Here is a 115,343-nt window from a genome sequence, read left to right as displayed (position 1 = left end):
CTGGTGTGGAAATCAACGAAGCGATCAATCAGATCAATCGCTATAGAAAGTTCAGTTTTAAAGGCTTGTTCCGATATTTACAGCTGTTTGTAGTCAGCAACTCTGTGCAGACAAAATATTTCTGTAATGAAAATGAAATGGTAGATGGTCGCTATAACCCGATTTTGAAATCACTCGTATTTTTCTGGACCGATGATAAAAATACAAGAATCAACGATCTGAATACCTTTACCAGTGAATTTTTCTGCAAGCCGACAATCACAGAAATGATAGACAAATACATGATTATCAAAACGACAGAACCAGTGCTGATGGTAATGCGTCCATATCAGATTTATGCAGTAAAAGCAGCAAAGAAGCGGGTACTGGAAGTGAAGCAGAATGGTTATGTCTTTGCCTGCACTGGTTCAGGAAAAACATTGACATCTTTTAAATTGGCTCAGCTTCTTCGAGAAGAAGCAAGAGTTGATCTTGTAGTATTTCTGATTGACCGAAAAGATCTGGATGATCAGACCGTAGAAGAATATAATTCATTCGAAAAAGACTGCGTTGACAATACAGACAGCACCCGTGTGCTCATTCAGATGCTGAAATCATCTGAGAAAAAGATGATTGTTACAACCATTCAGAAAATGGCGAATGCTGTGAAAAATCCAAAATACGAAGAGGTTATGGATGGTTACCGAGATAAAAAAGTAGTATTTATCATTGATGAATGTCATCGTTCCCAATTCGGCAGTATGCATGCGCAGATTCAGAAACACTTTGAAAAAGCCAATTATATAGGATTTACAGGAACGCCTATTTTTGAGAAGAATAAAGGTGCTGACGGACGTACAACGGCAGATGTGTTCCATGCTGGGGATAAACTGGATGCATGTCTGCACCGATATATGATCAAAGATGCAATTGCAGACGGCAATGTGCTCCGATTTTCTGTAGAATATCAGCGGACAATTTTTGCAAAAAATATTGCAGTAAAAGGAATTGACCCAGAACAGTTGGATGATCCAGAATACTGCAAACGCCATAATATCGACATGACACCGCTTTATCATGATGAGGAACGAATCACCAGAGTTGCAAAACACATTATGGAACATCATGAACAGCATGTGCATCCGCAGGGAAAGGATACGTACACAGCACTTTTTGCAGTAGATTCTATTCCAATACTTGGAAAATACTATGATGCATTTCAGAAACTGAATAAAACAGTTCCGGAGGAGAAACGGCTGAAAATTGCAGCTATTTTTTCTTATCAGGCAAATGAAGATATGGATGATGGAGCAGATGAACATTCGCAGGAACTGCTGGAGCGTTGCATACAGGACTATAATGCCATGTATGGTACAGCGTTTGGTATTGATACGTTTGATCCGTACAGAAAAGATATTGCGAAGCGGTTAAAACAGAAAGTGCTTCCACAGGTGGATATCCTGATCGTGGTCAATATGTTCTTAACCGGATTCGATGCAAAACCATTGAATACGCTGTATCTGGACAAAAATCTGGTCTGGCATTCACTTGTTCAGGCATACAGTCGTACGAACCGTATTGACAAAGTAACAAAACAGTTTGGACAGATTGTAACGTATCGAAATATCAAGCAGTGGCAGGATGATGCATTGACTCTGTTTTCGGGTGATGGAGATCCGAACGAATATCTGCTGGAAGATTATGCGTATTATTTAAATCAATGGATGAATCAGAATGTGATTTTAAGAAAAATCACACCCGACGTAGAAGCTGCGGGACAGTTACAATCAGAAGATGAAATCCGCATGTTTATTATGGCATTCCGTGCGCTGGCAAAGACGCTTGCTACATTGAAAACTTTTTCGAAGTTTGACTGGGCAGATCTTGGAGCAGTCATGGATGAAAATGAATACGAAGGATTCAAAAGCTGGTATTTGTACTATAAAGATCAAACCGTCAATCCAAATCCGAAAGTTCCGGTTCCAGTGGATGTGGATTTTGACATTGAGCTTGTCAGAACAGACAGAATCAACGTTGTGTATATTTTGAACTTGTTAAAAAATGCGAAAACACATACTAAGACAGAGGAAGAAAAGCAGCAGGATGTCGATCTGATTCTGCGGGAAATCGAGCGTTCTGATAATGAATCCCTGCGTTTGAAAAAAGAAGTGATGCGGCAGTTTATCTTAACGAGATTTTACGATCTGCCGGAAAATGCAGATGTCATGGAGGCATTCAATCAATTTGAAAAAGAACAGATGCAGGCAGATATGGAAGAATTTGCATTTGACAATCAGATTGATTTCAAGATAGTATCAGATCTGGTCTCGGCATATACATTCAGTGGTAATGTCTCGGAGGATAATATTCGCGAAAGATTGATGGCATATCCGCTGGGACTGCTGAAAATGACAAAATTGACTAAGAATGTGAAAAGATTTATACAGGATACTTATAAAAAATACAAGGCTGAAGGAGAAACAGAATGACAGATACAAATACATATCAGGCACAGGCGGATGAACTTTCACAGAAATTATGGGCAATCGCGAACGATCTGCGCGGCCAGATGGATGCAAGCGAGTTCAAAAATTATATCTTAGGAGTAATTTTCTATCGCTATCTTTCTGAGCGAACAGAAATGTATATGACCGATCTTCTCAAAAATGATGATGGAATCACATATGAAGAAGCCTTTGCGGATGATGAATACAGACCGGTTGTAGAAGAATGGTCACTGTCAAAACTGGGTTATGTAATTAAGCCGGAAAATCTGTTTCGAAATCTGATTCGCAAGATTACAAAGTTTGAAAATGATGCGGATAAATTCAATGTGGAAGATTTCGAAAAAGCGATCAATGATCTGGTAGGCTCTACGATGGGACACGAATCCAACAAAGCATTTGACGGACTGTTTAACGATATGCGTCTGCAGGATTCCCGTCTTGGAGAGACGGTGGCAGACCGTACGGAAATGATCGGGCGAGTTATGGTACGTGTATCAGATATCGATTTCGATTTGCAGGATTCCCAGTTTGACGTACTCGGTACAGCGTATATGATTCTGATTGGTTTATTCGCATCGGATGCAGGAAAGAAAGGCGGCGAATTTTTTACGCCAGCAGGCCCGTCGAAGCTCTGTGCAACACTTGCGGCATTGGGGCTGGATGAAGCAAAGACGGTTGGTGACTGTACTTGTGGTTCTGCGTCTATGCTTCTGGAAGTACAGAAACATCTGACAACAGGAAAAGTCGGACATTTCTATGGACAGGAGCTGAATGCGACAACGTACAATCTGAGCCGTATGAACATGATCATGCACGGCATCGACTGGCAGAATTTTGATATTTACAAAGGCGATACACTGAAAGATGACAAATACGGCGATATCAAAATGACAGTACAGGTGTGCAATCCGCCGTATTCTCTGAAATGGTCTGCGGATAAACAGTTTGAAGATGACCCACGCTATTCCGGAGCAGGAAAACTGGCACCGAAAGGACAGGCGGATCTCGCATTTGTGGAACACATGATTTATCATATGGACGAAGATGACGGACGCGTTGCAGTGCTGCTGCCGCACGGTGTACTGTTCCGTGGAGGCGCGGAAGAAACCATTCGAAAATATATCATCAAAGATCTGAATCGGTTGGATGCAGTAATCGGACTTCCAGCAAACTTGTTTCATGGAACAGGAATTCCGGTTTGCGTGCTAGTGCTGAAAAGCAAGAGAAACGGAAATGCGGGAAATATTTTGTTTATTGACGCGTCAAAAGAGTTTAAGGCTGGAAAGAACCAGAATGTGTTGGAGCAGAAGCATATTGATAAGATTGTCGAAGCGTATGAGAAGCGTGTAGATGTTGATAAGTTTGCTCATGTGGCGGAGATGAGTGAGATTGAGGAGAATGGATATAACTTGAATATTCCGAGGTATGTGGATACGTTTGAAGAGGAAGAACTGGTGGATTTAGAGGCTGTGCGAGCGGAAATTAAGAGACTAGATGCAGAGACAAGAATAGCGGTTGATAAGGTTGAAGATATGTTAAAACAGCTTGGTTTATAGGAACGGTAAGGTTATGGAAAAGATTTTTAATATTATTGCAATTGTACTTAGTGTTTTGAACGTTGGCGTCAGCTTTGTGAATGTTTTAATTAGTAAAATTAAAAGGCCAGTCATTTTTGAAGCAGATAATGTTGAGATTATTAATAATTATGCAATGCTTTTTAGCGTTGATGGAAAGGCACTAGATGAAATTATGGCAAAGTGTGCAAATTATAATAATCAAGATGTTTTACTTTATTTGCAAGATGGACAAGTGGCTGTAAGAAATGAAGAAAAAAATAAAGTTGAGTTGTATCAAGTAAAGAAAACATAGTATACAGCAAAAGCGAATAGTGTATCAGAATTTCAAATTTAAATTGATATTGATATTGGAAGAAAAAAAGATGCAGGTTCTAATGAGTGGACTTATTTGAATTTTAAATATCATAATGGAATTCGAATGAAAACTTTTGTGTATAAAGAAGAAAGAGAGATCGGACGGAATGATTGAACCTAAGTTACGATTTAAAACAGATGATGGAAGCGATTTTCCAGAATGGAATGAAATTAAAATTAGTGATGCAATTACTGAATCTAAAAGACCAATTCATATGAAAGATGATGATCAGTACCAATTATTAACTGTGAAACGAAGAAATGAAGGGATTGTATCTCGTGGATTGTTTTGTGGGAAAAATATTTTAGTGAAAAATTATTACCAGGTAAAGCAGGGAGATTATATTATATCAAAACGGCAAATTGTTCATGGGGCTAATGGCATAGTTTCGGCGGAACTTGATGGGGCGATAGTCTCAAATGAATATATGGTATTGTCAAATAGTGATGTGCTGTTAATGGATTATCTTGCATTGTATTCTATGACGAAAAAAATGTATCATAAGTTTTATATTAGTTCATATGGTGTTGATATTGAGAAAATGTTTTTTAATATAGATGACTGGAAGAAGAAAACAATATATGTTCCATGCTTGGAAGAACAAAAAAAAATTGTGATGTTTTTACATACAATAGACGTGGTAATAGATAAACAAAAAGCAATAGTAGCATTGTGGGAAAAACGTAAAAAAGGTGTGATGCAGAAGCTGTTTAGTCAGGAAATAAGATTCAAAGCGAATGATGGAAGTCAATTTCCAGAGTGGGAAGAAAAGAAGATTAGTGAGTGTACGAAATTTGTTAAAGATGGTACGCATGGGACTCACAAAAATGTTAGTAATGGTCACCCTTTATTAAGTGCTAAAGATATTTTCGATAATGTTGTACATATTCCAAATGATAGCAGATTAATTTCTGATGAAGACTATAATAAAATTTTTAGTAAATATAATTTGCAAGTTGGTGATGTATTAATAACTATTGTTGGAACGTTGGGAAGAACTGCTTTGGTGACAGATGTATGTAAGCATGTTGCTTTTCAAAGAAGCGTAGGTATAATGAGACCTGATAAAAATATTATTGATAGTAGCTATCTTAAAACAGTATGTGATGTAGCATATTTTCAAAATCAATTGGAAATAAAAAAGAACAAAGGTGCTCAAGCAGGAGTGTATTTAGGTACCTTATCTGATATTGCAATCCCAGTTCCTTGCCTTGTCGAACAGAAGAAAATCGCAGATTGCCTGTCAGCGCTGGACGATGTTATTGACAATTACAAAGAAACATTGAATGCATGGAAAGAATTGAAAAAGGGATTGTTGCAGCAGATGTTTGTATAGAGGGAGAATTAAAAAAATGAATATACAGGAATTTATATCAAATTATCATAATCATCCTGTTTTGTTTGTTGGAACAGGATTGAGTTTACGTTATTTAAAAAATTCATATAGCTGGGATTCGTTGCTTCAAAAGGTGGCAATGGATTTCAATGAAAATCCAGAATACTACTTGGACATAAAATCTGAACATATGGACTCTACGGGTTATGTCTATGAGCAAATTGCAACGCAATTAGAGAATGATTTTAATCAGTATCTGAAAAAGAATCGTCATGGAAAATTCGAATATATTAATGATATCTTTTATGAAAATATGCAAAAGGGTATCAATATTAGTCGATTTAAATTGTATTTAGCTGATTTATTAAGAACTGCGGAAATTAAAGAATCTGCATTAGATGAAATTGCCGAATTAAAGAAAGCACGAAAAAATATAAGCTCGGTCATTACAACAAATTATGATACGATGATTGAGCAATTGTTTTCTTTTAATCCATTAATTGGAAATAATATTTTACTCAGTAATCCATATGGGTCAGTATACAAAATTCATGGCTGCGTTTCACAACCAGAGAAAATTATTATAACAGAGGAAGATTATGAAGAGTTTAATTGCAAATATGAACTGATCCGTGCACAGTTACTATCCTTGTTTATACATAATCCGATTATTTTTATCGGATACAATATCGGAGATAAAAACATAAAAGATATTCTTCGGACAATATTTTCGTATGTTGATTATAATTCAGATGAAGCGAAGAAAATAAGGGATAATTTCTTGCTGGTTGAGTATGAAGAAGGGTCTGACAATACGGAAGTTATAGAACACGACATAGATATTGAGGGGTTTGAAACTATACGTATAAATAAAATTAAAACGGACAATTTTACGGCAGTGTATCAGGCATTGGCTAATCTTGTGTTACCAGTTTCCGCTATGGATATTCGGAAAGTTCAGAGTGTTGTTCGAGAAATATGTGAAGGTGGTGCGATAGAAGTTTCTATTACAGAAGATTTGGACGAACTCAATAATTCGGACAAAGTACTTGTTGTTGGATCGAGAAAAACAATCACGTACGAATTTTTAACTACGTCTGAAATGATGATTAACTATTTCGAAATAATAGAAGAAGCTAATTCACAGCTATTGTCACTTTTAAATAAACAGAAAATACAATCCTCACAATATTTTCCAATTTTTGCATTTTCGGCAATATGTCCGGAAATCAGTAGAAGTGAAGAATTAAAGCAGCAGCAAAAGGATAAAATTGCAGCACTGATTAAATCACCACATTCGTCATGCACAGGCGATCATTCAACACCGCAGGAGGTTTTAGATGATCAACAAGTTCCTCAAACTTATAAGACGTTAGAGATGATTTGTTCTATTATGTCCGGAAAAATGAATTTAGAACAAGTTGAGATTTTTTTGAAAAATTATGAAGATAAACGTTCAACAGATTATCGCAAATTATTATGCGCATATGATTTAAAAAGTAATGCATAGATGAGAAAGTTATGAGGATTATTCAAATGTGAAAAAGATTTGCTACAATTCAAAGAACTAATCGTCAATATGAAAATTGGTGCATTTGTGGAGAAAGAAAATGGAAGGATTAAGATTTCGGGGATATAAGGCGTTTACACAAGAATATGTTGAGATACTAGAGTTTGAAAAAATTAATGTTTTCATTGGAAGAAATAATTCGGGAAAATCTAGTTGTTTGGATATTATAGAGGATATTATTGACGCTAATGCATTGGCTAAAAACCCGTTTTTGAAAAATGGATTAGAAATACAGTTAGTTCATCCCCTTTCTGAGGAGGAAATCAGATATGTTTTTCGGGAAAATGTATCAGGAGCAGGGATAGAGATCGATCATTATGCATTTGGGAAAAAATATATTGGTAAAAAAATGAATTTTGGAGTTGGCATAGAAAACTATAAAAATGGAGAAAACCATTTTCAATATTATTATGTTGAAAATGAAAACATTTTTGTAAGAAAATATAACAGATACTGGACTCAGTTTGGTAGGAGAATGGAGAATTCTTGGGAGAAGTACGAGTTTAGAAGATTGGATGCCGAAAGAAATATAGTACCGGAAGTGGAATCAAATGATGAAAACATAAATTTGAATGGAGAAGGAGCAAGTAATTTAATTCGAAAAATAATAAATTACAGTGAGTATGATGAAAACATAGTTCAAGAAGAATTATTAGCTGCTTTAAATGCCATTATTTATCCGGAAACAACTTATGAAAATATAAAGATACAACAGATAGATGATGGAGAAGAATTGAAATGGGAGATTTTTCTCCAAGAAAAAGGAAAACGATATGCATTATCAAAGATGGGAAGTGGATTAAAAACCATAATATTAGTTTTAGCCAATTTTCTGATTATTCCAAAATTGAAAGCGTATAAAGATAAAAAAATTATTTATGCGTTTGAAGAGCTGGAAAATAATCTGCATCCTGCGTTACAAAGAAAACTTTTCGAATATATTTACAAATATGCGCAAGACAATGATATCATGATTTTCTTGACGACACATTCTCATGTGGCAATTAATACTTTTTGCGATAAAGAGGGAACTCAGATATTCCATGTGGAAAAACAAGATGGTGTATCCAAAATGCATAAAATAGACGATTATATATCAAAAACAACGTTATTGAATGATTTAGATGTACGTGCATCGGATATATTGCAGTCTAATGGCATTGTCTGGGTAGAGGGACCTTCAGATAGAGTCTACATAAAACGATGGTTGAAGGTTTTTGGAGATGATGAAATAGAAGAGGGGAGAGATTATCAATTTTTATATTATGGAGGAAGATTATTATCACACTATACAGCAGAACAGGATTGTGAGGATTTGATAAGTATATTATTGACAAATCGAAATGCAGCTATTGTTATTGACAGTGATAAAAGAAAAAATAATTCTAAAATAAATGAAACAAAAAAGAGAGTAAAAAATGAATTTGAAAAGTATGGTGCTTTTTGTTGGATTACTAAGGGAAAAGAAATAGAAAATTATCTTGAGAAGGAGGCTATAGAAGAAGCTTTTGGCAAAAAAATTGGAAAACAATGTGAACAATATCAATTATTTCCAGAATATATAGAGCCGATTTGTTCAACGTTTAAAAAAGTGGAATTTGCCCAAAAGGTGGTGCCATATGTTATACAGGAACGAGCTTCTAAAATGTTAGATTTAGAGAAACAGGTAAAATCGCTTTACGCAGTTATAAAAAAATGGAATCAGAAATAAAAAAGAAACGAGCACCCCACTTGGCTGTTAAGAATAACACGTACGGTAGAAAACCCATTTCTTAATTTCTATAATAAAGGAAGGCTGAATTATAGTCAAGAAATTTTTGCGGTTTTGATAGAGTAACAAAAACTGTGCTATAATAACCTCATAATGAAAAGTAAAATTCCGCCTATTTTTCTACATTGTAGGCGGCAATTTTACACCTGCAAGTTAGTGAAGCCTAATAAAAGTAAGAAAGAGGTACCTGCCCATGATGGAATACACCAGCAAATACTGGAACATGTTGATTCCTTTAATTAAGAGAAGCCTGCTAAAACGTTACGGCAAGGCGAAAACCGCAGAGCTTCTCCGCAAAACCAACCAGATCTACCGCGATATGCTTCGACGCGCCGATGATATCGGAAAGGACAACCCGATGGCGTCGAATCTCTATGAAGGCCTCATCTTCCTCGCCCTGTGGGATGCATCCGACCGGAAAATCTCTGTGGATGAACTGCGTACAATCTCAGAGGAGATGATGTCCTTCCCACTTCTGAAAGCCATGGGCCTGATGATTAATGCGAATAAGAAGAGCGGCATGGCGCGGATTGCGGAGATGATGCATAAGGATGCCGCCTGGCTGGAAGCACATCCGCAGTATAAGGCGTATTCGTGGGATTTTCATTTTGATGAGACGAAGCATCAGAACGGTTTTTATTACCACTTCACCCAATGTCCCCTGAACACCTTCGCCCGAAAAGAGGGCTATCTGGAAGTGCTGCCGATTATGTGCGACATTGATTACAAGACAGCAGCCCTGATGCACGCGAAGCTCTACCGTGACCATACGCTGGCAGGCGGCGGTGAGGTCTGTGATTACTGGTTTGTGGGAGACAAGGTGGAAAATCCGAAATAAAACAAGACCGGACCGGAACCGGTGAAATGGAAGGGAGATCACCCAGAATGAGCAATGAAAAAATAAAACCAAAACTGAACGGAACTGCCGAGACGATGCTGCAGTGCTTCTACGCCCGTGCCATGCACAGCAGAAATCCGAAAAACAAGTTCCGCGACACCAAAGCAGAAGAGCTGATTGACCGCATCGACTATGATTTCAGCAATGCGAAAAAGGACACAGCAATGAGCGGCGGAATCGTAGCGCGGAGTGTTGTGTTTGATGAGCTGGTCAGCGACTTTATCCGAAAGAACCCGGATTGTACCGTCGTCAACATCGCCTGTGGTCTGGACACACGGTTTTACCGCATGGATAATGGAAAAATTACCTGGTACAATCTCGATCTGCCGGAGACGATTGAGGTGCGCGATTCGATCTATCAGGAATCCGGCCGCGTTTCCACGATTGCGTGTTCCGTGCTCGATCCGGCATGGGCCGATCAGGTAAAAGTGCGGGGCAAAATACTTTTCATCATCGAAGGTCTGACCATGTACATGAAAGCGGATGAGGTCAGAACGATGCTCGCCATCATCCGCGATCACTTCGACAATGCCTACGTCTGCATGGAAACGCTGTGCCCGTACTTTGTAAAGAAAGAAAACATCGAAAAATCCATCCAGGCGACAGGCACGACATTTACCTGGGGTGCGAACAGCTTTGCAGACCTGGGCAACATTGCCGCCGGTTTCCGAAAAGTAAAAGACGACAACATCGCCCGCGGTATGGAAACACTGAATCCCATCTACAAGCTGGTGATGTGGATGCCGATCGTCCACAAATTCGCAGAGAAAATTCTGGTGTTTGAAAAAGCGTAAGAAAAAACGAAAAAAATAAAAAGAAACAGGCAACCCGGCAGCGGAAAAGCTCAAAAAGCTTCCGTGCAGGGAACCTGTTTTTTGTTTGTGCAGGAAATTAACAAATCATTCATCCGGCCACACAAAATGTGCATTCCCCGCTTCAAGGCCGTCAATCAGAATATTCTGCCCCGTGCAGAAGCGGTTCGTCACGGTCATAAAATACGCCCAGTCCGCTGTTTCCTCGACGGTCATCCACCGTTTCAGCGGCGTCAGATCCATGATCTGATCCCAGAGTTTTTGGTCTTCTGTGACAGGCAGATTCAACTCGGTCAGTACGCCGCCGAAATCAAGGCTGTTGCACGTTCCGCCGTACGGTGCAATGCGGAGTGCCACATTTTTTGTGTAGGCGAGCACACCGCCCTTGCTTGCCGTGTATTCCGGAAACTCAGCTCCGGTATGGCCGCTGGCCGAGCCGATCATAAGGACGGCGCGGATATTGTCATGAATTCCGTACGCCTCCGTGATTGCGATGGTTCCCTTCAAATTGATATCAATATCATCCTCGTTCTGCACACCCGCGTTGTTGATGACAATATCAAAAGGCGCAAGTGCCGGATACTGTTCTCTGGCGCGGATATCAAGGCAGAAATGGGTATACGACTCCTGTCTGATCGAAGCTTCCTTTCGGTCAAATCCGGTAACGTCAAAGCCTTCTTTTAAAAATTTCTCCGCAATCGCCTTTCCGATTCCGGAGCTGGTTCCTGTAATAAGTACACGCATACGATAACCTCCCGATGAAATATTACCCTCATTATACCGCAAACACAGCATGCGATCCAGAAGAAACGAAAAAGAATGCAGGAAAAGAAAATGTTACGGGAAAAATCACTGTATAAAACAAAAGAGTCTCCCAAACTGCAACAAATAATTGACAGATTTTAGGAGAAGGAGTAGAGTTTTTGAAAGGGGGATTATCCCTGCAAAGAGTGAAAACAAAAGAGGTGCAAATATGCTGAAAGTAGACAATCTTACCTTTGAAGTAAACGAAGAGGGAAGAAAACGCTGTCTCGTCAACCACATTAGTTTTGAGGTAAAGGACGGGGAAATGCTGGTGATTACCGGACCGAACGGCGGCGGAAAATCGACGCTGGCAAAAGTACTTGCCGGCATTGAGGAAGCAAACGGCGGAGAAATCTTCCTGGATGAGGAAAATATTACCGGTTATGATATTGACCACCGCGCAAACGCCGGCATCGGCTATGCATTCCAGCAGCCGCCGCGTTTTAAAGGAATGACGGTGAAAAAAATGCTGTCGCTGGCAGCCGGAAAAGAACTGACGGAAGCCGAGAGCTGTAAACTCCTCTCCGCTGTCGGACTCTGCTCTGCCGATTACCTGAACCGCCAGATGGACGGTACGCTCTCGGGAGGAGAGATGAAGCGTTTGGAAATCGCAACGGTTCTTGCAAAACCGCATAAGGTCAGCATTTTCGATGAGCCGGAGGCTGGCATTGACCTGTGGAGCTTTTCCATGCTGATCAAACGGTTTGAAGAAATCCACAAAGAGAAGAAAGAATGTCTGATCCTCATTTCCCATCAGGAACGCATTATCCAGATGGCAGACAAGATCATGGTGATCGAGGACGGACAGGTGAAAGAATACGGTACAAAAGAAGATGTACTGCCGACTCTGTTCCAGCAGAAAACAGGCCGGATGTGCGGTCAGGAAGGAGGCACATGCTGATGGTACAGGTAGATGAGACAACCCAGGGCGTATTAAATCAGATCAGCGAAGGATTTGCGCAGAAAGGGGCGTATAATCTCCGTCAGAACGGCATTCCGCTCTGCCACGGTGACAGTGAACATATCAAAATCCGCAAAAAAGAGGATAAGCCGGGCATTGATATTTTGATCGACGGCGAGACGAAGGGCGAAAAAGTATTTATCCCGGTTGTCGTCAGCGTTTCCGGTATGACGGATCTTGTTTACAATGATTTCTACGTTGCGGACGGCGCCGATGTTACGATTGTAGCGGGCTGCGGTATTCACAACGGCGGCTGCAACGACAGCCGGCACGACGGTATCCATACGTTCCATGTAGGAAAAAATGCCAACGTGCGCTACGAGGAAAAGCATTATGGCGAGGGAAATGGAACGGGACAGCGGATTCTGAACCCGGTGACAAATATTGAAATCGGAGAAAATTCCGTTTTTACGCTGGATACCGTACAGATTAAGGGCGTTGACTCAACAATTCGTACGACGAATGTTGTGATGGATGCAAACTCCAAACTGTTCGTGCTCGAACGTCTGATGACAGACGGTGACCAGAAGGCAGAGTCGGATATTGAAGTATGTATGAACGGAAGCGGTTCTTCCGCACAGATTATTTCACGTTCTGTCGGAAAGGGCAATTCCTCCCAGGTCTTCCATCCGAAGGCAGTCGGCAAAAACAAATGCCACGCCCATATCCAGTGCGATTCTATCATCATGGATCACGCCCAGGTCGGATCTATTCCGGAGATCCAGGCAAAGCATGTGGATGCGGCAATCATCCACGAGGCGGCGATCGGACGGATCAATGACGAGCAGCTGTTGAAACTCAGAACGCTCGGCATGACGGAAGCGGAGGCGGAAAACGTCATTATTGAAAACTTCCTGAGCTGAAGAAAAAAAGGAAACAAGAGAACAAAAAAGAGGCATTTCCAGTCTGCATAGATGGAGATTCCTCTTTTTGTGCATTTTTCACAAAAGCAGGTAGTAAATTTTACTAAAATAAAAAGTAAAATATTTTGACTTTTAACATATGATAAATTTGTACTGTTGAAAAAAGGAAAGATACAAGATAGAGAAATGGGGAAAGCGAAAATGGATATTGTGATCAATCATTCCGAAAATATTTTCCTGCTGCAGACCAGATCCAACAGCTATGCGTTCGGCATTGACGATCAGGGACTGGTAAGACATACAGAGTTTCTTCCGTGATATGAAAAAATACGAAGAGGCGATGGAGGTTCCGGTGAAGAACGAGGAGGCGATCGTGTACGATTACGATTCCCTGGCATCGTTCCGTATCCAGCGCCAGAGCATTCTGCTCGATCCGGCGGAACCGTAATCGTGACGTACCGCCACGCCGTGAAAGATGCGGACAACAACGTTCCGTTCGGCGAGACACTGCCGGTGCACTACAATGCGCTTGCGGGGCTGACCGTAGAAGAGACGGAGAGCCTGCAGGACTATGATGCATTCCCGGTTGTGGGAAGCGGCGTGTTCGAGGGCGTGGAAGGCACAGGCGGAATTTTCTGTGATATAGGGCCTTGTGGAGCTCGAGCTCATCCCGGGAACGCGGAACAAAAAGAGGATTCTGCTGACGGATGCCGGACGGGAACTGGAGAAAAATACGACGGACCGGCTGCGCGGGGCGGAGATCCGTGCATATGGAAAACTCTCGGCAGAAGAGCTGAACAGCTATCTTGAGATGACAAGAAATCTGACGGCAGCGCTGCGCGAGGAGACGGAAAAACTTTAAAGAGAGAGCAGAAATGAATCAGAAAAAAGACAAAATTCAGTTATCCGATCATTTTACATATGGGGCGGTCTATTTCCCGACAGCCCCTTTTCTTTTTGTCCGGAAAAAAACTTGTAAATAAGACGCGAGTGTGCAAAAATAGACATGAAACAGATGCGGAGGCATCCTGAAAAAAAGAGGAGAACAACATGGAAAAACAGAAAAAAATAGCGCTGATTAACGATCTGACAGGCTTTGGACGGTGCTCGACGGCTGTGATGGCGCCGATCGTGTCGGCGCTGAAGATTCAGGCGGTGGCAGTTCCGACCGCAATTCTCTCAGCACACACGCAGTTTCCGACGTATTACTTTGATGATTATACTGACCGGATGAAGGATTACATTCAGACCTATAAGGATCTGAAGCTCGATTTCGATGCGATCTCGACCGGCTTCTTAGGATCGGAACAGCAGGTGGATATCGTGCTTGATTTTATCCGCCATTTTAAGACGGACCGCAACTTTGTCATCGTCGATCCGGTCATGGGAGACTATGGGAAGCTGTATCGGACGTACACGAAAGAGATGTGCGAAAAGATGAAAGAACTGGTTCACTACGCGGATATCATCACGCCGAACCTGACGGAGCTCTGCACACTGCTCGATGCGCCGTATCCTGAGAACGGGGCTTCGATTGAGGAGCTGAAAGAGATGTGCGGAAAACTGGCGGAGCGGGGACCGAAACATATTGTTGTGACGGGCATCCACTTTAACCAGACGCAGATTGCCAACTTTATCTATAACAAAGGCGAAGACTTCCAGATTGTCATGGTAGACCGCATCGGCGGCGACCGGAGCGGTACGGGAGATGTCATTGCGGCAATTATCGCAGGCATGTATCTGAACGGCCACAGCCTGTACGAGTCGGTGAAAAAGGCGGCGGATTACGTATCGAAATGCATCCGCTACTGCGAAGAAAACGAAGTGCCGAGCTACTGGGGACTCTGCTTTGAAATGTTTATGAAGGACTTAACGGAGGAAGCGTAATGTATTTATATACTGTAACCGGAGCCGTCGGCGAGGAAGGGTATCTCGACCTTGCAAAGAGCGGCGATCTTACCGGAAAAAATGTCTATGTCAACATGACAAACAAATGCCCGTGCAGCTGTGTGTTCTGTCTGCGCCAGACGAAACAGCAGCAGGAGGGAAATACACTGTGGTTAAAAGAGGGCGAGCCATCCGTTGAGACGATGCTGGAGCTGTTCGCACAGTACGATCTGAACGTGATCAATGAACTGGTCTTCTGCGGCTTCGGAGAACCGCTTGAGCGGCTTGAGGATGTCTGTCGGGTGATCGATTCCTTAAAAGAAACGTATCCGAACCTGAAAGTGCGTCTGAATACGATCGGTCTTGCCAACCTGATCTATGGAAGAGATGTCACCCCGGAATTAAAGGGAAGATTTGATACCGTCTCGATTTCCTTAAACGCGCCGGATGAAAAGGAATTTCTGGAGCTCACGCGGTCGAAATTCGGCATCCAGTCGTACGAGGCGATCAAGGAGTTTGCGGTTCTTTCCAAACAGTATGTGCCGAATGTTGTGATGACGGTTGTCGAGAAAGTCATGCCAGAGGAGAAAATTCAGAAGTGTCAGGAGATCTGTGATACCTTAGGAGTTACTTTACGTGTCCGCCCGTTTGAAAATTGAGAGGCCCGCAATCTTTCGCTTGTGTTTGAACGACATAACGCCTATAATGGGAAGGAAAAACAAAAGAGAGGGAGAGACGTATGAACGAGTCTAATGGAGTCATCCGCGATGCGAGAAAGCTCGGTATTCCTAAAATGCTGATTCTCGGATTGCAGCACATGTTTGCCATGTTCGGTGCAACCATTCTGGTGCCGATTCTGGTAAACAGCTACTTTGTAGACGCATGCGGCGAGGGACCGTCCCGCGGTCTTACCGTATCCGTCACACTGTTCTGCGCCGGCTTTGGAACCCTGCTGTTTCATCTGTGCGCGAAATTTAAAGTACCGGCATTTCTTGGTTCTTCGTTTGCATTCTTAAGCGGTTTCGCCGCTGTTGCAAACCTGAATACCGGAAAATATGCCAGCATGAGTGTCAACGACAAGGCAGCCTATGCCTGCGGAGGTATTGTGGTAGCAGGTCTTCTGTACCTGATTTTTGCCTTGATCATCCGCATGGTCGGTGTCAAACGCGTGATGCGCTACCTGCCGCCGGTTGTCACAGGTCCGGTTATCATCTGCATTGGCCTCAGCCTTGCTGGTTCCGCCATTAATAATGCTTCGACGAACTGGTTCCTGGCACTGGTTGCGCTGGCAGTCATCATCATTTTCAACATCTGGGGAAAAGGAATGCTCAAAATCATTCCGATTCTGATGGGCGTTGTGATTGCCTACGCTGTGGCAGTTGTCCTGAATGCACTCGGCATCAAAAATCCGGACGGATCCGTGATCATCAACTTTGCGCCGGTTGCACAGGCAGGCATCGTCGGACTTCCGCCGCTGCAGCTCTGCAAATTCGATCTGACCAGCATTATGATCATGGCACCGATCGCGATCGCGACCATGATGGAGCATGTCGGTGATATGTCGGCGATCTCTGCAACCGTAGGAGAGAACTTCCTTTCTGATCCGGGTCTGCATAGAACCCTGCTCGGTGATGGTCTTGCAACCGCAATGGCAGGTTTCATCGGCGGACCGGCCAACACGACGTACGGCGAGAACACCGGCGTTCTGGAATTGAGCCGCGTACATGACCCGAGAGTCATCCGTATTGCCGCAGTCTTTGCGATTATCGTCAGCTTCATTCCGAAGGTATCGGCACTCATCAGCACCATGCCGTCCTCCATCATCGGAGGCGTCAGCTTCATGCTGTACGGTATGATTTCTGCCATCGGTGTGCGCAACGTGGTTGAGAACAAGGTAGACCTGACGAAATCAAGAAACCTGATTATTGCGGGCGTCATCTTTGTCTGCGGACTGGGCTTCAGCAACGGTCTCTCCTTTACGATCGGCGGAACGACCGTCACCCTGACTGCACTTGCCATTGCAGCCATCGCAGGAATCCTGCTGAACATGATTCTGCCGGGCAACGATTACGAATTCGGCGTAAACGAGACCGGAGACGAGAACAGAGGAATCCACGCATAAAGAAAAATGCAAAAGAAAATCCGTTTTTTCTGCATCTGTATTCTGCACAAAGGAATGTGCAGAAACAGAGGGGAAAAAGCGGATTTTCTTTGCATTTCGGTACGGGCAAGTGTATATTGGAGGGTAAGAAGATATAAGGTTGGTAAAAAAAATGACACACGAAAGATCGAAAAAGGGGATGATGGGACAGGTCGTCGGATCCTTATATTACCTGGATCCAACGGTGATTCCGCGGCTGAAAAGTCTGCGAAGCGGTGACGATCCGGTGTTTTCGTTTGGTGTTTTATTTTACGCGCTCAAATGCAATCCGCGGAGAGTGGTTCAGTACGTAGATAATGCCGCGCCGTTCAAATCCGTTTTTCTGGATCAGATGCTGCATGATTTGATTGTCCGTATGCGTATCGACGCGCAGGTGCGGGATCTGTGTCCAGCAGTAATCGACGATCTGGGAGAAAAATCCGTGGATTGTTCCGTCTGAGGCAACCTGGTGGATCGTGCCATACGGCGCATCGGAGAGCCAGGAGCCGTCGTCGATCTGCAGATACGTCGGATCCTCACCGATGATGAAGGCAAACGCGCCGTGCAGCGTGCCGTTTTCTTCCAGGACAAAAAGCTGTTTGTCACGGATTCTGTTGTGAATCAGCTCCTCCGGCGGAAAATGGTTTCCCCACTGATTCGGATTTCCGGTTTCCTGCATAAAAGAGCGGGCGTACGCATAGATTGACATGATCGAAGTAAAATCCTCCGGGACGGCAAGTCGTATCATGATAAAAATTCTCCTTTTAGTTCAAAATAAGCAGTTTTATTGTAGCACAGCGGACGATAAAGCACAAGAAAGAGAAAACAGGATTTGACTTTTTGAAAAATCCCATGTACAATGCAGTTAGTTACAACTAACTAAAGCAACCAAAACCACAACAAAATGATTTCTGCCGGTCCTGGATGGGCCGGTTCCGTATCAAATTGTCAGAAAGGAAAGAATATGAAACAAAATCGAAAACGAAAAGAGACGGCGGGCATGAATTTTCTCCGCTATCTCGGTCCGGGACTTTTTGTCACGGTCGGTTTTATCGACCCGGGAAACTGGGCATCCAACATTGCCGCCGGATCGGGTTACGGCTACGAGCTTCTGTGGATGGTTACCCTGTCCACGATCATGCTGATTTTTCTGCAGCACAATGCGGCGCATCTCGGCATTGCCACGGGAAAGTGCCTCTCGGAGGCGGCGAGCCTCTATCTGCCTGCGTGGCTGAAAAACACGATTCTTGCGACGGCGATGATGGCAGCGGTGGCGACCGCAATGGCGGAGATCCTCGGCGGTGCGATTGCGCTCCAGATGCTGTTCGGCATTCCGATCAAGCTCGGCAGCATGATGATTCTCGTGCTGGTTCTGATCTGTGAGTTTACAAGTGCTTACAAACGGATTGAAAAACTGATCATTGTGTTTGTCTCGCTGATCGGCTTTTCGTTCCTCTTTGAGGTCTGGATCGCCGATATCGACTGGGCGCAGGCGGCTGTCGGCTGGGTAAAACCGTCGTTTCCAGAGCACTCAATTCCGGTCATCTTAAGCGTCCTCGGTGCGGTCGTCATGCCGCACAACCTGTTTCTCCACTCGGAAATTATTCAGAGCCGCCAGTGGAATCTTGAGGATGATGAGGTGATTGCGCGCCAGTTAAAGTATGAGTTCAAAGACACCCTGTTTTCCATGATCATCGGATGGGCCATCAACAGTGCAATGATCCTGATGGCGGCCGCAACGTTTTTCCAGCCGCAGAATGCAAAGCAGGTGGATGATCTCGCAACGGCGGGAAAGATGCTGACACCGCTCCTTGGAAATGCCGCATCGGTGATTTTTGCAGCAGCGCTTCTGCTCGCCGGAATTTCATCGAGCATCACCGCGGGAATGGCGGGCGGAACGATTTTTTCGGGGATTTTTAACAAGCCGTATGAGATCAAGAGTAAGGAGACACGCTGGGGAATCCTTCTTACCATGATCCCGGCCGCAGCGGTCATTCTTCTGATTGATTCCCCGTTCCAGGGCCTTCTCTATTCACAGATGTTCCTTGGAATGCAGCTCCCGATTACGGTATTTACGCAGATTTATCTGACGTCCTCGAAAAAAGTCATGGGAAAATACGCGAACAGTCTGCGGCTGAAAATTGCCCTGTTTGCGATTGCGGTGATTGTGACACTGCTGAATATCGCGCTGCTGTTTGTGCAGTAAAAAGAATGAGAAATAAAAAAAGGAAGTCCGCTGCGCTGATCCCTGAAAAAGAGACCGGCGCAGCGGACTTCTTCTATTATAATATGCTCTCCATGCAGGCATCGACAAAGTCCTGCAGAAGCGGAGAGAGTTTCCGCCCCTTTTTCCAGATCACGGCGATCTGCGTTTCCAGGTCGCTTTCTGCGAGCGGCTGGATGCGGAGTCCCTGGCAGAGAGAGCTCATGGACTGCGGGAAAATGGCAGTGGCAAGGCCTTCCTTTGCCCAGAGCATCGCGCCGCGGGGATCGTCGCAGACGCAGAAAAGATCGGGCTCCATGCCGCGCGAGTGGAACGCATCCATGATGAGCGCCTCATACCGGCGGTAGATGATGAGCGGAATATTCAAAAGATCCGAGAGCTTTAGCGATCCGTTCTTCTCGGGAAGCATATCTTTTGAAGAAACGGCAATCATAGGTTCAGAGCTTAAAATTTTATAGTCGACATCGTCGAGCCGCAGCGGCGTGCGGGCGATGGAAATGTCGATGATGCCGTCCATCAGATAGCGGTACAGCGTGTAGGTGATGCCGTCGTGCACCTCGAAGTTGACATCGGGATTGCGGCGGGAAAAAAGCGAGACGCACGGCATGATCGTCGCAACGGTGGTCGGTGTGATGCCGAGGCGCAGAACCCGCTTTTTGCCGACCTTTGCGACCTCAAGCTCCGTCGATTTCACGTACTCGAGCAGGTTGGCGGAGCGGTCGTACAGCAGTTTTCCGGCTTCGGTCAGGCGGACGCCCTGGCGGGTGCGTTCAAATAAAGTGACATTCAGTTCGGCTTCCAGCTGCTTTAACTGATAACTGAGCGGCGGCTGGGACATATTGAGGCGGCGGGCGGCCTCGTGAATGCTTTCGGTTTCGGCGATGACGCGGAAATATTCAAGCTGGCGCAGTTCCATAAGAGACTTCCTTTCGTGAAATTATCTATGATATTAAAATTGTATCACTAAGCTATAAAAACAATACTATTCGTATTAATCATATGAGATTATACTGTCAATGTCAAGAAACAAAGAAATGGAGAGTGAAAAAGAAGATGAAAAGTCTTGGAGTCTACTTGAAGCACTACAAAAAAGAGAGCATCATCGCTCCTTTGTTCAAGCTTCTGGAAGTTGTCTTCGACCTTCTGGTGCCGATGGTTGTTGCCCAGATCATCGATGTGGGTATCGCAGGCAATAACCGTCCGTACATCGTCAGCCGTTTTGGAATCCTCGTTCTGATGGCGGCAGTCGGACTTTGCTGCAGCTTCACCGCGCAGTATTTCGCGGCAAAAGCGAGCGTCGGCTGTGCAACCGAGCTTCGCCAGGCGGTCTTTGACCACATCCAGGCTCTGTCCTTTACGGAGCTGGATACCATTGGAACCGATACGCTGATCACCCGTCTGATCAACGATATCAACCAGGTGCAGAACGGAATCAACATGGGTCTGCGTCTGCTGCTGCGGAGTCCGTTTATCGTATTCGGTTCCGTTGTGATGGCATTTACCGTCAACGTAAAATGTGCCATCGTATTCCTGGTTACTATTCCGATCCTGTTCGTTGCTGTATTCGGCATTATGCTGGTCAGCATCCCGCTGTTCAAAAAGGTACAGGCGGCACTCGACCGCGTCACCGGAATGACAAGAGAAAATCTGAACGGTGTCCGTGTCATCCGTGCGTTCTGCCGTGAGGAGCAGTCTGTTGCCGATTTCGAAAAGAGCAACGATGAGCTGACTTGTCTGAACGAGTTTGTCGGAAAAATTTCCGCACTGTTAAATCCGCTGACCTATGTCCTCATCAACATCGCAGCCGTTGTCCTGATCTGGCAGGCAGGCCTTCAGGTTAACATCGGCAGTATGCAGCAGGGACAGGTTGTCGCACTTTACAACTACATGCTGCAGATCATCGTGGAACTGATCAAACTGGCATCGCTCATCATCACCTTAAACAAATCCGTTGCCTGTGCAGAGCGTGTCTCCGGCGTACTGGCGGTTCCGACAACCATGAACTACCCGGCAAAAGGCGGCGCTGCAAAGAAAGTAACTGGCGATGCAGCTGTTACATTTAAAAATGTCAGCTTCACCTATGCAGGAGCCGGCGCAGAGAGCTTATCGGATATCAGCTTTACCGCAAAACGCGGACAGACCATCGGAATCATCGGCGGTACCGGAAGCGGAAAATCGACGCTGGTCAGCCTGATTTCCCGTTTCTACGATGCGACCAGCGGTGACGTCATGGTAGACGGCGAGAATGTAAAGAATTACACGAAAGAAGAGCTCTGCAATAAAGTCGGTGTTGTTCAGCAGAGAGCAGTGCTCTTTAAAGGCAGCATCCGCGACAATATGAAGTGGGGCAAAGAGGACGCCACCGATGCAGAAATCTGGGAGGCGCTCACCACAGCCCAGGCGAAAGAAGTCGTAGAAGGCAAACAGGATCAGCTCGATTTTATGCTGGAGCAGAATGGAAAGAACCTCTCCGGCGGACAGAAACAGCGTCTTTCTATTGCGCGTGCGCTGGTAAAAAAACCGGAAATCCTGATTCTGGACGACAGCTCGAGTGCGCTTGACTTTGCAACGGATGCAAAACTCCGCAAAGCCGTCCACAATCTCGAAGGAAACACGACAACCTTCCTCGTATCCCAGCGAATCGCCGGCATCCGTCAGGCAGACCAGATCCTCGTTCTTGGAAATGGTACGCTCGAAGGAAACGGCACACACGACGAGCTGATGAAAACCTGCGAGGTTTACCGCGAGATTTACTTCTCCCAGTTCCCGGAAGAGCGTGCAGCTTATAACAACGAAAGCGGGGTGATCGCATGAAAAAGACAGAAAACAAGTCCGGAAAAAGCGGCATGCAGGTCATGAAAAAGCTGATGGCGTTTATCGGAAATTATAAAATTTTCTTAGGCCTTAGTATTGTCCTGGCTGCGGTTACCGTTATTTTACAGCTTTATATTCCGATCCTGTTCGGCGATGCGATCGATGAGGTCGTTGCAGCCCACCAGGTCAATTTCCCGGAGATGTGGTTCTATCTGAAACGAATCGTATTCTTTACCCTCGTTTCCGCACTTTCCGCATGGATCATGAACCTGATCAACAACCGTATGACGTACCGCATCGTGCGCGACCTTCGTTCCCAGGCGATCCGTCATATCCAGGTGCTGCCGCTGTCCTATCTGGATCAGCACAGCTCCGGAGACATCGTAAGCCGTGTTATCGCAGATACCGATATCTTATCGGACGGTCTTCTGCTTGGCTTTACACAGCTGTTCTCCGGCATCGTAACCATTATTGTGACACTGTTTTTCATGTTCTCGAAGAACGTATGGATCACCCTTCTTGTGATCTGCCTGACACCTCTGAGCTTCTTCGTGGCAAAATTTATTTCCGGCCGCTCGTTCAAAATGTTCCAGAAACAGAGTGAGACGAGAGGAAAACAGACCGCACTCATCGATGAGATGATCGGAAACCAGAAAGTAGTCAAAGCGTTCGGCTATGAGGAAAAAGCTTCCGAGCGTTTTGCAGAGATCAACAAAGATCTGCAGAAATACAGCCAGCAGGCCGTGTTCTACAGTTCCTTAACGAACCCGTCCACCCGTTTTGTCAACAACGTGATCTATGCCGGTGTTGCCCTTGTGGGAGCTTTCATGATCCCGGGCGGCGCGCTGACCGTCGGCGGACTTTCTGTTCTGCTGTCGTACGCAAACCAGTATATGAAACCGTTCAATGATATCAGTTCCGTTATCACTGAGATGCAGAACGCGCTTGCCTGCGCAGGCCGTATCTTTGCTCTTCTGGAAGAGAAAGAGGAGAGTGCAGACCCGGCCGGAACGATCGATACCGTGACGGGAAATGTGACGATCGATGATGTAGCATTTAGTTATGACAAAGAGAAAAAACTGATCGAGAACTTTAATCTTGACGTACAGCCGGGCATGCGTGTTGCCATTGTCGGCCCGACCGGATGCGGAAAGACGACGTTTATCAACCTGCTGATGCGCTTCTATGATGTCGATGCCGGAAAGATCTGCATCGACGGAAAGCCGATCGACGAACTGTCCCGCCATGCGCTCCGCAGCTGCTTTGGTATGGTGCTGCAGGATACCTGGATCAAACAGGGAACCGTGCGCGACAACATCAGCTTCGGAAAGCCGGATGCGACGGAAGAGGAGATCATCAATGCGGCCAAAGAGGCACACAGCTGGGAGTTTATTAAGCGTCTGCCGAAGGGACTTGACACGGTTCTCAGCGAAGACAGCATCAGCCAGGGGCAGAAACAGCTTCTCTGTATCACCCGTGTCATGCTCTGCCTGCCGCCGATGCTGATCCTCGACGAGGCGACCTCCAGCATCGATACCCGTACCGAACTGCAGGTTCAGGAGGCGTTTGACAAGCTGATGCAGGGCAGAACGAGTTTCGTCGTTGCCCACCGTCTGTCCACGATCCGCAACGCTTCGCTGATCCTCGTCATGAAAGACGGAAAGATCATCGAGCAGGGACGCCATGAGGAGCTTCTTGAGAAGAAAGGCTTCTACTACAATCTGTACAACAGCCAGTTCCAGGCGTCATAAAAGATATTTGGAAAAGAGAACAGCAGATCTGTGCCGCGCATGCGATTTTGAGGCGTGCGCGCTCAGATCTGCTGATTTTTTATATGTTTTTGCAATATTCTGAAAAAAATACGGCATGGGGTATTGACGAATCCTATCACAGGTGCTATAGTTTTACAAAAATAAAAAAAGACGTAGAAGTTTTTAGAAAATGTGCGGAGAGCCTTTGGAAATTTAATTTTCGAAAGGTGCACGACCGAAGAAGTAAAACTTTCAGGTGCTGGTTCTCTTCTTAAAACAAGAACGGACGGGAGACGGCGAGGACTAAAAACGGAGTGGTCTCTGGAGAAGCTCTTGAAAAGAGTGCCGAAGGTGCAATGCAGCGATGCAGAATCTCTCAGGCAAAAGGACAGAGTCAAAAAAGATACAGAAGAAAAACAGCCGCGGAACAAAAAAAGCGGTGCGCAGAAACGAAAAAATTCCGGAAGCGCGGTTTTTTGCTGTATTTTTCAATCAGAGCCATGTTCTGCAGGAAAAATTCCGCAGGAGATGGTATTTTTTTTCTCAAAACGGTGCGGATGTGTGATCCACATCGTTCAGACCATACGTCGAATGGAAAGGGAGAAAAGAAAATGGATGCATTGAATCAGGCAATTGCGCAGATCAGTGATGTGCTCTGGAACAGCGTACTGCTGTTTCTGCTGGTAGGTACGGGAGTTTATTTCTCTGTTCGGACCCGCTTTGTACAGGTAAGAAAGTTTAAGACCGCGTGGAACCGCGTCTTCGGAGGTTTCTCGTTAAAGGGTAAGAAGGCCGGAAAAGACGGCATGACTTCCTTCCAGGCGCTTGCAACAGCGATCGCCGCACAGGTCGGAACCGGAAACATCGCAGGATGTGCGACCGCACTCGTATCCGGCGGCCCGGGAGCCATCTTCTGGATGTGGCTTGCTGCGTTCTTCGGCATGGCAACGATCTACGGTGAGGCGTATCTCGCACAGATCTCAAAACGCCGCGATGAGAGTGGAGAGGTCATCGGAGGACCGGTTTACTACATCACCCACGCGTTCAAGGGAACGTTTGGAAAAGCGCTGGCAGGCTTCTTTGCCGTAGCTGTTATCCTGGCACTTGGCTTTATGGGAAATATGGTACAGTCGAACTCCATCAGTGATGCGTTCTACACCGCATTTTCCGTACCGAAATGGGTGATGGGTGTGATTGTAGCCGTTCTCGCCGCATTCATTTTCATCGGAGGTATCTCCCGTATCGCATCCTTCACCGAAAAAGTTGTTCCGGTGATGGCAGCACTGTATCTTGTCGGAGCCCTTGTTGTTATTCTGATCAACATCCAGCATGTGCCGTCAGCGATTGCTTCGATCTTTATCTGTGCATTCCGTCCGGACGCTGTATTTGGTGCAGCAGCCGGTATTACCGTGCGGAAAGCCATGCGTTACGGTGTTGCCCGAGGCCTCTTCTCTAATGAAGCCGGTATGGGTTCCACCCCGCATGCCCATGCGATTGCCGATGTCGAGAACCCGGAGGATCAGGGTGAAGTAGCGATGATCGGTGTCTTTATTGATACCTTCGTTGTCCTGACCATGACCGCTCTCGTTATTCTTTCTTCCGGCGTTCTGGAAGAGATGATGAGTACCGGTGTTGTAGGAACCCCGGTCGCACAGGCGGCATTCCGAACCGGCCTCAAAGGCTTTGGACCGGCGTTCGTAGCGATCTGTCTTCTGTTCTTTGCATTCTCGACCATCGTCGGATGGTACTTCTTCGCAAGACAGAACGTACAGTATCTGTTCGGAAAGAAAGCAGTCGTTCCGTTCTCGCTGATCGTCGTTGTGTTCGTTTTCCTCGGCTCTCTGCTGAAAGTAGATCTCGTATGGAACCTGTCAGACCTCTTTAACGGCCTGATGGTAATTCCAAACCTCATGGCGTTGATCGTCCTCGCAGGAACCGTAGCAAAAGCGGCAAAAGGTGAAAAAGTAGAATTCTAATCATATATACAGAACGGGAAAAAGGAGGAAAGTCTGCTGATGCAGACTTTCTTTTTGCAATTATTCAGAGCCACATCTCGATTCCGCTACGCTGCATCTCGATGTGGCTTCTCGCCATATAAAATTTCAAGAAGAACTGTTCGTTCATGCGAGCATGACTCACAGTTCTTCTTGAAATTTTGCATGGCTCTGAATAATTGCAAAAAGAAAGACCGGCAGGGGAGCTACCGGTCTTTCAAGGGGAGTATAAATAATTAATAAGGGGTTATTAATTGTAAAAAAATTTATGAAGGGTAAATTCTTTTACAAAATTGATTATAATACAGATAACGGGAAAAAGCAACATCGAAATTCAAAAGTTGGAAAAAATTACCACAATTTGGAAAGCAGTGGTCCGAAAGCAGGAAAAACACTGTATTTTTGGGCTTGCATTCCCCACTTTGGAACAGATACCGTGGAAAAACAGGGTTCTGGATGCATAATCTGCGCGGAAAAAGCGATACTAAAGGATGTCGCAGGACAAAAAAACATTCAGGAGGAAACAAGATTATGACCAGAAACAGCAAAAATGAATACAGCAAAAACGAGTACAGCAAAAACGGATACGAGAAAAGCGAATACAGCAAAAACCAGAAGAACAGCAGAGACTGCAATCATGTGAAAGACCGTGAGATGTCATCCTACGGTCAGCAGAACCGGGAGCAGGACGAGAAGGATGAGTATGAAAAATACTAAGTAAACCTTGGGATTCCGGCAGAAAAAGCCGGCGGAGGGTCCCATACGGACTCTGCCGCCGGTTTCTGCATACATATAAAACAGGAGAGAAAGTCAGATCCGGAGAGGGGGACCAGGATATGGCAGGCATGACACTGCTGGCGGCAGACCAGCTGGACTGGTACGTGGGAAAACCGTGGGCGATGATCATCGATGTGCGGAGCCGGCGGGAATACGAAAAAGGGCATGTGAAAGGAGCGGTGAATCTTCCCTATGACCATCTGCTCGAACGGGTCTGTCTGCCGCGGGACAAAATTCTTGTGATCTGCTGTGAGCGGGGTGCCGCGAGCATGGCGGAGGGAAAGCGGCTGGCGGAGAACGGATACGAGGTCAAAACGGTCATCGGCGGAATGCATGCATACCGCGGACGATATCTGGTGGCGGGAGAAGAGCTGTAAGGGGGCGGCAATCCAACATTTCTTCTTGTCAAGCGGGAAAAGATACGGTAAGATGAAACAGAAAACAATACAAAACCAAACCACAAAACGAAAGAGAGATCACGATATGAAATACATGTTTGCATCTGATATTCACGGTTCTGCCTATTACTGCAGAAAAATGCTGGAAGCCTTCGAGGCAGAGGGCGCAAGCCGCCTGTTTCTGTTAGGCGACCTTCTCTATCACGGCCCGAGAAACGATCTTCCAAAAGAATACGCACCGAAACAGGTCATCGCCATGCTGAATGAGAAAAAACAGTACCTCACCAACGTGCGCGGAAACTGCGACGCAGAAGTAGATCAGATGGTACTGGAGTTCCCGGTGCTGGCAGATTACGGCATCCTGATCGAGGGAGGCCATACCTTCTATATGAGCCATGGCCACATCTACAATGAGCAGAATCTGCCGCCGCTGATGGATGGAGATATCTTCCTGTACGGCCATACCCACGTCCTGCGTGCCGAGAAAAAAGGCGCACACACCTTTCTGAACCCGGGTTCTGTATCTCTGCCGAAAGAGGGCAATATCCCGACCTATGCAATCCTCGAGGACGGCGTATTTACGATCAAAGGCTTTGACGGCACCGTCGTAAAACAGCTCACATTATAAGAGGGGACGGGAGAGTATGGAATTATATGAACTGATCGCCCCGTGCCACTTCGGCCTGGAGGCGGTGATGAAACGTGAAATCCTCGACCTCGGCTACGAAATCGAGCGCGTGGAGGATGGAAAAGTAACGTTTCTTGCAGATGCAGAGGGAATCGCCTACGCCAACCTGTTCCTTCGCACGACCGAGCGTATCCTGCTCAAAGTAGGACAGGTCCACGCCGAAACGTACGATGAACTCTTTGAAGCGACAAAAGCGCTCCCGTGGGAGAAATTTATCCCGAAAAACGGAAAGTTCTGGGTAACGAAGGCAAACTCCATCAAGAGTAAGCTCTTCAGCCCGTCCGATATCCAGTCGATTATGAAAAAAGCGATTGTCGAGCGATTGAAACAGGTCTACCACATGGAGTGGTTCCCGGAGGACGGTGCACAGTACCCGATCCGTGTTTCGATTTTAAAAGACGAGGTTACGATCGGACTCGATACCTCCGGCGTTTCCCTTCATAAGAGAGGCTACCGCAAGCTGACCGCGAAAGCGCCGATCACCGAGACCCTTGCCGCAGCACTTATCATGCTGACTCCGTGGAAGGGTGACCGGATTCTTGTCGATCCGTTCTGCGGAAGCGGTACGTTCCCGATCGAGGCGGCCATGATGGCGGCCGATATTGCACCGGGTCTCAACCGTTCTTTCCTTGCGGAGCAGTGGACGCACCTCGTGCCGAAAAAATGCTGGATGGATGCGGCGGAGGATGCACGCTACCGGATCCGGAACGATATTGAGACAGATATTCAGGGCTTTGATATCGACGGAGATGTCATCAAGAGTGCCAGAGAGAACGCAAAGCTGGCCGGTGTGGATCACCTGATCCATTTCCAGCAGCGTCCGGTTGCCGAGCTGTCGCACCCGAAAAAATACGGTTTTCTGATTACCAACCCGCCGTACGGTGAGCGCCTGGAGGACAAAAAAGATCTTCCGGCCCTGTATCAGACATTAGGAGAGCGGTACCGCGCTCTCGATTCCTGGTCGATGTATCTGATCACGAGCTACGAGGATGCCGAGCGGTATCTCGGCAAAAAGGCGGATAAAAACCGTAAAATTTACAATGGAATGCTGAAAACCTACTTTTACCAGTACGCGGGACCGAAGCCGCCGCGCCGGGAAAAAGAACAGAAATAATACAAATGGAGGAGCAATGCCGAATGATTTTTGGCGTTGCTCCTTTTTGATAACAAAAATTAAAAGAAGAATTTTAGAAAAGTTTAATATTTTCTTGAAATCACTGCACTACTGTGCTAAACTGTCCTCATGCGAAATTTTTTCATCAAGCGGAGGAAACCATGAACGGACAGGAGATCAGAGACAGGCTGCTGCATTCCTACGAGAGGAGCTACGATATCGTAAAGCCGTCCGAAGTAAACGGCCATACATACGATGCCTGTGCAAGCTACCACGAGAGCGGCGCAAAATACGTGCTCTCAAAGAAAGCAGAGTTGTGGAGGATCAGCTGTCATGAGCATGCGTATTTTAAAGCGGTGGAAGAACTGAACGACCAGGACGTCGAAACATTTCTGACGGACCTGACAGAATGGATAGAGCCAAAGGTGGTTCGCGAGGGGAAGGAAGTACCGGATACCGACCACATGTACACGCTGGTCACCGGTATTTTTTTTGCGGACAAACCGGTTGCGGACAGCGTAAAGAAGAAAATCCGAAAATATAAGTATTATAAAAATTACCGGTTTTCTTTGAGAGGCTACTGTCAGGTGCGGCTGCTCGTCTTTGATACGGCAGAACAGAAAGTGTTTGGAAACCGGGCGGCCTGGGAATTGGTAAAGGGATATGCTAAGATGTTCCGATCTTAGTTATCTATAAATTTATTCTACCAAAAAGAGGGAGGAAAAAACAAATGAATAGTATTCTTGTACTGGTTGTCGGAATCGGCATTCTGATCGCCGGATACGTATTCTACGGAAAATGGCTTGCCGGGCAGTGGGGCGTTGATCCGAAACGGAAAACCCCTGCATTCACCGAGGAGGACGGTGTGGACTACGTTCCTGCCAAAGCTCCTGTCTTAATGGGACATCACTTCTCATCCATCGCAGGCGCAGGCCCGATCAACGGACCGATTCAGGCCGCTGTCTTTGGATGGGTTCCGGTTCTTTTATGGGTACTCATCGGCGGTATCTTCTTTGGAGGCGTTCATGATTACGGCGCACTGTTTGCATCCCTGCGCCACAAAGGACAGTCCATCGGCGAGGTTATCGCAGACACCATGGGAAGTAAAGCGAAAAAACTCTTTATCGTCTTCGCTTACCTGACCCTGATTCTTGTTGTTGCAGCCTTCGGTTCCATCGTTGCCAATACCTTCAAGGCAGCCTACACCGAGAGCGGCGCTGTCGATGTGGCAGCAAGTTCTGCAAATGCAACAACCGCTATGATTTCCATTCTGTTCATCGTACTCGCCGTTGTGTTCGGTTTCATGGTATACAGAAGAAATGTATCTCTTGGCGTTTCCACCATCGCAGGCGTTGCAGCTATCGTTGTCTGCGTTGTTGTTGGATTAAACTTCCATCCGATCTATCTCTCCGAGACAGCATGGATGGTAATCGTTGGTATCTATATCACCGTAGCTTCTGTTGCACCGGTCTGGATTCTGCTTCAGCCGCGTGACTACTTAAGCTCCTTCCTTCTGTACTTCATGATGATCGTAGCCGCTGCCGGTGTCATCGGAAGTGCTCTGATGGGCCATGCATCCCTGGATATCCCGGCATTCACCGGATTCAAAGATACGCTGGCTCCGACCGGAAGTTCTCTTGGATTTATGTTCCCGGCCCTGTTCGTAACCATCGCCTGCGGAGCAATTTCCGGATTCCATTCACTCGTTGGTTCAGGAACTACATCGAAACAGCTTGACAATGAGAAAAATGCCCGCCCGATCGCATACGGCGGTATGCTGATTGAGTGTGCACTTGCAATCGTATCTCTGTGTGCAGTCGGCTACATCTGGTCCAGATACGCAGACGGAACCACCGTTGTTCCGACCGCTGTATTTGCAACCGGTATCTCCGAGATGGTGGCAACCATTCCGGGACTTGGCGGATCGACCCACGTACTGTACTCTCTGCTGGTTCTGACTGTATCGGTATTCTGCCTGACTTCTCTGGATACTGCAACCCGTCTGGCAAGATACATGTTCCAGGAGTTCTGGCTTGAGCCGGGACAGACTTACAAAGAGGCAACCGGCTACAAAGCCGTTCTGACCAATCCGGTTGTATCAACCGTTATCACCGTAGTACTCGGCATCGGCCTTGGCCTGACCGGTTATTCCAAAATCTGGCCGCTGTTCGGTGCATCCAACCAGCTGCTGGCAGCCATCGGACTTCTTGCTGTTGCCACCTGGCTTGGAAAAGTCGGCAAAAACAACAAAATGTTCCTGTTCCCGATGGTATTCATGCTGATCGTAACCATCACATCCCTTGTACAGACCCTGATCGCAAACTTCAAGGGCCTTGGCGCAGGCGTTGGCATCGGCTGGTGCGTAGCACGTATCGTGCTGGCAGGCCTGCTTGTCATCCTGGCGCTGATCCTGGCTGTCGATGGATTCAAGACTCTGGCAAATCAGAAAAAAGCAAAATAATGTGTGATTACAAAAAAAGGCTCCCGGATAAAAACGGGGGTCTTTTTTTGTGACAGGGTTCTTGTGTTTGCGTCACACATACGGTATAATGATCGCAAGTTATTTCAGCGTGAAAGAAGGAAAACGGTTATGAAAAAAATTGTATTTGCAACAGGAAACGCCGGCAAAATGAAAGAAATCCGTGAAATCCTTGCGGATCTGCCGGTGGAAATTTATTCGATGAAAGAAGCCGGCATTTCGGTTGAGATCGATGAGAACGGCAAAACCTTTGAGGAGAATGCAAAAATCAAAGCACAGACCGTTGCCGGATGCACAGACGGCGACACGATCGTGCTGGCGGATGACTCCGGTCTGGAAGTAGATGCCTTAAACGGCGAGCCTGGTGTCTATTCGGCAAGATATATGGGAGAGGATACGTCCTACCGCATCAAAAATCAGAGCCTCGTTGACCGCCTGGAGGGCGTGCCGGTGGAAAAAAGAACGGCACGATTCGTCTGTGTGATTGCAGCTGCCTTCCCGGATGGAACAGTCTGTACCACCAAAGGAACGATCGAGGGAAAAATCGGTTACGAGGAACGCGGGGAGAACGGTTTTGGCTATGACCCGATTTTCTATCTGCCGGATATGAGCCGCACGACCGCAGAACTTTCTTCGGAAGAGAAAAACGCAGTCAGCCACAGAGGAAAAGCACTGGCGGCGATGAAAGAACAGATTGCATCATATTTGAAATAAGAAGAGGGAAGAGAATGAGTATGAAATTTCTGATAGTGAGCGATACCCATGGACGGATGTATAACCTTGAGGAGGCCATGGAACGTGAGGAGTTCGACGGCATGATCCACTGCGGTGACGTGGAAGGGATGGATGACCTGATCAAATCCAAGGTAAACGGCCCGTGCTATATGGTCATGGGAAATAATGACTGGTTTTCAAACCTCCCGGCGGAGATTCAGGTGAACATTGATGATTACCGTGCCTTTATCACACACGGTCATAACTACGGCGTATCGCTCGGCCTGGAGGGAATCTATGCGGAGGCGCTTTCCAGGGGTGTGGATATCGTACTGTTCGGCCATACGCACCGGCCGGTCGCAGAAAAGCGTGGAAATCTCTGGATTGTCAATCCGGGCAGCCTCACGTATCCGCGTCAGATGGGAAGAAAACCAAGCTATGCCATGCTGACGATCAATGAAGAGCATGAGCTTTCGGTGGAAATCAAGTATCTGGATTAAAAAACGGGTCGAAAAAGGGCGGAAAACAGCCCAAAATCGAATGAATTATCGCAACTAACATGACTATTCCAAAGAAAACAGGGTAGTACCGGAGCAGGTTCTGACTAATTCTTAAAAAGTTTGTCAAAAAAATACAATTTAGGTGTTGACAGATGAGAAAAGATATGATAAGATCTCTTTGTTGTCCGGTGAGAACAAAACAACACAAAAAACATTTTGAAAAAAATGAAAAAAAGTGTTGACAAACCGAAAACAATGTAATATAATAAATCTTGCGTCGAGCGCGAAAGGGTTAAACGCAAATCGGGAAACCTTGTTTACGGGGTGTGGCTCAGCTTGGCTAGAGCGCCTGGTTTGGGACCAGGAGGTCGCAGGTTCGAATCCTGTCACCCCGATGTCGTGCGGGTGTAGTTCAATGGTAGAACACCAGCCTTCCAAGCTGGATACGTGGGTTCGATTCCCATCACCCGCTTGCTGCTACAATTTTGTAGAAGCTGTGTGCTTGTAGCTCAGTTGGATAGAGCAACGGCCTTCTAAGCCGTGGGTCGGGGGTTCGAATCCCTCCAAGCACGCTTCACTAAAATTAAATAGTGAAAAAGACTGTAAGTCGTAATTATGGTGGGTATAGCGCAGTTGGTTAGCGCGCCAGATTGTGGCTCTGGAGGCCAAGGGTTCGAATCCCTTTATCCACCCTGCCAGCAAGGCGAAACATTGGGCTATCGCCAAGCGGTAAGGCACAGCACTTTGACTGCTGCATTCGCTGGTTCGAATCCAGCTAGCCCAGTTGGATGCAAAAGTATACGGAGCATTAGCTCAGTCGGTAGAGCACTTGACTTTTAATCAAGTTGTCCGGGGTTCGAATCCCCGATGCTTCACTAAATAACCCATAGAAAACGCCCATGGAGGTTTTCTATGGGGTTTTTCTTTTTTGAAAAAATAATATGCGGTTATGACGGAATTGGCAGACGTGCAGGATTTAGGTTCCTGTGCCTTTCGGCGTGTGGGTTCGAGTCCCACTAACCGCAGAAAAATCCACAGCAGTAAAATGACAAAAATCAGATTCTAAATAATTGCAGCAAAAATATTCGCGCATCAAATATCTTAAAAACTCCAAACAGAACCGAAAATCAAATAGAGAATAGATAGAGGAAAAATGGTATGACAAGAGAAAAGTATGAGTCATTGCCTTTGAGCACGCTGAAAGCGCTGGCAAAATCCAGAAACATGAAGGGGATTTCCAACCTGCGGAAAGAAGCGCTGATTGAGCGGATGCTGGAAGAAGATCAGAAAGAAAACCAGAAAAACATGGAAGAGCCGACGGTTCTAAAAGAGGAAAAAAAGACGGAAACTGTACAGGATCAGAATCAGGAACCGCAGGAAAAGCGGGAGGACGGTATGGAGCGCCAGAATCGGGAAACCTCGGAAAACGGCACCGCGCGCCCGTACCAGAGACCGCGGTATGTCCGCCGGGAAGAGCGCAGTGAAAACGGAGAGCGCCAGGAGTACCGTCCAAGAGCACCGCGTTTCAATGAGCGTAGATTTCAGGAACCACGGAATTATAATCAGAATAACCGTGAGGAAGAGCAAAGACAGGAGCCGCATCAGGAAGCAGGGCAGGAAATGAGACAGGAGCCGCTGCGTCAGGAAGCAAGACCAGAGACGAGACAGGAACCGCGTCAGGAAACCAGCACGCTCGACAGCGGCCAGGAGGCCTGCGGCATCCTCGAGGTCATGCCGGACGGATTTGGATTTATCCGCTCCGACAACTATATGCCGGGCGACAGCGATGTCTACGTTTCTCCGTCCCAGATCCGCCGTTTCGGACTGAAAACGGGAGATATCATCCGCGGAAACACGAGAGTAAAGTCCGCAACCGAAAAATTCAGCGCCCTTTTATACTTAAAGAGCGTCAACAATCTGCCGCTCGACCAGATCATGCGACGCGGCAATTTCGAAGATATGACACCGGTCTTCCCGGATGAGCGGCTGCGCCTTGAGCGCCCGGGCGGAAGCATGGCGATGCGGATCGTGGATCTTGTAAGTCCGATCGGAAAAGGCCAGCGAGGCATGATCGTCTCCCCGCCGAAAGCCGGAAAAACGACGCTTTTGAAGGATGCGGCAAAATCCATCCTGCGGAACAACCCGGAGATGTATCTGATCATCCTTCTGATCGACGAGCGTCCGGAGGAGGTCACCGACATTAAAGAAGCGATTCAGGGATCGAATGTGGAAGTCATCTATTCCACCTTCGATGAGCAGCCGGAGCACCACAAACGCGTGTCCGAGATGGTCATTGAGCGCGCGAAACGTCTTGTGGAAAGTAAAAAAGACGTTACGATCTTCATCGACAGCATCACACGTCTCGCCAGAGCTTACAACCTGACCGTTCCGCCGAGCGGCCGTACCCTTTCCGGCGGTCTCGATCCGGCAGCACTCTACATGCCGAAACGGTTCTTCGGCGCGGCCAGAAACATGCGCGAGGGCGGAAGCCTGACGATTCTTGCAACGGCGCTTGTGGACACCGGAAGCAAGATGGACGATGTCGTTTACGAGGAATTCAAAGGCACCGGAAACATGGAACTCGTGCTCGACCGGAAACTGCAGGAACGCCGCGTCTTCCCGGCCATCGACATAGCCAAATCGGGAACAAGAAGAGAAGATCTGCTTCTGACACCAGATGAGCAGGAGGCCGTTTACAATATGCGGAAAGCATTAAACGGCATGAAATCCGAGGAAGCCGTGGAAAATATTCTGAACATGTTTGACCGTACCAGAAACAACGGCGAACTGATTCAAATTTTAAAGAAACAAAAAATAGTATAAGGCTTGCAATTTTCAAAATTGTGTGATACAATGAGAAAGCTGTGCAAGGTTGATGAGATTTTGTCAGCCTGAAATACGAAATCATCAGAGTAAATCTGAGAAGATAACAATATTAAGAAGAGGTGAATAAAATGAGAGAAGGAATCCATCCAGAATACCATCAGGCAACTGTTACCTGCAACTGCGGAAATACTTTCGTAACAGGTTCTACCAAGAAAGAGATCCATGTTGAGATCTGTTCTAAATGCCATCCGTTCTACACTGGCCAGCAGAAAGCTGCTGCAGCTCGTGGACGTATCGAGAAGTTCAACAAGAAATACGGCATGAAATAAGAATTGAATCAAGCAAGATGAAAAACGGGCTGAGGTTGGAAGATCTCAGCCCGTTCTTGCGTTACGGATGCAGAAAATCCCCTTTGAGGAGGTAAACGTAAATTATGAAATCATCCAATATTGGCGGCCAGGCCGTGATGGAAGGCGTCATGATGATGAACAAGGACCACTATTCCGTCGCAGTACGCCGGCCGGACGGGGAGATTGAGGTTAAAGTAGAGCAGCACAGGCCGCTGACAAAGCACAAGGGGCTTTTAAAAGTTCCGATTCTGCGCGGTGTCTTCAGCTTTGCCGATTCGATGATCGTCGGCATGAGTTCCCTTATGTACTCCGCTTCGTTCTATGAGGACGAGGAGGAGGAAAAGAAAAAGCCGGCGACGAAAGAGGAAGAGGAGCAGCAGAAAGCGAAAAAAGAAAAGACAGACAGGCTGATGATGTACGGAACCGTCACATTTTCCGTTGTCATCGCCGTCGTTCTCTTTCTGATGGTGCCGTACTTTCTGTCCGAACTGCTGCACAAAGCGGGAGCCGGAACGACACTGACCGCGGTGGCAGAGGCCTTTGTGCGTGTGGCACTGTTCCTCGGCTATCTGGCAGCCATTTCCCGTATGGAAGACATTCAGCGCGTGTTCATGTACCACGGCGCCGAGCATAAATGCATCAACTGTGTTGAGCACGGTCTGGAACTGAACGTGGAAAACGTCTTAAAGAGTTCCCGGGAGCACAAGCGCTGCGGAACGAGCTTTCTTATGTACGTCATCGTCATCAGCATCATCTTTTTCATGTTCATCCGGGTCGATTCACCGGTGCTGAAAATCGTGATCCGCCTGCTTCTCATTCCGGTGATCGCGGGCGTTTCGTATGAAATTATCCGCCTGGCGGGAAAAAGTGACAATAAACTGGTCAACCTGATCAGTAAACCGGGCCTGATGCTGCAGCACCTGACGACGCGCGAGCCGGATGCCGAGATGGCAGAGGTTGCGATCGCCGCTGTGGAGGCTGTGTTTGACTGGAGAGCGTACCTGAACGAAAACTTTGGTTATACGTACCCGGCCAAAACCGAAAAGAAAGAACATGAGGAGCCGTGACCGATGAGTGTGCACGATAGAAAAAACTTGAAATCTGCACTGGAATCCGCTATTCTGTACTTACAAAAGCAGGGGGTGGAGGAAGCCCGGCAGGACGCATGGCTTTTACTGGAGTATGTCTGCGGGATCAGCCACAGCACCTACTTTGTACACAGTGAAGATGAAATGCCAAAAGAACAGCAGGAGCAGTACGAAGCGCTGGTCAGAAAGCGCGGCGAACACATTCCGCTGCAGCAGCTGACCGGAGAGGCGTGGTTCTACGGAATTCCGTTTTTTGTGAATGAGCATGTACTGATTCCGCGGCAGGACACCGAGATTCTTGTGGAGGAAGCGCTCCGCGGCCTTCCAAAAGATGCACGGATCCTCGATCTCTGCACCGGTTCGGGATGCATCCTCATATCGCTTCTTGTGACGAGAGAGGACTGCACGGGAATCGGCGCGGATCTCTCCGAGAAAGCCTTACAGGTTGCGGAAAAGAACGGCGCACAGGCGGGCGGACGGGCATCGTTCGTAAAGAGCAACTTATTTGAAAACATCGAGGGAACCTTCGATGTGATCGCAAGCAATCCGCCGTATATCCGCACGGATGTGATTGAAACGCTGATGCCGGAGGTGCGCGACCATGAGCCGCGGATGGCACTCGACGGCAGTGCGGACGGTCTTGTCTTTTACCGGAAGATTACAGAGCAGGCAGGAAGCTATTTAAAAGAGGGCGGAAAGCTCTGTTTTGAAATTGGATACGATCAGGGAGATGAAGTGCGGGAGCTGATGGAAACCCACGGCTTTGCCGATGTACAGGTTCTGAAAGATCTGGCAGGCCTGGACCGCGTGGTGGCCGGTATCTGGCACAAAAAACCCTGACAGAAATGAATTTTAATTTTGACACCATAATGACATCATAAACAGACGAAAACAGTAAAAAGGAGCAGTCATTTTATGTTTGATAAACTTGATGATATCCTCATGCGTCTCGAGGAGGTACTGAATCAGTTAAGCGAGCCGGACGTCGCTGCCGATGCGGCGAAGTTCCAGAAGCTGATGAAGGAGCAGGCAGAACTCCAGCCGATCGCAGACGCATATAAGGACTATAAAACACAGAAACAGACCATCGAAGAGAGCCTGATGCTTCTCGAGGAGGAATCCGACGAAGAGATGCGCGAAATGCTGAAAGAAGAACTCTCCGATGCGAAAAAACGCGTAGAGGAGCTGGAGCAGGAGCTCAAAGTCCTGCTTCTGCCGAAAGACCCGAACGATGACAAGAACGTTATCGTAGAGTTCCGCGCAGGTGCCGGCGGAGACGAGGCGGCACTCTTTACCGCAGAAATCTGCCGTATGTACATCAAATACGCAGAGAGCCGCGGCTGGAAAACAGAGCTGACCAGCGCCGATGAAAACGGAATCGGCGGCTTTAAAGACGCAACACTTCTGATCAACGGAGCAGGCGCGTACTCCCGGATGAAGTACGAGAGCGGCACGCACCGCGTACAGCGTGTGCCGGAAACCGAGTCCGGCGGAAGAATCCATACCTCAACCATGACCGTAGCGATCATGCCGGAGGTGGACGACGTCGAAGTACAGATCGACCCGAAAGATTACAAATTCGATGTATTCCGTGCTTCCGGAAACGGCGGCCAGTGTGTCAATACGACCGACTCAGCAGTCCGTCTGACCCACTTCCCGAGCGGCATCGTCATTTCCTGCCAGGATGAGAAATCACAGTTAAAGAATAAGGACAAGGCACTGAAGATTCTGCGTGCCCGTCTGTACGACTTAGAGCAGCAGAAACAGCACGATGAGATGGCCGAGCTTCGAAAGAGCCAGGTCGGAACGGGAGACCGCTCCGAGAAGATCCGTACGTACAACTTCCCGCAGGGACGTGTGACGGATCACAGAATCAAACTGACCTTATACAAACTGGACGCCATCATGAACGGCGATCTGGATGAAATCATCGACAGTCTGATTGCAGCCGATCAGGCCGCAAAGCTGAGCAGCATGCAGGAAGAAGCATAATAATAAACGCTGCGAATCACGATTGGTCTACAGGATCGATTGTTGATAGAATAAACAAGAGAAAAAAGGGGAAAAGAGAAAGGGAAAACGCTATGAAGAAAACAGCACTTGTGATCATGGCAGCCGGAATCGGCAGCAGATTTGGAAAGGGAATCAAACAGCTTGAGCCAGTAGGACCAAACGGGGAGATCATCATGGATTATTCCATCCACGATGCACTGGAAGCCGGCTTCAACAAAGTAGTCTTCATCATCCGCAAGGATCTGGAGAAAGATTTCAAGGAAGTCATCGGCAACCGCATCAGCAAAATCACAGAGGTGGAATATGCATTCCAGGAGCTCGATGATCTGCCGGCAGGCTTTGCAAAACCGGAAGGCCGTACCAAACCGTGGGGAACCGGCCAGGCCGTTCTTGCCTGCAAAGGTCTTGTAAAAGAGCCGTTTGCTGTTATCAATGCTGATGACTATTACGGAAAAGATCCGTTCGTAAAACTGCACGACTACCTTGTACAGGAGCATGATGTGGATGAAGTTATGCCGATCTCCATGGCAGGATTCGTGCTTGGAAACACCTTAAGTGACAACGGCGGTGTTACAAGAGGTGTCTGCGTCGTTGATGAAAACGGAAATCTGACTGGTGTCAACGAGACGAAAAACATCGTAAAGACCGCAGAGGGCGCAGGCGTTGAAAAAGAAGACGGAACGGTTGATCCGATCGACAAAAACTCCCTTGTTTCCATGAACATGTGGGGACTGCAGCCGGAGTTCATTGATCTTCTGGAGAAAGGCTTTGTTGAATTCCTTTCTGCACAGAAAGAGGGAGATGTAAAAGGCGAGTACCTCCTTCCGATCTACATCGACGAGCTGCTGCACGCAGGAAAAGCAGAAGTAAAAGTTCTTCCGACCGACGCAGAGTGGTTCGGCGTAACGTATCAGGAAGACAAAGCTTCCGTAACAGAAGCATTCCGCAAACTGATTGCGGACGGCGTATACAGCGAGAAGCTGTACGACTAATTACGATATTTTGTTATTTGAGTGAATAACCAGAAAAAGCGTGTTTGAATGATTGCAAAAAATTTCAGACACGCTTTCTGCCCGAAAGGGGAAAGGAGCATACCATGGGTAAATATTTTGGAACAGATGGATTTCGCGGAGAAGCAAACATTGATCTGACGGTTGAGCATGCATATAAAGTGGGAAGATTCCTCGGATGGTATTTCGGAAAAGACCACAAAGCACAGATCGTCATTGGAAAAGACACCAGACGCTCCAGCTACATGTTCGAATATTCGCTGGTAGCAGGACTGACCGCATCGGGAGCAGACGCTTATCTGCTGCATGTAACGACCACCCCGAGCGTTTCCTATGTTGTCCGTACCGAAAACTTTGACTGCGGAATTATGATCTCCGCCAGCCACAACCCGTTCTATGACAACGGAATCAAAGTCATCAATGGCCTGGGACAGAAACTGGAAGCCGACATCGAAGCGCAGATCGAAGCCTACATCGACGACGGAACACCGAAGATCCCGTTCGCAACGAGAGAAGACATCGGACGTACCGTGGATTTTGCAGCCGGAAGGAACCGCTACATTGGACACCTGATCTCGATTCCGACAAAATCCTTTAAAAACATGAGAGTCGGACTCGACTGCTCCAACGGAAGTGCCTCTTCCGTAGCCAAGAGCGTGTTTGATGCCATCGGCGCCAAGACATATGTGATCCACAACGAGCCGGACGGAACAAACATCAACTGCGGCTGTGGTTCCACCCACATCGAAGAGCTTCAGAAATATGTAAGAGAGAAACACCTCGATGTCGGATTTGCCTACGACGGAGACGCAGACCGCTGCATCGCTGTCGATGAGCTGGGAAATGTGGTAGACGGAGACCTGATCATGTATGTCTGCGGTAAATACTTAAAAGAAAAAGGCCAGTTAAACGGAGATACGATCGTGACCACGATCATGTCAAACCTCGGTCTTTACAAAGCGTGTGACCGCGCCGGTATCCGGTATGAGAAGACGGCAGTCGGCGACAAATACGTGTGCGAGAACATGATGGCAAACGGCTATTCTCTCGGCGGAGAGCAGTCCGGCCACATCATTTTCAGCAAGCACGCGACGACCGGTGACGGAATCCTGACCTCCCTGATGGTGATGGAAGTGCTGATAGATAAGAAACTCCCGCTCAGCACCCTGACAGCCGAGGTAGTGATTTACCCGCAGCTCTTAAAGAATGTCCGCGTGGCAAACAAAGCAGCTGCAAAGGCCAACCCGGCAGTACAGAAAGCAGTAGAAGACGTAGCAGAGGCCCTGGGCGATGACGGACGCATCCTCGTAAGAGAGAGCGGCACCGAGCCGGTGATCCGTGTCATGGTGGAAGCACCGGACGACGCAACGTGTGCAAAATACGTAGACCAGGTTGTTTCTGTGATGCATAAAGAAGGACTTGTGACAGAATGAAAAAAAGACTGGTAATCTTTTTTCTGGCGGCGGCAATGGTGCTTGGCGGCTGTGAAAATAAAAATTCAAAGCTTTATAAAAAGGGCATCGAGGCGCTCGAACAGAAGGACTACGTAACGTCGATTGCGATGCTGGAGGGAGCCGTAAAGGCAGGCGACCGACTGGCGGAGAGCTACCGGTCGCTCGGCATCGCTTATCTGAAAAGCCAGGAGTATGACAAGGCAAAAGAGGCTTTCAAGAGCAGTCTTTCGAGCATGAAGCACAAAGACGCGGAGTTTTCGCGCGATGTCATGTATTACGAGGCGGAAACCTGCGTACAGGCCGGAGATCTGGATGGAGCCATTGAGATCTGCACCAATATTCAGGAAGAAAAGGCAGATGCCGATGCGCTGTTCCTTAGGGGACGCGCGTACTTCCTGCAGAAGAATTACGAGCAGGCGAAGGTGGATTTTGATGCGGCAGTGGAGACGAAGGAGAGCTATCAGCTCTGCTTTGACATTTACGAGCTGTATCAGGAGAGCAGTATGAAGGCGGACGGAGACCGTTACCTCGAAGCGGCAGTGAAGATTGAGCCGAAAACGACCGAGGATTATTATAATATCGGCTGTGCATACTACTATCTGGAGGAGCAGGACGAGGCGGTCAAAGCGTTCTCGAAGGCAATGAAGGACGGCAGCAGCGCGGCGATGGAAATGCTCGGCGAGGTTTACCTTTCCAATGGTCAGAACGACGAGGCGAAAGCACTGTTTTCTTCGTATCTTTCGACAGATGGCTTTGCGGCGGCAGCCAACAACGGGCTGGCGCTCTGCGCACTTGCGGAAAACGACACGGACAGTGCACTCTCGTATATCGAGGAAGGACTCAAAACGGCGGAGGATTCCGACCGGGAAAATCTGCTGTTCAACCAGATTGTATCCTATGAAAAACGGGCGGATTTTGATACCGCGAAGTCGCTGATGGCGGATTTTCTGGCAGCATACCCGGAAAACACCGCGGCGCAGCGGGAAAATACGTTTCTCCAGAACCGATAACAGACGGAGGAAGTTGGATTGTTTGATTTAAGAGAAGAACAGGAGCGCGTGATTCTGGTCGGCGTACAGGAAAACGGCGGCGCAAACGCAGAAGAATCGCTCGACGAGCTGGCGGAACTGGCCAGCACCGCCGGTGCGAAGGTGGAGGGCCGCCTGGTGCAGGTGCGGGAGGCCATTCATCCGGGAACGTACATCGGAAAAGGAAAATTAGAGGAGTTGAAAATTCTGGTGCGCGCCTGCGATGCGACGGGCATCATCTGCGACGATGAGCTCTCCTCGATCCAGTTAAAAGGGCTGGAGGAAGCACTGGAATGCAAGATCATGGACCGTACGCTTTTGATCCTGGATATCTTTGCGGCGCGCGCCGTGAGCAGCGAGGGTAAAATCCAGGTTGAGCTGGCCCAGTTAAAGTACCGTGCGTCCCGACTTTCCGGCCTTGGCACATCGCTTTCCCGTCTCGGCGGCGGAATCGGTACGAGAGGACCGGGAGAGAAAAAGCTGGAAACCGACCGGCGCCTGATCCGCACGCGTATTACGCAGTTAAAACGTGAGCTTGAGGAAGTACGCCAGCACAGAGAGCTCCTTCGTGAAGGCAGAAAACGTTCCAAAATCCCGGTAGCGGCGCTCGTAGGCTATACGTCAGCGGGAAAGAGCAGTCTTTTAAATGCACTGACAGGATCGGAAATTCTGGCAGATGCAATGCTGTTTTCCACGCTGGATACGACGACGCGGTCACTGACCCTTCCGGATGGACAGGAAATCCTGCTGACCGATACGGTTGGATTTATCAATAAGCTGCCACATCATCTGATCGATGCATTCCGCAGTACGCTGGAGGAAGCACGGTATGCCGACTATATTCTCCACGTTGTGGATACGTCAAATCCGCAGATGGAGCTGCAGATGCAGGTCGTGTACGATACGCTGCGGGAACTGAAAGTTGAGGACAAAAAGATCGTCACCCTGCTGAACAAGCAGGATAAGCTTCTCGCCCCGATGGTTGTAAAAGATTTCCGGGCAGACGCGAGCCTTGCGGTCTCTGCCAAAACAGGACAGGGACTCGAAGACCTCAAAAATTTACTCTCCTCGTGGATGATGGAGGGAAAAATCTATATCGAGCGCCTCTATCCGTACGATAAGGCGGGAACGATTTCACTGATCCGCGGATACGGAATTCTGCTCGAAGAAGAATATCTGCCGGAAGGCATCCGCGTAAAAGCCTATGTACCGAAGGATATCTATCCGAGGGTATAGAGGTATGGCAAGCGGGCTTAAAAACGGCAGTACATCCCTTTAAGCGCCGTACAGCGCCGAAAAATGGAAGGGACAGAATACAAGTAAAAGTACCATATCTAGTGATGTTAGAAAATTTCACACTAGATATGGTACTTTTTACTATTGACGGGAGAAACATGCTCTGCTATCATATGGTTCAGACACTGCAAAGAGTGGAACCTTAAAAAGGCCTTGCAGAAACGGTTGAATTAACAGGAGGGATTCCATGTTTCAGGTAGAAAAGAGAGACGGAACGATTGCAGAGTTCCAGATGAAAAAGATTACCGATGCGATTGGAAAAGCATTCGGCGCAAAAGATATGCAGTTCAGCGATGACATGCTTCAGATGCTGGCACTGCGCGTAACAGCGGACTTTCAGTCCAAGATCAAAGACGGAAAAATTTCAGTGGAGGCAATTCAGGACAGCGTGGAGAACGTGCTGATCCAGTGCGGCTACGCAGAAGTGGCAAAAGCTTACATTCTGTACCGCAAGCAGAGGGAAAAAATCCGCAACATGAAATCGACGATCGTAGACTACAAAGAGATCGTGGACAGCTACGTAAAAGTAGAGGACTGGCGTGTCAAAGAGAATTCGACCGTAACGTATTCTGTCGGCGGTCTGATCTTAAGCAATTCCGGCGCGATCACAGCCAACTACTGGTTATCAGAGATTTATGATGACGAGATCGCCGAGGCACACCGCAACGCGGATATTCACATCCACGACCTGTCGATGCTGACCGGCTACTGTGCAGGATGGTCGTTAAAACAGCTCATCAAAGAAGGACTTGGCGGCATCAACGGAAAGATTACTTCTTCTCCGGCAAGACATCTTTCGGTTCTGTGCAACCAGATGGTCAACTTCCTCGGCATTATGCAGAACGAGTGGGCAGGTGCGCAGGCATTTTCTTCATTTGATACGTATCTGGCGCCGTTCGTCAAAGTGGACAACTTAAGCTACGGCGAAGTGAAGAAGTGCATCGAGGCGTTTATCTACGGCGTCAACACACCGAGCCGCTGGGGAAGCCAGGCACCGTTCTCCAACATCACACTCGACTGGACCGTACCGGATGACCTCGCGGAGCTTCCGGCGATCGTCGGCGGCAAGGAGATGGACTTCAAGTACAAAGACTGTAAAAAAGAGATGGATATGGTCAACAAAGCGTTCATCGAGACGATGATCGAGGGAGATGCCAACGGAAGAGGCTTCCAGTACCCGATCCCGACCTACTCCATCACATCCGATTTTGACTGGTCCGATACGGAGAATAACCGTCTGCTGTTCGAAATGACTGCAAAATACGGTACCCCGTACTTCTCCAACTACATCAACAGCGATATGAAACCAAGCGACGTGCGCTCCATGTGCTGCCGTCTCCGCCTGGATCTGCGTGAGCTTCGAAAGAAAACTGGCGGATTCTTCGGTTCCGGCGAGAGCACCGGATCGGTCGGCGTTGTCACCATCAATATGCCGCGTATCGCATATCAGTCCAAAGATGAGAAAGAGTTCTACCGCCGTCTCGATCATATGATGGATATTGCCGCACGTTCGTTAAAGACGAAACGTGAGGTCATTACCCGCCTCCTGGACGAGGGACTGTATCCATATACGAAACGGTACCTTGGAACGTTTGAGAACCACTTCTCAACCATCGGTCTGATCGGTATGAACGAGGCCGGCTTAAATGCCGCATGGCTCGGAAAGGGTCTGGAGGATCCGAAGACACAGCAGTTTACGAAAGAAGTTCTGAACCATATGAGAGAGCGTCTTTCTGATTACCAGGAGGAGTACGGCGATCTGTACAACCTTGAGGCAACTCCGGCGGAGTCGACCGCATACCGTCTGGCAAAACACGACCGTGCAAAATGGCCGGATATCAAGACCGCAGGCCATGAGGGAGATACCCCGTACTACACCAACAGCTCCCATCTGCCGGTGGACTATACCGAGGATATTTTCTCTGCGCTTGATATTCAGGATGATCTGCAGACGCTGTACACCTCGGGAACTGTCTTCCATGCGTTCCTTGGCGAAAAACTGCCGGACTGGAAAGCAGCAGCTTCCCTTGTGCGGAAGATTGCAGAGAACTACAAACTGCCGTACTACACGCTGTCCCCGACGTATTCTGTCTGTGCGAACGACGGCTATCTCGCCGGCGAGCACTTTACATGTCCGATCTGCGGAAAAGAGGCAGAGGTTTACAGCCGTATCACGGGATATTACCGTCCGGTCAAGAACTGGAACGACGGAAAACGCCAGGAGTACAAGAACAGAACTGTATATGATATCATCCACTCCAAATCGCCGGAGCAGAAAATGAAATCGTACGGTGCAGCAGAGAAACTGGCAGAGCAGGCCGCTGGAAAAGAAGAGCCGAAAGCCGCTGCAGCAGCAGATAAAATCGAGGAAGACGGCATGTACCTGTTCACGACAAGCACCTGCCCGAACTGCAAAATGGCAAAAGAAATGCTCGCCGAGGAGCAGTATGAGGTGATCGACGCAGAGCGTCACCCGGATCTTGCCGCACAGTACGGCATCATGCAGGCACCGACTCTTCTCGTTGTGGAGGACGGCCAGGCGCAGAAGATTGTGAATGCTTCCAATATCCAGAAATATGTGGATGAATATCTCTCCTAAATCTGTGCGCATATAGTTGCAGGAAAGAACAAACAGAGTTATAATAGGAAAAAGTGATACCCTCGCCCGGGCATCCCGGGTGGGGGTATTATTATGGCGCTGAGCACAGCAGAAATCGGCCCGGTGGACCGGTTTCACTTACAGAAGGGAGAAAAATTATGGGATACAGCCAGGACACAATCTGTGTACAGGGAGGATGGCAGCCGAAAAACGGTGAGCCGCGTGTACTTCCGATTTACCAGAGCACAACATTCAAATATGCAACCAGCGAGGAAATGGGAAAACTGTTCGATCTGGAGGAGGAGGGATATTTCTATTCCCGTCTGCAGAACCCGACGAACGACGTCGTAGCACAGAAAATCTGCGATCTGGAGGGCGGCGTGGCAGCCATGCTCACATCTTCCGGCCAGGCGGCAACGATGCTTGCTGTTACCAACATCTGTGAGGCAGGCGACCACGTTGTCTGCGCGGCAAAGGTTTACGGAGGAACCTCCAACCTGCTCGCCGTTACCTTAAAACGATTCGGCATCGAGACTACCCTCGTGGACCAGGATGCGCCGGCAGAGGAGCTGGAAAAAGCATTCCAGCCGAACACCAAAGCTGTCTTTGCCGAGACGATTTCCAACCCGGCAGGTGTTGTACTTGACATTGAAAAGTTTGTTAAACTTGCACATGAGCACGGCGTTCCGATGATCTGCGACAACACCTTTGCAACCCCGATCAACTGCCGTCCGTTCGAGTTCGGTGTAGATATTGTCACCCATTCCACCACAAAATACATGGACGGCCATGCAATGGCGCTCGGCGGAGCGATTGTCGATTCCGGAAACTTCGACTGGGATGCGCATGCAGACAAATTCCCGGGCCTTACTACACCGGACGAATCGTACCACGGCGTGATTTATACGCAGAAATTCGGTAAAAAAGCGTATATCACAAAAGCAACCGCACAGCTGATGCGTGATATGGGAGCGTGCCAGTCCCCGCAGAATGCATTCCTGACGAATGTCGGTCTGGAGACCCTGCACCTGCGCGTGGAGCGTCACTGCAGAAATGCCGAGAAAGTGGCAGAGTTCCTGAAAAACCACCCGAAGGTAGCATGGGTTGAGTACGCAGGCCTTGCAGACAGCAAATACCATGCGCTGGCAGAAAAATACATGCCGAACGGAACCTGCGGCGTTCTCTGCTTCGGACCAAAGGGCGGAAGAGACGGCGCGATGCGCTTCACGAACGGCCTGAAAATGGTAGCAATTGTAACACACGTTGCCGATGCAAGAAGCTGCGTTCTGCACCCGGCAAGCCATACCCATCGCCAGCTGAACGATCAGCAGCTCATCGAAGCCGGTGTTCTGCCGGATCTGATCCGTCTGTCAGTCGGCATTGAGGATGTGAACGATATCATTGCAGACCTTGATCAGGCGCTTGCGAACGTATAAAGATACAAAAAACAGGATGTGAAAAGGAGCGTATTGGTAAAATGGAAGAAATGGCAGAGAAACGCGTAAAAGATTCTGAGACAGAGCAGTCGTATCTTCTGATGCACCGCCATATCAACGGCTATGGCCGTCTGTTCGGCGGCCAGCTGGTCGCGTGGATCGATGAGCTTGCCGGTCTGGTGGGACGCCGCCACTGCGGCCACGAAATCACCACCGCGTGCATCGACAATCTGAACTTCAAGCATCCTGCTTTTCTGAACGACACCGTCGTACTGGTCGGAAGAGTGACGTATGTCGGACGCACCTCAATGGAGGTGCGCGTCGACACGTACGTGGAAGAGCTTGCGACCGGCATTCGGAAAATGATCAACCGTGCCTACGTGGTGATGGTGGCCATCGACGAGAACGGCCGCGCACTTCCCGTCCCGGGCCTGATTCTGGAATCCCCGGAGCAGGAGGCCGAGTGGGAGGGCGGAAAACGCCGCTATGAACTGCGAAAAGAGCGTCACAGAGAGGGGTTCTAAGTTGACGTTCACCCGCACATTTGCAGAATCCACCGGAGCTGTCTTCGTGCATTCTGAAAATTTTATTTTAAGAAAATCCCGCCGTGTCCCTTGACAGGCGGGATTTTCCATGTTAAGGTAAAGGCAGTTATACGACTGACGGAAGTGGAAATGACCACAGGGAGTATAGCGTGAGAAGAGGCCGACCGTCTGGGCAGAAGAATGCTTGGGGGAGTGGGTCTGTTTTTTTATCCAAAAACAGAAAATCCCATTCCAGCCACCTTGAAAAGGAGATCAGAAGATGAAAAAAGTATCACTGGAACAGGAATTAAAAGGAAATGCATATCCAGGAAGAGGAATTGTGATCGGCAGATCCAAAGACGGCACAAAAGCCGTTGCCGGATACTTTATTATGGGCAGAAGCCAGAACAGCCGCAACCGTGTCTTTGTTGAGGAGGGTGAGGGAATCCGCACACAGGCGTTTGATCCGTCGAAGCTGGAAGATCCGAGCCTGATCATCTACGCACCGGTACGCGTTCTGGGAAATGATACGATCGTAACAAACGGAGACCAGACCGATACCGTATACGAAGGACTGGAGCAGGGAAAAACGTTTGAGGTATCCCTTAGAAGCAGAGAGTTTGAGCCGGATGCACCGAACTACACTCCTCGTATTTCCGGTGTGATGCACGTAGAGAACGGAACGTACGGCTACCAGATGTCGATCTTAAAGAGCAATAACGGCGATCCTTCCCAGTGCAACCGCTACACCTTCTCCTATGATAACTGTGTAGCAGGGGAAGGCCATTTCATCCACACCTACATGCACGACGGCAATCCGCTGCCAAGCTTTGAGGGTGAGCCAAAACTGGTCGAGATTCCGGATGACATCGATGCTTTCACCGAACTGCTCTGGAGCAGCTTAAACGAGGACAACAAGGTGTCCCTCTTCACACGCTATATCGACATTGCAACCGGCAAGTATGAGACAAGAATCGTGAATAAAAATAAATAAGAAATCGAGTGTTTTGCGAAAGGAGAAAATCATGAAAGAATTAGCGTTAAAATACGGATGCAACCCGAACCAGAAACCTTCCAGAATTTACATGGATGATGACAGAGATCTTCCGATCGAAGTATTAAGCGGCCGTCCGGGCTATATCAATTTTCTGGATGCCTTCAATGGCTGGCAGCTGGTACGTGAGCTGAAAGCAGCCACCGGTCTTCCGGCAGCAACTTCCTTCAAGCACGTTTCCCCGGCAGGTGCAGCCGTAGGTCTTCCGCTGGACGAGACCCTGCGTAAAATTTACTGGGTAGACGATATGGGAGAGCTTTCTCCGTTAGCATGCGCTTATGCAAGAGCCAGAGGCGCAGACCGTATGTCTTCTTTCGGCGACTTTATCGCACTTTCTGATGTCTGCGACAAAGACACCGCATCTCTGATCAAACGTGAGGTTTCTGACGGTGTCATCGCTCCGGGATTTACCGATGAAGCACTGGAAATCTTGAAAGCAAAGAAAAAAGGTAACTACTGCGTCATCAAAATCGACGAGAATTACCGTCCGGCTCCGCTCGAGCACAAACAGGTCTTCGGCATTACCTTTGAGCAGGGCCGCCAGGAGCTGCCGATCGACGATGAGCTGCTCTCCAACGTGGTAACCGAGAACAAAGAGATTCCGGAAGCAGCAAAACGCGATCTGAAGATTGCACTGATTACCTTAAAATATACCCAGTCCAACTCCGTATGCTTCGTCAAAGACGGTCAGGCCATCGGTGTCGGCGCAGGCCAGCAGTCCCGTGTGCACTGCACCCGTCTTGCCGGACAGAAAGCCGACAACTGGTTCCTGCGTCAGTGCCCGAAGGTGCTGGATCTGCAGTTCGTAGACGGCATCCGCCGCGCAGACCGTGACAATGCGATCGACGTTTACATCGGCGAGGAGTACATGGATGTTCTCGCAGACGGCGCATGGGAGAAGATCTTCAAAGTAAAACCGGAAGTCTTCACAAGAGAAGAGAAACGTGCATGGCTCGACCAGATGAAGGGCGTAACCTTAGGTTCCGATGCCTTCTTCCCGTTCAGCGACAACATCGAGCGCGCACACAAGAGCGGCGTCCAGTACATCGCAGAGCCGGGCGGATCGGTTCGTGATGACGCTGTCATCGAGTGCTGCAACAAGTACAACATGGCGATGGCATTTACAGGAATCCGTCTGTTCCATCACTAAAAAGAAATGCGTTTTATATTTATATAAGAAGAAAGAATCCGGTCTCTGGGCGGCCGGATTCTTTCTTTTTTTCGCACATGTATCATCAAAGAGAGAGTAGCACTTTCTGAAGAATAAAAAATAAGCAGGAAGAGGGCGGTACCGCCCTTTTTCTGTCGAAAACCCCTGTTCTTTTTCGGAAAAGTGTGATAAAATACCCCATGGGCGTATCTTTTGCCCGCTGCAAAAAGGAGGATGAGGAATATGCGGCAGATGGAATTTAAAATGGAGCGACAGGGACTTCTCGAGGAAGGCCAGGAAGTCAACGTGACAGAAAGCGCACTGCCTACCTCCTATTATTATACGATTACCCCGGCAGTGGCCATGAGCAGGAATTATCAGGCGTATGAGAGGCTGCAGTCCCGGAAGGGAATCGTAAAAGAAGTAAAAGAGACACCGAGAGGATTTTATACGGTAGTGGAGTTTGATGAAGATGAGCCGACCTGACGAGAACAAAAATGGGCACCCGGTGGTGCATCCGATTCCGCCGGTTTACCGCGCCGATTCCCGGATTCTGATTCTCGGCAGTTTTCCGTCCGTAAAATCCAGGGAGACCGGATTTTTTTACGGCCATCCGCAGAACCGTTTCTGGAAAGTGACGGCAGCCGTGTGCGGGGAAGAGGTGCCGCAGACCGTGGAAGAGAAGAAGGCGTTTCTGCTCCGGAATCATATCGCTGTCTGGGATGTGATCGCGTCCTGCGTCATCACAGGCTCGAGCGATGCGAGCATCCGCGATGTTGTGCCGAATCCGCTGCAGGACATTCTGGAATGCGCCGATATCCGGCAGATTTACTGCAACGGGGCGACCGCGTGGAAGTATTACCGGAAGTACCAGGAGAAGCAGCTGGGACGGGAAGCGGTTCGCCTTCCGTCGACGAGTCCCGCGAACGCCGCATGGTCTATGGAGCGGCTGCTTGGCGAGTGGAGCCAGTGCGGAGAAGTCTTACGAAACGGAGAGTGACAGGATGAAAAAAGAGTACGAGACCGTCTGGGAGATTTTTAATGAGTGTGCCAATAATCAGATGCGGGACGTCTTTTTCGACGAGATCGAGACGGATGACCCGGAGGCGTATATCCGTCAGAAATTTCCGGACAAAAACTTAAAATATGAAAAAACGGTGGAAGCGGACGGATCTCTGGTCTTTGACATTGAGACCTCCGGCATCCGCCAGCGGTTTACGTTTACAGAAATCTGAATCGCGCAGAAAATACCAGAAAAGCGGAGAAAAAAACGATGAGTGAAGAAAAACACACGCATGTGCTGGAAGACGGCACCGTGATTGAGCATTCCCACGATCACGCCCACGGGCACCATCATACAAATACAAAAGCAGTCTTAAACCGCCTCTCCCGCGCGATCGGACACATGGAGTCGATCAAGCGGATGGTAGAGGAAGGCCGGGACTGCACTGAGGTTCTGATCCAGCTGTCTGCCGTGAAGGCGGCCATTAACAATACAGGAAAAATTATCCTGGAGGATCACATTGAACATTGCATCGTCGATGCAGTCGAGCATGGGGACACAAAAGCGATTCAGGAGCTGAATAAGGCGATCGACCGCTTTGTCAAATAAGCAAGAAAAACAAGAAAAGAGGAAAGAAACATGGCAAAAGAATGCAGCAATTCGAGCTGTTCCAAAGAAAGCTGCGAAGGATGTCCAAGCAAAGCAGGACAGGGCAAACCGGATTTTCATATTGATCTGAATGCCGATTCTTCGATCAAACATGTCATTGGCGTTGTCAGCGGCAAGGGCGGTGTTGGTAAATCCATGGTAACCGCATCTCTGGCAAACCAGAAAGCAAAAGAGGGCTACAAGGTTGGTATCCTCGATGCCGATATCACAGGACCGTCCATCCCGAAAATGTATGGCCTGAAAGGACCTGCAAACGTAGATGACAAGGGCGTTTACCCGGCAGTTGCAGCAAACGGCGTAAAGGTAATGTCCATCAACCTCCTGCTTCCGGGCGAGGAAGAGCCGGTCATCTGGAGAGGACCTGTCATCGCAGGAACCGTAAAACAGTTCTGGACCGACGTCATCTGGGGCGACCTGGACTATCTCTTCGTCGATATGCCGCCAGGAACCGGTGATGTTCCGCTGACCGTTTTCCAGTCTCTTCCGGTAGACGGCGTAGTGATCGTATCTTCCCCGCAGGATCTGGTGCGCATGATCGTCATGAAAGCCTACAAGATGGCACAGATGATGAGCGTTCCGGTGCTCGGTATCGTAGAGAACTACAGCTACCTCGTATGTCCGGACTGCGGCAAAAAGCTGTCCATTTTCGGCGAAAGCCACATCGACGAGATCGCAGCCGAGATCGGCGTGCCGGTTCTCGGCAAAATGCCGATTCATCCGGAGTTTGCCGAGCTGGTGGACGAAGGAAGATTTGCAGAAGTGGATAACACCGATATTGCAAAGATCAACATCTAATCATTAAATATAGAAGCAAGTAATGGCATGAAAAACTCGTTTTTCCTTGATTTTACAAGGAAAAGCGGGTTTTTTTGACAAGATTTTTACGTTTCTTTTGGCAAAAACTATTTTATTTTAAACGGATTTTGTGTAACCGGTTACACATGACTGCGCAAATGAGACAAAAAGCGACAAATATGAAGGGTTAATGAGAAAAACTTGCATAAAAAACATGCATAATATGGCAAAAACAAGGAAATAAATTCAATATTGACATTTAAAGAGAAAAAGTGCATAATCTACCTCAACGATAGGAAAACAAACAGCTATTGATTAAGAAAGAGGTGAATCGTATGTCACACTGCGTAGTAAGACTCAATGGAACTGAGGAAGTAGAGGAGTTTGTAAAAGCAGCTTCCAAATGTGATTTTGATATTGACATTTTTTACAACCGCGTTATTATTGATGCAAAATCCATTCTTGGCATCCTCAGCATGGATCTGAACCGTGATCTCACCGTACACTGCTATGGTGACAGTCCGGCATTCAATAAAACCCTGCAGAAATTTGCTGTAGCATAAATTTTATTAAGGGAAACGAAAAAAATTCAGCCTGCGCCGCCAGCGAGAGTAGAGACAGAATTTGCGCAGGGGACTTTCTGAAGAAAAACTAATCACACGAGACACATAACTTCAGAGAGAAAAAAGGAGACTGTTGCGGCAGTCTCCTTTTTTCTGTATAATGATAACTATTCAGAGCCATGCGAAATTCCAGAAAAGGACACGAATCATGCTTGCATGAATGAGCGTTCTTTTCTGGAATTTCATATGGCGAGAAGCCACATCGAGATGCAGCGCAGCGGAATCGAGATGGGGCTCTGAATAGTCTGGTTAGAAAAGGAGCGGGCTAGTGGAAGAGAAGAAGAAAGAGATCCGGATTTCCGTGCGGAATCTGGTGGAGTTTATTCTGCGCAGCGGGGATCTGGACAACTCGTCGGGCGGTTTTGGCGAGCGGGATGCCATGCAGGCGGGAACGCGGGTGCATCAGCAGATTCAGAAAAAACGGGGCGCCGATTACCGTGCGGAGGTTCCGCTGGTTCACGAAAAAGAATATGAGCATTTCATTCTGCGCGTCGAGGGAAGAGCAGACGGCATGTACGAGGACGGAACCACGACCGTGATCGAGGAGATCAAGGGAACGTACCGTGACCTCGAAACGATGGAAGAGCCGGTTCCGGTACATCTGGCACAGGCGAAGTGCTACGCTTACATCTACGGCCTTCAGAACCGCAAAGAGGAGATGGGCGTGCTGATGACGTACACCCTGCTCTCCTCCGAGGAGGAAGGCCTTCTGCGCCCGCTCACCAAAGAAGAGGTAAAGCCGGAGCATTCTAACTGGCGCATCCGCCATTTTCTGCAGACGTACAAGCTCCCGGAACTGGAGCAGTGGTTCGATGAGCTACTCGACGCCTGGTTTATCTGGGCGGAATTCCAGTACCAGTGGCAGAAAGCGCGAGATGCCTCAATGCAGCACCTCGAATTCCCCTTCCCGTACCGGAAAGGCCAGCGGGAACTGGTGAGCGGCGTCTACCGTACCATTCTGCGGAAAAAAGAACTCTTCGTCCAGGCACCGACCGGCATCGGAAAAACAATGTCCACGGTCTTTCCGGCCATCCGCGCGATCGGAGAGGGCTGCGGCGACCGTCTTTTTTATCTGACTGCGAAAACCATCACCCGTACCGTGGCAGAGGAGGCGGTCTCCATTCTAAAAGAGAAGGGACTGCAGTTCAAAGCAATCACGCTGACCGCAAAAGAAAAAATGTGCATCCTCGATGAGCCCGAATGCGATCCGATCCACTGCCCGCGCGCGAAAGGTCATTTTGACCGGATCAACGCGGCGGTGTACGAGATGCTGACGGAATGCGATTCCTACACAAGAGAGGAAGTCCTACGCCAGGCGGAAAAATGGAACGTCTGCCCGCACGAGTTCCAGTTTGATGTGGCTTCGTGGGTGGACGGCGTGATCTGCGATTACAACTATGCGTTTGATCCGACCTCGAAATTAAAACGCTTTTTCGCAGAAGGAACGAAGGGTGACTACATCTTTCTGATCGACGAGGCGCATAACCTGGTCGAGCGGGGCCGCGATATGTTCAGTGCCACGCTCGTCAAAGAGGAGATTTTAAAGGTCCGCCAGCTCCTCCGCCCGTATGCACCGGGCAAAAAGCTCGAGAAGGCGCTGAATCGCTGCAATCACCAGATGCTCGTCTACAAAAGAGAGTGCGATTCCTGCACGGAGCTGGAAAGCGTATCGACGTTTCTTATGATGGTCAATCAGCTGCTGGAAGAACTGGCAGGCTGGCTGGAAGCGCATAAGACAAGCGAAATCCGGAAGCAGGTTCTGGAATTTTACTTTAACTTGCGAAATTTTTCCGAGATTTACAATTTAGTGGATGAAAATTATCTGATCTACACGAGTTATCTCGATAACGGCGATTTTGCACTGCGCCTGTTCTGCGTCAACCCGGCGGAGAATCTGCAGCAGTGTATCAACCAGGGGCGGTCGGCCGTCTTCTTTTCCGCGACGCTGCTGCCGGTGCAGTATTATAAGAAGATGTTCAGCACGAATACGGACGATTACGCGATTTACGTGGAGTCCCCGTTTGATCCCACGAAGCGGTGTCTGGCGATCGGAAGCGAGGTCAGCACGAAGTATCAGCGGAGAAACCGCGCAGAGTTTGAGAAGATCGCCGCTTATCTGAACGAGATGATCCAGAGCCGGAAGGGCAACTATATGGCGTTCTTCCCGTCATACCGCCTGATGCAGGATGTCTATGCGGTCTATGAGGAACTGTATGCAGATGAAAACGTGACCTGCCTGATCCAGGAGTCGGCGATGCGGGAGCAGGAGAGAGAAGAGTTTCTGGAAGCGTTTGCGAAAGACAACGAGAAAACGCTGGTGGGATTCTGTATCATGGGAGGCATTTTCTCGGAGGGAATTGATCTGGACGGGGAGAAGCTGATCGGCGCGGCCGTTGTGGGAGCCGGAATCCCGCAGGTGGGGCCGGAGAGAGAACTTTTAAAGCAATATTTCGACCGCAGCGGAGAGAACGGTTTCGACTACGCGTACCGCTATCCCGGCATGAATAAAGTATTGCAGGCGGCAGGGCGCGTGATCCGTACGACGGAGGACACGGGTGTGATTCTGTTGCTCGACGAGCGGTTCCGAAACCGGGAGTACCGCGAGCTGTTCCCAAGAGAGTGGGAGGACTGCCGGATTGTGCAGCGCAGCAGCCTCCCGGAGGTAATCCATTCGTTTTGGGAGAGGGTGGATTGTGAGAGCGGATCAAAAGCCGGGCAGCAGGAAATGAAATCTCGGTACAGCGCTGAACGTTACGTGTGATCCGCGCGGTTCCGGTATTCGCTCGGCGAGCAGCCCATCTGCTGCCGGAAAATTTTAGAAAAATAGGCAGGACTGGAAAATCCGGTCTGTTCCGCTACGGAAGTGATACTGGCCTGGCGCTCGAGAAGGAGCGGCAGGCTTTTTTCAATACGGTAATCGAGAAGATAGTCAAACAGGGATTCGTTCATGCATTTCTTGAAAAAACGGCAGCATTCACTGCGGCAGATGTGGATCTGTGCGGCGAGATCCTCGAGCGTCAGATGCTCCATATAATGGCGGTGGATGTAGTCGAGCAGAATGCGGAGCCGCTCAACATCACGCGCTGCCGCCGTGTTCTGGGATTCACCGGAAAACGATGCGTGGCGGTAAATCTCAATCCAGATCGACAGCAGAAGCTCCTGGATTTCCATCTCAAACGCGGACGGCTGTGAAAGCGAGAGGTCGTAGATGCGGTGCATACAGGCAAGTACCTGGTTCTGCCAGTCGATCTCCGGCGAAAAGACGATGGAGGCGAGCTGCATATCCGTCAGCACCGGTTCGACGTAGCGCGTCTGGATCACACTGTTTGAAAAACCATAGAGAAAGCGCGGGGCGAACGTGGTTGAAATATAGACGCAGTCCATCCCGTCGATCATGTGGCCGCTGTGAAGCGCATTCGTGTTGCAGAAAATGCCGTCCCCTTCTTTTAAGACATACGATTTGCCGTTGACCTGATATCCGATCTGCCCCGAGAGGACAAACGTCAGCTCAATTTCCGGGTGCCAGTGCCAGGAAAAGGAGCCGCGCTCGTAGCGGGAGAGCTGTTCGTAACTGATGTTGACAGGAAATTCATAGCTGCCGTGGGCCTTCAGCTCACGGTTTTCTTTATCCATGCGGATCTGCATGAAACGTACCTCCAATCCATAAAATCCATTAAAAATCATACGATAAGTAAAGTATGCGGCAAAAAGGGAAAAAAAACAAGAAAAAATCGAAGATCACCTCAATATAATTATCGCTTGCCCCAATATTGTTGTTGCAGATGGGCGTACGGCTCACTATAATGATACTTAAGAAGATAAGAAAAAACACACAAACACACAAACACACAATACACACACAACACACAAAACGAAACCATGAAAACAACACACCAAAAAGAAAAGGAGACAACAAAATGAAACAGCAGGTACTGGATTGTTTTGCAAAACTGTTCGGGGGAGAGGGCGACATCCGCACCTACTTCGCACCTGGACGTGTAAACCTGATCGGTGAGCACACCGATTACAACGGAGGCCACGTATTTCCATGTGCACTGACCATCGGAACCTACATGGCAGCAAGAAAACGAGAGGACAGAAAGCTTCGTTTTTACTCTATGAACTTTGAAAAACTCGGCGTGGTAGAATCTTCCCTTGATGAATTTCAGATGGGCAAAGAAGGCAACTGGACCGCATATCCGAAGGGAATGATGTGGGCATTTTGCCAGAAGGGCTTCCCGGTAGAGCAGGGCTTCGATATCGTGCTCTACGGAAACATTCCGAACGGCTCCGGCCTTTCCTCTTCCGCATCCGTTGAGACCGTAACCGGCGTAATGCTGCGTGACATGTTCGGCTACGACACCATCTCCATGATCGGCATCGCTCTGTACGGCCAGTTCTCCGAGAACAACTACAACGGCGTCAACTGCGGTATCATGGATCAGTTCGCCATCGCCATGGGCAAAAAGGACTGTGCGATCTTCCTTGACACCAGCGATCTGAAATATGAGTACGCACCGGTTAAACTGGAAGGCGCAAGAATTGTCATCTCCTGCAGCAACAAGAAACGCGGCCTTGGCGACTCCAAATACAACGAGCGCCGCAGCGAGTGCGAGACTGCTCTGGCTGAGATTCAGAAAGTCAAAGACATCAAGAGCCTTGGCGAGCTGACCGAGGAAGAGTTTGAGGCAGTGAAAGATGCCATCAAAGATCCGGTCCGCCAGAAACGTGCAAAACATGCTGTTTACGAGAACCAGAGAACCGTTCAGGCCGTTGCAGCTTTAAAGGCAAACGACATCGCAAAATTCGGCGAGCTGATGAACGCATCCCACGTTTCCCTGCGTGATGACTATGAGGTAACCGGCATCGAGCTGGATACTCTTGTGGAAGAAGCATGGAACTGCCCGGGTGTCATCGGATCCCGTATGACAGGCGCAGGCTTCGGCGGATGCACCGTCAGCATCGTAAAAACAGAAGATATTGACAACTTCATCGCAAAAGTAGGCGCAGCTTACAAAGAAAAAATCGGCTATGCCGCAGACTTCTATGTCGTAGACATCGGAGACGGCGCAGGCGTATTAAAATAAGAAATAAAAAAGCTGGATCGGCAGCAGGGAGGAAGCTACAGTGATTAACGAGAGTATTGCAAAACTGGTAAAATATGGAGAAAATGCCGGTCTTGTTTCGGGACTGGATAAAATCTATGCGACAAACCGGCTTCTGGAAGTCATGCAGATTTCCGATTACGAAGAGCCGGAGCAGATTCCGGAGACCCCGGATCTGGAAGAGACTTTAAATGAACTGCTTGATGATGCAGCTAAGCGCGGTCTTCTCGAACACAACAGCGTCGTTTACCGCGATCTGTTCGATACGAAACTGATGGACTGCCTGATGCCGCGCCCTGGAGAGGTGGTAAAGAAGTTTGAGGAACTCTATGCGAAGAGCCCGCAGGAGGCAACCGATTACTTCTACAAACTGAGCCAGGATTCCAACTACATCCGCAGATACCGCATCGCAAAGGATATCCGCTGGAGCGTACCGAGTGCCTACGGCGATATCGATATCTCGATCAACCTCTCCAAACCGGAGAAGGACCCGAAGGCGATCGCGGCTGCAAAACTGGCAAAACAGAGCGGTTATCCGAAATGCCTGCTCTGCAAGGAGAATATGGGCTATGCGGGACGCGTCAACCACCCGGCGCGCCAGAACCACCGCATCATTCCGCTGACGATCAATCAGACGGAGTGGGGATTCCAGTACTCGCCATATGTGTATTACAATGAGCACTGCATCGTGTTCAATTTCCAGCATAACCCGATGAAGATCGAACGCGCGACCTTTGTGAAGCTGTTTGACTTTATCAAGCTGTTTCCGCACTACTTCATCGGTTCCAATGCGGATCTGCCGATCGTGGGAGGCTCCATTTTAAGCCACGATCATTATCAGGGCGGCCACTATACCTTCGCAATGGCGAAAGCGCCGATCGAGCGCTATTTTACCATCAAAGGATACGAGGATGTGGAAACCGGCATTGTCAAATGGCCGCTGTCCGTCATCCGGATCCGCCACAAAGATGAGAAACGGCTGATCGATCTGGCAGAGCATATCCTGAACTGCTGGAGAGGTTACACGGATGAGGATGCGTTTGTATTCGGCGAGACTGACGGAGAGCCGCACAACACGATCACGCCGATCGCAAGAAAAGTGGGCGATACGTTCGAACTCGATCTGGCACTGCGCAACAACATCACGACGGACGAATGCCCGCTCGGTGTTTACCATCCGCATGCACAGTATCATCACATCAAAAAAGAGAACATCGGCCTTATTGAGGTTATGGGACTTGCGATTCTGCCGGCGCGCTTAAAAGATGAGCTGGAAGAGCTTTCCAAATGCCTTGTAGAGGGAAAAGATGTCCGCGCTGTCGCAGAGCTGGAGAAACATGCCGACTGGGTAGACGAATTCCTGCCGCGCCATCCGGAGCTGAACAGCGAAAATGTGATGGATATCCTGAAAGAGGAAGTCGGAAAAGTCTTTGTCGGCGTACTCGAGGATGCCGGCGTTTACAAGTGCACCGAGGAAGGCAGAAGTGCATTTGCAAAATTCATGGAAACGTTGTAGAATAAACTAAATGCTTCAATTAACCCGCTGCGGCAAAAAAGCAGCAGCGAAGGAAAACATGGAGGATACCAAAATGAAAATCTTAGTTACTGGCGGTGCAGGCTATATTGGAAGCCACACCTGTGTGGAACTGCTGAACGCAGGCTATGACGTTGTTGTCATGGACAACCTTTACAATGCAAGCGAGAAAGCCATCGAGCGTGTAGAACAGATTACCGGAAAGAAAGTAACCTTCTACAAAACCGATATGCTGGACCGCGAAGGCGTAAAGAAAATTTTCGACAACGAGAAAATTGACGCTGTCATCCATTTCGCAGGCTTAAAAGCAGTCGGCGAGTCCGTACATAAACCGATTGAATATTATCACAACAACATGACCGGAACCCTGATTCTCTGCGATGAGATGAGAAACCATGGCGTAAAGAACATCATCTTCAGTTCTTCTGCAACCGTATACGGCAATCCGGCACAGATTCCGATCACCGAGGAGTGCCCGAAGGGAACCCCGACCAACCCATACGGCTGGACAAAAAGCATGCTCGAGCAGGTTCTGACCGACATCCACACCGCAGATCCGGAATGGAATGTTATCCTGCTTCGTTACTTCAACCCGATCGGAGCGCATAAGAGCGGCCTTATCGGAGAGGATCCGAAGGGCATCCCGAACAACCTGCTTCCGTATGTCGCACAGGTTGCCATCGGAAAACTCGAGTGCATCGGCGTTTTCGGTGATGACTACGATACTCCGGACGGAACTGGTGTCCGCGATTACATCCATGTTGTTGACCTGGCACGCGGCCATGTAAAAGCCATCCAGAAACTGGCTGACAACGAGGGCGTTTCCATTTACAACCTCGGAACCGGCAAAGGCTACAGCGTACTCGATGTGATCCACGCATTCGAGAAAGCATGCGGCCATCCGCTGAAATACGAAATCAAACCGCGCCGTGATGGTGATATCGCAACCTGCTACTCCAAATGCGACAAAGCAAAAGAGGAGCTTGGCTGGGAGGCTGAGTACGGCATCGAGGAGATGTGTGCCGATTCCTGGAACTGGCAGCAGAAGAATCCGAACGGATATAACGACTAATGTAATGTGAGTGTTATCTGGCGGTCCGCCGATACTTGAAAGAGTGTCGGCGGGCCGTTTTTGTATAGATAAATTCAGTCTTTTTTCACAAAGTCCGGCTTGCTAATTAAGAGGGAATCCGATATAATGTAAGAGTTAAAGTGTCCGTAAAAAAAGAGGGGCGGTTTGACATACAAGGAGGAAAAGCATGGACGATAGAAAAAATCAGAACCGGGAACCAGAAAACGGCTCCGGGGGAGGACCGAAAAACAGACAGACGATACTCATTATCCTGATCTGCCTCCTCGTCAGCCTGATGGTGATGGGACTTCTGAACAATGCCCTTGGGGGAATTACTTCCGAGGATCTTGACTATAGCAAATTCCTGGATATGGTAAACAACGATGAAGTGCAGGAAGTTGTCTTGAAATCGGGAACACTGACCGTAACGCCGAAAGACCAGAAATCGGAGGGAATCACCTATCAGGTAACGATGATGGGAGATGAGCAGGAGCTGGTCGATCTGTTACAGGAGAAAGGCATTACGTACCACAAAGATCCGCCGGATTCTACCGGAACGATCATTTACACATTGCTGACCGTCATTCTGCCGGTTGTGATGCTTGTCGCTGTCATGGTGTGGGTGATGCGCAGCATGAACAAAGGCGGCGGAGTCATGGGCGTAGGAAAGAGCAGAGCAAAGGCCTACGTACAGAAAGAAACCGGCGTGACATTCCGCGATGTTGCGGGACAGGACGAGGCAAAAGAATCGCTCCAGGAGGTTGTGGATTTCCTGCATAACCCTGGAAAATACACGACAATCGGTGCAAAACTTCCGAAAGGAGCGCTTCTTGTAGGCCCTCCTGGAACCGGAAAAACACTGCTTGCCAAAGCCGTAGCCGGTGAGGCGCACGTACCGTTTTTCTCGATGTCCGCTTCGGAATTTGTCGAGATGTTCGTCGGTGTCGGTGCATCGCGTGTGCGTGACCTGTTTGAGGAAGCAAAGAAAAACGCACCGTGCATCATCTTTATCGATGAGATCGATGCGATCGGAAAGAGCCGTGACAACAGCTACAACAGCAACGACGAGCGGGAGCAGACGTTAAACCAGCTCCTCGCCGAGATGGACGGATTCGACAGCTCCAAGGGTATTCTGATCCTTGCGGCCACAAACCGCCCGGAGGTTCTTGACCCGGCGCTGCTGCGTCCAGGCCGTTTTGACCGCCGGATTATCGTAGAAAGACCGGACCTGAAAGGCCGTGTGGAAATCCTGAAAGTACACGCCAAGAACGTATCGCTCGATGAGACGGTTGATCTCGACGGCATCGCACTTGCGACATCGGGAGCCGTTGGTTCTGATCTTGCAAATATGATCAACGAGGCAGCGATTCTTGCGGTCAAGAACGGAAGAAAAGCCGTTTCCCAGAAGGATCTTCTCGAGGCAGTCGAGGTTGTCCTCGTCGGAAAAGAGAAGAAGGACCGCATCTTAAGCCAGGAAGAGCGAAAGATCGTTTCCTACCACGAGGTAGGCCACGCACTTGTTACTGCACTGCAGAAGGATTCCGAGCCGGTACAGAAAATCACGATTGTGCCGCGTACGATGGGTGCGCTCGGCTACGTCATGCAGGTGCCGGAGGAGGAGAAATACCTCAACACGAAGAGCGAACTCGAGGCGATGATCGTCGAGTGCCTCGGTGGAAGAGCGGCAGAGGAGATCGTATTCGGCAACGTGACAACGGGAGCTTCGAATGATATCGAGAAAGCGACGAAGATTGTCCGCGCGATGATCACGCAGTACGGTATGTCGGAGAAATTCGGTCTGATCGGTCTTGCGACCCAGCAGAATCAGTACCTCGACGGAAGAATGGTCTTAAACTGCGGCGATGCCACAGCAACCGAAATCGACCACGAGGTCATGAAGATCTTGAAAGAGTCGTATGAGCAGGCAAAAGAACTTCTGGCAGCTAACCGCGATGCGATGGATGAAATCGCAGCTTACCTGATCCAGAAAGAGACGATCACCGGAAAAGAATTTATGGAGATTTTTCATCAGGTGATTGCAAAACGGAATGGAAACGCGGAAGAAGCGGTTGAAAATCCAGAAATATAAAAAGAAAGCGAAAAGGCCCGGCGGGAGCAGAGAAAACGATCTCTGCACGCTGGGCATTTTCAACATTACAGTCCCAAAAAGAGGAGGGTCATATGGCGTTTGATATCCAGGAAGAACTGAAAAAACTGCCGGGGAAACCCGGCGTCTATCTGATGCACGACGCGGACGATACAATTATCTACGTAGGAAAGGCGATTTCGCTGAAAAACCGTGTCCGCCAGTATTTCCAGACGAGCCGCAACAAAGGGCCGAAGATTGAGCGGATGGTCACGCATATCGCCCGTTTTGAGTATATTGTGACGGATTCCGAACTGGAGGCGCTCGTGCTGGAGTGCAACCTTATCAAAGAGCACCGTCCGAAATACAATACGATGCTGAAAGATGACAAGGCGTACCCGTACATTAAGGTGACCGTGAACGAGGATTTTCCACGCATTCTGTTTTCCCGTCAGATGAAGAAGGACAAGGCGAAATATTTCGGCCCGTACACGAGCGCCGGAGCTGTGAAAGATACGATCGAACTGTTGCGGAAGCTGTACGATATCCGTTCCTGCAATAAGAGCCTGCCAAAGGAGATCGGCAAGGACCGCCCGTGTCTTTACTATCACATCCACCAGTGTAAGGCACCGTGTCAGGGATACATTTCCAAAGAAGAGTACGGCGAGCAGATCAAAAAGGCGATCAGTTTTCTGAATGGAAATTACAATGACATGATCAAAGAGCTGACTGGAAAAATGACGGAGGCGGCTGAGGAGATGCGGTTCGAGCAGGCGGCGGAGTACCGTGATCTGATCGACAGCGTGCGCAGGATCGGCGAGCGGCAGAAGATTACGAACAGTGACGGCGAGGACAAGGATGTCATTGCGCTTGCGATGGACAAAGAGGATGCGGTGGCGCAGGTCTTCTTTATCCGGAATGGAAAGCTGATCGGGCGGGAGCATTATTATCTGCGGATCGGCGAGGAGGAGCAGAAAAGCGAGGTGCTGCTCACGTTTATGAAACAGTTCTATTCCGGCACGCCGTTCATCCCGCGGGAAATCATGATTTCCGAGGAGATTGCTGAGCAGGAGCTGATGGAAGAGTATTTAAGCAGCAAACGGGGCCAGAAGGTCCGCATCCGCGTGCCGAAAAAGGGCAGCAAGGAAAAAATGGTGGAACTGGCAGAGCGGAACGCACAGATCGTTCTCGATCAGGACCGCGAGCGGATCAAGCGGGAAGAGGGTCGGACGGTTGGTGCCGTAAAAGAGATCGCCAGATGGCTGAACCTGCCGTCGATCGACCGCATCGAGGCGTACGATATCTCCAATATCAGCGGTTTCCAGTCGGTCGGCTCGATGATCGTCTACGAGAAAGGAAAGCCAAAGCGCGCCGATTACCGAAAATTCAAGATCAAATCCGTCGAGGGACCGAACGATTACGCCAGTATGAAAGAGGTCTTAAGCCGCCGTTTTCTGCGCGGCATCCAGGAGGACAGCGGTTTCGAGCGGCTGCCGGACCTGATCATGATGGACGGCGGACGCGGCCAGGTCAACATTGCGCTTGAGGTGCTTGAAGAAATGGATCTTGCGATTCCGGTCTGCGGTATGGTAAAGGACGACAAGCACCGCACGAGGGGTCTGTATTTCCGAAACGTGGAAATTCCGATCGACCGGAACAGCGAGGGCTTCAAACTGATCACACGCGTGCAGGACGAGGCACACCGCTTTGCAATCGAATACCACCGCCTGCTGCGGAGCAAGGGCCAGGTCCACTCGATTCTCGACGACATCCCGGGCATCGGGCCGACAAGAAGGAAAGAACTGATGCGCCACTTTCAGGGAATTGATGATATCAAGGCGGCAACCGTGGAAGAACTTTCCGGACTTCCGGGCATGAATAAAAAGGCGGCGGAGCAGGTTTACACATTCTTTCACGCACCTGCACAGGAGGAAAATGAGGATTCGTCAAAATAGTTAAATTTCTAGGTTGCCCGTGATGCTTTATTGTGCTAAAATCATAGAAGAGACGGATTTAAAAAGACGTCGAATGAAGTCGGAGGACAGGAAAATGAAAGAAATTGAAATGACCAAAATGGTGGAGGAAATGGATCTCCGCAACCTGACACCAGAGGTTGATATGACAGATCTTGTCATTGCCACACCGGATATCAACCGTCCTGCACTGCAGCTGACCGGTTACTATGAGCATTTTGCCAATGAGCGTGTGCAGATCATCGGTTATGTAGAGTTTACGTATCTGCAGCATCTTGAAGAGAGCGAGCGCGTCCGCGCGTTTGAAGAGTTTGTAAGCCGCAAGATCCCATGTGTCATTTTCACCACGAAGATGATTCCGGGACCGGAAATTCTGGAGCTGTGCAATCGTTATCAGGTACCGGCCTTTGCGGTAGACAAATCGACTTCCGTTTTCATGGCTGAAATCATCCGCTGGCTGAATGTCCAGCTTGCCCCGATGATCTCCATCCACGGCGTGCTGGTCGATGTATTCGGCGAGGGCGTTCTGATCATGGGCGAGAGCGGAATCGGAAAGAGCGAGGCTGCACTGGAGCTGATCAAACGAGGCCATCGTCTCGTCAGCGATGATGTGGTTGAAATCAGCCGTGTCAGCGACATTACGCTGGTCGGAACGGCACCGGATATCACGCGTCATTTTATCGAGCTGCGCGGTATCGGTATCATCGACGTCAAGACGCTGTTTGGTGTCGAGAGCGTAAAGGATACCCAGTCTATCGACCTTGTTATCAAGCTTGAAGAGTGGGACAAAGAGAAAGAATACGACCGTCTGGGTCTGGAAGAAGAGTATATTGAGTTCCTTGGAAACAAGGTTGTCTGCCATTCCCTTCCGATCCGTCCGGGCCGTAACCTGGCGATCATCGTAGAAACCGCTGCTGTCAACCACAGACAGAAGAAGATGGGCTACAATGCCGCACAGGAGCTGTACCGCCGTGTACAGGCTAACTTAGTGAAAAAAAGAGAGGAGAAGTAAGAAAATGGCAAACTATGTATTTGGAATCGATGTTGGGGGTACTTCAGTAAAATGCGGACTGTTCCAGACAGACGGAACTCTGTTGGAAAAATGGGAAATCCCGACCCGCACCGAAAACGGCGGAAGCGAAATTCTGCCGGATATCGCAAAAAGCGTAAAAGCAAAAATGGCTGAGAAGGGTATCGCAGCAGATGATGTTGCCGGTGTCGGCATTGACGTACCTGGCCCGGTTAATGACAAAGGTGAGCTTTCCATCGCAGTCAACCTGAACTGGGGATATAAAAATATCGTAAAAGAGCTTTCCGACGAACTCGGCGGAATGGCAGTAAAAGCAGCAAACGACGCAAACGCAGCAGCTCTCGGTGAGATGTGGGCAGGCGGCGGAAAGGGAAGCAAGAACCTGGTTATGGTTACCCTTGGAACCGGTGTCGGCGGCGGAATCATCGTGGACGGCAAGATCGTAGCAGGTGCTCACGGCGCAGGCGGCGAGGTTGGTCATGCATGTGTTGATCCGGAAGAAGAAGCGGTCTGCAACTGCGGAAACCACGGATGCCTCGAGCAGATGACATCTGCAACCGGTATCGTTCGTCTGGCAAAGAAATATCTGGCATCCCATGATACTCCGTCTTCTTTAAGAGAAAGAGGAGAGACCATCAGTGCAAAAGCTGTCTTTGATGCATTAAAAGAAGGCGATGCAGCAGCAGAAGCAATCGTTCAGGAGTTCTCCGAGTACCTCGGAAGAGCACTTGCAGTATTCGCATGCGTTGTTGACCCGGAAGTTATCGTAGTCGGCGGCGGTGTATCCAAAGCAGGCCAGATCCTGATCGACGGCGTAGCTAAATACTACCGTGAAGCAGCATTCATCGCATGCAAAGATACCCCGATCGTACTCGCTTCCCTTGGAAACGATGCTGGTATCTACGGCGCAGCAAAAATGCTGATTGACTAATTGATTCAGATGGAAAAAGAAGTATAGAAAAACCGGTCCTGCTGGCATATGCCAGAGGGCCGGTTTTTTGTGCATAGACTTGACTGAAAAAGTTATTCGGAAGAGCCGCTCTCTTCGGACTGCAGCTGTACTTCCGATATCTCCGCCGGGGTATCCGGTTCTGACGGTGCATCAGGGGTATCCGGTGTGTCAGGAGTCTCCGGTGTATTAGAAGGCGGATCGGCAGGTGTTTCGGTCGGAGCCGGAGTTTCCTGCGGTGCCTCCGTCGGTGTCGGGGTTGTCTGCGGAGTTGATGCTGCAGAAGGGGTTCTGGTCGGCGTCGGTGTTGAGGCCGGCGCGGTGTAGTGGCCCTTGCAACGCTCGGTCGGCAGATCGGATACCGCAAAGTATTCGGTGATGGACGGGCAGCTTGAGCGGGCGAGCAGGCCAGTCTTCGTACAGATCGTTGCCTCCTGTACTGTTGCGGAAGTCTCGAAATCCATATCGGCAAGGCCTTCGTGGATTTCATTCATGACCTTTGCCCAGAGACGTTTGTGGAATTCACGGTCGCTCTCCGGAAACTCCGCGTGTGTATCATACGTTGCCCAGATGGCAGCGGTATAATACGGCGTAAAGCCTGCAAAAACAAGATCCTTGGCCTCGTTCGTCGTACCGGTTTTTCCGGCTGCGTGCATATTGTCGAGGCGGGCGGCAACACCGGTACCTTTTTCCAAAACATCCTCCATGGCATTGGTGAGGAGGGAGGCAGTGCTTGCCTTGAAGACCTGCGTTGCCTTGTTTTCTGTGTTGTCAATTAAAACATTTCCTTTGCTGTCGGTAACCTTTGTGTAGAACACCGGCTTGCGGTACTGGCCGCCGTCTGCGATTGCCGCGTAGGCTGCCGTCAGTTCGAGATCACTGACACCGTAGGTGATACCGCCGAGAGCCAGCGGCTGGATCACATCGTATTCCTCGGAGAGTTTGGAAAAACCAAGCTTCTTCAGATAATCAAAGCCGACCTTCGGCGTAAGCTCGGTCAGTACTTTGACGGCCGGGATATTGATGGAATTGATGATCGCCTGGCGGACGGTAACATCACCATGGTAGGTAAGATCCGAGTTCTGCAGCGGTGTGCCGTCACTGTAGTTGAACGGCTCATCCTTAATTACCGTAGCGAGTGTAATCTTTCCAAGGTCGAGCGCCGGTCCGTACGCGGAAAGAATCTTGAACGTGGAACCCGGCTGGGAATAATTATCGGTTGCGCGGTTGAAGGTAAGACTTGCTGTTTTTTCGCCGCGTCCGCCGACGATGGCTTTCACGTAACCGGTGCGCTGGTCCATAACGGTCATGCACGCCTGCGGCTGCGGGGTGAAGCTGCTGCGCTCGGCAACAATCGTATCGCCCTCCTGCATGATAGCGGCTTTGTACTGGTCGATATAGCTCTGTGCCTCCTCCTGGGAGTCAAAGAGCAGATCGAAATTCGGATCGCTGTTGCGGAAGTAGAGCTGCAGCATCTCTTTGCTGTAGTTCTGTACCTCGCCATCTGCCTGCTCTACGGTGAGCGCCCAGTCGAGACCGATCTGCGTGTTCGCCGGGAAGTTCTCCGGATTCTGGAATTCCGTATCGAGGATTGACTGCATGTAGGAATCCTGTGTGGTATAAATTTTGAGGCCGCCGCTGTAGACAACGTTCTTTGCCTGCACTTCGGTGTAGCCTTTCTGTACCATCAGATCGTTGATCAGGTTGGTGATGACTTCATCGATAAAGTAGGAGTACGGCGCGCTCTCCGCCTGGGACTGCGTGTGCATGGCGATGCGGTCGTAAACGTTGTCGTTCATGGCAATGGTGTATTCTTCTTCGGTGATGTAGCCCTGCTCTTTCATGTTGTTCAGGATCTTGTCGCGGCGCTGCTGGTTTTTCTCCGGGTGGTTTTTCGGATTATATGCCGTCGGCGCCTTTGGAATTGCGGCAAGAACGGCGCATTCAGAGAGCGTCAGATCTTTTGCATCCTTTCCGAAATACGTCTGCGCTGCCGTCTGGACACCGTAGCAGCCGGAACCTAAGTTGATCGTATTCAGATAATTTTCCAGAATAACGTCTTTGGCGTTTTCACCCTCTGCGGTCAGTGTTTTTTCCAGCTTCAGCGCCAGGTACTGTTCCTGGATCTTCCGCTTGAAGCTCTGAATCCGCGTCTCTTCCATCCAGTCAGTGAAAACATTGTTTTTTAAGAGCTGCTGTGTGATCGTGCTGGCGCCCTCGGTAAAATGAAAGCCATGGCTGACGCCGACAACGAAAGCACGGATGATACCGCTCGGATCGATGCCGTTGTGCTCATAAAAACGGGCATCCTCAACCGCGACGATCGCGTGCTGCATATCGAGCGGAATCTCCTCAATCGAAATCGAGACACGGTTTCCCTGAGCCCCGGTCAGCTTCTGTACCTGGTTGCCGTCAGCATCGTAGATAAACGACGCGTTGCCGAGCGGCATGATATTTGCCTCCGAGATATCAGGGGCACTGTCAATCACGCCGCGGACAGCGCCGATCACAAGCCCGGCACCGCAGACGAGAACGACAAGAAGAAGACAGAACGCGATGCGCAGCGCCGTCACGCCGGCCGTCTTTTCAATCTTTCCGTAATGGGACCGCAGATCTTCACGTTTGTCTTCCAGATGACTTTTTCCAAAGTGCATATAGAAAATCCTCCTTATGTCATGTTCCTGCAAAACTGATTTAGTTCAGTAATCAATGGTGTTCCTGCCCTGCAAAAAGCAGGGTATACTTATTTTTATTATACCAAACAAAGGGCTGGAATAAAAGTATTTCTGAAAAGAATGCTGATTTTTCAGAAATGATATGGTAAGATAGGTACATATTTGGATGAAGGAGTAAGGACATATGATCGATCAGTTTCGGACGGTTTACCGGGGTGGAACCGGGGAAATCGTGGAGAAGAAATCACGTTTTATTGCGACGGTGCGTCTGGTGGAATCTGAGGAGGAGGCACTTTCCTGCCTGGAAGCTCTGCGGAAAAAATATTGGGATGCGCGGCATAACTGTTTTGTGTATATTATTGGAGAAAATCAGGAGACGGTGCGCTGCAGCGACGACGGGGAGCCTTCCGGCACGGCAGGGCGGCCGATGCTCGATGTGGTACAGGGAGCAGGCCTCCGCAATGTGCTTGTTGTGGTGACGCGGTATTTCGGCGGTACGCTGCTGGGAACGGGCGGCCTGGTGCGCGCGTACTCGCAGGCGGTGCAGGAGGGGCTGGCAAACAGTGTTCTGATTGACGAGATCTGCGGCGTGCGGCTGTTGATTGAGACGGATTACAACGGCATCGGTAAAATCCAGTATCTGCTCGGCCAGCGGGGGATTCCGATTCTGGAATCCGAGTACACCGATCAGGTGAAAATCCGCGTTCTCGTTCCGAAAACGGAGGTGGACCGTCTCTGCGCGGAGATTACCGAGGGGACGAACGGAAAGGCAAAACTGGAAAAAGAAGAGGAGCTGTACTTTGCGCAGAACGACGGAGAGCTGATCTTCGGGGATGCGCTGACGCAGTATAAGAATCTGGAGGCAGAAGAATTAGGATAAAGGAGGATGCGACATGAGGTTTCCGGAAAATCTGAAAAAGGGCGGAACGATCGGCTTTGTGGCACCATCGTTTGGATGCACAACAGAGCCATACAAGTCCGCGTTTGCAAATGCACAGAAAAAATGGAAAGAGATGGGATATCAGCTGGATCTTGGGCCAAACTGCTATGCAGAGCACGGCATCGGAATCAGCGCGGCACCGGAGGAGTGCGGAAAAGAGCTGACGGAATATTATGTCAGTGAGAAGAATGACTGTCTGATTTCCTGCGGCGGCGGAGAGCTGATGTGCGAGGATCTCGATTACGTGGATTTTGAAAAGATCAGAAAGGCACCGGCGAAATGGTATCTCGGCTATTCTGACAATACGCATTTTACGTATCTTCTGCCGACCATCTGCGATACGGCGGCTGTTTACGGTCCGTGTGCGAGTGATTTCGGCATGGAGCCGTGGCATAAATCCGTAGCGGATGCGTTTGGCGTACTGACGGGAGAAGTGCGTACTGTCCGCGGCTATGAGGGATGGGAAAGAGACGATGCGAAGGGCAGAAGCGAGGAAAATCCGTATCTGCCGTACCAGATTACAGAACCGCGCGTTCTGCGCCGCTTCCCGGATGCGGACAGTGCATTTGAGGGACGACTCATCGGCGGCTGTCTCGACTGTCTCGTCAATATTCTTGGAACGAAGTACGACGGAACGGTTGATTTTGTGGAAAAATATAAAGAGGACGGTTTTGTCTGGTTTCTGGAAGCGTGCGATCTGAACGTCTTTGCGATCCGCCGCGCAATCTGGCAGATGGAGCACGCCGGCTGGTTCCAATATGTGAAAGGCTTTCTGATTGGCCGCCCGCTGCAGTTCGGACAGAAATTCGGGGAACTCGACCAGTACCGCGCCGTGACGGATCTGCTTGGAAAATACAACGTGCCGATCGTGATGGATCTCGACATCGGACACCTTCATCCGGCGATGCCGCTGATCGTCGGAAGTTATGCGAAGGTGGCCGTGGAAGGAAATGAGATTGAAATTAAGATGGAGTGCCGTTAGAACGCTTTTGAAAAATATTTTCTCGAGCGGCAGGGCAGAGCCTGTGGGAAAATGTTTGCGCGCGTAGAAGAACTATCGGCGCATCCGGCAGATGCCGCGGAGCTTTTTGACATCGAGAATCGTGACCGTGCCGCGGGAGAGTGCGACGATGCCGTCTTTCTCGAACGACTTTAAGGTGCGGGAAACGACCTCTCTGGCACTGCCGAGGTTCCGCGCGATCTGCTCGTGCGTGGTGGAGAGCACCGGGGAACCGGTGCGGATGCGTTCATCCTCGAGATATCCGGCAAGGCGCTGGTCAAGCCGCGTAAAGAGAAGCTGGCCCATCGCCCACATGACTTCGGAAAAATGCTCCGTTGTTTCCCGGTAAATGTAGTTTTCAACGTAAATATTCTGATTTAACAGTCTGCGGAACGTGCTGGCCGGAGTGATGAGAACTTTCGTCTCCTCCTCGGCCTCAATCAGAATATCAAAGCTGATTTCCTGCATCGCACAGGAGGCAGACAGAGTGCAGACTTCGCCGGGACCGGTGGTAAACAGGGTAATTTCCCGCTGCTCGCCGGATTGGATAAAGATGCGGAGCTTGCCGGAGAGGACAAGCAGAACGCCGAGACAGTCATCGTCACAGCTGTAGAGAAAATTGCCGCGCTGATACGTCGTCAGGACGGAAGAGAGCACGAGTGTCTGCTGTTCATCGGCGGTAAGCTTTGAATAAAATGGATAATGCTCCTGAAAACAGGATTCCAGAAAAGATGACATAAATAAAACTCCTTTCGGAAGAAGAACGTTCTTTTGTAAACTACGGCAGCAGCCGTTTCTTCCATGATAGAAAAGAACAGAAAGAAATGCAAGAAAAAACGTATCGGTTTTTGTGCCGATACGTTTTTTCTTGCATTTCCAATATTACGCTGTTTATTTTACAGAGTTAATCAGCTCTTCCAGTTCCTCATAGGAAACGGCGCCGACGTTTTTCTTTACGAGCTCGCCGTTTTTGAAGAAAGCGAGGGTCGGAACGCTCATGACTTTAAAGGATCTTGCCAGCTCCGGTGCTTCGTCAACGTCTACTTTGTAGAACTGGATCTCCGGCATATCCTCAGCTGCCTCTTCGATGACCGGGGCGAGCATTTTGCATGGTCCGCACCAGGTAGCAAAGAAATCAACAACGGCAACGCCAGGTGCTGCCTGCAGAGCTTTTTCGAAGTTTTTGGATGTAACATGAATTAATGACATAATAGAAGTCCTCCTTTTTATTGTACGGGTAATTCCCGGTAAGTGTTTTCCTGTTATGTCTGTAGAATACCACAGCGGAACGGGAATTTCTGTGACTAAGTCACAAAACTATCTGGGTTCTTTTCCCTGGCGGAAACATTCGATCATTTCGCCGGTCAGGCTGATGAGATTTGGCGTTTCGGGCAGGGAACCGCGGTCAAACCATTCGGCAGTGGAGAGCTCGTCGCGATCGAGGGTGATGGATGGATCGCCGTCTACATCGCAATAGAAGCCGGCAAGCAGCGAACCGCTGAAGGACCATGGCTGACTCTTATAGTATCTCAGATTTTTGACTTTCAATCCGACTTCCTCCATAACCTCGCGGTGCACCGTCTGTTCCAGTGTCTCGCCGACTTCTGTATAACCTGCGACGAGGGCATAGGAACGGTGGCTGCTGTGGGATGGCGCATACTTCGTGAGCAGCAGGCGGTCGCCATCAGTGATGGCGACAATGACGCTTGGGCAGATCACCGGATAGGAGAGTGCGCCGCAGGACGGGCACTGCATCGCACGTTCATTTCCGGGCGCGTGCATCTTGGTTCCGCAGCGGCCGCAGTAGGTGTGGTCTGTGTACCAGGTGTGGATCTGGTAGCCGGTGATGCCGGCGAATCCGAGCCATCCCGGAACGGCGCGGCGCAGAATCAGTGTGTTTTCATATTTCCAGATATCAAATTCCGAAAGCTGCGGGCGGCGCAGTTCATAGTAATTGGTTTCGTCGATACGGAACAGAAATTTTGCTTTTTCCCGGATTTCCGGGAAAACAGGTGCAATTTCTGCAATCGAAGGATAGCGGATCTGCGGATCTTCAAAATTGCACAGAATTGTGTGATGACCGTAGATGAAAACGAGATCGGTATCGTTCGGTGTGGAAGGGTGGTAATCTACATAATATTTATGCGGAGCGATATCCTGAATCATAAGAACTCCTTTCCTTGGTAAAAAAAGTTTTTGATAAAACAAAAAACCGAAATTCCTGTGAAGAAATTTCGGTAATAAAAAGAGCGCGAGACGGGATTCGAACCCGCGACCCCAACCTTGGCAAGGTTGTACTCCACCCCTGAGCCACTCGCGCATATACATCCTTTTGGATGAAGCGGGTGATGGGAATCGAACCCACGTATCCAGCTTGGAAGGCTGGTGTTCTACCATTGAACTACACCCGCAGATGATGGGCACTGATTTTTTTCTCTGTCTTGTTGACTGCCGTGCCTCACTGACAAAACGTATTCTACAGGAAAGATGAGAAAAAGTCAACCCCTTTTTTGAAAAAAATTAAAAAATTTTCAAAACACTGAAAAAGGAGAAAATTCAGGGTGAAAGGGGCGTGAAAATGTCCGCAAAGATCAGCCTTGTTCCAGAACGGGAAATGTACTAGAAATGTACTATAATAGAAAAACGGAAAAGCAAAAAAGGGGGAATTTCCCTATGCAGGAAAATGGAACAGAACTTCTGGTTTGCTGCACCGGTTGTCAGAGCTGTATGCCGTGCATGGTAAAAATCAACATCCCGGGTTTGTTTGCGCTTTACAACCGGACAGCGACGGAAGGCGTCGAAGCGGTTCGTGCAGAGTATGAGCGTCAGGACAAACGTGCCGATGACTGCATCAACTGTTATCGCTGTGAAAAGCAGTGCCCGCAGCACCTCGGGATCGGCATTCTGATGCAGGATATTGCAGAAACCTTCGAAGAATAGAAAAACCGGTATCTGTGCAATTTAAAGAAAAATTCTAATCTTTCTATAAAATATTTTGGGAAAAACTGGACTTATCTGAAAAATTTGATATAATAGAAAGGTAGTGACAGGGAAATTTTATGCTAAAATCTGGAAAGAAGAGCCCTGTCAATTCTTATGGGAGGAAAAATACATGGATGCCATTGATTATAAGATTCTGAAGATATTGCAGAAAAATGCCCGCGAGACGGCTTCCAATATCAGCAAAGAGATTCATTTATCGGTTTCTGCAGTCATCGAGAGAATCCGTAAAATGGAAGAAACCGGAGTGATTAAAGAATACACCATTATTGTAGACGAAAAGAAAACGGGAAATGAGATGACCGCGCTGATGGAAGTCAGCCTGGAGCATCCGAAGTTCTTTGACAGTTTTGCAGATGCGATCCAGAAACTGGAGTACATCGTATCCTGCTATTATCAGACCGGAGATTTTGATTTGATTATCCGCATTTCCTGTCACTCATCCGACGAACTCGAAGAAATCCACCGCCAGGTGATGAGCCTTCCGGGCGTCGATGCGACAAGAACGCATGTAGTGCTGAAAAATGTAAAAAATATCTATTCCGCCATCCGCAGACCGGACAAATAAAAACCGGCACAGCCGGAATCTGATACGAGAGCGTGTCTGAAAATAATCCGAAAGAGTTTTCAGGCACGTTTTGGCGTCTCAGAAAAAGTACGGAAAGAAAGAAGGAAAAAAGTGAACAGATACTTACGCTGTTATGCAGAGATTTCACTCGAAGCGATCGGGCATAACATCAGAGAAGTGAAAAAAAGACTACCGGAGGGCGTGAAACTCCTTGGCGTTGTAAAAGCGAACGCCTACGGCCACGGTGCCGTTCCGGTAGCATCCTATCTGGAAAACCAGGTTGATTATTTTGCAACCGCAACCATCGAGGAGGCTGTCGAGCTCAGAGAAAACGGCATTTCCGCGCCGATCCTGATTCTCGGCTACGTGTCCCCGTCCCAGTACGGCGACCTTGTGGAATACGACATCACTCAGACGATCGACAGCTACGCACAGGCACTTGCCCTCGAAAAAGAGGCAGCACGCCAGAACCGGAAAGCAAAAGCACACCTCGCGGTCGATACCGGCATGACGCGGATCGGCTTCCAGGTGACAGAGCACGATGCGGATGAGGCGGCAAAAATCGCGGATCTTCCGCACATCGAGCTGGAAGGTATGTTTACGCATTTCTCCTGCGCCGATCAGGAAGACAAGACGTACTGTTCGATGCAGATGGAAAAATATGATAAGATGACGGCACTTTTAGCAGAGCGCGGCGTGACGATTCCGCTTCGCCATATCTGCAACTCCGCCGGAATCATGGAATTTGACGATCACCGCTTTGAGATGGTGCGTTCCGGTATCATCACCTACGGCATTTACCCATCCGAGGAGGTAAAAAAAGAGCGCCTCGATCTGATCCCGGCGCTTTCATGGAAGAGCCATGTCATCCATGTGAAGGAAGTCGGCCCGGGCATCGGCGTCAGCTACGGTGCCACGTATGTGACCGAGAAACCGATGACACGGATCGCAACTGTTTCAGCCGGCTATGCAGACGGCTATCCGAGAGCTCTCTCGAACCAGGGCTGTGTGCTGATCCACGGGAAAAAAGCACCGATCATCGGAAGAATCTGTATGGATCAGATGATGGTGGACGTGACCGACATCCCGGATGTGCAGGTGGAGGACGTTGTAACGCTTGTCGGAACCGACGGGGATGAGACCATCACGATCGAAGAGATCGCCAACCCGGCGGCACGTTTCGATTACGAGATGCTCTGCGATATCAGCAGCCGTGTAACAAGGGTTTATAAATAGTTATCCAAAATAGAAAAATCAAAGTCTCCGAAGACGGAAAAAATCAGAATCTGCTGACCGTTTCGGAGACTTTTTTGTGTTGGAACAGGTTTTCTGGATTATTTAACCGGTGCGGGTTGACAGGCGGTGCCGGAGTATGGTAGGATACCAATTAGTTTAGCGTAGTACAGTGATAACATGATCACGTAGAAAAGGAGAAGATTATTATGAAAAAGAAAATGGTTAGCATTTTGACAGCAGCCTTTTGTGTATCTGCCCTGCTGGCTGGCTGCGGCTTTGCAGACACAGCAAAAACATCCGCCTCATCAGCAGGAGCAGCATCCTCTTCCACAGACGGAACGACAACCTTTACCGTAGGCTTCGATGCAGAATACCCGCCGTACGGCTACATGGACGATGAGACCGGCGATTACACCGGATTTGACCTGGAGCTCGCCGAGGCAGTCTGCGAGATTTACGGCTGGAAGCTGGTAAAAACCCCGATCAACTGGGATGCGAAAGATACCGAGCTGAATTCTGGTGCGATTGACTGCATCTGGAACGGCTTTACCATGAACGGCAGAGAGGACGATTACACCTGGTCCGATCCGTACGTGGACAACAGCCAGGTGATGGTCGTATCTGAGAATTCCGGCATCAACAGCCTGTCCGATCTGGCAGGAAAGACGGTTGGTGTGCAGGCAGCATCCGCAGCACTCGATCTTTTACAGAGTGAGGAAGAAGGCGGTCAGAAAGAACTCGCCGATACTTTCGCCGCTCTGCAGCAGTTCCCGGATTACAACAATGCGTTTGTAGAGCTTCAGGCAGGTTCCATCGATGCGGTTGCCATGGATATCGGCGTTGCCAAATATCAGCTGGAAAGCCGCGGAGAAGGATACAAAATCCTCGACGAGTACCTGAACTCTGAGAAATATGCGATCGGATTCAAAAAAGGAAATACCGAGCTCTGCGATAAAGTAAACGAAGGCCTGCAGCAGGTTCTGGCCGACGGAACATTCGACAAGCTCGCAGAAAAATACGGAATCGCAGACATGGTGTGTCTGGAGAAAAAAGGAGAGTAAAGCAGCATGAAGTTGTCCATGATTCTATCACAGCTTAGTACCGGAATGGCGGGAACGATCTCGATATTTGTTCTGACGCTCGTATTTTCCCTGCCGCTCGGTCTGCTGATCGCCTTCGGGCGTATGTCGAAAAACCGGATTGTGAGCGGAATTTTCCGGCTCTATATCTCCCTGATGCGCGGCACGCCTCTGATGCTGCAGCTCATGGTGGTTTACTTCGGACCGTTCTATCTGTTCGGTATGAACATCGGAAAATGGCGCTTTCCGGCGATTATCACCGGATTTGCCTTAAACTACGGCGCCTATTTTGCAGAAATCTACCGCTCCGGCATCGTTTCGATGGATCGTGGACAGTACGAGGCAGCAAAGCTTCTTGGTTATTCGAAGGGACAGACGTTTGTCCGCATTATTCTGCCGCAGGTTGTGAAACGGATTCTGCCGGCGATCACCAATGAGGTGATTACGCTGGTCAAGGATACGTCGCTGGCCTTTTCCATTTCCTATGTGGAAATGTTCACGATCGCAAAACAGATCGCGGCGGCCAAGACCACGATGGTTCCGTTCGTCGCCGCCGGTATTTTCTACTACATCTTCAACTTTGTCGTGGCGTGGGTGATGGAACTTTTGGAAAAGAAATTTTCTTATTATCATTAACTATAGAAGAGAGCGGAAAACGATATGATTTATCTGGAAATGAACCATGTAAGAAAGAGCTTTGGGGATCTCGAAGTGTTAAAAGATATTTCCCTCAAAGTAGAAGAGGGCGAGGTGCTCTCGATCATCGGCCCGTCGGGATCGGGAAAATCGACGCTGCTGCGGTGTGCGGCGATGCTGGAGACGATGGATGGCGGTGACCTGACGTATCTTGACGAGCAGGCAGTCACCATGCAAAATGGAAAATCCGTTTATGCAAAGCCGGCCGTGCTGCGGAAAATTCAGGAAAACTTTGGAATGGTATTCCAGAGCTTCCACCTGTTTCCACATTATGATGTGATGAAAAACCTCTGCGATGCGCCGATTCATGTGCAGAAACGCAACCGTGCGGAGGTGGAAGCACAGGCAGAAGAGCTGCTGCAGAAAATGGGACTCACAGGAAAAGAAAAGGCGTATCCGTGTCAGCTTTCCGGCGGTCAGTGTCAGAGGGTTGCGATTGCGCGTGCGCTGATGCTGAACCCGAAGGTGCTCTTTTTTGATGAGCCGACTTCGGCGCTCGACCCGGAGCTGACAGGCGAGGTGCTGAAGGTCATCAAATCCCTTGCGGAGATGAATATGACTATGGTGATCGTTACCCACGAGATGAATTTTGCCCGGGAGATTTCCAACCGCGTCATCTTTATGGACCAGGGCGTGATCGCCGTGGAAGGAACGCCGGACGAAGTCTTCGATTCCGAAAATGCCAGAATGCAGGGCTTTTTGGGAAAATTTCGTGAGAAGTAACGACGTTGCACTTGCCTAAAAAAACAACATGCGTTATACTAGAGCGTGGTTGAAACGTATTTCAAACACGCTCTTTATACGTCCCGTTCTGTTTTTGGGGATGAAAAAGAGCGGGGATAAAAGAGAAACCGAATACACATTTTGACAAGAAAAGGAGAATCGTGTCTATGAGCGGAACTGACAGATATGTAAGCCCTCTTTCCGAACGTTATGCAAGCAAGGAGATGCAGTACATCTTCTCCCCGGATATGAAATTCCGTACCTGGAGAAAGTTATGGATTGCGCTGGCTGAGACAGAAAAAGAACTGGGACTTTCTATTACAGATGAGCAGATCGAAGAACTGAAAGCAAATGCCGAGAACATCAACTACGATGTGGCAAAAGAAAGAGAGAAAGTCTGCCGTCATGACGTAATGTCCCATGTGTATGCCTACGGCGTACAGTGTCCGAAAGCAAAAGGAATCATCCATCTGGGAGCAACCAGCTGCTACGTAGGCGACAATACCGATATCATTGTCATGAACGAAGCCTTAAAGCTGGTGAAGAAAAAACTGGTGAACGTTATCGCTGAGCTGGCAAAATTTGCGGATACCTACAAAGACCAGCCGACCCTTGCCTTCACCCACTTCCAGCCGGCACAGCCGACCACCGTCGGAAAACGTGCAACCCTGTGGATGCAGGAGTTCTTAATGGACCTTGAAGATCTCGAGTACGTACAGAGCACCTTAAAGCTGCTCGGCTCCAAAGGAACAACAGGCACACAGGCAAGCTTTTTAGAGCTGTTCGACGGAGATCAGGAGACCATCGACAAGATCGATCCGATGATCGCTGAGAAAATGGGCTTCAAGAACTGCTATCCTGTTTCCGGACAGACGTATTCCAGAAAAGTCGATACGAGAGTATTAAACGTTCTGGCAGGCATTGCGGCAAGCGCAACAAAATTCTCCAACGACATCCGTCTTCTGCAGCACTTAAAAGAAGTTGAGGAGCCGTTCGAGAAAGGACAGATCGGATCTTCCGCCATGGCATACAAGAGAAATCCGATGAGAAGCGAGCGTATCGCATCCCTGTCCCGTTATGTGATCACCGATGCATTAAATCCGGCAATCACCTCTTCTGTACAGTGGTTTGAGAGAACCCTCGATGACTCTGCAAACAAGAGACTTTCCATTCCGGAAGGCTTCCTTGCCATCGACGGTATCCTGGATCTGTGCATGAACGTCGTAGACGGACTTGTGGTTTATCCAAAGGTTATCTTAAAACACATGATGGCAGAGCTTCCGTTTATGGCAACTGAGAATATCATGATGGATGCGGTAAAAGCAGGCGGCGACCGTCAGGAGCTGCATGAGAGAATCCGCGAGCTGTCCATGATCGCCGGAAAACATGTCAAAGAGGAAGGCCGCGACAATGATCTTCTGGATCTGATCGCAGCGGATGAGATGTTCCATCTGACCAAAGAAGAGCTGGAAAAGACGATGGATCCGTCCAAATACACAGGCCGCGCATCCGTACAGGTTGACGCATTCCTGAAGAACGTAGTCAATCCGGTGCTTGAGGCAAACAAAGAGGCACTTGGCATGACTGCGGAAATCAACGTCTGATGCGTTTGATAAACAGAAATAATAAAAAAACAAATTTTATAAGTAATAATAAGTTTTACTTATGAAGAAAACATGGTATACTATGCATAAACGGCCGAAAAAAAGAGGCCGCAAGTATACGTTGAATTAGGAGGATGTCACATGATTAAGGCAGTAGTAGGAGCAAACTGGGGAGACGAGGGAAAAGGTAAGATTACCGATATGCTCGCAAAAGAGGCAGACATTATTGTCCGTTTCCAGGGTGGTGCGAATGCAGGCCATACCATTGTAAACAACTATGGAAAGTTTGCACTTCATACCCTTCCATCCGGCGTATTTTACAGCCACACAACAAGCGTAATCGGAAACGGTGTTGCACTCAACATTCCGGTTCTGATCAAAGAGTTAAATGAGATCGTTTCGAAGGGAGTGCCGGCACCGAAAATCAAAATTTCCGACCGTGCACAGATGGTAATGCCGTACCACATCTTGTTCGATCAGTATGAGGAAGAGCGTCTGGGCGGAAAATCCTTTGGTTCCACCAAATCCGGTATCGCTCCGTTCTACTCAGATAAATATGCAAAAATCGGTTTCCAGGTAAACGAGCTGTTCGACGATGAGCACCTGAAAGAGAAACTGAAATCCGTATGCGAAACCAAGAACATTCTGCTCGAGCATCTGTATCACAAACCGCAGTTAAATCCGGATGAGATCTATGCAGAGCTGATGGAATACAAAAAAATGGTTGAGCCATACGTATGCGATACTTCCGCATTCCTGTGGAACGCGATTCAGGAAGGCAAGGAGATCCTGCTTGAGGGTCAGCTTGGTTCCTTAAAAGACCCGGATCACGGAATTTACCCGATGGTAACTTCTTCTTCCACACTGGCCGGCTACGGCGCAGTAGGAGCAGGTGTTCCGCCATATGAAATCAAGAAAATCGTAACCGTATGCAAAGCTTACTCCAGCGCAGTAGGAGCAGGTGCTTTCGTTTCCGAGATCTTCGGCGATGAGGCAGATGAGCTCAGAAGACGCGGCGGAGACGGCGGAGAGTTCGGTGCAACCACAGGCCGCCCGAGACGTATGGGATGGTTCGACTGTGTTGCTTCCCGTTACGGCTGCAGAATGCAGGGTACCACCGATGTAGCGTTCACCGTACTTGACGTACTTGGCTATCTGGATGAGATTCCGGTCTGCACAGCATACGAAGTAGACGGAAAAGAAATCCACGATTTCCCGAACACCAGCATTCTTGAGAAAGCAAAACCGGTTCTGAAAACCCTTCCGGGATGGAAATGCGATATCCGCGGCATCAAGAAATACGAGGATCTGCCGGAGAACTGCAGAAACTACATCGAGTTTGTAGAGAAAGAAATCGGATTCCCGATCACCATGATCTCCAACGGACCGGGAAGAGACGATATCATTTACCGCAATAAATAATTCAGGCGGTTTTTAGAGGATTTTTATGAAAAAAGCAGGACAGCTTCTCGCAGTTCTGACAGCGGCTTCCGTGCTGCTGTCGGGCTGTGAGAAGTTAAAAGATGTGACAACGACATCTGTCTATGTGAGCAAAAATGGTGTTGTGACAGAAGCCATTGTGGAAGATTACAGCAAAGACGATGATTACACGGAAGACGAACTGAAGGTCTTTGTGGAGGATGACATCAAAAAATTCACAGAGGAGCGCGGCGATGCGGATTCCGTGAAGCTGGAAAAATGCCAGATCAAAGAGGACAAGGTGGAGATCCGGATGGAATACGGAGATTACCAGTCCTACGCGGATTATCACGGAGCAGAATTTTTCGCAGGCACGCTGGATGAGGCAGAAGAAGCGGGATATGATTTTTCCGCTTCCTTTGTCGATTCTAAAGGCAATGAGGTTTCAGTCGAAGATGCGGTCAAAGGCGTTAAGCATGTACGCGTGATTGTCTGCGAGGAGCCGCTGGAAATCGTAACGGAAGATCCGGTGCTCTGCGTTTCCGGTACAGCCGTGATCAAAGGAAAAAACACGGTGGATACGGCCGGCGAGTGGACCACAAAGTCCACAGAGAGTGCTTCTGCGTCATCATCAGAGCAGACTAAGACAGAAGAAACAGAGCAGGAATATGAGCAGGACGTTCTTCTTGCCAGTCCTGTTATTGTTGTTTATGGTAAGTAAACAAATAAAATAGAGGAGTAACTAACTATGGAAAAGACAATGGACAAAATTGTGGCAGTAGCAAAATCCAGAGGTTTTGTATATCCGGGTTCCGAAATTTACGGCGGCCTGGCAAATACCTGGGATTACGGCCCGCTCGGTGTTGAACTGAAAAACAACGTGAAAAAAGCATGGTGGCAGAAATTCGTCATGGAGAGCCCGCACAACGTAGGCGTTGACTGTGCGATCCTGATGAACCCGCAGACATGGGTAGCTTCCGGTCATCTCGGCGGATTTTCCGATCCTCTGATGGACTGTAAGGAATGCCATGAGCGTTTCCGTGCAGATAAACTGATCGAGGATTTCTGTGAGGAAAAAGGCATCGAAATCGAAGGCGGCAGCGTAGATGCATGGTCTCAGGAAGAGATGAAAAACTTTATTGAAGAGCATCAGATTCCGTGTCCGTCCTGCGGAAAACACAACTTTACCGATATCCGTCAGTTCAACCTGATGTTCAAAACCTTCCAGGGTGTTACAGAGGATGCGAAGAACACCGTATATCTTCGTCCGGAGACTGCACAGGGTATCTTCGTAAACTTCAAAAACGTACAGCGTACTTCCAGAAAGAAAATTCCGTTCGGAATCGGTCAGATCGGTAAATCTTTCCGTAACGAGATTACACCGGGTAACTTCACCTTCCGTACCCGTGAGTTCGAGCAGATGGAGCTGGAGTTCTTCTGCGAGCCTGGCACCGATCTTGACTGGTTCCAGTACTGGAGAGGCTTCTGCATCAACTGGCTGAAGAGCCTCGGCATGAAAGACGAAGAGATGCGTGCAAGAGACCATTCTCCGGAAGAGCTGTGCTTCTACAGCAAGGGAACAACCGATATCGAGTTCCTGTTCCCGTTCGGATGGGGCGAGCTGTGGGGAATCGCAGACCGTACCGATTACGACCTGACTCAGCATCAGAATGTATCCGGACAGGATATGACCTATTTCGATCCAGAGAAGAACGAGAAATACATCCCGTATGTTATCGAGCCGTCTCTTGGTGCTGACCGTGTCGTTCTGGCATTCCTGTGCAGCGCTTATGACGAGGAAGTTCTCGACGCAGAGAAGAATGATGTTCGTACCGTGATGCATTTCCATCCGGCACTGGCACCGGTAAAAATCGGTGTGCTTCCGCTTTCCAAGAAGCTGAACGAGGGCGCTGAGAAAGTCTTTGCAGAGCTGTCCAAGAAATACAACTGCGAGTTTGATGACCGTGGAAATATCGGAAAACGGTATCGCCGTCAGGATGAGATCGGTACTCCGTACTGCATCACCTACGACTTCGATTCCGAGACCGATGGTGCTGTTACCGTCCGTGACCGTGACACCATGGAGCAGGAGAGAATTAAAATTGAGGATCTCGATGCTTACTTTGCAGATAAATTTACTTTCTAATCTGGCTTTTTAGTCCGGAAAAAGAGTAGAAAAAAAGGATTCCCACTCGAGGGAATCCTTTTTTGTATACTTTGTATTACTCAATAATCGTACCTGTTTTTCCCTGGAATCCGGCGAGTGCGGAATCAATGGAAGTGATGACTGCGGTACGGCCGATGCCTTTCTCGAGGAAAGAAACAGCTGCTTCCATCTTCGGCAGCATGGAGTTTTCTCCGAACTGGCCTTCTGCGATGTATTTCTTCGCGTCAGCAACGGTGATGTGCTCCAGCGGTTTTTCGTCCGGGGTACCGTAGTTGATGGAAACGTTTTCCACGCTGGTCAGGATCATCAGCATGTCTGCGTTCAGCATTTCTGCCATCAGGCCGCTGGTGAGGTCTTTTTCGATGACTGCGGATGCACCCTTTAACTCTTCATTCTGCGGGAGAACCGGGATTCCGCCGCCGCCTGCTGCGATGACAACCTGTCCGGCATCGAGAAGAAGACGGATGGAGTCGATCTCTACGATATCCTGCGGCTTCGGAGCAGCAACGATTCGGCGGTAGCCGTCCTCGGTTTTCGTTACGTAGTTTCCTTTTTCTTCCTCTGCGTCAGCCTCCTCTTTGGTAAGCGTACGGCCGATCAGTTTGACCGGATTGTTGAAGGCATCGTCGTACGGATCTACTTCAACCTGTGTAAGAATCGTGGATGTGGTTTTGAAGATTCCCCTGCGGAGAAGCTCAGCACGGATGGCGTTCTGCAGGTCGTAGCCGATGTAGCCTTCGCTCATAGCGGAGCAGACAGACATCGGGGCTGCGCTGTAGTCGGTGTGCATTTTGCCGAATTCATTCATCGCCATGTGGATCATGCCGACCTGCGGCGCATTGCTGTGGGTGATGACAACATCAGCGCCGGCAGCAACGAGATCTGCGATTACTTTTGCGGAACGTTTTACGGCTGCTTTCTGTTCCGGCAGCGTCGTTCCAAGAGCTTTGTGTCCCAGTGCAACAACTATTTTTTTTCTTTTCATTGGAAGATACCTCTCTTTGCAGTTCATAGATTTTGATACGAAAAAACCAGGCATCAATATAAAACTATTATAAAGTTTATGGGGGCAAAAATCAAGAAGAAACCGACATTGCGCACATTGAAATGTTTTTCGGACTATGGTATTCTATAAAAGTATCTGAGTCGTAGGGATTTGAAACGTGAAAGGGAGGTCCCGGCATGAAAAACATGCGCACGTTACAAAAACGGATCGCATATCAGCTCCAGCAGGGCAGTCTGGATGCGGAAGTTACAGGAATCACATGCGACAGCAGAAAAGTACAGCCGCAGAACGTGTTTGTCTGCATCCGCGGAAACAGGATGGACGGGCACGTATATGCAGAAGAAGCAGTCGAGAGGGGCGCTGCTGTCCTGGTTGCGGAGCGGGAACTGGAAGGGATTCCGGAAAAGGTAACCGTACTCGTAGTAAAGGACAGCAGAGAAGCACTCGCACAGCTTTCCTGTGCCTGGGAGGACGATCCGGCGCAGCACCTTGTGACAATCGGAGTGACCGGCACGAAGGGAAAGACGACGACGGCATATATGATTTACGAAATCCTGCGAAAAGCAGGGATCCGCGCAGGACTCATCGGAACGATCGAGACGAGGATCGGGGAAAAAAGCATTCCGTCAGAAAATACAACGCCGGAGCCTGTTGTGCTGCAGAAGCTGTTTTCTGAAATGATGCGGGAGGGCTGCACCCATGTTGTGATGGAGGTTTCCTCGCAGGCGGAAAAACAGCACCGGTGTGATGGATTTACGTTTGATTACGGTGTGTTCACCAACATTGGAAACGACCACATTGGCGCCGGGGAGCATGCATCGTTTGCAGAATATCTGTCCTGCAAAAAGAAGCTGCTTCGCACCTGCAGAACCGGAATTGTAAACCGGGATGACAAAAGGTTTCCGGAGATCATAAGGCAGAGCACCTGCCGTCTGGTGACATTCGGATGCAGGGAAAAAGCTGATTTTATGGCAGCAGATGCAGCACTCGATCAGGCGCCCGGCGTGCTCGGTGTCTCATACCGGGTGCAGGGCGCAGCGGATTTTCCGGTACGGGTAGATCTGCCGGGTCTGTTTTCCGTTTCCAACTCGCTTGCCGCCATTGCGGTCTGCGCGCAGATGGGAATCCCGGAAAAGGCGATGCAGGAGGCACTTTCCGCAGTCCGCGTCCGTGGGCGGTGTGAGGCAGTTCCGGTGTATCCGGAAATGACGCTTCTCATTGACTACGCACACAATGCGATGAGCCTCGAAAGCCTGTTAAAGACACTGCGGAAATACCATCCGAAGCGCCTGATCTGTCTCTTCGGCTGCGGCGGAAACCGCGCGCGGAACCGGAGATTCCAGATGGGAGAGGTGTCGGGGCGTCTGGCGGATCTGACCGTCATCACCTCGGACAATCCGCGGGATGAGGAACCACAGGCGATTCTGGACGATATCCGGACGGGAATCGGGAAAACAGAAGGCGCTTTCGTTGAGATTGCAGACCGTAAGGAGGCGATCCGGTATGTGATCGAAAACCGGCAGCCGGGCGATCTCGTGGTGCTCGCGGGAAAAGGCCACGAAACGTATCAGATCCGGAAGGGGAAACGGTACGAGATGGATGAGCGCGTGCTGATCCGGGAAATACTGGAAGAAAGTAAGGGGAATGTATGAGCAGCGTTTACGCTGATGTAATCGTAGATATCACAAATGAAAAACTGGACCGGACCTTTCAGTACAAGGTTCCGCCGGAACTGACAGGGGAGATCGGTCCGGGAACGGCGGTACAGATTCCGTTTGGAAACGGAAACCGTACGATCACCGGCTATGTGCTTTCCGTCGGAAACGAGCCGAAATATCCGCAGGACCGGATGAAGGCCATCCTTGCGGTACAAAAGGATGCGGCGACTGTAGAGACGAAGCTCATCGCGCTCGCCGCGTGGATGCGTCATACGTACGGATCGACGATGATCCAGGCGTTAAAGACGGTGCTTCCGGTCAAAGTAAAGGCGCGCGGGAAAGAAACCCGCGAAATTGCGCTTCTTGCAGATCCCGCAGAGTGTGAGGAGCTGCTGGAAAACTACAGAAAGAAAAATTATAAAGCGAGAATCCGTCTCTTAAACGCGCTGCTGGCCCAGCCGGTTCTTCCAGGGCCGGTTGTGAGCAAGGAACTGAAAATCACGGCAGATACGCTGCACGTGATGGAAGAGCAGGGCGTGTTGGAAATCCGCCGTACGAGCACCTGGAGAAATCCGGTATCCGATGCGGCAGGAAGAACAACTGCGGGAAAACCAAACGAACAGCAGCAGGCCGTGGTGGACGGCATTCGAAAGGAATGGGAAGGGCAGAACCGCCCCTGCCTGATCCGCGGTGTGACGGGAAGCGGCAAAACGCTCGTCTATATGGAGCTGATGGAGCGAGTGCTGAAGGAAGGAAAACAGGTGATCGTGCTGATCCCGGAGATTGCGCTGACGTATCAGAACGTGGAGCGGTTCTGCGCACGGTTTGGAACAAGGGTCACGGTGGTCAATTCGCGGATGACACCGTCCGAGCGCGCCGACCAGATGGAGCGCGCGCGGCGCGGGGAGGTCAGTATTATGATCGGTCCGCGTTCCGCACTCTTTGCACCGTTTCCGGATCTGGGGCTGATCGTAATCGATGAGGAGCATGAAACCTCCTATAAAAGTGAAGTGACGCCGCGCTACCATGCAAGGGAGACCGCCGTGCGCCGTGCCGGGCTGGAGCATGCCCATGTGGTGATGGGTTCGGCAACGCCGTCGGTGGATGCTTCTTACGCCTGCGAGACGGGAGCGTACGCGCTGTTCCGGATGGATGCGCGGTACGGAAATGCAGCACTTCCGTCCGTATGGATCGCGGATATGCGGGAAGAATTACAGATGGGAAACCGTTCGATTCTGTCCGGAAAACTGCGGGAAGAGATCGAAAAACGGCTTGAAAAAAAGGAACAGGTTGTACTGTTTCTGAACCGCAGAGGCTATGCGGGCTTCGTCTCATGCCGTGCATGCGGCTATGTGATGAAATGCCCGCACTGCGATGTATCACTGACAGCACACAATAACGGAAAGCTCGTCTGCCATTACTGCGGTTATGAAACACCGCAGGTACATGCGTGCCCGTCGTGCGGTTCCCCGTACATCGGCGGCTTCCGTGCCGGCACACAGCAGATCGAGCAGAACGTGAAAAAGCTGTTTCCAAAGGCACGCGTTCTTAGGATGGACGGCGACACGACAAAAACGAAAAACAGTTATGAAGAAATCCTGTCCTCATTTGCGGCGGGGGAGGCCGATATCCTGATTGGAACCCAGATGATCGTAAAAGGCCACGATTTCCCGAATGTCACGCTGGTGGGAGCGCTGGCGGCGGATCTCTCCCTGAATGCAGTCGATTACCGTGCCGGGGAGCGTACGTTCCAGCTGCTGACGCAGGCAGTCGGCCGCGCCGGAAGAGGCGAAAAGCCGGGAATGGCAGTCATTCAGACGTACCATCCCGAACATTACAGCATTCAGACGGCGGCAGAGCAGGATTACAGGACATTTTACGAGAAAGAAATGGACTACCGCCGTCTGATGGGATATCCCCCGGCGGCGGAGCTTCTGGCGATCCACGGAGCCGGGGAGGATGAAGCGCATCTGACGCAGGCGATGGAATACATTCGCAGATATCTCATCCGCATCCGGGGAAACCGCGAAGTCCAGATCATCGGCCCGGCAAGTGAGGCAGTGTCGAAAATCAATGACCTGTACCGCATGGCCGTGTATGTACGCGCGCCGCAGGAAGAGGTGCTGGCAGAGCTGCGGGAAAAACTGGAGCGGTATATCGAGATTAACAAAGGCTTCCGTACCGTTTATTTACAGTTTGACTTCAGCAGAAAGTATTAGTTTTTTCATACTATTTACACATAGATTATTTATAATAGAAGAGCAAAAGAAAGGAAAAGAATTATGGCAATCAGAGAAATCAGAGTCGTAGGCGACCGCGTATTAACGAAAAAATGCAGACCGGTGGAGAAGATGACACCAAGAATCAGCGAGCTGATCGACGACATGTTTGACACCATGTATGAGGCAAACGGTGTCGGCCTTGCCGCACCGCAGGTCGGCATCTTAAAGAGAATCGTAGTCATGGATGTGGATGGAACCCCACATCTTCTGATCAATCCGGAAATCCTGGAGACTTCCGGAAGCCAGACAGGAGCAGAAGGCTGCTTAAGCCTTCCGGGAAAATCCGGTACAGTAACCCGTCCGAATTACGTAAAGGTAAGAGCGCTGGACCGCGACATGCAGCCGTTTGAACTGGAGGGAACCGAACTTCTTGCCCGCTGCATCTGCCACGAGTGTGATCACCTCGACGGACATATGTATACAGAAAAAGTAGAAGGCGAGCTTTGGGACAACACGTACGATGAGTATGAGGAGTACGAGGACGAAGAGTAAGTCTTAAAATAAAGGAGATGACTTCAGATGAAAGTGGTATTTATGGGAACCCCGGATTTCTCCGTGGGAACACTTGAGGCACTCGTGGAGGCCGGTTATGAGATCACAGGCGTTGTGACCCAGCCGGACAAACCGAAGGGCCGCGGAAAACAGATGATGCCGACACCGGTGAAAGAGGCAGCCGAAAAACACGGCCTTCCGGTCTATCAGCCGCGCCGCGTGCGGGATGCAGAGGCGATCGAGGAGATCCGGAAAATGGAGCCGGATGTGATCGTTGTCGTTGCATTCGGCCAGATTATTCCAAAAGAGATTTTGGATATGCCGAAATACGGATGCATCAACGTTCATGCATCCCTGCTTCCGGCTTACCGCGGAGCAGCGCCGATCCAGTGGGCTGTCATGAACGGCGATGAAGTGAGCGGCGTAACCATTATGAAGATGGATGAAGGCCTCGACACAGGCGATATGCTGACGAAAGTGGAAGTTCCGCTTGCAGCAGATGAGACCGGCGGCAGTCTCTTTGACAAGCTCGCCGCAGCCGGAGCAAAACTTCTGGTGGAGACACTTCCAAAACTTGAAAAAGGCGAAGTGACACCGGAAAAACAGCCGGAGATAAGCACCACAGAGTATGCGCGGATGATCAAAAAAGAAGACGGAAAGATCGACTGGACGAAGAGTGCCGTTGAGATCGAACGTCAGATCCGTGCGATGAGCCCGTGGCCGAGTGCTTTTACAAAAGTAAACGGAAAGAACCTGAAAATCTGGGATGCCAAAGTCATTGCCATGTTCGGCGGCGATCTGTTCTCGAAAATTCCGGGACAGAATCCGACGAAGAGTGCCGGAAAAGTCTGGGTGGCAGATGAGACAGGTCTCCATGTAAAGACGGGAGACGGCATTCTGGTGATCGAGGAGCTGCAGCTCGAAGGAAAGAAACGGATGAAAACCGCCGATTTCCTGCGCGGCTATGCGATCGAGCCGGGTACCAGACTTGGCGAATAAAAGAGAAAAAGCAACCTGAAGTTAAGGCGGGGAACTGCACAGCGGTGTGATGGCTGCTGTGCCTGAGAAAAAAGGAGAAAAACGATATGGGACTTTTTTATGACAGTACGTATCTGCTGGTGATTCTTGCCGCACTGATTTCCATGGCGGTATCCGCCCGCATGAACACGATTTTCAGCAAATATCAGACCGTCCGCTCGTACAGCGGCATGACGGGACGCGAGGCGGCGATGCGCATTCTGCATCAGGCCGGCATCTACGATGTGACCGTCCGCCACGTATCCGGTAAACTGACCGATCACTATGATCCGCGGACAAAAACCGTGAATTTATCGGATGCGGTTTACGATTCAACCTCAGTCGCAGCGATCGGCGTCGCAGCGCATGAGTGCGGCCATGCCGTACAGCACAATACGGATTACGTGCCGCTGAAAGTAAGAAGCGCCATTGTTCCGGCAGCGAATCTTGGATCCCAGCTTTTCTGGCCGCTGTTCCTGATCGGACTGATTTTCAGCCTTCCGATGCTGGTGAAAGCCGGGATCTGGCTGTTTGTGCTGGCACTGGCATTCCAGGTGGTAACACTTCCGGTCGAGTTCGATGCGTCGAGAAGAGCATTAAAAATGCTCAGTGAGGGCGGTATGGTGACAGAGACGGAACACGACGGAGTCAAGAAAGTACTCTGGGCTGCAGCCATGACATACGTGGCAGCGGTGATCGGTTCTCTGCTGCAGCTGCTCCGGCTGCTGATTTTATCCGGAGCATTTAGGAGAAATGATGACTGATACAATCAATACAAGAGAGCTGATTATGAACATTCTGCTTGAGATGGACAGGGAGAAAACGCCCTGCCATCTTGCTGTAAGGGACGCCCTCGATAAATACCAGTTCCTGCCGCGGCAGGACCGTGCGTTTATCAAGCGGGTCTGCGAGGGAACCGTGGAATACGGCATCCAGAATGACTACATCATCAATCAGTATTCCAAAATCAAGATCAACAAATGCAAGCCGGTGATTCGTGCGATCTTACGGATGTCGGTGTACCAGATCCGTTTTCTTGACGCAGTACCGGATTCGGCAGTCGTCAATGAGGCGGTGAAACTGGCGGAAAAGAAGCATTTTTACAACTTAAAGGGCTTTGTCAACGGCGTTCTGCGCACGATCGTGCGGGAGAAAGATCATCTGCCGATGCCGAAGGAGAACAATACTACGCAGTATCTTTCCGTGAAATACTCCATGCCGGAATTTCTGGTTGAGGAGTTCGTATCCCAGTACGGAAAAGAAACGGCAGAAACGATGATGGCGGATTTCCTGAAAGAAAAACAGGTGACGATCCGTATCAACCGCTGGAACAATACGATCGAGGAGACGAAGAAAAGCTTGGAAAGCCAGGGGGCAGAGCTGGAAAAAGCGCCGTATCTTGGCGAGGCGTTCTATCTGAAAAACTTTGAGACGATCGCATCACTGAATGCCTTCCAGGAAGGCCGGTTCCAGATTCAGGATGTGAGCTCCATGATGGCGTCGCATCTGGCGGATCCAAAGCCGGGTGACCAGGTGCTGGATCTCTGCGCAGCACCGGGCGGAAAGAGCCTCCATGCAGCAGATAAAATGAGAAATCAGGGATGCGTGGAAGCGCGTGATCTCACCGAATACAAGGTCGATCTGATCCGGGAAAATGTGCAGAGAGCAGGTGTTTCCTGCGTCGTGCCGAAGGTAAAAGATGCGGAACAGCTCGATGCGGAATGGATCGGAAAAGCGGACGTTGTGATTGCGGACCTGCCGTGCACCGGATACGGCGTCATCGGCAGAAAGCCGGATATCAAATATTACGCTTCAAAAGAAAAAGAAGAGGAGCTGGTACGGATTCAGCGGGCAATCCTTGCGAATGCCGCATCGTACGTAAAGCCGGGCGGCACACTGCTGTACAGCACATGTACCGTCAACAGAAAAGAAAACAGCGAGAATGCCGCATGGTTTCTGGAACAGTTCCCGTTTGAAGCAGTCAGTCTGGATGAACTGCTGCCGGATGAGCTGAAAAGCGGAGAAACGGCCAAAGGACAGCTGCAGCTGATCCCGGGGGTACACAAGACAGACGGATTTTTCCTTGCAAAATTCCGGAAAACAGAGAAAGGACGGGCGTAACAGATGGATATTAAATCAATGACCTTAGACGAATTAAAGGACGCCTGCCAGCAGATGGGAGAAAAGCCGTTCCGTGCCAAACAGTTATACGACTGGATGCATCATCGTCTGGCGGGCAGCTACGATGAGATGACGAATCTCTCGCTTGCCTTCCGGGAAAAATTAAAGGAACAGTATCCGCTTACCTGTCTCGAAAAAGTGCAGGTGCAGGAGTCCAAAATCGACGGAACGAGAAAATACCTGTTCCGCCTTAGCGACGGCAACGTGATCGAGAGCGTCTGGATGAAGTACCACCACGGAAATTCCGTCTGCATCTCATCCCAGGTCGGCTGCCGGATGGGCTGCCGCTTCTGCGCGTCCACAATCGGCGGACTCGTGCGGTGCCTGACTCCGTCGGAGATGCTCGACCAGATTTACCGGATTTGGGAGGACACCGGGGAGCGGGTCTCCAATCTGGTTGTCATGGGAACGGGTGAGCCGATGGACAACTACGACAATCTGGTGCGCTTCGTGCGGCTGCTTTCGAGCCAGGAAGGACTCAACATCAGCCAGAGAAACATCACCGTTTCCACCTGCGGAATCGTGCCGAATATGTACAAATTGGCAGATGAGGGACTCCAGATCACTCTGGCACTTTCCCTTCATGCGCCGAACGATGAAAAGCGCCGCGAGCTGATGCCGATTGCCAATAAATATTCCATTGATGAAATTCTCGATGCATGCCGCAATTACTTTGCAAAAACAGGCCGTCGGATTACATTTGAGTACTCTCTCGTTGGCGGGAAAAATGACAGCGAAGCCGATGCAAAAGAGCTTTCCGCGCGGATTTCGGATATCAACTGTCATGTAAATCTGATCCCGGTCAACCCGATCAAAGAGCGCGATTACGTGAAATCAACGAAAAAAGTCGTAGAGAATTTCAAAAATAAACTTGAAAAATACGGAATTAATGTTACTATTAGAAGGGAAATGGGCGCCGATATTGACGGAGCCTGTGGACAGTTAAGAAAAAGTTTTATCGATAAATCAAACGAACAGCCGTAAAAAGCGGCTGTCAATACAGGAGAAAAAAGCATGAAGGTATTTTCTGCAACCGATATCGGACAGAAACGGACGATGAACCAGGATTTTGTGTTTGCCTCCGCCTCTCCGGTCGGAAACCTTCCGAACCTCTTTGTCGTTGCAGACGGCATGGGAGGCCATAACGCGGGCGATTTTGCTTCGCGTTACGGTGTTTCTGTACTGGTGGAATCTGTAAAAAGAGATACGAATTTCAACCCGGTGCGGATCATTCGGCATGGAATTGAAGCAGCAAACAGCCAGATTTTTGAGCAGGCAAAACGAGATATATCCATGGAAGGCATGGGTACGACGATGGTAGTAGCTACGGTTGTCGGCAACTATGCCTACGTTGCAAACGTAGGAGACAGCAGGCTGTATCTGGCAGCAGATGGCACGTTTGACCAGGTGACGCAGGACCATTCCCTGATCGCAGAGATGGTGCGCCTTGGAGAACTCACTCCCGAGCAGGCGCGGAATCACCCGGACAAAAACATTATTACCAGAGCAGTAGGCACACAGGATACCGTAAAGATTGATTTCTTTGACATTCAGCTTGAAGAGGGCAATCAATTGGTGATGTGCTCGGACGGCCTTTCCAACATGGTAACGGATGAGGAGATTTTCGAACTCATCTGCCGAGAAGACGGTGAGGACAAGGCGAAACGTTTAATTGATAAAGCAAATGCAAATGGCGGCAGAGACAATATCGCAGTCATTGTCGTTGAACCATTTACAAACGAGGTGAAAGAATGTTAAAAGAGGGCGTTATTTTAGGAGAACGATATGAGATCATAAGCCGGATCGGTTCCGGCGGTATGGCTGATGTCTACAAAGCAAAAGACCACAAGCTGAACCGCATGGTGGCCGTCAAGGTTTTAAAACCGGAATTCCGGGAGGATAAAACCTTTATCCGCAAGTTCCGCACGGAGGCACAGGCCGCAGCAGGACTGTCCCATCCGAATATTGTAAACGTGTACGATGTCGGGGAGGACCGCGGCGTTTACTATATCGTCATGGAGCTTGTCGAGGGAATTACTCTGAAGGATTACATTGACCGCAAAGGAAAACTGAGCGTAAAAGAGGCAACCAGCATCGCCATTCAGGTTTCCCTTGGTCTTGAAGCAGCACACAACCGCAATATTGTACACCGCGATGTCAAACCGCAGAACATCATCATTTCCACAGACGGAAAAGTAAAACTTTCCGACTTTGGTATTGCAAAGGCAACTTCTTCCAATACGATCAGTTCGAACGTTATGGGAAGCGTACATTACAGCTCTCCGGAGCAGGTGCGCGGCGGATATTCGGACTATAAGAGTGATATCTATTCCCTTGGTATCACCATGTACGAGATGGTAACCGGAAGAGTGCCGTTCGACGGCGACACCACCGTTGCCATCGCAATCAAGCATCTGCAGGAGGAGATTGAATCTCCATCCAAATATACCCCGAACCTTCCGTTCGCACTGGAGCAGATTATCTTAAAATGTACCCAGAAGAGCCCGGACCGCCGTTACAATAACATGGCGGAGCTGATCGACGACTTGAAGCATTCGCTGATGGAGCCGCAGGGCAATTTCGTAAAAGTAACTCCGTTAAGTTCTCACGCCGAGACTGTTATGGTATCCGCAGAGGAGTTAAGCCAGATCCGTTCCGGCGCAGCAGCAAAGGCAAATGCGCAGACGGCAGAGGAGCCGGCCCGCAAGCGCTACAGCAAGATCGAGGATGAGGAAGAGGACGAAGATTACAGCTACGAGGACGAAGAAGACGAGGATGAGGACGAAGAAGAGGATGACCGCGATTCCTACGATGAGGATGACGACGATTCCTACTACGACGATGACGATGACGATGAGAAAGCCGGAAACAAACTCGAGAAAATCATCACCATCGGTGGTTTTGCGATTGCAGCGATCATCATCTGTATGCTGATCTACTTTATCGCACAGGCAGCCGGTATTGTCGGAGGCAAAGGACCGACCGCGGATGCTTCCAGTGCATCCTCCGCAAGCAGCACCTCCGTTACTTCTTCCGAAAGCAAAGACGAAAAAGTAACCGTTCCGGATCTGACCAACAAAACCGAGGCAGATGCCGTCGATCTGGCAAACAGCCTGAACCTTGGTGTAGTCAACGGCGGAACCGAGGCATCGGATGTCATTGAGGCAGGAAAGATCTGCCGCCAGGATCTGAAACCGGGAACGAAAGTCGATAAAAATGCAACGATTACGTATTATGTAAGCTCCGGAAAAGAAACCGTAACCATTCCGACCGGCATTGTTGGAACACAGAAAGACGCTGCAAGTGCTGCACTGACTCAGCTGGGACTGCAGGTTTCCACAACAGAGGATTTCAGCGATACCGTTGCAGAAGGCTTGGTTATTTCCGTTGACCCGTCAGAGGGAAGTCAGGTTGCGCCGGAATCTACCGTTACGCTGGTGATCAGCAAGGGATCCAAGGACGCGGAAGAAATTGCAATCCGTGATGTAATCGGCCTGGATGAGGAGACAGCAAAATCAATCCTGAGCGATTTCAATATTATTGTGAAAACAGGAACCAGCAGCAAGGTGGCCGAGGGCGAAGTCATGGAGGTTGACCCGGCAATCGGAACCAAAGTAAAGAAAGGTTCTGACGTTACGATTTATGTCAATAGCCCGAGTGCACAGCCAACGACGCCGGATGAGAATACACCGACCCCGACACCGGCAGAGCCGGGCGCAAATACCGCTACGGATGTTACCTGGTCCTGCAGCCAGACCTTAAGTGCGCCGGATCAGTATCAGGGTGGTATTGCAAAAATTGAGCTGATCCAGGATGATGGAAACGGAAACGAGACCTCCATCACCATCATGGACGGACAGGCCATTACGAGCTGGCCGTATTCTGTCAACACCAACTGGAGTGCTTCATCGTCTGCTTCTTCTACCGGAAGAATCGTCTTCTATGAGATGGATTCGAGCGGAAGTTATCAGGCAATTGCACAGTACCCATCGGTTCCGTTGAGTGAAGGTTGAGTATGACAGGAAAGATTATGAAAGGAATTGCCGGATTCTACTACGTAGACGTGGAAGAATCCGGCATTTATGAGTGCAAAGCAAAAGGAATTTTCCGAAAGGAAGGCCAGAAACCGCTCGTCGGAGATCTTGTGGAAATCGAGATTCTGGATGAAGTGGAAAAAACAGGAAATATGACCCGGATTCTGCCGCGAAAAAATGAACTGATCCGTCCGGCAGTGGCCAATATCGATCAGGCGCTTGTGATTTTTGCGTTGGAAAATCCGACCCCGAACCTGACGCTTCTGGACCGTTTTCTTGTGATGATGGAACAGCAGAACGTTCCGACGGCAATCTGTTTCAATAAAAGAGATCTTGCGGGGGAAGATTACACAGACCATCTGCGAAGCGTCTATGAGAACTGCGGTTACCGTGTCTTTACGGTGAGTGCAGCGAAAGAGCAGGGCATGCAGGAAGTGGAAGCATACCTGAAAGGGAAAACAACGGTGGTAGCCGGTCCGTCCGGCGTCGGAAAATCTTCGATCACAAACCGGATGCAGAAAGAAATCCAGATGGAGACCGGAGAGATCAGCAAAAAGCTGAAAAAAGGAAAACACACGACGCGCCATTCCCAGATGATCCCGATCGACCATGAGACGTATCTGTGCGATACGCCGGGGTTCAGCTCGCTTTATACAACCGATATGGAAAAAGAGGAGCTGAAAAACTTTTTCCCGGAATTTCATCCGTACGAAGGAAAATGCCGTTTCCTCGGCTGCATCCACGGAAAAGAGCCGGGCTGTGCCGTCAAAGAGGCACTGGAACAGGGAAATATCAGCAAAGAAAGATTTGAAAACTATACCATGTTCTATGAAGAACTGAAAGAACAGGAAAAGAGGAGATACTAGCATGAGCCGAGTATATCAGTTGGCACCTTCTATTTTATCCGCAGACTTCAACCGTCTCGGAGAACAGATCCAAAGGGTAGAGAAAGCAGAGTGCCGGTGGCTTCATATCGATATTATGGATGGAATGTTTGTACCATCCATTTCGTTTGGAATGCCGGTGGTAAAGTCGATCCGAAAAGAAAGCAGTCTGTATTTTGATGTTCATATGATGGTAAAGGACCCGGAGCGGTACGTAGAAGAATTTCAAAGCTGCGGGGCGGATATGATCACGGTTCACGCGGAGGCATGCCGCGATCTGGCAGAAACCGTGAAAAAGATTCATGAAACAGGCGCAGATGCCGGAGTTGCCGTAAATCCAGATACGCCGCTTTCTGCGGTTACGGACGTGATGGATCAGGTAGAAATGATTCTGATTATGAGCGTTTATCCTGGCTTCGGCGGCCAGAAGTATATCCCGGAGTCGACGGAGAGGATCCGTACGCTCCGCAGAATGCTGGATGAAAAGGGACTGGAGCATGTGCACATTCAGGTCGATGGCGGCATCAACCGCGAGACCATCGATGAAGTCCTTGCGGCAGGTGCCAACATCATCGTGGCAGGCTCTGCTGTATTTGGCAGCAACATCGAGCAGAACGTGCGCGAGCTGCAGGAAAAAATTTCTTCATACAGCAAAAAGGCAGAATAAGATACAAAAAGACAGAAAAAAGAGGCAGGGAAACGTGAGAACATGTATTATTTCGGGAGGGATGATCGAACCGGATTTTGCCTTCCCATATCTTCAGAAACAGCAGTTTGATATTATCCTGGCAGCAGACCGGGGACTGGAGTTCTGCTACCATTACCAGATTATGCCGACGTATATTCTGGGAGATTTTGACAGTTTATCTCCGGAGATTTTAAATTATTACAAGGAGAACCATGTCGCACCGATCCGGGAATTTAATCCCATGAAGGACAATACGGACACGGACATCGCATTTCAGCAGGCGATTGTTCTGGGAAGCAGTGAAATCACGATCCTCGGAGCAACAGGAGGAAGACTCGACCATTTCTTAAGTATTGTGCAGAACCTGAAAACGGCATGGGAGAAGAAAATTCCGGCTTACATCGTGGACAGCCGCAATCTGATTACGATTCCGGTGGAAACTTCGTTTGAAATCCGGAAAGAAGAGCAGTTCGGAAAGTACGTTTCGTTCTTCCCGCTGGAAAAGGAAGTCGCATCCATCACCCTGGAGGGCTTCGCCTACCCGCTCGACCATCACTATCTGCCGAATACTTCGGGTGGTCTGTGCGTGAGCAATGAGATCGTCGAGGAGACCGCGCATGTATCGTACGAGGGCGGCATTCTTCTGATGGTACAGTCAAGAGATTAAAATCCATTGAAATCAAAGAGCCCGTGTGCTATAATTTATAGTTGCATTGGGCTCTTTTTGTGCATAAAAAGAACCCGAACAGAAAAAGAAGCGAAAAATAAAAACAAAGGAGATATAGATTACTATGAAATTAGGTATCGTGGGCCTTCCGAACGTCGGAAAAAGTACACTTTTCAATTCCCTGACCAAAGCAGGAGCAGAGAGCGCAAACTATCCGTTCTGTACCATTGACCCGAATGTCGGCATCGTGCCGGTTCCGGACAAGCGTCTGCAGCAGCTCGGAGATTTCTATCAGTCCAAGAAAGTAACACCGGCTGTCATCGAGTTCGTTGACATCGCAGGTCTTGTAAAAGGTGCATCCAAAGGAGAGGGACTTGGAAACCAGTTCCTTGCCAATATCCGTGAGGTAGATGCTATCGTTCACGTTGTCAGATGCTTTGAGGATCCAAACGTTATCCACGTAGACGGCAGCATTGATCCGCTCCGTGATATCGAGACCATCGACCTTGAGCTGATCTTCGCCGACCTTGAAGTACTCGAGCGCCGTATTTCCAAAACTGCAAAATCTGCAAGAATGGACAAAGAGGCGGCAAAAGAGCTCGAATTCCAGGAGCGTCTGAAAAAACTGCTGGAAGACGGAAAAGATGCCATCCTGATGGAGCTGCAGAACGAGGACGAGGAAAAATGGATCGCAGAGTACAACCTTCTGACCAGCAAACCGGTCATCTACGCAGCGAACGTAGCAGAGGATGATCTCGCAGACGACGGCGCAAACAACTCTTATGTACAGTCTGTCCGTGAGTATGCAAAAGAGCACAACAGCGAAGTGTTCGTCATCTGCGCCGAGATCGAGGCAGAAATTTCCGAACTCGAAGAGGATGAGAAAAAAATGTTCCTCGAGGATCTTGGTCTTACCGAGTCCGGCCTGGAAAAACTGATCGCAGCAAGCTACCGTCTGCTCGGCCTCATGAGCTTCCTTACAGCAGGAGAGGATGAGACCCGTGCATGGACCATCAAAGTCGGAACAAAAGCACCGCAGGCAGCCGGAAAAATCCACACCGATTTCGAGCGAGGATTCATCAAAGCCGAGGTTGTCAATTATCAGGATCTGCTCGACTGCGGTTCCTACGCAGGAGCAAGAGAGAAAGGCCTTGTGCGTATGGAAGGAAAAGATTACATTGTCCGCGACGGCGATGTCATCCTGTTCCGTTTCAACGTTTGATAAGTAATAATAAGAGAGAATATAAGTTATGGATATGGAAATTAATTTTCCCAATCTCGGGATCTATCTCGACCATGTGGGAAAAAGCATCAGTATTTTCGGATTTTCCATCGCCTATTACGGCATCGTGATCGTAACCGGTATGATGATTGCGATCTGGATTGCCCAAAGAGAGGCAAAGCGGACGGGGCAGAACCCGGAGCAGTACCTCGATCTTGCGATGATCGGCATCGCAGCCGGTATTCTCGGGGCACGGATTTACTACGTTATATTTGCCTGGGACTATTATAAGGATGATCTTTTGAGTATTTTCAACATCCGCCAGGGCGGACTTGCCATCTACGGCGGCATCATCGGTGCCTGCATTGCGGTGGTGATTTACAGCAGAAAGAAGAAACAGAACTTCAGCCTTCTGATGGATACCGCGAGCATGAGCATCGTGTTCGGTCAGATTATGGGACGGTGGGGAAACTTCTTTAACCGTGAGGCATTCGGTGACTACACTAACAACCTGTTTGCGATGCAGCTTCCGGTTTCCGCGGTCCGTGCCAATGAAATCACACAGAAAATGTGGGATCATGTGGTGACGGTAAACGGCGTCGAGTATATTCAGGTGCATCCCACCTTTTTATATGAAAGTTTATGGAATGTGGGTGTCCTGCTTTTTCTTTTCTGGTTTCGGAAAAGAAAAAAATTTAACGGCGAAGTGTTCCTGATGTATCTGATAGGATATGGCCTTGGAAGAATCTGGATCGAGGGACTCCGCACCGACCAGCTTCTGCTTCCGGTGGTGGGACTTCCGGTTTCCCAGCTCCTTTCGGGGTGCCTTGTGGTGGGATGTACCATCCTGGTGGTATGGAAACGAAAAAAATTATCATCCGGTGGGGAGACAGCCCATTCTTAAGGATAAAACCAGTGAAAAAAACAGAATAAAAATACAGAAAAGGGGAAAACCGGCAAAAAAGGTTTTCTCTTTTTTGATACAAAATTGGTATAAAAAAGGCGGAAAATGCGCATAAAAATGTTGCATTTTGGGGAAAATCTTAAAAATGAAATAGAAAAAAGACCTTGCTATTTTCCCTGAGTTGATATAGAATAAAAATATAAGTGGTAGAAAGTGGTGAAAAGTGGTGCGTTGTGGAGCGGATGTGGCAGTCTGGCTGCGGCGCGATACATGAAGTGGTGCGTGGGGAGACCGCCATTTCAGGTGATAAGAGGGTTTTCATTATGTTCATGGGAGAGTACAGTCATACGATTGACGCGAAGGGAAGATTGATCATACCGTCCAAGTTCAGAGAACAGCTGGGAGAAGAGTTTGTACTGACGAAGGGATTGGACGGATGCCTTTCCATTTACCCAAACGACGAATGGGCTGCCTTTGAAGAGAAGCTGAGAGCCTTACCACTTACAAACAAAAACGCCAGAACTTTTTCCCGTTTCTTTGTAGCAGGTGCTACGTCATGTGAACTGGACAAGCAGGGGAGGATTCTCGTACCGGCAACGCTGCGGGAATTTGCTGGTCTGGAAAAAGATGTAGTCCTTACCGGAAATATCAACCGGATTGAAATCTGGAGCAAGGAAAAATGGAACGAAAACAGCAATTATGATGATATGGATGCCATCGCCGAATCAATGGAAGAGATGGGCATTGTGATCTGATCTGTTTCGTTGGGATACAGGAGATGACCATGGAATTTTCGCATACATCAGTATTACTGAAGGAAACCATTGAAAACCTTAAGATAAAACCGGACGGAATCTACGTGGACGGGACGTTGGGAGGCGCTGGACATTCCAGTCATATATGTGAGCGCTTATCTGCCACGGGGAGATTAATAGGCATAGATCAGGACGAAGCTGCGATAGCTGCTGCGGGTAAACGCCTGGAACCATTTCAGAACCAGGTCACGATTATCCGCAGCAATTATTGCGATATGGTTCCGCGTCTTGCCGAAATCGGAGTCACCGGGGTAGACGGAATCCTGCTGGATCTTGGAGTTTCATCCTATCAGCTGGATAATGCAGAGCGTGGATTCACATACCGTGAGGATGTTCCGCTGGATATGCGGATGGATCAGAGAAATGCTCTTTCCGCGTACGAAGTCGTGAACGATTACAGTGAAGAGAATCTTTCGCGTATTCTCCATGAATATGGAGAAGAGCGTTTTGCAAGAAAAATTGCACACAATATATGCGTAAGCCGGCAGCAGGCGCCGATTCGAACAACTGGGGAGTTAATCGAAATCATCAAGCGCTCGATTCCGGCAAAAATAAGGGCGACGGGCGGCCATCCGGCCAAGAGAACCTTTCAGGCAATCCGTATCGAAGTGAACCAGGAACTTACCGTTCTGTCGGAGTCACTGGACGGCATGATTGATCTCTTAAATGACGGTGGAAGACTTTGTGTCATCACCTTTCATTCTCTGGAAGACCGTATCGTAAAAAACATTTTCAGAAAAAACGAGCATCCATGTACGTGTCCGCCGGAATTTCCGGTCTGTGTATGCGGAAAGAAGTCCAAGGGAACCGTAGTAACTCGGAAACCGATCTTGCCGGGAGAAGAGGAAATGGAAACAAATCCCCGTTCCAAGAGCGCAAAACTGCGCGTCTTTGAACGAAAAGTGTGACGGCTCGGCACGAAGGAGACAGAGAAGTTATGGCCAGACGGGCAGATGGAAGGGTAAATTCGACAGATAGAACGAAACGTTATACGCCAGATACGTTTGAGGACGGAAGTGCGGTACGGCGTCTTGCAGCACAGCCGCAGGAAGCACCAAAAGAAGCACGGCCTCTGAAATCGGGTGTGAGCAGCCAGACAAGAAGAAACCGGGCACGGGCGACACAGATCAGCGCGGGCTACGCTGTTTTTCTTGCCATTGTCTGCACACTGTGTATCGCGGCGTGTGTTGCGTATGTCAAGTTGCAGACCGTGGTTACCACGCAGGCGGAAGACATTACCAGCAAAGAAAAAGAATTGAGCGATCTGAAGGCGGACAATGACGCCTATTACAATACAACGGTTGCCTCCGAAGATCTTGAGGCAGTCAAAGAAGCAGCACAGAACCGGCTCGGCATGAAATATGCAGATGAGTCCCAGGTAATTTATTTCGATGATTCAGAAAACAGCTATGTGAGACAGTATCAGGATGTTCCGGATGCGAAATAGGTGAAAACGTGAGTAAACAGAAAAAAAATAAAAAACGAAGCGGGGCATTCCGGAGACGGAAGACAAGTGGGCGTATGAGCAGAAAACTGGTAGCACTCTTTTTGGGAGTGATGCTGGTTTTTGTTGCTTTAGCGATTGACATTACGTATGTGAATGCCACAAAGGGAGAAAAATACGAAAGACAGGTTTTAAGCCAGACGCAGCAGTCCTACGACAGCAGGACAATTCCATTCCAGCGGGGAAGTATCACCGACCGGAATGGAACGATTCTGGCAACGAGTGAGAAGGTTTACAACGTTATTCTCGACTGTAAACTTGCCAATACGACGGTAAAAGATGAAGAAAAGAACGATACCCATCCGTACGTCGATCCGACCGTAGCAGCACTGGTTGAATACTTCGGACTCGACGAGACGGATATCCGGGATCGTCTGACCGGCGAAACGACAAAAGAAAGCCAGTACCAGGTTCTCGCCAGAGAGGTCTCGATGGACGCGAAAAAAGCGTTTGAGGCCTATGTGGACGAGTACGCGGACAAAAAGAACAAGGAGCTCGATGAGAACGAGCAGGCGGAAAAAGCATACCGTGCCAACATCCGCGGCGTCTGGTTCGAGGAATCCTACCACAGAACGTATCCGTTAAATTCACTTGCCTGCGATCTGATCGGCTTTACGTATTCAGGAGACACGGCAGACTGGGGAATCGAAGGGTATTATTCCAGTATCTTAAATGGCGTGAATGGCCGCCAGTTCGGCTATTACAACGAAGATGCGGATATGGAACAGACGATCATCGAGGCGCAGCCGGGCAAAAACGTGGTTACGACGATTGATGTAAATATTCAGAAGATCATCCGCACGGCGATCGAGAATTACAATGAGCGGATTCATGTCCAGAACGGCGCGGACGAATCGGACACTGAGACGAACCGTCAGACAAAAGCGGCAAAGAATATCGGCGTTGTCGTGATGGATCCGAACAATGGAGAGATTCTTGGTATGGATTCTTCCGACTGGTATGACCTGAACAATCCAAGAGATCTGACACAGTTCTATTCGCAGGAAGAAATTGATGCGATGAACGATAACGAGACAATGGAGGCTTTGAGTGCCATCTGGAAAAACTACTGTATTTCCGATGCATATGAGCCAGGTTCCACGGCAAAACCGATGAACGTGGCGGCGGCATATTCCCTCGATGTAATCGATGATGATACCCTGTTTGACTGTGAGGGGTTTGAGACGATTGCAGGGCAGATGATCCGCTGCGGAGCTTATCCGGGAACACATGGCGTACAGACACCGGCCGATGTACTGAAAAACTCCTGCAACGCTGGTATGATGCAGATCGGACAGAAGATGGGAGCAGCGGAATTTCTCCGCTATCAGGATATTTTCGGTTTCGGCAGTCTGACAGGAATTGACCTGCCGGGTGAGGCGTACGGCCTGGTTCACACGGAGGATACTATGGGACCGACCGAGCTTGCAACGAGTACATTCGGACAGGGCTATACCGTGACGATGGTACAGCAGGCAGCTGCGTTTTCCTCTCTGATCAACGGAGGCAATTATTACCAGCCGCATGTGATGAAGACGATCACGGACAGCACAGGAGCCGTTGTTGAGAGCAATGAGCCGAATCTGGTGCGTCAGACGGTTTCCGCGGAAATCAGCGATAAAATGAGAAGTTTCCTCCAGGGAGTCGTGACCGATGGAAGCGGCCAGAGTGCAAAGGTTGCCGGTTACACGATGGGAGGAAAAACAGGTACTGCACAGAAGTATCCGCGAGGCAATGGAAAATATCTCGTTTCCTTTATCGGATTTGCACCGGTAGAAAATCCGAAAGCTGTTGTTTATGCGATTGTGGACGAGCCGGATGTAGAAAATCAGGCGAACAGTGTGCTGGCACAGGAGATCGTAAAAGAGATCTACACAGAACTGCTGCCGTATTTGAACGTATTCCCGGATGATACGGACGGTGTGACGGGCGAAGGCTCCGAGACCGGAACGGATGATCCAAACGTAGCGGCACCGGTACAGGAAGACGATACGGAAAACAGTGCTGAAAACAGCAATATCGAGAACGGCGGTCTGACAAACGCCGAGCTGGATCTCATCAATGAAGAGTAAAAAAACATAAAAAACAAAAGACATAACCCCATAGCAGTTTCCATATAGTGTTATCATAATGGATTCGGCTATGGGGTATTCTATGCGTAAAAACAAAACGTATCACCGGAAAAAGACGGTTCTTCTGTGGGTACTCTGCATGGGAATGATGGTCGGACTTGCCGGGCGGCTGGTGTATCTGTGTGTGTTCCGGTCCGTCTATTATTCCGAGAAGGCGGATGATCTGCACGAGCGGGAGCGCGGGATCAAGGCGGCGCGCGGCCGGATTCTTGATGCAAACGGGGAAGTTCTCGCGGCAAACCGCACGGTCTGTACGATTTCCGTGATCCACAGCCAGATCGAGGAGCCGGAGGCGGTGATTGCGATGCTGGTAAAAGAGCTTGGAATTTCGGAGGAGACGGCGCGGAAACGCGTGGAGAAGCGGTCTTCAATCGAGCGTGTCAAGACGAATGTGGACAAGAAGACGGGTGATACCATCCGGTCGTACGGATATGCGGGGGTAAAAGTGGATGAGGATTTCAAGCGGTATTACCCCAAAGGGAAGCTGGCGTCGCGCGTTATCGGCTTCACCGGAGGCGATAATCAGGGCATCATCGGGCTGGAGGTGGAATATGAGGAAATTTTAAAAGGAATCAACGGAAAAATCCTGACGACAACGGATGCGCGCGGGATTGAGCAGAACGGCATCGGGGAGAGCCGCCAGGAGCCGGTGGCGGGAAGGGACTTAAAGGTCAGCCTGGATGTCAATATCCAGGCGTACTGCCAGCAGGCAGCGGAAAAGGCGATGGCAGAAAAACAGGCGGACAGCGTCTCGATTCTTCTTATGAATCCGCAGAACGGAGAAATCTATGCCTGTGTCAATGTGCCGGAGTTCGACCTCAACGATCCGTTCACGCTGCAGCAGGATACAACGGGACTTTCGGAAAAAGAAATTCAGGATCTGCTGAACCAGATGTGGCGGAATGCCTGCATCAACGATACGTACGAGCCGGGATCTACCTTTAAGATCATCACGATGTCGGCGGGACTTTCGGAGGGCGTTGTGTCGCCGAACGATTCGTTTTTCTGTCCCGGCTACAAAATCGTGGAGGACCGCCGGATCCACTGCCACAAGCGGACGGGACACGGAGCCGAAAACTTCGTGCAGGGCGCGCAGAACTCGTGCAACCCGGTGTTCATTGAAGTGGGGCTGCGGCTCGGTGTGGAAAAGTTCTGTGATTACTTCCGGAATTTCGGCCTGATGGAAAAGACGGGGATCGATCTGCCGGGCGAGGCATCGACGATTATGCACAAGGAGGAAAACATCGGAGAGGTTGAGCTTGCGACGATGGCATTCGGCCAGTCCTTCCAGATCACGCCGATCCGCCTGGCGGCGACGGTCTCTGCGCTCGTCAACGGCGGAAAAATGGTGACGCCGCATGTCGCAACGGATGTGCTCGATGAAGAAGGAAATGTTGTAAAGCATCTGAATTTTCCGGAAAAAGAAGGGGTTCTTTCGGAAGAAACTTCCAGGACGGTGCGCGAAATTCTGGAAAGCGTCGTTTCAGAAGGGTCTGGAAAGAATGCGTACCTCGAGGGATATTCCATCGGCGGAAAGACGGCAACTTCGCAGACACTTCCGCGGAGCGCCAACCGCTATATTTCCTCATTCCTCGGCTTCACCCCGGCGGAGCATCCGACGGTGCTGGGGCTTTGCATTATCCGCAATCCGCAGGGCGTCTACTACGGCGGAACGATCTGCGCGCCGGTGATCCGCGATATCTTTTCCAATGTACTTCCGTATCTCGGTATTGGACACAATTCTCAGGAAACCTGAGAATTGTGTCCTTCGCAGCCCTCATTTAAAGTTTTGCTTCGCAAAAGGAGGGCTGCTCACACCTGAATCACTTTCTTACGCAGCGAAACAGCAAGTGTTTCACTGCTGAGCGAACCGTAACTTGGATTATAAAAGAAGGTTGCGAAACAGAACAAAAAGCTATATACTGAATAGGCTGGAGAAAATATTTTGACATGCCTGTTCCGTACACAATCCGTACAAAAAGGAAGAGGTGCGTCTATGAAAAGAGAAATGATCCTGCCGGTTCTTCTTTCCTTTGGCATCAGCCTGGCGCTGGGGCCGGTTCTGATCCCGTTTCTGCGAAAAGTCAAAGCGGGGCAGAAGGAGCGGGAAGAGGGTGTGCCGAGCCACCAGAAAAAAGCGGGAACCCCGACGATGGGCGGCGTGATGTTTCTGGCGGCGTTTACCGCAGTTTCCCTCCTTTTCCGGAAAGAGGGAGCGGAAGTGGTTCCGGTGCTGTTTCTGACGCTTGGTTTTGGCCTGATCGGCTTTCTCGATGACTATCTGAAAGTCGTGCTGCACCGCAGCGACGGGCTGTACCCGAAGCAGAAAATGGCACTGCAGGCAGTGATTACAGCAGTCTTTCTGTGGTATTTGGCGCGTTTTTCCGGAATTTCCCTCCGGATGCGCATTCCGTTCCTTCCAGGCAAAGAGCTGGACGCAGGGATTTTTACGATTCCGTTTCTCGCCTTTGTGATTCTTGGAACGGTCAACGGTGTCAACTTTACCGACGGCCTTGACGGGCTGGCGGCGAGTGTGACGATTTTAAATGCTGTTTTCTTTTCCGTGGCATCGATCGGCCTCGGAAACGGTGTTTCCCCGTCCCCGCTTGCGGTTATCGGGAGTCTGCTTGGGTTTCTGGTATTCAATGTATTTCCTGCCCGCGTCTTTATGGGCGATACAGGAAGTCTGGCACTCGGCGGTTTCGTCTCGGGAATGGCGTGTTTCTTACGTCTCCCCTTATTTCTGCCGCTTGTGGGATTCATTTATATGATGGAGATTCTCTCTGTGATCCTGCAGGTGTCATTCTTCAAACTGACGAAGGGAAAACGGATCTTCAAGATGACGCCGATCCATCACCATTTCGAGCTGATGGGCTGGTCGGAGACACAGATTGTGACGGTGTTTGCTACAATCACAGCGATATTATGCCTGATCGCATTGATGGGGCTTTAAAATATGGAGGTAATCAAACATGATTTTCGCAGGAAAAAAAGTACTGGTTTTCGGAACCGGAAAGAGTGGAATTGCAGCGGAGGATCTGCTGCACAAGAAAGGTGCTTCTGTCGTTCTTTACGATGGAAATGACAAACTCGAAAAAGAAGAAATCTTAAAAAAATTAGAGAGCCGTGACAGCGTGGAAGTTGTCTTAGGCGAGCTCCCGGAGGAGATGCTCGACAGCCTTGATCTTGTCGTTTTAAGCCCGGGCGTTCCGACGGATCTGCCGGTTGTCCTTAAAATGAAAGAAAAAGAGATCCCGGTCATCGGTGAAGTGGAGCTGGCGTATCAGGTAAGCCGCGGAAAAGTGCTTGCGATTACCGGTACTAACGGAAAGACCACCACAACATCGCTGCTCGGCGAGATCATGAAAGCATATCAGCCGGAAGTAAAAGTGGTCGGAAACATCGGAACCCCGTACACATCCGCAGCACTCGACACGACAGATGATACCGTAACGGTTGCCGAGATCAGCAGCTTCCAGCTGGAAACCATCAAAGAGTTCCATCCGGCGGCAAGTGCGATCACAAACATTACCGAGGATCATCTGAACCGCCATCACACGATGGAAGAGTATATCCGCGTGAAAGAGTGTATCACCGAAAATCAGACGATGGATGATCTCTGTGTGCTGAATTATGAGGACGAAATCCTGCGCCCGTTCGGCGAAAAACTGATGGCAGAGAAGAAAGTACAGGTGATGTACTTCTCGAGTCTGCGTGCGTTAAAGGACGGCATCTATTATCAGGACGGCGAAATCCGCATTGCAAAGAACGGCGAGACAGAGCTTCTGACCAGAACCGACGACTTAAAACTGCTCGGCTTACATAATTTTGAAAACGTCATGGTTGCTTCTGCGATGGCACTTCATGCAGGCGTGCCGATGGAAAATGTCCGCAAAGTCATTCAGGAGTTTGCAGGGGTAGAGCACCGCATCGAGTATGTCTGCGAGAAGGACGGCGTGGCATATTACAACGATTCCAAGGGAACGAATCCGGATGCGGCCATCAAAGGCATCCAGGCGATGAACCGCCCGACTCTGCTGATCGGCGGCGGCTACGACAAGCAGTCCACCTACGAAGAGTGGATTCAGGCATTCGATGGAAAGGTACGCTTCCTGGTTCTGATCGGAGATACGAAAGAGAAGATCGCAAAAGCGGCAAGAAGCGTCGGATTCAACGACATTATCATGGCAGACAACTTAAAAGAAGCCGTACAGATCTGCCACGACAAGGCAAATGCAGGGGATGCGGTTCTTCTTTCCCCGGCCTGCGCAAGCTGGGATCAGTTTAAGAGCTATGAGCAGCGCGGTGAGCTGTTTAAGGAGTACGTAAGAGCACTGTAAAAACGTCATATCAGGAAACTATCCCGCATAAGCTGAAAAAGAGCGAACGGCGGGTGTGGCGCGGATGCGGAAGGAAAAAGAGAAAAAAATAGATGGGACGCTGCTGGTGACGGTATGGATTCTGCTTGGCCTTGGCCTTGTGATTCTGTACAGCGCCAGCGCGTATAACGGCCGGGTCAGATTCCATGACCCGGCTTATTATTTCAAGAAGCAGCTCTTTGCAAGTGCGCTCGGTGTGATCGGTATGTATGCGGTTGCAAAAATAGATTACCGGCGGCTGTTTGCACTGGCACCGTGGTTTTATGCGGCTTCCCTTGCGCTCTCGACGGCGGTGCTCTTTTTCGGAAGTGAGTACAACGGCTCGAAGCGGTGGTTAAAGCTTGGCCCCTTATCGTTCCAGCCCTCGGAATTTGCCAAGATGGCGGTGATTCTCTTCCTGCCCTGGGTGATGGAGCACACGAAAGGCCGGTCCGACAGTCTCTGGTTTATGACAAAGGCGGTGCTGTGCACCCTGCCGATTGCAGCGCTTGTCGGAAGCAATAACTTAAGTACGGCGATTATTTTGCTCGGAATCTGTGCATTTCTGATCTTTATTTCACATCCGGGCTACCTGCCGTTTCTCGGAATCGGAGGCGCCGGCATCGGGTTTATTGCCGTTTTTCTGATGATGGAGAGCTACCGCCTCGAACGCCTTGCCATCTGGCGCAACCCGGAGGCGTACGAGAAGGGGTTCCAGACCATTCAGGGACTCTATGCGATCGGCAGCGGGAGAATCTTTGGCTGCGGGCTTGGAAAAGGCCTGCAGAAGCTTGGCTTTGTACCGGAAGCGCAGAATGATATGATCTTTTCGATTATCTGTGAGGAGGGCGGACTGTTCGGCGCCTGCCTGGTGATCGCCGTGTTTGCGGTGCTGATCTGGCGCTTGATGGTCATTTCGATCCATGCGCGGGATCTTGGCGGAGCACTGATTGCGGGCGGAATTATGGGGCATATTGCGCTTCAGGTGATTCTGAACATCGCGGTTGTGACAAATACGATTCCGAATACCGGCATTACGCTGCCTTTTATAAGTTATGGCGGCACCTCCGTGTTGTTTCTGCTCGGCGAGATGGGGCTTGCCCTGTCGGTCTCGAGGGACACCGATTAAAAAGGCGGAAAAGCGCTGCAGAACGGGAACAAAACGGGAGTGTAATGCATACCGTAAAAAGAGAGGCCGGATGGGAGAGAACAGGTGGGAGTATATCAGATTCTCGGCGGAAGGCGGCTTTGCGGAACGGTAACAGTCCAGGGTTCCAAAAATGCCGTTCTTCCCATGATCGCGGCGGCGGTTCTGACAAAAGAGGAGGTCGTGCTGGAAGGCTGCCCGAAGATTTCCGATGTGGAGGATATGGCGGAGATTGTAAGAAGCCTTGGCGGAACAGTCTGGTGGGAGAGGAATGCGCTCCACCTGAACTGTGAAAAGATCGAAAAAAGCCGTGTGGAGGGAGCGCTTTCGAAGAGACTGCGCGCCTCTCTTTTGTTTCTGGGAAGTCTTCTTGCAAGGACAGGGGAGGCATACCTTGCAGGGGCCGGCGGCTGCCGGATCGGAAAGCGGCCGACGGACCTGCATCAGAGGGCAATGGAGCTTCTGGGAGCCGAGGTCTTCGAGGAGGACGGCACCATTCGGGCAAAGGCAGATCATCCGAAAGGAGCCGTGCTCTGCTTTCCGAAAAAGAGTGTCGGGGCGACGGAAAATGCGGTTCTTTTTGCTGTCGGAGCGGAAGGTGCAACAAGGCTGGAGCACTGTGCGCGGGAGCCGGAAGTGGTTCATCTCTGCCGGTTTCTTAAGGCCATGGGAGCGGAGATTACCGGCGAGGGGACGGAGCAGATTACCGTTTACGGAAGGCAGGGAAAGAGACTGCTGTCCGGCTGCCGGTATCGTGTTCCGGGTGACCGGATCGCGGCAGGGACGTATCTTCTGATGGGCGCGGCGACGCGGGGGCACCTGACGCTTTCCGGCGCGCCGTTGGACGAAATGGGGGCGGTTCTGTCCCTCTATCAGAAAATAGGTGGACAATATACAAGGAAGAGTGGTACACTGGTAGCAGACAGCAAAAACGTGCAGCATGCTGTTCCGTACGTGGAGACAGAGGAATATCCCGGTTTTCCGACGGATCTGCAGTCGCTGTATCTGGCGGCAGCGATGACGCTGGAAGGAAAGAGCTGTATCTGTGAAAATGTATTTGAGGACCGCCTCCGGACGGCAGAGGAGCTGCAGAAAATGGGCGGTACGCTGCAGATCTGCGGAAAATGGCTGACGGCCGAAAAAAGCCGTCTGCACGGTGCAGAAGTTGTTTCCCAGGATCTTCGGGGCGGCGCGGCACTCGTATCGGCGGCGCTTGCCGCAGAAGGATTTTCCACAATCCGGCAGACAGAACTGATTGAGCGGGGGTATGAACGGTTTCCAGAAACGCTCCGGGAACTCGGAGCCAAGATTATCGTAGAAAAAGAAATATGAGACAGAAAAAAAACAGAAAAAAGAAGAAAAACAGAAAAATACGGATTCTGACCGGGGTGGTGCTTGGCGTCGGCCTTGCAGGTGCCTTGTTTTTTAATGTGTTCAAAATCCGCAATATCCAGGTGGCGGGGAACACCCGGTATACAAAAGATGAAATCAAAGAGATGGTCGCGGACGACAAGTGGATGAAAAACACGGTGCTTCTTACGACGTTTCATTCGAAGGTTGATATGAGCGATATTCCTTTTATGAACTCCGTGGAGTTTACGTTTGTAAGCTATGACACCATCTGCATCCAGGTAAATGAGAAAAAAGTGGTCGGTTATGTCGAGTACGAAGGCCAGAAGGTCTATTTTGACAAGAACGGCATCGTGCTGGAGTGCGTGGACGAGGAGCAGGAAACACCTGCGGAGGGTGAGCCTTCCGACGGAACCGCCTCCGATGGAACGAGTGCGGATGGATCCCTTACGAGTGAGCCGCTTGCATCCGAAAGCAGTACGTCCGACGGTGCGCTCTCGGCAGATACGATTAAAAGTGCACGTGTGACAACGACAGACTTTCAGCCGACCCTTTCCGATGTTCCGCTTGTAACAGGACTTACGTTTGACTATGTGACCGTGAACAAGCAGCTCCCGGTTGAAAAACCGGCAGTTTTCCGCACCATGCTCGCACTTACGAGAATGACGGAGAAATACAATATCACGCCGGACAGTGTGGAATTTAATGAGAACAGCGAAATTATTCTGCATTACTATGATACCGTGCGGATTCTGCTTGGAACCGATACGGCGTTAGAAGAAAAGATGACGCGCGTAGCAGCAATCCTGCCGAGCCTTTCCGGTCTTTCCGGAGAACTCCATATGGAGGATTACAAGGACGGCGACAGCAGCTTTGTCTTCTCGAAAGATGTATAAGAGGAAAGGAAAGCCGTCAAAAAAACGCAATAATCCTGAATTTTTTATGAAATACGAAAAAAACAGTTGATTATTTTCCGAAGAAATTATATTATATCTTTATGTATGACCATCAGAATATCAGACTATTTTGAGATAGACAGCAGTTCATAATCAAAAGGAGGAAGTTGAAATTGTTAGAGATCATGACAAATGAGGCAGAATCATCTGCAAAGATTATCGTAATCGGTGTAGGTGGTGCAGGAAATAATGCTGTAAATAGAATGGTGGAGGAATCCATCGGCGGCGTTGAATTCGTTGGAATCAACACCGATAAACAGGCGCTGACCCTCTGTAAGGCACCTACCATTCTCCAGATCGGCGAGAAGCTGACCAAGGGACTGGGCGCAGGAGCAAAACCTGAGGTTGGAGAGAAAGCAGCCGAGGAGAGCATCGAAGAGCTCAAACAGATCATGGAAGGCGCTGATATGGTATTCGTCACCTGCGGTATGGGCGGCGGAACCGGAACAGGTGCAGCACCGGTTGTAGCAGGCGTTGCAAAAGAAATGGGCATTCTGACTGTCGGCGTTGTAACAAAACCGTTCAAATTCGAGGCAAGAACCCGTATGAGCAATGCGCTGATGGGAATCGAAAAACTCGAGGAAAACGTAGATACCCTGATCGTGATCCCGAACGACAAACTTCTTGAAATCGTAGACCGCCGGACAACCATGCCGGAGGCATTAAAGAAAGCAGACGAGGTTCTGCAGCAGGCCGTACAGGGCATCACAGACCTGATCAACCTGCCGGCACTCATCAACCTCGACTTCGCAGATGTTCAGACCGTTATGACCGACAAGGGTATCGCCCACATCGGTATCGGCGAGGCAAAGGGCGACGACAAAGCGCTCGAGGCTGTACAGCAGGCTGTTTCCAGTCCGCTGCTTGAGACCACCATCGAGGGTGCAAGCCACGTTATCATCAACATTTCCGGAGATATCTCCCTTATGGATGCAAACGATGCTGCAAGTTACGTACAGAATCTGGCTGGAGAGGATGCAAACATCATCTTCGGTGCTATGTATGATGATTCTGTTACCGATACAGCGAAGATCACCGTTATCGCAACAGGCCTCAACGATGCAACGGCGAAACAGGCAAGCGTATCCCGCAAAGAGCCGGCAGATGCAAGAAAGAGCGCATTTTCCAGCAGCAGCTTCTCTGCACAGGCAGCCGCTCCGGTACACACTGCTCCGAAAGCTTCCGCTCCGGTACAGCCGCAGCCACAGGTTCAGGTGCAGCCGCAGGTACAGGCTCAGCAGACCATGACAAGCAATGTTCCGAAAAAGGACATCCAGATCCCGGATTTCTTAAGAAACCGCAGATAAGCAAAGAATAATAAGCAAATAACGAATTTACCTCGACACGCCGCAGACCGAA

102 protein-coding genes, 9 tRNA genes and 2 riboswitches (1 of these 113 only partly in view) are annotated in these 115,343 nt (G+C 49.4%); of the genes, 100 read left to right on the top strand and 11 right to left on the bottom strand.

Features of this window, described 5'->3' with window-relative positions; translation table 11 throughout:
- The 8 genes from DWZ44_RS03620 to DWZ44_RS03585 all read left to right on the top strand — a co-directional run.
- Nucleotides 1-2,468, top strand: partial view of a type I restriction endonuclease subunit R gene (locus DWZ44_RS03620; protein WP_117804232.1) — the 3' portion only. The gene continues 451 nt to the left of window position 1, outside the view; only the last 2,468 of its 2,919 coding nucleotides appear in the window; its start codon lies beyond the left edge, outside the window; its stop codon occupies nt 2,466-2,468.
- Nucleotides 2,465-4,042 carry a type I restriction-modification system subunit M gene (locus tag DWZ44_RS03615; RefSeq protein WP_117804231.1) on the top strand — a complete coding sequence of 526 codons (1,578 nt, stop codon included), beginning with the start codon at nt 2,465-2,467 and terminating at the stop codon, nt 4,040-4,042. The genes DWZ44_RS03620 and DWZ44_RS03615 overlap by 4 nt, the downstream gene beginning before the upstream one ends.
- 13 nt (nt 4,043-4,055) lie before the next feature.
- Entirely contained in the window at nt 4,056-4,355 is a 300-nt protein-coding gene (locus DWZ44_RS03610; protein WP_117804230.1) for a hypothetical protein, read from the top strand.
- Nucleotides 4,356-4,524: 169 nt separating this feature from the next.
- Nucleotides 4,525-5,754: a restriction endonuclease subunit S gene (locus tag DWZ44_RS03605; RefSeq protein WP_117804229.1), complete on the top strand. Its 1,230-nt coding sequence runs from the start codon at nt 4,525-4,527 to the stop codon at nt 5,752-5,754.
- A gap of 16 nt (nt 5,755-5,770) precedes the next feature.
- Nucleotides 5,771-7,264, top strand: a complete 1,494-nt coding sequence (locus DWZ44_RS03600) for an SIR2 family protein (protein WP_117804228.1) — start codon at nt 5,771-5,773, stop codon at nt 7,262-7,264.
- A gap of 100 nt (nt 7,265-7,364) precedes the next feature.
- Entirely contained in the window at nt 7,365-9,035 is a 1,671-nt protein-coding gene (locus tag DWZ44_RS03595) for an ATP-dependent nuclease (protein ID WP_117804227.1), read from the top strand.
- Nucleotides 9,036-9,288: 253 nt separating this feature from the next.
- Complete coding sequence (locus DWZ44_RS03590; protein ID WP_117804226.1) at nt 9,289-9,933, top strand: L-2-amino-thiazoline-4-carboxylic acid hydrolase; 645 nt, start codon at nt 9,289-9,291, stop codon at nt 9,931-9,933.
- A gap of 47 nt (nt 9,934-9,980) precedes the next feature.
- Nucleotides 9,981-10,787: a class I SAM-dependent methyltransferase gene (locus DWZ44_RS03585; protein WP_117804225.1), complete on the top strand. Its 807-nt coding sequence runs from the start codon at nt 9,981-9,983 to the stop codon at nt 10,785-10,787.
- Between the two features lie 105 nt (nt 10,788-10,892).
- Here DWZ44_RS03585 and DWZ44_RS03580 read toward each other — a convergent pair whose 3' ends face one another.
- Entirely contained in the window at nt 10,893-11,549 is a 657-nt protein-coding gene (locus tag DWZ44_RS03580; RefSeq protein WP_117804224.1) for an SDR family NAD(P)-dependent oxidoreductase, read from the bottom strand.
- Between the two features lie 229 nt (nt 11,550-11,778).
- Here DWZ44_RS03580 and DWZ44_RS03575 point away from each other — a divergent pair, with 229 nt between their 5' ends.
- From DWZ44_RS03575 to DWZ44_RS03550, 8 genes are all read left to right on the top strand, one after another.
- Nucleotides 11,779-12,510 (top strand): ABC transporter ATP-binding protein, encoded by a 732-nt coding sequence (locus DWZ44_RS03575; RefSeq protein ID WP_117804223.1) that lies wholly within the window; start codon nt 11,779-11,781, stop codon nt 12,508-12,510.
- On the top strand, nt 12,510-13,433 hold the full coding sequence (locus DWZ44_RS03570) for a SufB/SufD family protein (RefSeq protein WP_117760600.1): 924 nt from the start codon (nt 12,510-12,512) through the stop codon (nt 13,431-13,433). The genes DWZ44_RS03575 and DWZ44_RS03570 overlap by 1 nt, the downstream gene beginning before the upstream one ends.
- A 186-nt stretch (nt 13,434-13,619) precedes the next feature.
- Entirely contained in the window at nt 13,620-13,751 is a 132-nt protein-coding gene (locus tag DWZ44_RS18975) for a hypothetical protein (protein ID WP_256372544.1), read from the top strand.
- A gap of 1 nt (nt 13,752) precedes the next feature.
- A complete protein-coding gene (locus DWZ44_RS18970) occupies nt 13,753-13,881 on the top strand; it encodes a hypothetical protein (RefSeq protein ID WP_256372543.1) in 129 nt (42 codons plus the stop codon).
- 2 nt (nt 13,882-13,883) lie between these two features.
- On the top strand, nt 13,884-14,243 hold the full coding sequence (locus DWZ44_RS03565) for a hypothetical protein (protein WP_158565821.1): 360 nt from the start codon (nt 13,884-13,886) through the stop codon (nt 14,241-14,243).
- Between the two features lie 240 nt (nt 14,244-14,483).
- Nucleotides 14,484-15,320: a pyridoxamine kinase gene (locus DWZ44_RS03560; RefSeq protein ID WP_117804222.1), complete on the top strand. Its 837-nt coding sequence runs from the start codon at nt 14,484-14,486 to the stop codon at nt 15,318-15,320.
- The gene (locus DWZ44_RS03555; protein WP_022462642.1) at nt 15,320-15,979 is read left to right on the top strand and encodes a TatD family nuclease-associated radical SAM protein; all 660 of its coding nucleotides are present in this window, start codon (nt 15,320-15,322) and stop codon (nt 15,977-15,979) included. Before DWZ44_RS03560 ends, DWZ44_RS03555 begins: the two co-directional genes overlap by 1 nt.
- Nucleotides 15,980-16,059: 80 nt before the next feature.
- Nucleotides 16,060-17,442, top strand: coding sequence for a uracil-xanthine permease family protein (locus DWZ44_RS03550; RefSeq protein WP_117804221.1), 1,383 nt, complete (start codon nt 16,060-16,062; stop codon nt 17,440-17,442).
- Between the two features lie 283 nt (nt 17,443-17,725).
- On the opposite strand, the gene DWZ44_RS03540 is transcribed toward DWZ44_RS03550, so the two are convergent.
- A complete protein-coding gene (locus tag DWZ44_RS03540) occupies nt 17,726-18,208 on the bottom strand; it encodes an N-acetyltransferase (RefSeq protein ID WP_117804219.1) in 483 nt (160 codons plus the stop codon).
- 216 nt (nt 18,209-18,424) lie between these two features.
- Between DWZ44_RS03540 and DWZ44_RS03535 the strand changes: the two genes are divergently transcribed.
- Complete coding sequence (locus DWZ44_RS03535; RefSeq protein WP_117804218.1) at nt 18,425-19,666, top strand: Nramp family divalent metal transporter; 1,242 nt, start codon at nt 18,425-18,427, stop codon at nt 19,664-19,666.
- Between the two features lie 76 nt (nt 19,667-19,742).
- On the opposite strand, the gene DWZ44_RS03530 is transcribed toward DWZ44_RS03535, so the two are convergent.
- The gene (locus tag DWZ44_RS03530) at nt 19,743-20,600 is read right to left on the bottom strand and encodes a LysR family transcriptional regulator (RefSeq protein ID WP_055219702.1); all 858 of its coding nucleotides are present in this window, start codon (nt 20,598-20,600) and stop codon (nt 19,743-19,745) included.
- A gap of 137 nt (nt 20,601-20,737) precedes the next feature.
- Here DWZ44_RS03530 and DWZ44_RS03525 point away from each other — a divergent pair, with 137 nt between their 5' ends.
- From DWZ44_RS03525 to DWZ44_RS03330, 39 genes are all read left to right on the top strand, one after another.
- Nucleotides 20,738-22,498: an ABC transporter ATP-binding protein gene (locus DWZ44_RS03525; RefSeq protein ID WP_055219704.1), complete on the top strand. Its 1,761-nt coding sequence runs from the start codon at nt 20,738-20,740 to the stop codon at nt 22,496-22,498.
- 41 nt (nt 22,499-22,539) lie between these two features.
- Nucleotides 22,540-24,249, top strand: coding sequence for an ABC transporter ATP-binding protein (locus DWZ44_RS03520; RefSeq protein WP_082424887.1), 1,710 nt, complete (start codon nt 22,540-22,542; stop codon nt 24,247-24,249).
- Between the two features lie 311 nt (nt 24,250-24,560).
- Nucleotides 24,561-24,651: riboswitch (glycine riboswitch) on the top strand.
- Nucleotides 24,652-24,860: 209 nt separating this feature from the next.
- Nucleotides 24,861-26,225 (top strand): alanine/glycine:cation symporter family protein, encoded by a 1,365-nt coding sequence (locus DWZ44_RS03515; protein WP_117804333.1) that lies wholly within the window; start codon nt 24,861-24,863, stop codon nt 26,223-26,225.
- Between the two features lie 549 nt (nt 26,226-26,774).
- Entirely contained in the window at nt 26,775-26,960 is a 186-nt protein-coding gene (locus tag DWZ44_RS03505) for a hypothetical protein (protein ID WP_022462634.1), read from the top strand.
- A 119-nt stretch (nt 26,961-27,079) separates the two neighbouring features.
- Nucleotides 27,080-27,397 (top strand): rhodanese-like domain-containing protein, encoded by a 318-nt coding sequence (locus tag DWZ44_RS03500; RefSeq protein ID WP_243001874.1) that lies wholly within the window; start codon nt 27,080-27,082, stop codon nt 27,395-27,397.
- A 106-nt stretch (nt 27,398-27,503) separates the two neighbouring features.
- The gene (gene yfcE, locus DWZ44_RS03495) at nt 27,504-28,046 is read left to right on the top strand and encodes a phosphodiesterase (RefSeq protein WP_022462632.1); all 543 of its coding nucleotides are present in this window, start codon (nt 27,504-27,506) and stop codon (nt 28,044-28,046) included.
- A 16-nt stretch (nt 28,047-28,062) separates the two neighbouring features.
- Nucleotides 28,063-29,220, top strand: a complete 1,158-nt coding sequence (locus DWZ44_RS03490) for a THUMP domain-containing class I SAM-dependent RNA methyltransferase (protein ID WP_022462631.1) — start codon at nt 28,063-28,065, stop codon at nt 29,218-29,220.
- A 161-nt stretch (nt 29,221-29,381) separates the two neighbouring features.
- Nucleotides 29,382-29,906 carry a hypothetical protein gene (locus DWZ44_RS03485; RefSeq protein WP_055219714.1) on the top strand — a complete coding sequence of 175 codons (525 nt, stop codon included), beginning with the start codon at nt 29,382-29,384 and terminating at the stop codon, nt 29,904-29,906.
- A 44-nt stretch (nt 29,907-29,950) separates the two neighbouring features.
- Entirely contained in the window at nt 29,951-31,681 is a 1,731-nt protein-coding gene (locus DWZ44_RS03480; RefSeq protein WP_117804217.1) for a carbon starvation CstA family protein, read from the top strand.
- Between the two features lie 129 nt (nt 31,682-31,810).
- Entirely contained in the window at nt 31,811-32,413 is a 603-nt protein-coding gene (locus DWZ44_RS03475) for an XTP/dITP diphosphatase (RefSeq protein ID WP_117804216.1), read from the top strand.
- A gap of 14 nt (nt 32,414-32,427) precedes the next feature.
- Complete coding sequence (locus DWZ44_RS03470; protein ID WP_022462627.1) at nt 32,428-32,913, top strand: metallophosphoesterase family protein; 486 nt, start codon at nt 32,428-32,430, stop codon at nt 32,911-32,913.
- Nucleotides 32,914-33,233: 320 nt separating this feature from the next.
- A tRNA-Pro gene (locus tag DWZ44_RS03465) sits at nt 33,234-33,308 on the top strand.
- Nucleotides 33,309-33,314: 6 nt separating this feature from the next.
- Nucleotides 33,315-33,385, top strand: a tRNA-Gly gene (locus DWZ44_RS03460).
- Between the two features lie 26 nt (nt 33,386-33,411).
- Nucleotides 33,412-33,485 (top strand) — tRNA-Arg (locus tag DWZ44_RS03455).
- 46 nt (nt 33,486-33,531) lie between these two features.
- Nucleotides 33,532-33,605 (top strand) — tRNA-His (locus DWZ44_RS03450).
- A gap of 20 nt (nt 33,606-33,625) precedes the next feature.
- A tRNA-Gln gene (locus DWZ44_RS03445) sits at nt 33,626-33,697 on the top strand.
- Nucleotides 33,698-33,715: 18 nt separating this feature from the next.
- Nucleotides 33,716-33,788 (top strand) — tRNA-Lys (locus DWZ44_RS03440).
- 68 nt (nt 33,789-33,856) lie between these two features.
- Nucleotides 33,857-33,938, top strand: a tRNA-Leu gene (locus tag DWZ44_RS03435).
- A gap of 133 nt (nt 33,939-34,071) precedes the next feature.
- A complete protein-coding gene (rho, locus tag DWZ44_RS03430) occupies nt 34,072-35,736 on the top strand; it encodes a transcription termination factor Rho (RefSeq protein WP_117804215.1) in 1,665 nt (554 codons plus the stop codon).
- A gap of 131 nt (nt 35,737-35,867) precedes the next feature.
- Complete coding sequence (gene rpmE, locus DWZ44_RS03425) at nt 35,868-36,068, top strand: 50S ribosomal protein L31 (RefSeq protein WP_022462139.1); 201 nt, start codon at nt 35,868-35,870, stop codon at nt 36,066-36,068.
- 104 nt (nt 36,069-36,172) lie between these two features.
- Entirely contained in the window at nt 36,173-37,156 is a 984-nt protein-coding gene (locus DWZ44_RS03420) for a DUF1385 domain-containing protein (RefSeq protein WP_117804214.1), read from the top strand.
- Between the two features lie 3 nt (nt 37,157-37,159).
- Nucleotides 37,160-38,017, top strand: coding sequence for a peptide chain release factor N(5)-glutamine methyltransferase (prmC, locus tag DWZ44_RS03415; protein ID WP_117801937.1), 858 nt, complete (start codon nt 37,160-37,162; stop codon nt 38,015-38,017).
- 75 nt (nt 38,018-38,092) lie between these two features.
- Nucleotides 38,093-39,169, top strand: a complete 1,077-nt coding sequence (gene prfA, locus DWZ44_RS03410) for a peptide chain release factor 1 (protein WP_022462136.1) — start codon at nt 38,093-38,095, stop codon at nt 39,167-39,169.
- A 92-nt stretch (nt 39,170-39,261) separates the two neighbouring features.
- The gene (locus tag DWZ44_RS03405; RefSeq protein ID WP_055219722.1) at nt 39,262-40,182 is read left to right on the top strand and encodes a nucleotidyltransferase family protein; all 921 of its coding nucleotides are present in this window, start codon (nt 39,262-39,264) and stop codon (nt 40,180-40,182) included.
- A gap of 104 nt (nt 40,183-40,286) precedes the next feature.
- The gene (gene glmM / locus DWZ44_RS03400; RefSeq protein ID WP_022462134.1) at nt 40,287-41,633 is read left to right on the top strand and encodes a phosphoglucosamine mutase; all 1,347 of its coding nucleotides are present in this window, start codon (nt 40,287-40,289) and stop codon (nt 41,631-41,633) included.
- Nucleotides 41,630-42,664 carry a tetratricopeptide repeat protein gene (locus DWZ44_RS03395; RefSeq protein WP_117804213.1) on the top strand — a complete coding sequence of 345 codons (1,035 nt, stop codon included), beginning with the start codon at nt 41,630-41,632 and terminating at the stop codon, nt 42,662-42,664. Before glmM ends, DWZ44_RS03395 begins: the two co-directional genes overlap by 4 nt.
- Before the next feature lie 18 nt (nt 42,665-42,682).
- The gene (hflX, locus tag DWZ44_RS03390; protein ID WP_055227015.1) at nt 42,683-43,918 is read left to right on the top strand and encodes a GTPase HflX; all 1,236 of its coding nucleotides are present in this window, start codon (nt 42,683-42,685) and stop codon (nt 43,916-43,918) included.
- Between the two features lie 247 nt (nt 43,919-44,165).
- Nucleotides 44,166-46,577 (top strand): ribonucleoside triphosphate reductase, encoded by a 2,412-nt coding sequence (locus DWZ44_RS03385; RefSeq protein ID WP_055227013.1) that lies wholly within the window; start codon nt 44,166-44,168, stop codon nt 46,575-46,577.
- A 158-nt stretch (nt 46,578-46,735) separates the two neighbouring features.
- Nucleotides 46,736-48,013, top strand: coding sequence for an O-acetylhomoserine aminocarboxypropyltransferase/cysteine synthase family protein (locus DWZ44_RS03380; protein WP_117804212.1), 1,278 nt, complete (start codon nt 46,736-46,738; stop codon nt 48,011-48,013).
- Nucleotides 48,014-48,054: 41 nt separating this feature from the next.
- Nucleotides 48,055-48,537 carry an acyl-CoA thioesterase gene (locus tag DWZ44_RS03375; RefSeq protein ID WP_117801938.1) on the top strand — a complete coding sequence of 161 codons (483 nt, stop codon included), beginning with the start codon at nt 48,055-48,057 and terminating at the stop codon, nt 48,535-48,537.
- A 121-nt stretch (nt 48,538-48,658) separates the two neighbouring features.
- Nucleotides 48,659-48,739: riboswitch (ZMP/ZTP riboswitch) on the top strand.
- 78 nt (nt 48,740-48,817) lie between these two features.
- A complete protein-coding gene (locus tag DWZ44_RS03370) occupies nt 48,818-49,531 on the top strand; it encodes an IMP cyclohydrolase (protein ID WP_022463110.1) in 714 nt (237 codons plus the stop codon).
- Nucleotides 49,532-49,562: 31 nt separating this feature from the next.
- Nucleotides 49,563-50,741 (top strand): phosphoribosylaminoimidazolecarboxamide formyltransferase, encoded by a 1,179-nt coding sequence (locus DWZ44_RS03365; RefSeq protein WP_117760499.1) that lies wholly within the window; start codon nt 49,563-49,565, stop codon nt 50,739-50,741.
- A 243-nt stretch (nt 50,742-50,984) separates the two neighbouring features.
- Nucleotides 50,985-51,227: a hypothetical protein gene (locus DWZ44_RS03360; protein WP_022463113.1), complete on the top strand. Its 243-nt coding sequence runs from the start codon at nt 50,985-50,987 to the stop codon at nt 51,225-51,227.
- A complete protein-coding gene (locus DWZ44_RS03355; protein WP_117804211.1) occupies nt 51,214-51,741 on the top strand; it encodes a DNA-deoxyinosine glycosylase in 528 nt (175 codons plus the stop codon). Before DWZ44_RS03360 ends, DWZ44_RS03355 begins: the two co-directional genes overlap by 14 nt.
- A 4-nt stretch (nt 51,742-51,745) precedes the next feature.
- A complete protein-coding gene (locus DWZ44_RS03350; protein WP_022463115.1) occupies nt 51,746-51,976 on the top strand; it encodes a hypothetical protein in 231 nt (76 codons plus the stop codon).
- A gap of 38 nt (nt 51,977-52,014) precedes the next feature.
- On the top strand, nt 52,015-52,353 hold the full coding sequence (locus DWZ44_RS03345; RefSeq protein ID WP_117804210.1) for a metal-sensing transcriptional repressor: 339 nt from the start codon (nt 52,015-52,017) through the stop codon (nt 52,351-52,353).
- Between the two features lie 30 nt (nt 52,354-52,383).
- A complete protein-coding gene (locus tag DWZ44_RS03340) occupies nt 52,384-53,208 on the top strand; it encodes an Mrp/NBP35 family ATP-binding protein (RefSeq protein ID WP_055219741.1) in 825 nt (274 codons plus the stop codon).
- A 335-nt stretch (nt 53,209-53,543) separates the two neighbouring features.
- Nucleotides 53,544-53,771: an HPr family phosphocarrier protein gene (locus tag DWZ44_RS03335; RefSeq protein WP_022463118.1), complete on the top strand. Its 228-nt coding sequence runs from the start codon at nt 53,544-53,546 to the stop codon at nt 53,769-53,771.
- A gap of 328 nt (nt 53,772-54,099) precedes the next feature.
- Nucleotides 54,100-56,592 carry an ATP-dependent DNA helicase gene (locus tag DWZ44_RS03330; protein WP_117804209.1) on the top strand — a complete coding sequence of 831 codons (2,493 nt, stop codon included), beginning with the start codon at nt 54,100-54,102 and terminating at the stop codon, nt 56,590-56,592.
- Here the strand turns inward: DWZ44_RS03330 and DWZ44_RS03325 are convergent.
- Complete coding sequence (locus tag DWZ44_RS03325; protein WP_055219743.1) at nt 56,583-57,476, bottom strand: AraC family transcriptional regulator; 894 nt, start codon at nt 57,474-57,476, stop codon at nt 56,583-56,585. The two genes, DWZ44_RS03330 and DWZ44_RS03325, sit on opposite strands and share 10 nt — an antisense overlap.
- A gap of 272 nt (nt 57,477-57,748) precedes the next feature.
- On the opposite strand from DWZ44_RS03325, the gene DWZ44_RS03320 reads away from it, so the two are divergent.
- The 7 genes from DWZ44_RS03320 to DWZ44_RS03290 all read left to right on the top strand — a co-directional run bounded on the left by DWZ44_RS03320 (nt 57,749) and on the right by DWZ44_RS03290 (nt 67,562).
- Nucleotides 57,749-58,918, top strand: coding sequence for a galactokinase (locus DWZ44_RS03320; RefSeq protein WP_117804208.1), 1,170 nt, complete (start codon nt 57,749-57,751; stop codon nt 58,916-58,918).
- A gap of 40 nt (nt 58,919-58,958) precedes the next feature.
- Nucleotides 58,959-60,452 (top strand): UDP-glucose--hexose-1-phosphate uridylyltransferase, encoded by a 1,494-nt coding sequence (galT, locus tag DWZ44_RS03315; RefSeq protein ID WP_117804207.1) that lies wholly within the window; start codon nt 58,959-58,961, stop codon nt 60,450-60,452.
- A 73-nt stretch (nt 60,453-60,525) separates the two neighbouring features.
- The gene (gene galE, locus DWZ44_RS03310) at nt 60,526-61,542 is read left to right on the top strand and encodes a UDP-glucose 4-epimerase GalE (protein ID WP_022463123.1); all 1,017 of its coding nucleotides are present in this window, start codon (nt 60,526-60,528) and stop codon (nt 61,540-61,542) included.
- Between the two features lie 187 nt (nt 61,543-61,729).
- Complete coding sequence (ftsH, locus tag DWZ44_RS03305) at nt 61,730-63,631, top strand: ATP-dependent zinc metalloprotease FtsH (protein ID WP_117804206.1); 1,902 nt, start codon at nt 61,730-61,732, stop codon at nt 63,629-63,631.
- 92 nt (nt 63,632-63,723) lie between these two features.
- Nucleotides 63,724-65,583: an excinuclease ABC subunit UvrC gene (gene uvrC, locus DWZ44_RS03300; RefSeq protein ID WP_117804205.1), complete on the top strand. Its 1,860-nt coding sequence runs from the start codon at nt 63,724-63,726 to the stop codon at nt 65,581-65,583.
- Nucleotides 65,584-65,677: 94 nt separating this feature from the next.
- Nucleotides 65,678-66,613 (top strand): HPr(Ser) kinase/phosphatase, encoded by a 936-nt coding sequence (gene hprK, locus DWZ44_RS03295; RefSeq protein WP_022463126.1) that lies wholly within the window; start codon nt 65,678-65,680, stop codon nt 66,611-66,613.
- 4 nt (nt 66,614-66,617) lie between these two features.
- A complete protein-coding gene (locus DWZ44_RS03290; protein ID WP_117804204.1) occupies nt 66,618-67,562 on the top strand; it encodes an ROK family glucokinase in 945 nt (314 codons plus the stop codon).
- Between the two features lie 92 nt (nt 67,563-67,654).
- Here DWZ44_RS03290 and DWZ44_RS03285 read toward each other — a convergent pair whose 3' ends face one another.
- The gene (locus DWZ44_RS03285; protein ID WP_117804203.1) at nt 67,655-70,234 is read right to left on the bottom strand and encodes a transglycosylase domain-containing protein; all 2,580 of its coding nucleotides are present in this window, start codon (nt 70,232-70,234) and stop codon (nt 67,655-67,657) included.
- A gap of 205 nt (nt 70,235-70,439) precedes the next feature.
- On the opposite strand from DWZ44_RS03285, the gene DWZ44_RS03280 reads away from it, so the two are divergent.
- Both DWZ44_RS03280 and DWZ44_RS03275 read left to right on the top strand, forming a co-directional pair.
- A complete protein-coding gene (locus DWZ44_RS03280; protein ID WP_022463129.1) occupies nt 70,440-71,135 on the top strand; it encodes a YigZ family protein in 696 nt (231 codons plus the stop codon).
- 13 nt (nt 71,136-71,148) lie between these two features.
- Nucleotides 71,149-72,177 carry a S66 family peptidase gene (locus DWZ44_RS03275; RefSeq protein ID WP_117509660.1) on the top strand — a complete coding sequence of 343 codons (1,029 nt, stop codon included), beginning with the start codon at nt 71,149-71,151 and terminating at the stop codon, nt 72,175-72,177.
- Nucleotides 72,178-72,249: 72 nt separating this feature from the next.
- Here the strand turns inward: DWZ44_RS03275 and DWZ44_RS03270 are convergent, their stop codons facing one another.
- The 5 genes from DWZ44_RS03270 to DWZ44_RS03250 form a co-directional block, all read right to left on the bottom strand.
- Nucleotides 72,250-72,933 carry a Crp/Fnr family transcriptional regulator gene (locus DWZ44_RS03270; RefSeq protein ID WP_117804202.1) on the bottom strand — a complete coding sequence of 228 codons (684 nt, stop codon included), beginning with the start codon at nt 72,931-72,933 and terminating at the stop codon, nt 72,250-72,252.
- Between the two features lie 153 nt (nt 72,934-73,086).
- Nucleotides 73,087-73,404, bottom strand: coding sequence for a thioredoxin (trxA, locus tag DWZ44_RS03265; protein ID WP_022463132.1), 318 nt, complete (start codon nt 73,402-73,404; stop codon nt 73,087-73,089).
- A gap of 108 nt (nt 73,405-73,512) precedes the next feature.
- Nucleotides 73,513-74,361 carry an NAD(+) diphosphatase gene (gene nudC, locus DWZ44_RS03260; RefSeq protein WP_055226996.1) on the bottom strand — a complete coding sequence of 283 codons (849 nt, stop codon included), beginning with the start codon at nt 74,359-74,361 and terminating at the stop codon, nt 73,513-73,515.
- An 82-nt stretch (nt 74,362-74,443) separates the two neighbouring features.
- A tRNA-Gly gene (locus tag DWZ44_RS03255) sits at nt 74,444-74,515 on the bottom strand.
- 20 nt (nt 74,516-74,535) lie between these two features.
- Nucleotides 74,536-74,606: transfer RNA gene (locus DWZ44_RS03250), tRNA-Gly, on the bottom strand.
- 262 nt (nt 74,607-74,868) lie between these two features.
- Here DWZ44_RS03250 and DWZ44_RS03245 point away from each other — a divergent pair.
- The 10 genes from DWZ44_RS03245 (at nt 74,869) to DWZ44_RS03200 (ending at nt 84,666) form a co-directional block, all read left to right on the top strand.
- Nucleotides 74,869-75,135, top strand: coding sequence for a 4Fe-4S dicluster domain-containing protein (locus DWZ44_RS03245; protein WP_022463134.1), 267 nt, complete (start codon nt 74,869-74,871; stop codon nt 75,133-75,135).
- A 172-nt stretch (nt 75,136-75,307) separates the two neighbouring features.
- Nucleotides 75,308-75,763: an Lrp/AsnC family transcriptional regulator gene (locus tag DWZ44_RS03240; RefSeq protein ID WP_022463135.1), complete on the top strand. Its 456-nt coding sequence runs from the start codon at nt 75,308-75,310 to the stop codon at nt 75,761-75,763.
- Between the two features lie 111 nt (nt 75,764-75,874).
- Nucleotides 75,875-76,999 carry an alanine racemase gene (gene alr, locus DWZ44_RS03235; protein WP_022463136.1) on the top strand — a complete coding sequence of 375 codons (1,125 nt, stop codon included), beginning with the start codon at nt 75,875-75,877 and terminating at the stop codon, nt 76,997-76,999.
- A gap of 206 nt (nt 77,000-77,205) precedes the next feature.
- Nucleotides 77,206-78,060 carry an amino acid ABC transporter substrate-binding protein gene (locus DWZ44_RS03230; RefSeq protein ID WP_117804200.1) on the top strand — a complete coding sequence of 285 codons (855 nt, stop codon included), beginning with the start codon at nt 77,206-77,208 and terminating at the stop codon, nt 78,058-78,060.
- Between the two features lie 6 nt (nt 78,061-78,066).
- Nucleotides 78,067-78,714, top strand: a complete 648-nt coding sequence (locus DWZ44_RS03225) for an amino acid ABC transporter permease (RefSeq protein ID WP_022463138.1) — start codon at nt 78,067-78,069, stop codon at nt 78,712-78,714.
- Nucleotides 78,715-78,738: 24 nt separating this feature from the next.
- Nucleotides 78,739-79,497, top strand: coding sequence for an amino acid ABC transporter ATP-binding protein (locus DWZ44_RS03220; protein WP_055219765.1), 759 nt, complete (start codon nt 78,739-78,741; stop codon nt 79,495-79,497).
- 167 nt (nt 79,498-79,664) lie between these two features.
- Nucleotides 79,665-81,101 (top strand): adenylosuccinate lyase, encoded by a 1,437-nt coding sequence (purB, locus tag DWZ44_RS03215; protein WP_022463140.1) that lies wholly within the window; start codon nt 79,665-79,667, stop codon nt 81,099-81,101.
- Between the two features lie 141 nt (nt 81,102-81,242).
- A complete protein-coding gene (locus tag DWZ44_RS03210; RefSeq protein WP_055265795.1) occupies nt 81,243-82,523 on the top strand; it encodes an adenylosuccinate synthase in 1,281 nt (426 codons plus the stop codon).
- A gap of 25 nt (nt 82,524-82,548) precedes the next feature.
- On the top strand, nt 82,549-83,241 hold the full coding sequence (locus DWZ44_RS03205) for a hypothetical protein (RefSeq protein WP_022463142.1): 693 nt from the start codon (nt 82,549-82,551) through the stop codon (nt 83,239-83,241).
- A gap of 27 nt (nt 83,242-83,268) precedes the next feature.
- Complete coding sequence (locus DWZ44_RS03200) at nt 83,269-84,666, top strand: glycine--tRNA ligase (RefSeq protein ID WP_055265793.1); 1,398 nt, start codon at nt 83,269-83,271, stop codon at nt 84,664-84,666.
- A 76-nt stretch (nt 84,667-84,742) separates the two neighbouring features.
- Here the strand turns inward: DWZ44_RS03200 and arcC are convergent, their stop codons facing one another.
- The gene (arcC, locus tag DWZ44_RS03195) at nt 84,743-85,672 is read right to left on the bottom strand and encodes a carbamate kinase (protein WP_022463144.1); all 930 of its coding nucleotides are present in this window, start codon (nt 85,670-85,672) and stop codon (nt 84,743-84,745) included.
- A 197-nt stretch (nt 85,673-85,869) separates the two neighbouring features.
- Here arcC and DWZ44_RS03190 point away from each other — a divergent pair, with 197 nt between their 5' ends.
- The 25 genes from DWZ44_RS03190 to ftsZ all read left to right on the top strand — a co-directional run bounded on the left by DWZ44_RS03190 (nt 85,870) and on the right by ftsZ (nt 115,291).
- Nucleotides 85,870-87,345: a UDP-N-acetylmuramoyl-L-alanyl-D-glutamate--2,6-diaminopimelate ligase gene (locus DWZ44_RS03190; protein ID WP_055265789.1), complete on the top strand. Its 1,476-nt coding sequence runs from the start codon at nt 85,870-85,872 to the stop codon at nt 87,343-87,345.
- A complete protein-coding gene (gene priA, locus DWZ44_RS03185; RefSeq protein WP_055265787.1) occupies nt 87,342-89,570 on the top strand; it encodes a replication restart helicase PriA in 2,229 nt (742 codons plus the stop codon). Before DWZ44_RS03190 ends, priA begins: the two co-directional genes overlap by 4 nt.
- 63 nt (nt 89,571-89,633) lie before the next feature.
- Complete coding sequence (gene def, locus DWZ44_RS03180; protein WP_055219778.1) at nt 89,634-90,125, top strand: peptide deformylase; 492 nt, start codon at nt 89,634-89,636, stop codon at nt 90,123-90,125.
- A gap of 27 nt (nt 90,126-90,152) precedes the next feature.
- A complete protein-coding gene (fmt, locus tag DWZ44_RS03175; RefSeq protein WP_055219781.1) occupies nt 90,153-91,124 on the top strand; it encodes a methionyl-tRNA formyltransferase in 972 nt (323 codons plus the stop codon).
- A gap of 86 nt (nt 91,125-91,210) precedes the next feature.
- Nucleotides 91,211-91,906, top strand: coding sequence for a zinc metallopeptidase (locus DWZ44_RS03170; RefSeq protein WP_022463149.1), 696 nt, complete (start codon nt 91,211-91,213; stop codon nt 91,904-91,906).
- Nucleotides 91,896-93,263 carry a 16S rRNA (cytosine(967)-C(5))-methyltransferase RsmB gene (rsmB, locus tag DWZ44_RS03165; protein WP_330411341.1) on the top strand — a complete coding sequence of 456 codons (1,368 nt, stop codon included), beginning with the start codon at nt 91,896-91,898 and terminating at the stop codon, nt 93,261-93,263. The genes DWZ44_RS03170 and rsmB overlap by 11 nt, the downstream gene beginning before the upstream one ends.
- 3 nt (nt 93,264-93,266) lie before the next feature.
- Nucleotides 93,267-94,307, top strand: coding sequence for a 23S rRNA (adenine(2503)-C(2))-methyltransferase RlmN (gene rlmN / locus DWZ44_RS03160; protein ID WP_055226967.1), 1,041 nt, complete (start codon nt 93,267-93,269; stop codon nt 94,305-94,307).
- A 30-nt stretch (nt 94,308-94,337) separates the two neighbouring features.
- Nucleotides 94,338-95,081, top strand: coding sequence for a Stp1/IreP family PP2C-type Ser/Thr phosphatase (locus DWZ44_RS03155; RefSeq protein WP_022463152.1), 744 nt, complete (start codon nt 94,338-94,340; stop codon nt 95,079-95,081).
- Entirely contained in the window at nt 95,075-97,336 is a 2,262-nt protein-coding gene (pknB, locus tag DWZ44_RS03150; RefSeq protein ID WP_055265783.1) for a Stk1 family PASTA domain-containing Ser/Thr kinase, read from the top strand. Before DWZ44_RS03155 ends, pknB begins: the two co-directional genes overlap by 7 nt.
- A 2-nt stretch (nt 97,337-97,338) precedes the next feature.
- Nucleotides 97,339-98,223: a ribosome small subunit-dependent GTPase A gene (gene rsgA / locus DWZ44_RS03145; protein ID WP_055265781.1), complete on the top strand. Its 885-nt coding sequence runs from the start codon at nt 97,339-97,341 to the stop codon at nt 98,221-98,223.
- Nucleotide 98,224: 1 nt separating this feature from the next.
- On the top strand, nt 98,225-98,908 hold the full coding sequence (rpe, locus tag DWZ44_RS03140; RefSeq protein WP_055265779.1) for a ribulose-phosphate 3-epimerase: 684 nt from the start codon (nt 98,225-98,227) through the stop codon (nt 98,906-98,908).
- 34 nt (nt 98,909-98,942) lie between these two features.
- Nucleotides 98,943-99,596 carry a thiamine diphosphokinase gene (locus tag DWZ44_RS03135; RefSeq protein WP_147342458.1) on the top strand — a complete coding sequence of 218 codons (654 nt, stop codon included), beginning with the start codon at nt 98,943-98,945 and terminating at the stop codon, nt 99,594-99,596.
- 124 nt (nt 99,597-99,720) lie between these two features.
- The gene (gene ychF / locus DWZ44_RS03130) at nt 99,721-100,818 is read left to right on the top strand and encodes a redox-regulated ATPase YchF (RefSeq protein WP_022461456.1); all 1,098 of its coding nucleotides are present in this window, start codon (nt 99,721-99,723) and stop codon (nt 100,816-100,818) included.
- 28 nt (nt 100,819-100,846) lie between these two features.
- On the top strand, nt 100,847-101,722 hold the full coding sequence (gene lgt / locus DWZ44_RS03125; RefSeq protein ID WP_055265775.1) for a prolipoprotein diacylglyceryl transferase: 876 nt from the start codon (nt 100,847-100,849) through the stop codon (nt 101,720-101,722).
- 323 nt (nt 101,723-102,045) lie between these two features.
- Entirely contained in the window at nt 102,046-102,477 is a 432-nt protein-coding gene (mraZ, locus tag DWZ44_RS03120; protein ID WP_022461070.1) for a division/cell wall cluster transcriptional repressor MraZ, read from the top strand.
- 29 nt (nt 102,478-102,506) lie between these two features.
- Nucleotides 102,507-103,445, top strand: coding sequence for a 16S rRNA (cytosine(1402)-N(4))-methyltransferase RsmH (rsmH, locus tag DWZ44_RS03115; protein ID WP_055265773.1), 939 nt, complete (start codon nt 102,507-102,509; stop codon nt 103,443-103,445).
- Nucleotides 103,446-103,474: 29 nt separating this feature from the next.
- On the top strand, nt 103,475-103,984 hold the full coding sequence (locus DWZ44_RS03110) for a hypothetical protein (protein WP_022461068.1): 510 nt from the start codon (nt 103,475-103,477) through the stop codon (nt 103,982-103,984).
- A 74-nt stretch (nt 103,985-104,058) separates the two neighbouring features.
- The gene (locus tag DWZ44_RS03105) at nt 104,059-106,113 is read left to right on the top strand and encodes a peptidoglycan D,D-transpeptidase FtsI family protein (RefSeq protein ID WP_055265771.1); all 2,055 of its coding nucleotides are present in this window, start codon (nt 104,059-104,061) and stop codon (nt 106,111-106,113) included.
- 82 nt (nt 106,114-106,195) lie between these two features.
- The gene (locus DWZ44_RS03100) at nt 106,196-107,929 is read left to right on the top strand and encodes a peptidoglycan D,D-transpeptidase FtsI family protein (protein ID WP_055226956.1); all 1,734 of its coding nucleotides are present in this window, start codon (nt 106,196-106,198) and stop codon (nt 107,927-107,929) included.
- Between the two features lie 240 nt (nt 107,930-108,169).
- Entirely contained in the window at nt 108,170-109,126 is a 957-nt protein-coding gene (gene mraY / locus DWZ44_RS03095; RefSeq protein ID WP_055226954.1) for a phospho-N-acetylmuramoyl-pentapeptide-transferase, read from the top strand.
- A gap of 19 nt (nt 109,127-109,145) precedes the next feature.
- Nucleotides 109,146-110,513 carry a UDP-N-acetylmuramoyl-L-alanine--D-glutamate ligase gene (murD, locus tag DWZ44_RS03090; protein WP_055265769.1) on the top strand — a complete coding sequence of 456 codons (1,368 nt, stop codon included), beginning with the start codon at nt 109,146-109,148 and terminating at the stop codon, nt 110,511-110,513.
- A 64-nt stretch (nt 110,514-110,577) separates the two neighbouring features.
- Nucleotides 110,578-111,660, top strand: coding sequence for an FtsW/RodA/SpoVE family cell cycle protein (locus tag DWZ44_RS03085; protein WP_117509641.1), 1,083 nt, complete (start codon nt 110,578-110,580; stop codon nt 111,658-111,660).
- Nucleotides 111,661-111,744: 84 nt separating this feature from the next.
- Nucleotides 111,745-113,010, top strand: coding sequence for a UDP-N-acetylglucosamine 1-carboxyvinyltransferase (gene murA, locus DWZ44_RS03080; RefSeq protein WP_117804198.1), 1,266 nt, complete (start codon nt 111,745-111,747; stop codon nt 113,008-113,010).
- Entirely contained in the window at nt 113,007-113,924 is a 918-nt protein-coding gene (locus DWZ44_RS03075) for a cell division protein FtsQ/DivIB (RefSeq protein WP_117804197.1), read from the top strand. Before murA ends, DWZ44_RS03075 begins: the two co-directional genes overlap by 4 nt.
- A gap of 185 nt (nt 113,925-114,109) precedes the next feature.
- The gene (gene ftsZ / locus DWZ44_RS03070) at nt 114,110-115,291 is read left to right on the top strand and encodes a cell division protein FtsZ (RefSeq protein WP_055219889.1); all 1,182 of its coding nucleotides are present in this window, start codon (nt 114,110-114,112) and stop codon (nt 115,289-115,291) included.
- Nucleotides 115,292-115,343: the final 52 nt, after the last annotated feature.

It is taken from the genome of Blautia sp. AF32-4BH (assembly GCF_003460565.1).
Classification (GTDB): domain Bacteria; phylum Bacillota; class Clostridia; order Lachnospirales; family Lachnospiraceae; genus Fusicatenibacter; species Fusicatenibacter saccharivorans.
Note: the sequence above shows the minus strand (reverse complement) of the source record. Positions and strands in the feature narration are given on the sequence as shown.

Excerpts from the sequence above, each read along its gene's own strand:
- DWZ44_RS03615 (WP_117804231.1), top strand. The coding sequence starts at position 2,465 with ATGACAGATACAAATACATATCAGGCACAGGCGGATGAACTTTCACAG.
- DWZ44_RS03610 (WP_117804230.1), top strand. The coding sequence starts at position 4,056 with ATGGAAAAGATTTTTAATATTATTGCAATTGTACTTAGTGTTTTGAAC.
- DWZ44_RS03605 (WP_117804229.1), top strand. The coding sequence starts at position 4,525 with ATGATTGAACCTAAGTTACGATTTAAAACAGATGATGGAAGCGATTTT.
- DWZ44_RS03600 (WP_117804228.1), top strand. The coding sequence starts at position 5,771 with ATGAATATACAGGAATTTATATCAAATTATCATAATCATCCTGTTTTG.
- DWZ44_RS03595 (WP_117804227.1), top strand. The coding sequence starts at position 7,365 with ATGGAAGGATTAAGATTTCGGGGATATAAGGCGTTTACACAAGAATAT.
- DWZ44_RS03590 (WP_117804226.1), top strand. The coding sequence starts at position 9,289 with ATGATGGAATACACCAGCAAATACTGGAACATGTTGATTCCTTTAATT.
- DWZ44_RS03585 (WP_117804225.1), top strand. The coding sequence starts at position 9,981 with ATGAGCAATGAAAAAATAAAACCAAAACTGAACGGAACTGCCGAGACG.
- DWZ44_RS03580 (WP_117804224.1), bottom strand. The coding sequence starts at position 11,549 with ATGCGTGTACTTATTACAGGAACCAGCTCCGGAATCGGAAAGGCGATT.
- DWZ44_RS03575 (WP_117804223.1), top strand. The coding sequence starts at position 11,779 with ATGCTGAAAGTAGACAATCTTACCTTTGAAGTAAACGAAGAGGGAAGA.
- DWZ44_RS03570 (WP_117760600.1), top strand. The coding sequence starts at position 12,510 with ATGGTACAGGTAGATGAGACAACCCAGGGCGTATTAAATCAGATCAGC.
- DWZ44_RS18975 (WP_256372544.1), top strand. The coding sequence starts at position 13,620 with ATGGGGAAAGCGAAAATGGATATTGTGATCAATCATTCCGAAAATATT.
- DWZ44_RS18970 (WP_256372543.1), top strand. The coding sequence starts at position 13,753 with ATGAAAAAATACGAAGAGGCGATGGAGGTTCCGGTGAAGAACGAGGAG.
- DWZ44_RS03560 (WP_117804222.1), top strand. The coding sequence starts at position 14,484 with ATGGAAAAACAGAAAAAAATAGCGCTGATTAACGATCTGACAGGCTTT.
- DWZ44_RS03555 (WP_022462642.1), top strand. The coding sequence starts at position 15,320 with ATGTATTTATATACTGTAACCGGAGCCGTCGGCGAGGAAGGGTATCTC.
- DWZ44_RS03550 (WP_117804221.1), top strand. The coding sequence starts at position 16,060 with ATGAACGAGTCTAATGGAGTCATCCGCGATGCGAGAAAGCTCGGTATT.
- DWZ44_RS03540 (WP_117804219.1), bottom strand. The coding sequence starts at position 18,208 with ATGATACGACTTGCCGTCCCGGAGGATTTTACTTCGATCATGTCAATC.
- DWZ44_RS03535 (WP_117804218.1), top strand. The coding sequence starts at position 18,425 with ATGAAACAAAATCGAAAACGAAAAGAGACGGCGGGCATGAATTTTCTC.
- DWZ44_RS03530 (WP_055219702.1), bottom strand. The coding sequence starts at position 20,600 with ATGGAACTGCGCCAGCTTGAATATTTCCGCGTCATCGCCGAAACCGAA.
- DWZ44_RS03525 (WP_055219704.1), top strand. The coding sequence starts at position 20,738 with ATGAAAAGTCTTGGAGTCTACTTGAAGCACTACAAAAAAGAGAGCATC.
- DWZ44_RS03520 (WP_082424887.1), top strand. The coding sequence starts at position 22,540 with ATGAAAAAGCTGATGGCGTTTATCGGAAATTATAAAATTTTCTTAGGC.
- DWZ44_RS03515 (WP_117804333.1), top strand. The coding sequence starts at position 24,861 with ATGGATGCATTGAATCAGGCAATTGCGCAGATCAGTGATGTGCTCTGG.
- DWZ44_RS03505 (WP_022462634.1), top strand. The coding sequence starts at position 26,775 with ATGACCAGAAACAGCAAAAATGAATACAGCAAAAACGAGTACAGCAAA.
- DWZ44_RS03500 (WP_243001874.1), top strand. The coding sequence starts at position 27,080 with ATGGCAGGCATGACACTGCTGGCGGCAGACCAGCTGGACTGGTACGTG.
- yfcE (WP_022462632.1), top strand. The coding sequence starts at position 27,504 with ATGAAATACATGTTTGCATCTGATATTCACGGTTCTGCCTATTACTGC.
- DWZ44_RS03490 (WP_022462631.1), top strand. The coding sequence starts at position 28,063 with ATGGAATTATATGAACTGATCGCCCCGTGCCACTTCGGCCTGGAGGCG.
- DWZ44_RS03485 (WP_055219714.1), top strand. The coding sequence starts at position 29,382 with ATGAACGGACAGGAGATCAGAGACAGGCTGCTGCATTCCTACGAGAGG.
- DWZ44_RS03480 (WP_117804217.1), top strand. The coding sequence starts at position 29,951 with ATGAATAGTATTCTTGTACTGGTTGTCGGAATCGGCATTCTGATCGCC.
- DWZ44_RS03475 (WP_117804216.1), top strand. The coding sequence starts at position 31,811 with ATGAAAAAAATTGTATTTGCAACAGGAAACGCCGGCAAAATGAAAGAA.
- DWZ44_RS03470 (WP_022462627.1), top strand. The coding sequence starts at position 32,428 with ATGAGTATGAAATTTCTGATAGTGAGCGATACCCATGGACGGATGTAT.
- rho (WP_117804215.1), top strand. The coding sequence starts at position 34,072 with ATGACAAGAGAAAAGTATGAGTCATTGCCTTTGAGCACGCTGAAAGCG.
- rpmE (WP_022462139.1), top strand. The coding sequence starts at position 35,868 with ATGAGAGAAGGAATCCATCCAGAATACCATCAGGCAACTGTTACCTGC.
- DWZ44_RS03420 (WP_117804214.1), top strand. The coding sequence starts at position 36,173 with ATGAAATCATCCAATATTGGCGGCCAGGCCGTGATGGAAGGCGTCATG.
- prmC (WP_117801937.1), top strand. The coding sequence starts at position 37,160 with ATGAGTGTGCACGATAGAAAAAACTTGAAATCTGCACTGGAATCCGCT.
- prfA (WP_022462136.1), top strand. The coding sequence starts at position 38,093 with ATGTTTGATAAACTTGATGATATCCTCATGCGTCTCGAGGAGGTACTG.
- DWZ44_RS03405 (WP_055219722.1), top strand. The coding sequence starts at position 39,262 with ATGAAGAAAACAGCACTTGTGATCATGGCAGCCGGAATCGGCAGCAGA.
- glmM (WP_022462134.1), top strand. The coding sequence starts at position 40,287 with ATGGGTAAATATTTTGGAACAGATGGATTTCGCGGAGAAGCAAACATT.
- DWZ44_RS03395 (WP_117804213.1), top strand. The coding sequence starts at position 41,630 with ATGAAAAAAAGACTGGTAATCTTTTTTCTGGCGGCGGCAATGGTGCTT.
- DWZ44_RS03385 (WP_055227013.1), top strand. The coding sequence starts at position 44,166 with ATGTTTCAGGTAGAAAAGAGAGACGGAACGATTGCAGAGTTCCAGATG.
- DWZ44_RS03380 (WP_117804212.1), top strand. The coding sequence starts at position 46,736 with ATGGGATACAGCCAGGACACAATCTGTGTACAGGGAGGATGGCAGCCG.
- DWZ44_RS03375 (WP_117801938.1), top strand. The coding sequence starts at position 48,055 with ATGGAAGAAATGGCAGAGAAACGCGTAAAAGATTCTGAGACAGAGCAG.
- DWZ44_RS03370 (WP_022463110.1), top strand. The coding sequence starts at position 48,818 with ATGAAAAAAGTATCACTGGAACAGGAATTAAAAGGAAATGCATATCCA.
- DWZ44_RS03365 (WP_117760499.1), top strand. The coding sequence starts at position 49,563 with ATGAAAGAATTAGCGTTAAAATACGGATGCAACCCGAACCAGAAACCT.
- DWZ44_RS03360 (WP_022463113.1), top strand. The coding sequence starts at position 50,985 with ATGCGGCAGATGGAATTTAAAATGGAGCGACAGGGACTTCTCGAGGAA.
- DWZ44_RS03355 (WP_117804211.1), top strand. The coding sequence starts at position 51,214 with ATGAGCCGACCTGACGAGAACAAAAATGGGCACCCGGTGGTGCATCCG.
- DWZ44_RS03350 (WP_022463115.1), top strand. The coding sequence starts at position 51,746 with ATGAAAAAAGAGTACGAGACCGTCTGGGAGATTTTTAATGAGTGTGCC.
- DWZ44_RS03345 (WP_117804210.1), top strand. The coding sequence starts at position 52,015 with ATGAGTGAAGAAAAACACACGCATGTGCTGGAAGACGGCACCGTGATT.
- DWZ44_RS03340 (WP_055219741.1), top strand. The coding sequence starts at position 52,384 with ATGGCAAAAGAATGCAGCAATTCGAGCTGTTCCAAAGAAAGCTGCGAA.
- DWZ44_RS03335 (WP_022463118.1), top strand. The coding sequence starts at position 53,544 with ATGTCACACTGCGTAGTAAGACTCAATGGAACTGAGGAAGTAGAGGAG.
- DWZ44_RS03325 (WP_055219743.1), bottom strand. The coding sequence starts at position 57,476 with ATGCAGATCCGCATGGATAAAGAAAACCGTGAGCTGAAGGCCCACGGC.
- DWZ44_RS03320 (WP_117804208.1), top strand. The coding sequence starts at position 57,749 with ATGAAACAGCAGGTACTGGATTGTTTTGCAAAACTGTTCGGGGGAGAG.
- galE (WP_022463123.1), top strand. The coding sequence starts at position 60,526 with ATGAAAATCTTAGTTACTGGCGGTGCAGGCTATATTGGAAGCCACACC.
- ftsH (WP_117804206.1), top strand. The coding sequence starts at position 61,730 with ATGGACGATAGAAAAAATCAGAACCGGGAACCAGAAAACGGCTCCGGG.
- uvrC (WP_117804205.1), top strand. The coding sequence starts at position 63,724 with ATGGCGTTTGATATCCAGGAAGAACTGAAAAAACTGCCGGGGAAACCC.
- hprK (WP_022463126.1), top strand. The coding sequence starts at position 65,678 with ATGAAAGAAATTGAAATGACCAAAATGGTGGAGGAAATGGATCTCCGC.
- DWZ44_RS03290 (WP_117804204.1), top strand. The coding sequence starts at position 66,618 with ATGGCAAACTATGTATTTGGAATCGATGTTGGGGGTACTTCAGTAAAA.
- DWZ44_RS03285 (WP_117804203.1), bottom strand. The coding sequence starts at position 70,234 with ATGCACTTTGGAAAAAGTCATCTGGAAGACAAACGTGAAGATCTGCGG.
- DWZ44_RS03280 (WP_022463129.1), top strand. The coding sequence starts at position 70,440 with ATGATCGATCAGTTTCGGACGGTTTACCGGGGTGGAACCGGGGAAATC.
- DWZ44_RS03275 (WP_117509660.1), top strand. The coding sequence starts at position 71,149 with ATGAGGTTTCCGGAAAATCTGAAAAAGGGCGGAACGATCGGCTTTGTG.
- DWZ44_RS03270 (WP_117804202.1), bottom strand. The coding sequence starts at position 72,933 with ATGTCATCTTTTCTGGAATCCTGTTTTCAGGAGCATTATCCATTTTAT.
- trxA (WP_022463132.1), bottom strand. The coding sequence starts at position 73,404 with ATGTCATTAATTCATGTTACATCCAAAAACTTCGAAAAAGCTCTGCAG.
- nudC (WP_055226996.1), bottom strand. The coding sequence starts at position 74,361 with ATGATTCAGGATATCGCTCCGCATAAATATTATGTAGATTACCACCCT.
- DWZ44_RS03245 (WP_022463134.1), top strand. The coding sequence starts at position 74,869 with ATGCAGGAAAATGGAACAGAACTTCTGGTTTGCTGCACCGGTTGTCAG.
- DWZ44_RS03240 (WP_022463135.1), top strand. The coding sequence starts at position 75,308 with ATGGATGCCATTGATTATAAGATTCTGAAGATATTGCAGAAAAATGCC.
- DWZ44_RS03230 (WP_117804200.1), top strand. The coding sequence starts at position 77,206 with ATGAAAAAGAAAATGGTTAGCATTTTGACAGCAGCCTTTTGTGTATCT.
- DWZ44_RS03225 (WP_022463138.1), top strand. The coding sequence starts at position 78,067 with ATGAAGTTGTCCATGATTCTATCACAGCTTAGTACCGGAATGGCGGGA.
- DWZ44_RS03220 (WP_055219765.1), top strand. The coding sequence starts at position 78,739 with ATGATTTATCTGGAAATGAACCATGTAAGAAAGAGCTTTGGGGATCTC.
- purB (WP_022463140.1), top strand. The coding sequence starts at position 79,665 with ATGAGCGGAACTGACAGATATGTAAGCCCTCTTTCCGAACGTTATGCA.
- DWZ44_RS03210 (WP_055265795.1), top strand. The coding sequence starts at position 81,243 with ATGATTAAGGCAGTAGTAGGAGCAAACTGGGGAGACGAGGGAAAAGGT.
- DWZ44_RS03205 (WP_022463142.1), top strand. The coding sequence starts at position 82,549 with ATGAAAAAAGCAGGACAGCTTCTCGCAGTTCTGACAGCGGCTTCCGTG.
- DWZ44_RS03200 (WP_055265793.1), top strand. The coding sequence starts at position 83,269 with ATGGAAAAGACAATGGACAAAATTGTGGCAGTAGCAAAATCCAGAGGT.
- arcC (WP_022463144.1), bottom strand. The coding sequence starts at position 85,672 with ATGAAAAGAAAAAAAATAGTTGTTGCACTGGGACACAAAGCTCTTGGA.
- DWZ44_RS03190 (WP_055265789.1), top strand. The coding sequence starts at position 85,870 with ATGAAAAACATGCGCACGTTACAAAAACGGATCGCATATCAGCTCCAG.
- priA (WP_055265787.1), top strand. The coding sequence starts at position 87,342 with ATGAGCAGCGTTTACGCTGATGTAATCGTAGATATCACAAATGAAAAA.
- def (WP_055219778.1), top strand. The coding sequence starts at position 89,634 with ATGGCAATCAGAGAAATCAGAGTCGTAGGCGACCGCGTATTAACGAAA.
- fmt (WP_055219781.1), top strand. The coding sequence starts at position 90,153 with ATGAAAGTGGTATTTATGGGAACCCCGGATTTCTCCGTGGGAACACTT.
- DWZ44_RS03170 (WP_022463149.1), top strand. The coding sequence starts at position 91,211 with ATGGGACTTTTTTATGACAGTACGTATCTGCTGGTGATTCTTGCCGCA.
- rsmB (WP_330411341.1), top strand. The coding sequence starts at position 91,896 with ATGATGACTGATACAATCAATACAAGAGAGCTGATTATGAACATTCTG.
- rlmN (WP_055226967.1), top strand. The coding sequence starts at position 93,267 with ATGGATATTAAATCAATGACCTTAGACGAATTAAAGGACGCCTGCCAG.
- DWZ44_RS03155 (WP_022463152.1), top strand. The coding sequence starts at position 94,338 with ATGAAGGTATTTTCTGCAACCGATATCGGACAGAAACGGACGATGAAC.
- pknB (WP_055265783.1), top strand. The coding sequence starts at position 95,075 with ATGTTAAAAGAGGGCGTTATTTTAGGAGAACGATATGAGATCATAAGC.
- rsgA (WP_055265781.1), top strand. The coding sequence starts at position 97,339 with ATGACAGGAAAGATTATGAAAGGAATTGCCGGATTCTACTACGTAGAC.
- rpe (WP_055265779.1), top strand. The coding sequence starts at position 98,225 with ATGAGCCGAGTATATCAGTTGGCACCTTCTATTTTATCCGCAGACTTC.
- ychF (WP_022461456.1), top strand. The coding sequence starts at position 99,721 with ATGAAATTAGGTATCGTGGGCCTTCCGAACGTCGGAAAAAGTACACTT.
- lgt (WP_055265775.1), top strand. The coding sequence starts at position 100,847 with ATGGATATGGAAATTAATTTTCCCAATCTCGGGATCTATCTCGACCAT.
- mraZ (WP_022461070.1), top strand. The coding sequence starts at position 102,046 with ATGTTCATGGGAGAGTACAGTCATACGATTGACGCGAAGGGAAGATTG.
- rsmH (WP_055265773.1), top strand. The coding sequence starts at position 102,507 with ATGGAATTTTCGCATACATCAGTATTACTGAAGGAAACCATTGAAAAC.
- DWZ44_RS03110 (WP_022461068.1), top strand. The coding sequence starts at position 103,475 with ATGGCCAGACGGGCAGATGGAAGGGTAAATTCGACAGATAGAACGAAA.
- DWZ44_RS03105 (WP_055265771.1), top strand. The coding sequence starts at position 104,059 with ATGAGCAGAAAACTGGTAGCACTCTTTTTGGGAGTGATGCTGGTTTTT.
- DWZ44_RS03100 (WP_055226956.1), top strand. The coding sequence starts at position 106,196 with ATGCGTAAAAACAAAACGTATCACCGGAAAAAGACGGTTCTTCTGTGG.
- mraY (WP_055226954.1), top strand. The coding sequence starts at position 108,170 with ATGAAAAGAGAAATGATCCTGCCGGTTCTTCTTTCCTTTGGCATCAGC.
- murD (WP_055265769.1), top strand. The coding sequence starts at position 109,146 with ATGATTTTCGCAGGAAAAAAAGTACTGGTTTTCGGAACCGGAAAGAGT.
- DWZ44_RS03085 (WP_117509641.1), top strand. The coding sequence starts at position 110,578 with ATGCGGAAGGAAAAAGAGAAAAAAATAGATGGGACGCTGCTGGTGACG.
- DWZ44_RS03075 (WP_117804197.1), top strand. The coding sequence starts at position 113,007 with ATGAGACAGAAAAAAAACAGAAAAAAGAAGAAAAACAGAAAAATACGG.
- ftsZ (WP_055219889.1), top strand. The coding sequence starts at position 114,110 with ATGACAAATGAGGCAGAATCATCTGCAAAGATTATCGTAATCGGTGTA.